At 48.4% G+C, this 84,746-nt stretch carries 66 protein-coding genes, 1 tRNA gene, 1 pseudogene and 2 riboswitches (1 of these 70 only partly in view); of the genes and pseudogenes, 52 read left to right on the top strand and 16 right to left on the bottom strand.

Annotated features, from left to right (window positions below; translation table 11 throughout):
* The 3 genes and pseudogenes from DW091_RS15300 to DW091_RS15290 form a co-directional block, all read left to right on the top strand.
* Positions 1 to 228 (top strand): annotated as a pseudogene (locus DW091_RS15300) (trimethylamine methyltransferase); the annotation flags it as partial.
* Between the two features lie 192 nt (positions 229 to 420).
* Positions 421 to 1,707: an MFS transporter gene (locus tag DW091_RS15295; protein WP_224168813.1), complete on the top strand. Its 1,287-nt coding sequence runs from the start codon at positions 421 to 423 to the stop codon at positions 1,705 to 1,707.
* 282 nt (positions 1,708 to 1,989) lie between these two features.
* Entirely contained in the window at positions 1,990 to 2,403 is a 414-nt protein-coding gene (locus DW091_RS15290) for a hypothetical protein (protein WP_058696151.1), read from the top strand.
* Between the two features lie 59 nt (positions 2,404 to 2,462).
* Here DW091_RS15290 and DW091_RS15285 read toward each other — a convergent pair whose 3' ends face one another.
* Both DW091_RS15285 and DW091_RS15280 read right to left on the bottom strand, forming a co-directional pair.
* Positions 2,463 to 5,453: a heavy metal translocating P-type ATPase gene (locus DW091_RS15285; protein ID WP_118518593.1), complete on the bottom strand. Its 2,991-nt coding sequence runs from the start codon at positions 5,451 to 5,453 to the stop codon at positions 2,463 to 2,465.
* A 112-nt stretch (positions 5,454 to 5,565) separates the two neighbouring features.
* Positions 5,566 to 6,540, bottom strand: a complete 975-nt coding sequence (locus DW091_RS15280; RefSeq protein ID WP_118518592.1) for a M14 family metallopeptidase — start codon at positions 6,538 to 6,540, stop codon at positions 5,566 to 5,568.
* Between the two features lie 61 nt (positions 6,541 to 6,601).
* On the opposite strand from DW091_RS15280, the gene DW091_RS20730 reads away from it, so the two are divergent.
* The 12 genes from DW091_RS20730 (at position 6,602) to DW091_RS15225 (ending at position 17,730) form a co-directional block, all read left to right on the top strand.
* A complete protein-coding gene (locus tag DW091_RS20730) occupies positions 6,602 to 6,727 on the top strand; it encodes a hypothetical protein (RefSeq protein WP_263422117.1) in 126 nt (41 codons plus the stop codon).
* 48 nt (positions 6,728 to 6,775) lie between these two features.
* Positions 6,776 to 6,956, top strand: a riboswitch (cobalamin riboswitch).
* Between the two features lie 140 nt (positions 6,957 to 7,096).
* Positions 7,097 to 8,065 (top strand): nickel ABC transporter permease, encoded by a 969-nt coding sequence (gene nikB / locus DW091_RS15275; RefSeq protein WP_058696149.1) that lies wholly within the window; start codon positions 7,097 to 7,099, stop codon positions 8,063 to 8,065.
* Positions 8,066 to 8,884 (top strand): nickel transporter permease, encoded by an 819-nt coding sequence (gene nikC, locus DW091_RS15270; RefSeq protein WP_118518591.1) that lies wholly within the window; start codon positions 8,066 to 8,068, stop codon positions 8,882 to 8,884.
* A 67-nt stretch (positions 8,885 to 8,951) separates the two neighbouring features.
* On the top strand, positions 8,952 to 10,520 hold the full coding sequence (locus DW091_RS15265) for an ABC transporter substrate-binding protein (RefSeq protein ID WP_118518590.1): 1,569 nt from the start codon (positions 8,952 to 8,954) through the stop codon (positions 10,518 to 10,520).
* 30 nt (positions 10,521 to 10,550) lie between these two features.
* Complete coding sequence (locus tag DW091_RS15260; RefSeq protein WP_118518589.1) at positions 10,551 to 11,336, top strand: ABC transporter ATP-binding protein; 786 nt, start codon at positions 10,551 to 10,553, stop codon at positions 11,334 to 11,336.
* Positions 11,320 to 12,285, top strand: a complete 966-nt coding sequence (locus DW091_RS15255) for an ABC transporter ATP-binding protein (RefSeq protein WP_317985604.1) — start codon at positions 11,320 to 11,322, stop codon at positions 12,283 to 12,285. Before DW091_RS15260 ends, DW091_RS15255 begins: the two co-directional genes overlap by 17 nt.
* Positions 12,286 to 12,299: 14 nt before the next feature.
* Positions 12,300 to 13,703: an MATE family efflux transporter gene (locus DW091_RS15250; RefSeq protein WP_118518588.1), complete on the top strand. Its 1,404-nt coding sequence runs from the start codon at positions 12,300 to 12,302 to the stop codon at positions 13,701 to 13,703.
* A gap of 22 nt (positions 13,704 to 13,725) precedes the next feature.
* Positions 13,726 to 13,889, top strand: a riboswitch (cobalamin riboswitch).
* A 401-nt stretch (positions 13,890 to 14,290) separates the two neighbouring features.
* The gene (locus DW091_RS15245) at positions 14,291 to 15,010 is read left to right on the top strand and encodes a LytTR family DNA-binding domain-containing protein (RefSeq protein ID WP_058696143.1); all 720 of its coding nucleotides are present in this window, start codon (positions 14,291 to 14,293) and stop codon (positions 15,008 to 15,010) included.
* Between the two features lie 33 nt (positions 15,011 to 15,043).
* Entirely contained in the window at positions 15,044 to 16,354 is a 1,311-nt protein-coding gene (locus tag DW091_RS15240) for a sensor histidine kinase (RefSeq protein WP_118518587.1), read from the top strand.
* A 140-nt stretch (positions 16,355 to 16,494) separates the two neighbouring features.
* Positions 16,495 to 16,644 (top strand): cyclic lactone autoinducer peptide, encoded by a 150-nt coding sequence (locus DW091_RS15235; RefSeq protein WP_118518586.1) that lies wholly within the window; start codon positions 16,495 to 16,497, stop codon positions 16,642 to 16,644.
* Positions 16,644 to 17,219, top strand: a complete 576-nt coding sequence (locus DW091_RS15230) for an accessory gene regulator B family protein (RefSeq protein WP_118518585.1) — start codon at positions 16,644 to 16,646, stop codon at positions 17,217 to 17,219. Before DW091_RS15235 ends, DW091_RS15230 begins: the two co-directional genes overlap by 1 nt.
* Positions 17,209 to 17,730: a hypothetical protein gene (locus DW091_RS15225; RefSeq protein ID WP_058696140.1), complete on the top strand. Its 522-nt coding sequence runs from the start codon at positions 17,209 to 17,211 to the stop codon at positions 17,728 to 17,730. The genes DW091_RS15230 and DW091_RS15225 overlap by 11 nt, the downstream gene beginning before the upstream one ends.
* Before the next feature lie 36 nt (positions 17,731 to 17,766).
* On the opposite strand, the gene DW091_RS15220 is transcribed toward DW091_RS15225, so the two are convergent.
* Entirely contained in the window at positions 17,767 to 18,105 is a 339-nt protein-coding gene (locus tag DW091_RS15220) for a helix-turn-helix transcriptional regulator (RefSeq protein ID WP_013382606.1), read from the bottom strand.
* Between the two features lie 377 nt (positions 18,106 to 18,482).
* Between DW091_RS15220 and DW091_RS15215 the strand changes: the two genes are divergently transcribed.
* From DW091_RS15215 to DW091_RS15190, 6 genes are all read left to right on the top strand, one after another.
* Entirely contained in the window at positions 18,483 to 19,367 is an 885-nt protein-coding gene (locus DW091_RS15215; protein WP_074618196.1) for a LysR family transcriptional regulator, read from the top strand.
* A gap of 97 nt (positions 19,368 to 19,464) precedes the next feature.
* Complete coding sequence (locus tag DW091_RS15210) at positions 19,465 to 20,433, top strand: DMT family transporter (RefSeq protein ID WP_118518584.1); 969 nt, start codon at positions 19,465 to 19,467, stop codon at positions 20,431 to 20,433.
* A 188-nt stretch (positions 20,434 to 20,621) separates the two neighbouring features.
* The gene (gene ahpC, locus DW091_RS15205) at positions 20,622 to 21,188 is read left to right on the top strand and encodes an alkyl hydroperoxide reductase subunit C (RefSeq protein ID WP_013382603.1); all 567 of its coding nucleotides are present in this window, start codon (positions 20,622 to 20,624) and stop codon (positions 21,186 to 21,188) included.
* Positions 21,189 to 21,204: 16 nt separating this feature from the next.
* Entirely contained in the window at positions 21,205 to 22,872 is a 1,668-nt protein-coding gene (locus DW091_RS15200) for an FAD-dependent oxidoreductase (RefSeq protein WP_118518583.1), read from the top strand.
* A 315-nt stretch (positions 22,873 to 23,187) separates the two neighbouring features.
* A complete protein-coding gene (locus tag DW091_RS15195; protein WP_118518582.1) occupies positions 23,188 to 35,214 on the top strand; it encodes a SpaA isopeptide-forming pilin-related protein in 12,027 nt (4,008 codons plus the stop codon).
* Complete coding sequence (locus tag DW091_RS15190; RefSeq protein ID WP_118518581.1) at positions 35,196 to 35,465, top strand: hypothetical protein; 270 nt, start codon at positions 35,196 to 35,198, stop codon at positions 35,463 to 35,465. Before DW091_RS15195 ends, DW091_RS15190 begins: the two co-directional genes overlap by 19 nt.
* A gap of 169 nt (positions 35,466 to 35,634) precedes the next feature.
* On the opposite strand, the gene DW091_RS15185 is transcribed toward DW091_RS15190, so the two are convergent.
* From DW091_RS15185 to DW091_RS15175, 3 genes are all read right to left on the bottom strand, one after another.
* Positions 35,635 to 36,009 (bottom strand): YegP family protein, encoded by a 375-nt coding sequence (locus DW091_RS15185; RefSeq protein ID WP_074618191.1) that lies wholly within the window; start codon positions 36,007 to 36,009, stop codon positions 35,635 to 35,637.
* 254 nt (positions 36,010 to 36,263) lie between these two features.
* Entirely contained in the window at positions 36,264 to 37,133 is an 870-nt protein-coding gene (locus DW091_RS15180; RefSeq protein WP_118518580.1) for a DegV family protein, read from the bottom strand.
* A 110-nt stretch (positions 37,134 to 37,243) separates the two neighbouring features.
* On the bottom strand, positions 37,244 to 39,232 hold the full coding sequence (locus tag DW091_RS15175) for a fructose-1,6-bisphosphatase (RefSeq protein ID WP_074618189.1): 1,989 nt from the start codon (positions 39,230 to 39,232) through the stop codon (positions 37,244 to 37,246).
* Between the two features lie 249 nt (positions 39,233 to 39,481).
* Here DW091_RS15175 and DW091_RS15170 point away from each other — a divergent pair, with 249 nt between their 5' ends.
* The 9 genes from DW091_RS15170 to DW091_RS15125 all read left to right on the top strand — a co-directional run bounded on the left by DW091_RS15170 (position 39,482) and on the right by DW091_RS15125 (position 47,578).
* Positions 39,482 to 40,114: a cobalamin-dependent protein gene (locus DW091_RS15170; protein WP_074618188.1), complete on the top strand. Its 633-nt coding sequence runs from the start codon at positions 39,482 to 39,484 to the stop codon at positions 40,112 to 40,114.
* 6 nt (positions 40,115 to 40,120) lie between these two features.
* Entirely contained in the window at positions 40,121 to 40,825 is a 705-nt protein-coding gene (locus tag DW091_RS15165) for a GntR family transcriptional regulator (protein WP_058696131.1), read from the top strand.
* Positions 40,826 to 40,845: 20 nt separating this feature from the next.
* The gene (locus DW091_RS15160) at positions 40,846 to 42,789 is read left to right on the top strand and encodes an EAL domain-containing protein (protein ID WP_096919057.1); all 1,944 of its coding nucleotides are present in this window, start codon (positions 40,846 to 40,848) and stop codon (positions 42,787 to 42,789) included.
* On the top strand, positions 42,771 to 44,270 hold the full coding sequence (locus DW091_RS15155) for a histidine kinase (protein WP_118518579.1): 1,500 nt from the start codon (positions 42,771 to 42,773) through the stop codon (positions 44,268 to 44,270). The genes DW091_RS15160 and DW091_RS15155 overlap by 19 nt, the downstream gene beginning before the upstream one ends.
* 9 nt (positions 44,271 to 44,279) lie before the next feature.
* Entirely contained in the window at positions 44,280 to 45,101 is an 822-nt protein-coding gene (locus DW091_RS15150; protein ID WP_118518578.1) for a response regulator, read from the top strand.
* 469 nt (positions 45,102 to 45,570) lie between these two features.
* Positions 45,571 to 46,125: a hypothetical protein gene (locus tag DW091_RS15140; protein ID WP_118518577.1), complete on the top strand. Its 555-nt coding sequence runs from the start codon at positions 45,571 to 45,573 to the stop codon at positions 46,123 to 46,125.
* A 161-nt stretch (positions 46,126 to 46,286) separates the two neighbouring features.
* Positions 46,287 to 46,928: a hypothetical protein gene (locus DW091_RS15135; RefSeq protein ID WP_147365296.1), complete on the top strand. Its 642-nt coding sequence runs from the start codon at positions 46,287 to 46,289 to the stop codon at positions 46,926 to 46,928.
* Between the two features lie 118 nt (positions 46,929 to 47,046).
* Entirely contained in the window at positions 47,047 to 47,445 is a 399-nt protein-coding gene (locus DW091_RS15130; protein ID WP_118518575.1) for a hypothetical protein, read from the top strand.
* A 57-nt stretch (positions 47,446 to 47,502) separates the two neighbouring features.
* Positions 47,503 to 47,578, top strand: a tRNA-Val gene (locus DW091_RS15125).
* 182 nt (positions 47,579 to 47,760) lie between these two features.
* On the opposite strand, the gene DW091_RS15120 is transcribed toward DW091_RS15125, so the two are convergent.
* From DW091_RS15120 to DW091_RS15095, 6 genes are all read right to left on the bottom strand, one after another.
* On the bottom strand, positions 47,761 to 48,987 hold the full coding sequence (locus DW091_RS15120) for a site-specific integrase (RefSeq protein ID WP_118518574.1): 1,227 nt from the start codon (positions 48,985 to 48,987) through the stop codon (positions 47,761 to 47,763).
* A 51-nt stretch (positions 48,988 to 49,038) separates the two neighbouring features.
* Positions 49,039 to 49,248 (bottom strand): helix-turn-helix domain-containing protein, encoded by a 210-nt coding sequence (locus DW091_RS15115; protein WP_118518573.1) that lies wholly within the window; start codon positions 49,246 to 49,248, stop codon positions 49,039 to 49,041.
* A gap of 169 nt (positions 49,249 to 49,417) precedes the next feature.
* Positions 49,418 to 50,473 (bottom strand): AAA family ATPase, encoded by a 1,056-nt coding sequence (locus tag DW091_RS15110; RefSeq protein ID WP_118518572.1) that lies wholly within the window; start codon positions 50,471 to 50,473, stop codon positions 49,418 to 49,420.
* Between the two features lie 3 nt (positions 50,474 to 50,476).
* Entirely contained in the window at positions 50,477 to 50,683 is a 207-nt protein-coding gene (locus tag DW091_RS15105; RefSeq protein WP_118518571.1) for a hypothetical protein, read from the bottom strand.
* Positions 50,649 to 51,977, bottom strand: coding sequence for a MobA/MobL family protein (locus tag DW091_RS15100; RefSeq protein WP_158577913.1), 1,329 nt, complete (start codon positions 51,975 to 51,977; stop codon positions 50,649 to 50,651). Before DW091_RS15100 ends, DW091_RS15105 begins: the two co-directional genes overlap by 35 nt.
* Positions 51,978 to 52,095: 118 nt before the next feature.
* Positions 52,096 to 52,437 (bottom strand): hypothetical protein, encoded by a 342-nt coding sequence (locus DW091_RS15095; RefSeq protein WP_090410567.1) that lies wholly within the window; start codon positions 52,435 to 52,437, stop codon positions 52,096 to 52,098.
* 179 nt (positions 52,438 to 52,616) lie between these two features.
* Between DW091_RS15095 and DW091_RS15090 the strand changes: the two genes are divergently transcribed.
* A complete protein-coding gene (locus DW091_RS15090; RefSeq protein WP_090410568.1) occupies positions 52,617 to 53,393 on the top strand; it encodes a helix-turn-helix transcriptional regulator in 777 nt (258 codons plus the stop codon).
* A 31-nt stretch (positions 53,394 to 53,424) separates the two neighbouring features.
* Positions 53,425 to 54,156, top strand: a complete 732-nt coding sequence (locus tag DW091_RS15085; protein WP_224168812.1) for a Fic family protein — start codon at positions 53,425 to 53,427, stop codon at positions 54,154 to 54,156.
* Positions 54,157 to 54,224: 68 nt separating this feature from the next.
* Here the strand turns inward: DW091_RS15085 and DW091_RS15080 are convergent, their stop codons facing one another.
* Entirely contained in the window at positions 54,225 to 55,157 is a 933-nt protein-coding gene (locus DW091_RS15080) for a site-specific integrase (RefSeq protein ID WP_090410569.1), read from the bottom strand.
* A gap of 291 nt (positions 55,158 to 55,448) precedes the next feature.
* Here DW091_RS15080 and DW091_RS15075 point away from each other — a divergent pair, with 291 nt between their 5' ends.
* From DW091_RS15075 to DW091_RS14995, 17 genes are all read left to right on the top strand, one after another.
* Positions 55,449 to 56,030, top strand: coding sequence for a restriction endonuclease subunit S (locus DW091_RS15075; RefSeq protein ID WP_118518569.1), 582 nt, complete (start codon positions 55,449 to 55,451; stop codon positions 56,028 to 56,030).
* 5 nt (positions 56,031 to 56,035) lie between these two features.
* A complete protein-coding gene (locus DW091_RS15070; protein ID WP_118518596.1) occupies positions 56,036 to 59,098 on the top strand; it encodes an HsdR family type I site-specific deoxyribonuclease in 3,063 nt (1,020 codons plus the stop codon).
* 20 nt (positions 59,099 to 59,118) lie between these two features.
* Positions 59,119 to 60,315, top strand: coding sequence for a restriction endonuclease subunit S (locus tag DW091_RS15065; RefSeq protein WP_118518568.1), 1,197 nt, complete (start codon positions 59,119 to 59,121; stop codon positions 60,313 to 60,315).
* Positions 60,316 to 60,333: 18 nt separating this feature from the next.
* Positions 60,334 to 60,993, top strand: a complete 660-nt coding sequence (locus DW091_RS15060; protein ID WP_118518567.1) for a Fic family protein — start codon at positions 60,334 to 60,336, stop codon at positions 60,991 to 60,993.
* The gene (locus DW091_RS15055) at positions 60,986 to 62,599 is read left to right on the top strand and encodes a type I restriction-modification system subunit M (protein ID WP_118518566.1); all 1,614 of its coding nucleotides are present in this window, start codon (positions 60,986 to 60,988) and stop codon (positions 62,597 to 62,599) included. The genes DW091_RS15060 and DW091_RS15055 overlap by 8 nt, the downstream gene beginning before the upstream one ends.
* Complete coding sequence (locus DW091_RS15050) at positions 62,589 to 63,218, top strand: restriction endonuclease subunit S (protein ID WP_118518565.1); 630 nt, start codon at positions 62,589 to 62,591, stop codon at positions 63,216 to 63,218. Before DW091_RS15055 ends, DW091_RS15050 begins: the two co-directional genes overlap by 11 nt.
* A gap of 477 nt (positions 63,219 to 63,695) precedes the next feature.
* Positions 63,696 to 64,121 carry a DUF3427 domain-containing protein gene (locus tag DW091_RS15045; protein ID WP_118518564.1) on the top strand — a complete coding sequence of 142 codons (426 nt, stop codon included), beginning with the start codon at positions 63,696 to 63,698 and terminating at the stop codon, positions 64,119 to 64,121.
* A gap of 207 nt (positions 64,122 to 64,328) precedes the next feature.
* Positions 64,329 to 65,600, top strand: a complete 1,272-nt coding sequence (locus tag DW091_RS15040) for a cytochrome c biogenesis protein CcdA (RefSeq protein ID WP_118518563.1) — start codon at positions 64,329 to 64,331, stop codon at positions 65,598 to 65,600.
* 153 nt (positions 65,601 to 65,753) lie between these two features.
* On the top strand, positions 65,754 to 67,196 hold the full coding sequence (locus DW091_RS15035) for an alpha-amylase (protein ID WP_118518562.1): 1,443 nt from the start codon (positions 65,754 to 65,756) through the stop codon (positions 67,194 to 67,196).
* A 184-nt stretch (positions 67,197 to 67,380) separates the two neighbouring features.
* Entirely contained in the window at positions 67,381 to 68,190 is an 810-nt protein-coding gene (locus tag DW091_RS15030; RefSeq protein ID WP_058696096.1) for a ZIP family metal transporter, read from the top strand.
* Between the two features lie 16 nt (positions 68,191 to 68,206).
* Entirely contained in the window at positions 68,207 to 69,034 is an 828-nt protein-coding gene (locus tag DW091_RS15025) for a deoxyribonuclease IV (RefSeq protein ID WP_058696095.1), read from the top strand.
* Between the two features lie 155 nt (positions 69,035 to 69,189).
* Entirely contained in the window at positions 69,190 to 70,140 is a 951-nt protein-coding gene (locus DW091_RS15020) for a cation diffusion facilitator family transporter (RefSeq protein WP_187368477.1), read from the top strand.
* A gap of 96 nt (positions 70,141 to 70,236) precedes the next feature.
* On the top strand, positions 70,237 to 70,902 hold the full coding sequence (locus tag DW091_RS15015; protein WP_118518561.1) for an alpha/beta hydrolase: 666 nt from the start codon (positions 70,237 to 70,239) through the stop codon (positions 70,900 to 70,902).
* A gap of 255 nt (positions 70,903 to 71,157) precedes the next feature.
* Complete coding sequence (locus DW091_RS15010; protein ID WP_158577912.1) at positions 71,158 to 73,116, top strand: extracellular solute-binding protein; 1,959 nt, start codon at positions 71,158 to 71,160, stop codon at positions 73,114 to 73,116.
* Positions 73,109 to 75,733, top strand: coding sequence for a response regulator (locus DW091_RS15005; protein ID WP_118518559.1), 2,625 nt, complete (start codon positions 73,109 to 73,111; stop codon positions 75,731 to 75,733). Before DW091_RS15010 ends, DW091_RS15005 begins: the two co-directional genes overlap by 8 nt.
* Entirely contained in the window at positions 75,730 to 77,415 is a 1,686-nt protein-coding gene (locus tag DW091_RS15000; RefSeq protein WP_118518558.1) for a methyl-accepting chemotaxis protein, read from the top strand. The genes DW091_RS15005 and DW091_RS15000 overlap by 4 nt, the downstream gene beginning before the upstream one ends.
* Before the next feature lie 127 nt (positions 77,416 to 77,542).
* Positions 77,543 to 78,940 carry a GntR family transcriptional regulator gene (locus DW091_RS14995; RefSeq protein ID WP_224168811.1) on the top strand — a complete coding sequence of 466 codons (1,398 nt, stop codon included), beginning with the start codon at positions 77,543 to 77,545 and terminating at the stop codon, positions 78,938 to 78,940.
* Positions 78,941 to 79,093: 153 nt separating this feature from the next.
* Here DW091_RS14995 and DW091_RS14990 read toward each other — a convergent pair whose 3' ends face one another.
* Positions 79,094 to 79,606, bottom strand: coding sequence for an ECF transporter S component (locus tag DW091_RS14990; protein ID WP_058696090.1), 513 nt, complete (start codon positions 79,604 to 79,606; stop codon positions 79,094 to 79,096).
* Between the two features lie 135 nt (positions 79,607 to 79,741).
* Here DW091_RS14990 and DW091_RS14985 point away from each other — a divergent pair, with 135 nt between their 5' ends.
* Both DW091_RS14985 and rd read left to right on the top strand, forming a co-directional pair.
* Positions 79,742 to 80,689, top strand: coding sequence for an ROK family protein (locus DW091_RS14985; protein WP_096919074.1), 948 nt, complete (start codon positions 79,742 to 79,744; stop codon positions 80,687 to 80,689).
* Between the two features lie 158 nt (positions 80,690 to 80,847).
* Positions 80,848 to 81,012: a rubredoxin gene (rd, locus tag DW091_RS14980; protein ID WP_058696088.1), complete on the top strand. Its 165-nt coding sequence runs from the start codon at positions 80,848 to 80,850 to the stop codon at positions 81,010 to 81,012.
* A gap of 88 nt (positions 81,013 to 81,100) precedes the next feature.
* Here the strand turns inward: rd and DW091_RS14975 are convergent, their stop codons facing one another.
* Both DW091_RS14975 and DW091_RS14970 read right to left on the bottom strand, forming a co-directional pair.
* Positions 81,101 to 81,559 carry a MerR family transcriptional regulator gene (locus DW091_RS14975; protein WP_074617902.1) on the bottom strand — a complete coding sequence of 153 codons (459 nt, stop codon included), beginning with the start codon at positions 81,557 to 81,559 and terminating at the stop codon, positions 81,101 to 81,103.
* 1,201 nt (positions 81,560 to 82,760) lie between these two features.
* A complete protein-coding gene (locus DW091_RS14970) occupies positions 82,761 to 83,465 on the bottom strand; it encodes a DUF554 domain-containing protein (RefSeq protein ID WP_199678177.1) in 705 nt (234 codons plus the stop codon).
* A gap of 148 nt (positions 83,466 to 83,613) precedes the next feature.
* On the opposite strand from DW091_RS14970, the gene DW091_RS14965 reads away from it, so the two are divergent.
* Positions 83,614 to 84,746, top strand: the 5' portion of a protein-coding gene (locus DW091_RS14965; protein WP_118518557.1) for an exopolyphosphatase. 415 nt of this gene lie beyond the right edge of the window; the window shows 1,133 of its 1,548 coding nt (coding positions 1-1,133); its start codon is at positions 83,614 to 83,616; its stop codon lies off the right edge, out of view.

The raw sequence follows: 84,746 nt of genomic DNA, 5'->3' as shown, positions 1-84,746 counted from the left end.
CTGAAGGGCAGAACCCCCAAAGACTACCGCGAAGAAACCTACCTCACCAGCCCCGTATTCAACCGCGGCACCTGCAACGAAGAAGGCCGTGCAGCAACCCCGCCGATCGAAGAACGCGCTTACAAAGTCTACAAAGAAAGAATCGACAGCTTCGAATTACCGGATATGACAAAGGCCCAGAAGGACCTGCTGAACGAACACCTTCCGGAAAAATTCAAGATCAAATAAAACGGCATACCAACAAAGAATTCAGCGGATTGGCAAAGCAGGTGCTCTGCTAGTCCGCTTCTAAAATCTATGGGATATAACTTGATGTAAAATCCGGCGGTTTTTAAGAAGTAAGCTAAGCCGGATTTGGTTTTATATGATTTTTATTCTGTAAAGGGGGCAGGCCCGGCCCTTTGGCCGTGTCAAGCAAAGATGAAAAAACAAGAGATTACCTACAAACAATTGTCCAAATTCAGGCGCGCGCTGCTCATCTTTTTGTCCGGCGCGGGCAGCGGCATTATCTATGTTCCGATTTATTTGAAAAATGTATTTTATGAACCGCTTTTGATGGGGCTTAACATTACCAACGCGCAGCTTGGATTTTTGTCCGGAATGTATGGTATCATGGCGACGATTCTCTATATTCCATGCGGTATCATTGCGGATAAGCTGAGGCTGAGAACCATGGCGGCCGGCGGATTTATCAGTACCGCGGCAGTGGTGTACTGGTACGCGTCTCTGCCGTCCTACCCGGTTCTGGTCTTGATTTTTGCCATACTGGCAGTGACGACTATCCTCATTTTCTGGGGATGTCGTTATAAATTGCTGCGTTTTGCCGCGGCCGAAGCCGATTATCCGGCTGTTGTCGGTGTGAGCTACGCATTGTATGGTCTTGGCGGCCTGGCCATCAACGCTGTTACCCTGGCTTTATTTAACGCAATGCCCGACTATCGTGTCGGCGTCAGCGCTGCACTTATTTTCCTTGCTTCTGTTATTTTAGTTCTGGGGATTATTTCGTTCTTTGCCGTACCGCATTTTCAAGATGAGGTCAGCAATGATCCGGATAAAAAATTTGATATCAGCCAGTTTATTCAGGCTTTGAAGCATCCGGGCGTCTGGCTGGCCAGCGGCACCCTGTTCTTTGTCATGATTGTCTACATGGGCATGAACTACACCACCCCGTATCTCACCGACGCGTTCCTTGCGCCGTTAACGCTGGTCAGCATTGTCGGGATGATCCGTTACTATGGGATTGCCATCATCTCCGCGCCGCTGCTGGGCGGGATCGCCAAAAAGGTCAACTCACCCTCCAAAACCATTCTGGTGGTTATGGCGGCCAGCGCGATCTGCTGTTTCGCTTATCTGGTTTTACCTCAGACGGCAAGCTTTATGATGGTCGCCATTGTCATCACCCTGGTATTGGGCTTCCTGGCCAACGGCGCTTACGGCGTGGCCTCCTCTGTTTTAACGGAAACCCATGTGCCAGCCCATATCTTTGGCGCGGCCTCCGGGCTTTTGTCCGTCATCGGTTTTCTGCCGGAAAGCTTTATGCATCAGCTGTTTGGCAGCTTCATTGACAAGTACGCGGTTCAGGGCTACACCTATATTTTCATTTGCCTGACCGTCAGTGCGGTGATCGCCATCGGCGGCTGCATCGCCACTCAGATTTATATGAAGAAAAAATATCCTAAGGACGAAGTGCCGGCGGTAGAAGAATAAAACCCATCGCGGAACCCGGTTTACCCATAAATCCGGCCTCCGTAAAGGCCCTTTGAAATATAAAAGGCCTTTAATATTTATTAACGGCAAAAGATACCCTTTATTTCTGAGAGGGTATTTTTTATTAGTTTTAAAGGAATGATGAAGGTAAGGAAGCTTTAATAATAATTAAAATTTTAGCACTTGCTTGTAACAGAAAAAATAAAGTGGTAAAATACCAAAAATGAGAGAAATATTAATTTAAATGGAGCATTGGAGTGTCTATCGGGAGGTGTAAGGCGAATGAGAGACGCAAAAAATAATATAGAGACAGGCTTCTCCGCTCGGGCTAAGACCTATTTCAAAAAAGGCAGCCTGTTTTCCAAAGATAAAACCTTTGACGGGGAACTTAAATCTCTCAGACGGGTAGTTCGAAAAAATGCGGAGGACTCAGAGAGCAGGAAACATTATTCTTACCACACTTTTGTTATAAAAAAGGGCAGCAGAGAGATGACTTATGTTTTTAAAGGCCATCCGGAGATGGACTTTACCCAGTATTTTAAGAAAGGCGAGCTGGTACGCCATCATGCCGGTTATGAAATACCTGAAAAGTATGACAAGACAGAGGATGATGAAATCCTGTGTATTATCTGCGGTGAGTTTTCACCGGTGGATAAAAACCAGTGTCCCTACTGCGGCGGCGTTCTGCTAAAATAAAAGAAGATATTAAAGATCCCGACTTTCGGAAAAGGAAAGCCGGGATTTTTTAATGCCTTTTATTTTTTATATAAAATACGGATGGAATTGAGCACACAGAGAATGGCAACGCCGGTATCGGCAAAGACAGCCATCCACATATTGGCAAAACCCATCAGGCCCAGAACCATGACCAGTGCTTTGATGATCAGGGCAAAGACCACGTTCTGCCAGGCGATACGGCTGGTTTTGCGGCCGATCTCGATGGCCTGTGGAATGGCCTCGACGCTGGAATTCATGAACACAACGTCTGCCGCCTCGATGGCTGCATCGGCGCCGCTTCCCATGGCTGCTCCGACATCGGCGCCGGCCAGTACTGGCGCGTCGTTGATGCCGTCGCCAACAAACATCACGCCGCCCTGGGCTTTACGGATGGCCTGGAGCTCGCTGAGCTTGTCCTCGGGCAGAAGCTTGGCATGAACTTCATCGATGCCTGTCGCCTTTGCGACCGCCTCAGCGCTTTCCTGGGCGTCGCCGGTAAGCATGGCAGTGCGGATGCCAAGGCGCTTGATCTTGGCGATGGCGTCTACCGCGTCGGCCTTAATGGTGTCTGAGATGACCAGATAGCCGATGAATTTGCCATCCAGGGCCAGAAGCACCTCGGTGCCATAATGATCATTTTTATAGCCGTCCAGGTCAACGTTCTGAGATTCGAGCAACGAGCGGTTGCCGCAGAGCACCGTACCGTCACTTAAAATCGCTTCAATACCTTTTCCAGCGATTTCCCTGGCGGAAGCCGGACGTTCCACGGAAAGCCCCCGTTCCTCGGCGGCAGTTACAATACTGTTGCCAATAGGGTGAGTGGAGGTGAGCTCACAGCTGGCCGCCAGAGCCAGAAGCTTAGCCTCATCCACGCCGCTTGTCGGGATGGCCTGCTGTACAACGAAGTTGCCCTCGGTGATGGTGCCGGTTTTATCCATGACCACAGCCGCGATATTCTTAATCCCTTCGATGGAAACGCCGCCTTTAAACAGAATGCCCCGTTTGGAGCCGGCGCCGATGCCTGAGAAGAAGGCCAGAGGCACACTGAGCACCAGCGCGCAGGGGCAGCTGATGACCAGAAAAGTGATGGCCGTGTAAATCCAGTAATACCAGTCTCCGGTCACAAGGGATGGAACCACAGCAGTCAGGATGGCCAGGCCAACTACGAAGGGGGTATAAATACGTGAGAAACGGGTGATGAACCGGTCGATTTTCGGCTTGCTGGCCGCCGCGTTTTCCACAGAGTCCAGAATACGGGTGACCATGGATTCTTCCAGCACTTTTTCAACCCGCATTTTTAAGAGGCCAGAGGTGTTGACACAGCCCGAAACCACCTCGTCGCCATAGCCGGCCTTGACCGGAACAGGCTCGCCCGTCACAGGGGAGGTATCGATTCGGCTTTCCCCCTCGACAATGACACCGTCCAGGGGAATACGGTCGCCGGGGCGCACCAGAAGAATGTCACCGATGGCGGCATCCTCAGCGTCGATGACCCGCACCTCGTCGCCGACCAGCAGATTGACGACTTCGGGGCGCATATCCACCGCGTTCATGATCTGGCTGCGGCTCTTTTCAACCGCGCGGTCCTCAAAGTATTCGCCGACACGGTAGAACAGCATAACGCCCACTGCTTCAGGGTAATCCTGAATGGCGAAGGCCGCCAGTGTGGCCACACTCATCAGGAAGTTCTCATCAAAGACCTGACCCTTCATGAGGTTTTTGACCGCTGTAATGACAATACGTCCGCCGAGGATGATGTAGGCCAATACGAAAACCGGAATATTGTAAACTGGAGGCAGGGTACGCTCCATGATCTCCCCGATGACAAACAGCGCCGCGCCGATAATGATGCCGATGAGGGTTTTGGTCTCAGCCGACATTTTCTTTTTTTCGGGTTTGGCAGAAAGGACCTGGGGTTCTTGAGCAGCAGCCTTTTGGCGGGTTTCCCTCGGAATAACCTGAACATCCGATTCGATGGACTGGCAGATGTCACGAAACTGGGGGAGCAGGCTGTCTGGATCTCTCCCTGTAACCTTCAACTGCTTAGTGGCATAGGTGATTGTGGCGTTGGTGACACCGTCCAGGGCGTTGATTTTGGCCTCCATTTTGGCAGCGCAGTTGGCGCAGCCCAGGTTTTCAAGGGTATAAACCTTTGTGGCACCCTTCCCCACTGTCTTTTTGCGGGGAATGACCCTGACGTCCGGCTCGATGGCGGCGCAGATTTGCTGAATGTCCGGCAGCAGGGCAGCGGCGTTATCCGCAGACAGGCGCAGCTGCTTAGTGGCGTAGGTGATAGTGGCATACTCGACACCAGGCAGCTCTTTGATTTTGTGCTCCATTTTGGCAGCGCAGTTGGCACATCCAAGATTCTCAAGAATGAAAACCGCTTTTTCCACGTCTGCGTCGGGCATTTTACAGGTGCAGTTAGCCAGACTCTCACCGCAGATGTCACAGTATTCCTCGCCGTGGCGGCAGAGCTCGCATTGACAATCCGCCGGATGGCCGGGGACATGGTGATGATGCTCCTCGTACTCATGGTGATCGTGCCCGCAGCCGCAGGCCTCATCATGGTGGTGATGCTCCTCGTGATCGTGGTGGTCGTGTTCGCAGGCACATGCCGCGTCATGGTGGTGATGCTCCTCGTGATCGTGGTGATCATGCCCGCAGCCGCATTCCGCGTCATGATGGTGATGCTCCTCATGCTCGTGATGATCATGTCCGCAGCCGCATTCCGCGTCGTGATGATGGTGCTCCTTGTGATCGTGAGGAGCATGCCCGGCGGCTACGGGTGCTTTTTTCAGTGAACGGCGTTTCCGCTCAGTAATGAGAATATCCGGCTCGTAGGAAACAGCGATTTTCTGCATTTCCGGCAAAAGCCCGTCTGGATCTTCGGCGGTGAGGCGGAGCTGTTTGGTCGCGTAGACGATGTTAGCCTCGCTGACACCGGGCAGGGCTGCGATTTTGCGCTCGATTTTTGAAGCGCAGTCAGCACACCCCAGGTGCTCAAGTATATAAGTTTTTGTTGCCATAATGGCCTCCTCGGAAAGTTGGATTAAATATGATGAATAAAACATATGAATCATTGTTCATATGTTAATATTAACTGTCCCGAGGAGGTTTGTCAAGGGGTAAAAGTAAAAATTAACGGGTCATCCCTGCGGTTTCCGCAAATTTGCCGTAGGTGATAAGCTCACAGAAATCATCGGTCCAGAGGGTGGCGGACTGGTAGAGGACAACACCATCGTATTCGGCGTGGTAGGTGTCAAGCGTTTTGCCGAAGTAATCCCTGACCTCACCGAGGCGCTGGCCCTTGGCGATGAGCTCGCCCACCTTTACATCGGGATACCAGAGACCGTGGCGCGTGGGCATGAGGTAGACCAGATCGGTTAAATCCACAGGGCGGTGCCGCAGCTCGGGTGCGCCAGGCAGCACGCCCAGGTGCTTCAGAATATTGATGACATCCTTTTTATCCGCGTTCACTTCTTCCTGGGTAAAACGCCCTGCGCAGCCGCGCTCCAGCAGGATGCTGGGAATGCCAAGAACGCCGGCGTAATTGTAAGCCCCGGTGGTGGCAGTGGATTTGACCATATAGGGCACGTCGACGTGAAGGGCGGCCTGCCGGGCAGCTCTGGACACGGTCTCGTCTGCCGCGCCTACGTAATACACGTAAGGGGTCAGGTCTTCAAAAATCTCGCCGCAGTGCAGGTCAATGTAGAAATCAATTTGGGAATAAAGGCTGTACTCAAAAAAATGCGCGACACGGTCGGCAGGGGTGCCCTCCTGGCTGCCTGGAAAAACGCGGTTGAGGTTTTTGTTGTCTCCGGGCATAAGCGTTGGATAGCGGGACTCGAACCCGGGGACATTGACCGGGTGTATGAGGATCAGGCTTCCGTTTACATTTTCGGGGTCAAGCTCGCCGGCCAGCTGGATAGCAGCCTCGATGCCGACGTATTCGCAGCTGTGGATACCGCTGGTGATGAGGACGGTTTTTCCATCACCCGTGCCGTTGACCAGGGTGACGGGAACCTCGATTTCTGTGTGCGGGATGGGCAGCATGCCCTGGATTTTCTCGCCGGGGGAGGCGGTCAGTGTGCCGATTGATAGGTTGTTTTCCATTGCGGACTCCTTTCACTTTTGAAATAATTTTAATTTAAGCCGATTGCCTTGAGTATAAGGCATGGCGAAAACCAATGTCAAGCAGAAAAAAATAAAAGTAAAAAACATACCGGGTGGGGGTATCCGTTTAAATTTAATGCTTTTATTTTTAAAAAAGACTGGACAAGTGCGTGAAAGTCCAGTATAATTTAAGCAATTTCACAGTTTACCACAGTGAAATATTTGTTTAAAAAATTTAATCATGCCAAATACAAGTTCCCGATCGGGGATTAAAAGAGAAACCGGTGCGAATCCGGTACGATCCCGTCACTGTAATAGGGAGTTGTCCGCAAGATGTCACTGAGGCGCAGCCTTGGGAAGGCGTGGACAGACGAAGAACTTAAGTCAGGAGACCTGCTTGTATTGTTGTTTTCAGTAATCTTACGGTAGATAGGAGGGCTTTGTTTTCATTCAGCCGTCTGGGCTGTTTTTTTAATGATTTTCATGCCCTTTCCCTTTTATTCTCCGTTTCGGATTGTTACCCGTATTGCCATTTTGACAGAGGAGGATTTCTTTATTGAACACGAAACAGCTTGTTAACCGTTTGCTGCAAATCGTACTGGTGCTTTTTGGCATCAGCTTTCTGACCTTTTGCCTGACCTATTTATCTCCCGGTGACCCGGCCGAGCTGATGCTGGTGGCCGGCGGCACGCCGCCGTCTGAGGAGCTGCTAGCGGAAACCCGGGAGGAGATGGGCCTCAATGACCCGTTTCTGGTGCAGTATGGCAACTGGCTTAAGGGCTTTGTGGCCGGGGATATGGGGACGTCTTATTCCTCGAAAACGCCAGTGAGCGCGGTACTGCTTAACTGCCTTGGCCCGACGCTGGAGCTGGCGGCCGCGTCGCTTATTCTGATGCTTGTGATCTCCATTCCCCTGGGGATTCTGGCAGCCGTGTACCAGAATCGATTTCCGGATTACCTGGTACGGGGATTGTCCTTTATCGGTGTATCCTTTCCAGGCTTCTGGATCGGCCTGGTGCTTCTGTACGTGTTTGGCCTTAAGCTGAACTGGTTTCCCATCGCCACCTCGGGCACAGGCTTTATGAAGCTGGTACTGCCCGCAGTCACACTGGCCATTGCCATGTCGGCCAAATACACAAGACAGGTGCGCACCGCTGTACTGGAGGAGTTACGGCAGGATTATGTGGCTGGGGCCAGGGCCCGGGGCCTTAAGGAATCGGCCATATTGTGGCGGGAGGTGCTGCCAAACGCCATGCTGCCGCTGGTGACCCTGCTGGGCCTGTCCCTGGGTTCGCTGCTCGGCGGTACAGCGGTGGTGGAAATTATTTTCTCCTGGCCCGGCCTGGGCAAAATGGCTGTGAACGCCATTGCAGCCCGGGACTATCCGCTGGTTCAGGGCTATGTGATCTGGATCGCCCTGATTTACATGGTCATCAATCTGCTGGTGGATTTCTCCTACGGTTATCTGGACCCGAGGCTGCGGGGGCTGGACCGGGAAGTGAGAAGAAAGGCGGTAAAAGCGTAAATGAAAGCTTTTTTCAGACAGAACAGGCTTTTTGCTATCTGCGGGATTCTGGCGGTGGTGATTGTTCTGATCGCGGTGTTTGCGCCGTGGATCGCGCCCCATGATCCCTATGAGACCATTATGCAGAACGCTCTCAGGCCGCCGTCGGCGGAGTACCCCTGCGGCACAGACCAGCTGGGCCGCTGTGAGCTGTCCAGGATTATCTACGGGACGCGGGCGTCGCTGGAAATGACATTGACGCTGGTAGTTATTGTCTTTGCGGCCGGCACGTTTCTCGGGATGGCAGCCGGTTATTTCGGCGGTGCGGTGGACGCGGTGATCATGCGGATATCAGATATGATGATCTCTTTTCCGGGCATGGTTCTGGCCATTGCCATTGCCGGGATGCTGGGGCCGAGCCTCTTTAACACGGTCATTGCCCTGGCAGTGGTGAGCTGGACAAAATACGCCCGTCTGAGCCGCAGCCTGGTACTCAAGATCAAAAACAGCGCGTACATCTCCGCGGCGGTGGTTACTGGGGCGCGGACCGGCCGGGTACTGGGCGGTTACGTCGTACCGAACATCATTCCGACCATGATTGTGACCGCGGCCATGGATGTGGGCACCATGATGCTTGAACTGGCGGCCCTCTCCTTTCTGGGGCTGGGGGCACAGCCGCCCACGCCGGAATGGGGCTTGATGCTTAACGAGGGGCGGCAGTATCTGCAGACCGCGCCCTGGCTCATGCTGTTCCCCGGTATCGCTATTTTTATGGTGGTTTCGGTGTTTAACCTGATGGGCGACGGGCTCCGGGATATACTGGACCCGCGTCAGGATTAGGGCAGCGGGCCTGCGGAGCAAACAACGTTTTTATTTTAATTTTCATATGAATATGAGAGGAGACAAAATGAGTGAATTTAAGAAACTGGTATTGGCAGTGGCGATTCTGGCCATGACGGCAACGGGGTTATCGGGCTGCGGTAGCAGCGGAGGATCTTCGGGGGTCTCAGATCAGCTGAACATTGGAGTGACGAGCTTTGCGGATACGCTTGAACCCACCGAGCAGTATTTCAGCTGGGTGGTCATGCGTTATGGCGTGGGTGAAACACTGGTAAAATTCAACGAGGAGATGGGCGCAGAGCCCTGGCTTGCAGAAAGCTGGGAATTGGGCAGCGATAACCTGACCTGGACCTTTAAAATACGCGACGGCGTCAAGTTTTCTAACGGTACAGCCTTGACCGCTGACCTGGTCAAGACATCGCTGGAGCGGACCTTTGAGATGAGCAAACGCGCCAGCTCAGACTTTTTCCAGTATGAGTCTATAACCGTAGACGGATCAAACCTGGTGATCAAGACCAAGAACCCTACGCCAGGGCTGCCTGGCTGCCTGGCCGACCCGCTGTTTTTGATCGTGGATACCACTGTGGACACCACGGCCTTTGCCACGGACGGGCCGATCTGCACAGGGCCTTACGCGGTTAAATCCTTTGACAAGGAAAAATGTGTGGTGGCAAGAAATGAAAATTACTGGGATGGTGAGGTCCCCTACAGTGAAGTGAACATCCAGGTCATTGATGACGCCAACACCCGCGCTATGGCCCTGCAGTCGGGCGAGGTAGATATGGCCGTCAACATCAGCAGCAGCGATCTATCGCTGTTTGAGGGCAACGATCAGTTTGACATCAACAGCATCGCGTCGCTGCGGACCGTGCTTTCTTTTATGAACCAGCGCGGAGCACTGGCCGATTTGAAGGTGCGCCAGGCGGTGATCCGTGCCCTGGACCGCCAGACCTACGCGGATAATCTGCTCCACGGCACCTTTGAGGCCGGAAAAGCCCCGATTCCGCCGTCTCTGGATTACGGTTTTAACACCCTGAAGGATGAAAACGCCTATAATCTGGAGAGCGCCAGACAGCTGCTGGCCGAGGCAGGCTATGCGGACACCAACGGCGACGGTATTGTGGAAAAGGACGGACAGAACCTGACGCTCCAGTACGTTATTTACGACAGCCGCGCAGAGCTGCCTATCCTGGCCACCGCTACCCAGGCCAACCTGAAGGAAATCGGCATTGACGTCAAGGTCGAGACCTACGAATACACCACTTTGCTGGATATGCAGGAAAACGGCGAGTACGATCTGTTAATCTGGAACGTCATCACCGCCAACACCGGCGACCCGGAAAACTACCTGAAAGAATACTGGAAAACCCATACCGATGAAAACAAAAACGCCAATACGGCCGGCTACAGCAACCCTGAGGTCGACGCGGTCTTAGACCAGCTGTCCACCGAGTTTGACACGGCTAAACGGCAGGAGCTGGTCATTACGGCCCAGCAGCTTATCATGAACGACGCGGCCAGCATTTTCTATGCTTATCCAGAAACCAACATTATTTCCAGCAGGAAGATTACCGGTGTTGAGATGCTGCCAGCGGATTACTATTGGCTGACCAAAGAAATCAAACCAGCACAGTAGGAAAAAACACGATAACGAGAGGAGAAAAAGATGCTGAAAATCCGGGACATGAGCGTCCAGTACGGTGAGAAGCCGCCAGCTGTGGCACACTTTGACCTGCACATGAAAAGACATGAGATCATCAGCGTTGTGGGAGAGAGCGGAAGCGGAAAAACCACGGTGATCCGTTCCATTCTCGGCCTGCTGCCAGGAAGCGGGCGGGTTACCGGCGGAGAGCTCCTTTTTGAGGAGGAGCCCCTGTTGGAAAAAAGCCCGGAAGCCTGGCGGGCCCTGCGGGGCAGCCGCATCGCCATGATTTTTCAGGACAGCGGCAGCATGCTCAACCCCATCCGCAGAATCGGCCGGCAGTTTGTGGATTTTATCCAGACCCATAAAGCCGTTTCAAAGGACGCTGCCCGGGCTCGGGCCGTTGAAATGCTGACGCGCATGCGACTGCCCGACGCAGAAAATATTATGGACAGCTATCCCTTTCAGCTGAGCGGCGGCATGCGGCAGCGGGTGGGCATTGCCATGGCCATGGTGTTTGAGCCCGATCTGCTGCTGGCCGACGAGCCCACCAGCGCCCTGGACGTGACCACCCAGGCCCAGATCGTGCGCCAGATGATGGCTCTGCGCCAGGACTTTGGCACAGGGATCATGATCGTCACGCATAACCTGGGGGTGGCCGCGTATATGGCGGACCGGATCATTGTCATGCGGGCCGGGCAGATCGTGGAGAGCGGCACCCGGGAAGAGGTGATCTTTCACCCGAAACAAAATTATACGAAAGAGTTGGTGGCCGCAGTGCCGGAGCTGGGAGGTGCGCGTTTTGTCTGAAAAACATGAAATTGTCCTGGAAACCAGAGAGCTGACCAAATGCTTCCACACCCCAGGCGGGCGCACGCTCAAGGCCTGCGACAGCGTCAGCCTGACAGCGCGGTGCGGCGAGACCCTGGGCATTGTGGGAGAGAGTGGCTGCGGAAAAAGCACCTTTGTTAAAATGCTGGTTCAGCTTGAAAAGCCTACCTCGGGTGCGATATACTTTAGAGGAAAGGATATCGCCGGATTCTCGGGCGAAGCGGCCCGGCAGAACCGCCGGCATATCCAGATGGTATTTCAGGATCCTGCCGCCTCTTTCAGTCCAAAGATGCGGGTGGGCGACATCATTACCGAGCCACTCATGAATTTTGGCATGATTACCCGGAAACAGCGGATGGAAAAGGCCGCGGCCCTGCTTGAGATGGTCGAGCTGGACGCGGATTTTATGAGCCGCTACCCCCACAACATGAGCGGCGGCCAGCTTCAGCGGGTAGGTATTGCCAGAGCGCTGGCACTGAACCCGGAGGTGCTGGTCTGCGACGAGGCCACCTCGGCCCTGGATGTTTCCATTCAGAAGAAAATCGTGGCGCTGCTCACCCGGCTTCAACGGGAAAAAAACATTGCCATGCTCTTTATCTGCCACGATATGGCCCTGGTCCAGAGCCTGAGCCACCGGCTGGCCGTCATGTATCTGGGCAATATCGTGGAGACCGTGCCAGGCGGGCAGCTGTGCGAAGCCGCCATGCACCCCTATACCCAGGCGCTGCTGGGGTCTGTGTTTTCACTGCACATGGACTGCTGTCAAAAGATCGAAACCATTGACGGTGACCCGCCGAGCCCGCTGGATTTACCGCCGGGCTGTCCCTTTGCCGGGCGATGTCAAAAATGTATGCCGGTCTGCAAAACGAACAAGCCCGTCCTGAAGGACGTGGCGCCAGGCCACCAGGTGGCCTGCCATCTCTATTAATTAAGGAAAACCCTATGGAAGAAACCCGTGAAATCCCGTTAAAGGGCCAGATGACCGAGGGCAGGATTGGGCGGAAGCTGCTGCTGTTCGCCCTGCCCCTTATGTTCTCAAACCTCTGCCAACAGCTGTACAACACAGCTGACGCCGTGATTGTCGGCCGTTTGGTGGGCGCAGACGCGCTTGCAGCTGTAGGCGCGAGCAGTTTGCTCATCACCTTTATGATTTATTTTTTTATCGGCCTGTCTATCGGGGCCAGCGTGCTGATTTCACAGTTTTTTGGCAGCCGGAAATACGATAAGGTGCAGGAAGCTGTGCACACCGCCGTAGCCCTGAGCCTAGTATCCGGCCTTGTCCTCACTGTTCTGGGTCTGGCCTTTGCGCCGGCTATGTTGCGGATGATGAACATTCCCGAGGTCGGGCTGGCATACGCCATACCCTATATCCGCATCTATTTTCTGGGCATGATCCCCATGACCCTTTACAATATCGGCAGCGGCGTCCTGCGCGCTGTGGGCGATTCCAAAACCCCGCTGGCCTGTCTGGTGGTCACAGTTGTGCTAAACATCGGGCTTGATCTGCTCTTTGTAGGGCCGCTGTGCATGGGCGTTGCCGGAGCTGCGCTGGCCACTGCCCTGGCCCAGCTGGCCGCCGCTGTGCTCATTGTCATTATCCTGCTGAGGGCTGACTCCATCTACCGGCTGCGGCCAGCGAGAATCCGTTTTCACGTCCAGACACTCAGGGATATTGTGCGTATCGGCCTGCCCGCCGGGCTGCAGTCTGTGCTGGTCTGTTTCTCCAATGTGGTGGTCCAGTCCCAGATTAACACCTTTGGGCTGGAGGTCATGGCTGGGTTTACCGCTTATATGAAGATTGACGGGTTTCTCTTTATGCCCATTGACGCCTTCTGTCTGGCCATCTCCAACTTCGTGGGCCAAAATATGGGCGCAGGGCGCTGGGAGCGGGTGGTAAAAGGCAAGAACGTCTGCCTGCTGCTGTGCGTTGGTGTGACCCTTGGCCTGGGCGTAATGATTATTCTGAACGCCCGGCTGATCCTGGGCATGTTTACCTCGGACGAGGCAGTGGTTTTAAACGGCATGCGCCAGTTGTACACCGTGGTGCCCCTTTACGGCATTTACGCTGCCGATCAGGTGTTTGTGGGCGTTCTTCGGGGGGCCGGGGCTACGGTCATCCCCATGGTCATCACTCTGGTGTGCATGTGCGGCCTGCGGCTGAGCTGGATTTTTACCACCCTGCGTTTTATACACGATGCGCGCATGATCTACCTGAGCTATCCGCTGACCTGGATCGTGACCGGAGCAGTGCTTTTGCTCTATTATTATAAAGGCGGCTGGCGGCCGGAAAGGGCCGTCCGAAAAATCGTAAAGAATTCAAAAGAAGTTGTTGACAAAGCCGCCTAAAGGGCGTATGATGAAGTTAATTAAATATTGAATGATCCTATGTAGTGGGAAAAGGGTGAGAGTCCCTTGCTGTAATCGCAGCTGTAATGCAAAATGCTTTCTGAAAAAGCCACTGTCAATGATGATGGGAAGGCGGAAAGATGATATTGCTGAGCCAGAAGACCGACATAGTGATTGGTTCTTAAAAGACTCCGATTTAGAGTGCTTAAGAAACGAAACAAAACCTTTACCATCCAGATTATACTGTGTTCGTTCATCCCTCTCTGAATCCGAGAGGGATTTTTTTATGGAATTTAAGGACGGTCGCCTTATCATTCGTATTTAATTAAATCTCATAATGCCTGTTCCATCAGACAGGTGTCATTAAATCCTCTTTTCAGTCAGCGAGGCTGAAAAACCCTCCCTTTTTTGGAAAAGTCCCAAACGCCGGGGCTTTTCTTTTTTTTGAAAAATTTTGAAATTATGGTTTCCAAAGTGTATTTTTATGGTATAAGATTTAGGAGAAATGAAGTTCGCACCCCCTTTTTATAGGGTGATAGGGGAAAATATGGTATAATGGAAGAAATACCGGAAAGGCAGAAAATGGGATGATTAGAATTGGAATTTGCGACGACAATGCTTTGATTGCGGAAAAACTGGAGACGCTTATCATCAGGTATGGTGAGGAACACAGTATTGATGTGGAAACGTACGTCTATCATGACGGCAGCGAGGTGCTTGAGGACCGTATCCAGTTTGATATCCTTTTTCTTGACGTGGAGATGCCAAAAACCGACGGGATCGATACGGCCAAGCAGATCCGTAAGTGGGACGCCCGGGTCAAGATTATCTTTATCACCAGCTATACCCACTACATGCGCAACGCCTTTGCTGTGCACGCGTTTGAATATCTGGTCAAGCCCTTTAACACGGCAAAGGTAAACATGGTGCTGACCGAAGTGTTTGATTTTATCGAAAAGGAGAACAAAAGTCACGATATTTCCCTGATGATGGGCGGCGAGCTAAAGGTCTTTGCCAGCAACGATATTTATTATTTTGAGCGCGTGCGGCGAAAGATCAAAATGTGCACCGCGCAGGGCGATTTTGAATTTAACGGCGTCCTGAGCGAGATTATGGAAAAGGTTCAGGACTTTGACTTTGAATACTGCCACAAAAGCGTGATTGTGAACCTGTTCCACTGTAAGCGCATTGCAGGCGCCGACCTGTATCTGGACAATGGCGAAACCCTGCCCATCGCCCAGAAGCGCGCCGTGGAATTTAAAGCGCGGCTGTTTGATTATATTGAGGAGAATTTTAAGCTGTTGTGAGAAAGGGCTTGGAGGATAGTTTAGGGGAAGAGTATGGATAAGTGGATTTATATACTGGATATGTTCTTGTCTTATGGCGTATCAGGTTATGTAATGATTAAATTTTTATCTGATTTATTTGAAAGAAAGTATAGTGGGAAAATTTACATTTTAGCTTGGTTATTATTTGTTGTAGTAGCTATTGCGTTTAATCTAACTGGTATTGCGATTTTAAAGAGTATATATGGAATAATTTCTGCATGTGCTTTGGGCTTGTTGCTTTTTAAAGCAAAAGATAAAAGAAGAATAGTAGGCGCAGGTGTCTTCTTTTTTCTGTATATGTTCATTATAGATACTTTATCAGTCTTATTCTTTACGGTTTTTAGTGGAAGAACAATAGAAACTGTTCGAAGCGATATAGTTTTGTTATTTATTTGTGGGTTAGGAAATCAAATTATGCTATTATGTTTTTACAAACCAATTGTAACATTAATGAAAAAGCATAAATTTGATATTATTACCTTACAGCAGAATTTGTTTTTGATAGTTCTGGCGTTATTTGAAGCTGCGTTGCTTATTTATATCATGAGTTTTATTGATAAGACTTCAAGTGGTTTAATGTTAACTATGATGATTGCGGGTTTTTTAGGCTTGGATACATATCTAATTTATCTTTTTGAAACTATCTCACAAAAGTATGAGCTCGAAAGAGAGATAGACTTAAAAAAGCAACAGGAAGAAATGCAAAATAATTATTATCATAGCATTGAAACACAATATGATCATTCACGCCGTTTGATTCATGATATGAAAAATCATATGCAAACTCTTGAGGAAATATATAGTGAGGGAAGCGGCATAGAAGCAAAACAGTATGCAAAAACGATTTTAGAGAGTATGGACGCTTTTTCGGGCCGTTTTAAATGTAAAAATCGTGTACTAACAATTATAGTTAATGACAAGATTTTAAAATGCGACGAACAAAGTATAAAAATTAATACGCAAGTAGAAGACTTAAACTTTGATTTTATAGACCCTTTTGATATGACCACAATTTTTTCAAATTTACTGGATAACGCAATTGAGGCCTGCTCAAAGGTTCCGATCGAAAGAAGAAAAATTGATTTAACGGTTTATAAGTTTAACGAATTTATAACAATCAGTATTCGGAATCCCTATAATGGCAAACTGGTTTGGGATAAAGACAGCCTGGTATCTACAAAGGGCGGGAAACATATGGGGCTAGGCCTGAAGAACGTGAAGTCGGCCATAGAGAAATACGAGGGCACAATGCAGCGAAAAAGTGATGCAGGTCGTTTCGAAGTAAAAATTTTAATGTCACCGGAAAGTAGAACAGACGTATAAATTTGTATTTGGAGCATGGATGATGTCAAAAAGACAATCAAAAGAGGCTTTAAGGTAAATTGGATTGAAGATATCCTCAGCAAACACTAAAATGATGAATATCAGCTGATGTATTCATTAATTTTAATGAGGTGTCTATTATGAAAAAGAGTAGCTTGAAAGATAAAATGCTAAAAGGTGTCGCGAAGTCAGCAAGACAGGAAGCAATAAAAAATGCTAATTCTGCCTGTTGGGTAATGCATCACCAAGACAAACTTCCCGAAAAAGTTAAGGATCTGCGTAAGTTCTAATGATTGGTCGGGGTGCAAAATGGACGGTTAACCGTCTGGTCGCGCACCGGATCATCGATTTAGATGATGTGGAAATTTACCAGTTTGGCCTGGAATCGGCCATGCTCAAAACGGTTCACTACGCTTCCATGCTTTTGGTGGGCCTGCTTTTCGGCATGCTGCCGGAGACCATACTCTTTTTAATTGTATATGCGGCCATCCGCGCCTATGCCGGCGGTTATCACGCCGATACACGCGGGGTCTGCTACCTGCTGTCATGGATCACAATACTTTCTGTTTTACTCATTGCCCGGTTCTGCCCGGCAGGGGCGGTTGCGGTGGTTACCGCAGCGCTTACGCTGTCCGCTTTTCCGGTGATCTACAAATGGGCGCCGGTCGAAAACAGCGCAAAGCCGCTGGATGATGCAGAGTGCACCCATTACCGGAAACGGGCGAGAAGAATACTGGTGGCTATCAGTGCTTGTGCGCTGCTTGCCGGACTGGCTTTTAACAGCCGGTTTGGGCTGGTCGCCGCGGAATGCCTGGGCCTTGAGACGCTGATGATGCTGCTGGGGCTGTGGAAAAATGGGCGTTAAGCCGAGGTATACAAGAGAACAGCAGGATGTGATTCAGGAAGCGGTGGAATGTGGTTTTGATGTGTCGCCGTATATTACGGAGGCCTTCACGCCAGACCAGATACGGGAAATTTTCTGGGGATTGATGACCGGTGTGGATGTGACCTTTTATAACGATCCTGAGTATTCAAACTGCCAGATGTGGCAAATACGGGAAGGACTTACAGGAAAGGTGGATGTATCGGTCTATGCGGATAAAAATCTGGATTGGAAAAAAATGTACCTGATCCGGATGGGTTTAGAGGAAGGGCTTGATGTATCGGAGTATGTGCGGCAGGGCATGGACCCGGAGCAGATCCGGGCAATTTTGCAGGGCTACCGTACCGATATTGATTATACGCTTTATGCGAAGCCCTGGTACACAGCTGGCGAAATGCGGGAAATCGGCTCAAAACTGATCCGGGAAGCGGTTCTGAACAGAGCGGAGGAGACGCCTGGCGCTGGCGGTATATTTAAGAGTATAAAAAAATAACAGGTGCCCAACTGCAATTTGGACACCCGCATTTTTTTATTCTACTGGGTCGTGGCTGAGTAAAAACAGAGTCAGAATTTCTTCTGCGTATTTTCCTTTTTCTGCTGGACAGCGTTCTAAAAGCTCCAGCAGTGCTGCGTACTTCGTCCCCATGTATTCTTTGGGGCCGTAGAGAATTGCGTCGGCGGACATTTTCAAAACGTCACAGAAACGATTCAGGCTTTTTAGAGAAAAGCCCTTAGTCCCCAGTTCTATATCGGCAAGGAAGGTTGGTGTGATACCGATTTTTCTTGCCAATTCATCACGGGACATGTTCAGAAATGTTCTTTGTTTACGAATACGAAGGCCAATCGCCTTATGATCTAGCTCTTGCATACAATTCCCCCTAAAAATAGTATTTACGCTTTTAGCTGTTGACTCCATACCATTGTGATATAAGCCGGTGGTTTATTTAAAAACCAGACACTTTTGCGCATTTTAATAGGACCACAGTAGACTTCTTAATTATATCCGCTTTTACCAGTAATTTCAAGTCTCTGTAAGAAAACTGAAAGGAACCGGAAAAAAGTACGGTATTCTCTCCCGAAGACAAGTTCAGGGGGATTTTTTTGTTTGTCGGAAATATTTTAAGTTGAAAAAATTTCGTACTCTCAGGCAAATTAATCGTGACAAAAAGTCGAAAAACCGGCAGGTTGCATATAATTCAAAATGTGATATAATGAAATGGATTAACGGAAAAAGGACGTATTTTTATGAATGTAAATTTTGAACATTACAAGGTCTTTTACTACGTAGCGCGCCATGGCACCATTACACAGGCGGCCCAAGCACTGTATATCTCGCAGCCGGCAGTGAGTAAATCGATCCATCTGCTGGAAAAGGAGCTGTCATGTGAGCTTTTTCACAGGAATCAGAAGGGGATGACTCTGACACCAGAGGGCGAAATGCTGTACGGACATGTGGCAAAGGCCTATGAGCAGCTGGCACTGGGTGAAAAAAAGCTCTGGGAAATGCTGAATCTGAACAATGGGGTGGTGCGGCTGGGCACCAGTGACATGATCGCCCGTTTTTTCCTGCTGCCTTATCTTGAGAAGTTTCACAGCCTGTACCCGGATATCCGCATCAATATGCAGAGCGGCACCACGCCTGGCACACGTGTTGCCCTGAAGGAGGAACGTATTGAGGTGGGCGTGGTATCCTCACCGGTGGCTGCCTCAGACGATATTGAGATTTACCCGATCCGGGAGATTCAGGACGTTTTTGTGGCGGGTCTGGACTACGCGCCCCTTGCCGAGAAGGTGCTGAGCTTTGAGGAGATTATGGCGCACCCCATCATCTGTACAGAGCGCAACACGGCCAGCCGCCATTATCTGGACACATTTTTCCTCAAACACAAGATCCATCTGGAGCCGGCCTTTGAGCTGGGGACTATGGAGTTAATCATGCCTTATGCGGAAAGAAACCTGGGTATTGGCATCGCAGTCCGTGATGTGGCGCAGGAGCGTCTGGAGCAGGGGAGTTTGATTGAGATCCGGGCCAAGGTGGAGATGCCGAAGCGGCAGATCTGTGTGATCAAGCGGAAAAAGGGTGGTATCTCCAAGGCAGCAGAGGCTTTTCTGGATATCATTTTGCCATAACTTTTGGTTATAAATTATATAAGAATATTTCATTTTACTTATGGCAACGAGAAGGGTAAAATCGTTACTGTACGAAAAATGAAAGGAAGATTTTATTTTGAAAAAAGGCTATTTATATATTGTCATTGCGACGTTGTTTTTCAGTTCAATGGAGATCGCCCTCAAAAGTGTTTCAGGCCAGTTCAACGCTGTGCAGATGAACCTGACCCGTTTTTTGATCGGCGGTCTTGTTTTAATTCCCTTTGCGCTCAGGACGCTTAAAAAGAAAAATGAACATCTGGATAAAAAAAGCCTGCTGCACTTTGCGGGATTGGGCTTTCTGGGGGTGGTGGTCAGCATGACCTTTTATCAGCTGGCAGTGGAAAATGCCAACGCCTCGGTGGTGGCAGTGCTGTTTTCCAGCAACCCGGTGTTTGTGCTGTTTTTCTCAGGCATTATCCTGCACGAGGTGATCAAGAAAAACCATGTAGCGGCCATTGTGCTGGAAATTATTGGAATTCTGGTGATTGTCAATCCTCTGCACACCGCCCTCAATATCGCGGGAGTGGTCATGGCGATTTTGGCAGCGGTGGCTTTTGCCCTGTATTCGGTCTTTTCTAAAAAGCAATGCAACCGCTACGGCGGCGTGGTGGTGACCTGCGGGAGTTTTTTATTCGCCAGTCTGGAAATGCTGCTGCTCATCGGACTCAGTCATGTGGGCCCGGTGGCGGATATGCTAAGCGGTAGCGGACTTGCTTTATTTGCCAATATTCCACTGCTCACAGGCTATACAGCGTCCAATATCCTTACGATGCTGTATATCTGTATCGGCGTGACCGGCGGTGGCTATGCTTTTTACTTCATGGCTATCGAAGAAACCTCGGCCAGTACGGCGTCGCTGGTGTTCTTCTTTAAACCGGTGCTGTCGCCTATTTTGGCAGTGCTGATCCTGCACGAAGCGGTGCCGGTCAACATGGTGATTGGTGTGCTACTGATCCTGGCCGGCTCTCTGGCGAACCTGCTGCCAGCGTTTGCGCACAGGGAAGAAAAGTCTGTGTCCCTGAGCACAGAGCAGGGCCGTTCCTAGCCTGTTTTATAAAATCTGAATGTTGAAGCCACAGAGAATCCCTTAAAATCTCTGTGGCTTTTTTTGTTAAAAATTTGCTTTTTAATTTAGAATTATTCTTGACAAGCTTCTTTTATCATGCTAGAATACACTCATCAAACAGTTAGAAAAAACTAACAAAAATAAATTTAATGAAAAGAGGTATCAACATGAAAAATTTAATTGGCAAAGAATTGATCGATTTTGAAGTACAGGCATATCACGAAGGTGATTTTAAAACCGTCACAAAGGAAGATGTTCTGGGAAAATGGGGCGTGTTCTTCTTTTACCCGGCAGATTTTACTTTTGTGTGTCCGACAGAGCTGGCGGACGTAGCGGACAATTATGAAGAGTTCAAAAAGATCGGCTGTGAAATCTATTCGGTTTCTGAAGATACCCATTTTGTACATAAAGCCTGGGCCGACACCACTGATACCATCAAAGGCCTTCCATACCCAATGTTAGGCGACCCGGCCGGCGTGCTGGCAAAATTCTTTGGTGTGCTGGTCAAGGAAGAAGGACAGGCGCTGCGCGGTACCTTTGTGGTGGACCCAGACGGCGTCATCAAGGTTTACGAAATTCATGACATGGGCATTGGCCGTAATGCTGAGGAGCTTTTGCGTAAAGTACAGGCCGCTCAGTTTGTAAGAGAACACGGCGATCAGGTCTGCCCTGCTAAATGGAAACCAGGCGAAGACACTCTGACACCAAGCTTAGACTTAGTCGGCAAGCTGTAAGAAGCAGGAGGGCGCCATGGATAAGATTTATGACTTGATTATTATCGGCGGCGGTTCCGCCGGACTCTCGGCTGGTATCTATGCTGCCCGGGCCATGCTCGACACATTGATAATTGAGAAAAACCAGCCGGGCGGCCAGGCTGTGAATACCGCAGAGGTGGTTAACTATCCTGGTATCCGCCGTACCACCGGCCCCAGCCTCATGGATGAAATGCACAAGCATGCCATGGATTTTGGCGCAGAGTTTGCTGTGGCCGAGATTGAGGGGGTGGACTTTAACGGAGAGGTGAAAGAGCTGCACACCAGCCGTGGCACCTACAAAAGCCGTGCGGTCATCATCGCTACAGGAGCCTCCCCGCGCAAGATCGGCTTTGTCGGCGAGAAGGAATATACCGGACGCGGCATTGCCTACTGTGCGACCTGTGACGGCGAGTTCTTCAGCGGCCTTGATATTTTTGTGCTGGGAGGCGGTTTTGCCGCAGCCGAGGAGGCTGTGTTCCTGACCCGTTACGGCAGAAGCGTAACCATTGTGGTGCGTGAGGATGATTTTACCTGCGCCCAGATGGTGGCAGACAAGGTTAAGGAGCACCCGGGCATTGAGGTGTGGTACAACACCGAGGTAAAAGAAGTGTCCGGCGATGATTTCCTGAAAAAGGCTGAGTTTTTTAACAATAAGACCGGTGCCACCTTCACCTATGAGAGCAAAGACGGCAAGCCCTTTGGTATGTTCGTGTTCGCGGGCTATGAGCCGGCGACCCAGATATTTAAAGATCATGTAGACATCGACGCTGAGGGCTATATTCCCACCAGTGACCGCATGGAAACCAATGTCCCTGGCGTCTACGCCGCGGGCGACCTGCGACCAAAGGAGCTGCGCCAGATCGTCACGGCTGTGGCCGATGGCGCTATTGCAGCCACCGCAGCGGAAAAATACGTGGCGGCAGAGCGGGAACGCCTGGGTCTGGCAGCGCCAGAACCTAAGGCAGTCAAAACACCGGCAGCACCAGAGCCGGAAGCGGAAGCGCCCCAGGGCGCGGAAGACGGTTTTATCCCGGCAGCCATGAAAGCCCAGCTCAAAGAAATTTTCGGAAAGCTCGAACGCACCGCGCGGGTGGTGACCATCATCGATCCAGCTGTGCCAAAAACTTTGGAAATGCAGGGCTTCTTAGAGGAGGTGGCAGCGCTTAATGACTGTATCCAGGTCGAGGCCTATAAAAAAGGTGAAGAGCCCGAGCTGGAAGCCGCCATGCATCTCGACAACCTCCCGGTTGCGGCCCTGTTTGATCCAGAGGGCCAGTATTCCGGCGTCAAATTCACCGGTATCCCCGGCGGACATGAAATGAATTCCTTTGTTCTGGCAGTTTATAACTTTGCCGGACCGGGCCAGGCAGTGGACGAGGCGCTCGCCAAACGGATTGCGGCCATCGACCATCCTGTCAATGCCCAAATCTGTATCTCTTTGTCCTGTCATTTCTGCCCAGATGTGGTGGCGGCCTGCCAGCGCATCGCTCTAATGAACCCGAACATTCAGGCGGAAATGATCGACACGGCTCTTTTCCCAGAGCTGAAGGAAGAATACAAGCTCATGAGCGTACCAGCTATGATCCTCAATAAACGGGATGTGGTTTTCGGCGCAAAGAAAATGAGCGAAATCGTAGAAATTTTTGAAAATCTGAAAAACTAAATCATTAAATCCTCCGTAAAGGCGGCCTTCGGGCCGTCTTTTTTTGTAAAGAAAACGACTTGCTGTGCAAGCGGCAAGGCAGGCTTAAGCACGGGCAGAAAAACGTTTGTCAGGGACATAACAGAGGAAAATTTGGCGGCCGTATCGTTTTCTGAAAGCGCTTGAATTTTAAACGCGCAACTTCAGTAATAAAATGACAGAAATGGTAAAAAAAGTGAAAAGGTATTTTGAGTTTGTTAGACTTATTATAAAGGTAATCAATAGTGGCGATTTGGCGCTTGCCACAAATATAAAGAAAATAAAAAGGTAGAAAAAATGAGAGAGAAGAGTAAAAAAACCATCAAAAAAAGGCTTCTGGCCCTCCTTCTGGTTTTCTGCATGACATTCCAGATGATTTCGTACAGCCCGGGGAACGTGGTGCGGGCTGAAGGGGAGATATCCAGATACTCTGCAGATATCATTAAAGACGGTAACTCGACCTATAAAGGGGAAGGAATAGATCCGGCAGAAAATTCTAACGCTGGTGCGTTTTCAAGTGTTAATATCAGCTTTAGCACGCCGGCTGGGGGATACACATCGGCAGAAGGCGCAGATACTTTATTTAAGCTGAAATTAAAGCCGGATTCAGCCTATTTACATCAAGAGTGGGGTAAAATTCCGGCGGATAAGCAAACAGATGCAGCAAATTTGCTTCAAGATGCAATGGAGGCAGATGCAGCAAACAAAGATGATAAATACAAAGCATTATCGCAATATATTGATGATAATGGCAATTTGCCTGAAATTAATTTTGATTATACCTTTGACACTGGTTTCCTTTGGAAAGAAAGCAGCAACCCGGGAATTACTTTAGGAAACGCACGTCAGGTTACCACGACCATTGACGGTTCAGAGGTAACTGTGGGAGAGTATACTTTCACTCAGGATGGTACTGCCGGTGCGTTAAAGCTTCATTTTGTATTTGAGTCCTTTGTCTATGGTGTAACAACTGCGATGGCGGGAATGAGTTTTACTTTGGGACTACAGGATAGCCTGTTTGAAGGTGGTAATCCTGTTGAGGTGAAGTGGGACCAGGTGACCAGCAGCCTTAACGTGGGTGAATGGCGCGATCCTAGTCTTCCGGATACCTTGGACGATAATTATACTATTGACAAAAGCGTTGTGAACAAAGTCGGCGAAACCAACAGTGTGGGCGATGCCATGTATGTGGACTATAAGCTTGATTTAACGGCAGAAAATGACGGCGATTTGCGAGGAAAAATTGTTGAGGACCTGCTGCCAGAGGGTCTGACCGTTGACTCTGTCACTCTGGGATTAAATGGTGCGGCGGAAAGCGGGATTGAAAGCGGTACTACGCCGGGTGACGGCACTTATCAGACGGTCACTGAAAGTGGCCGTGCGGGTTTCAGCTATCAATTTCCAGGTGGAGCGCCATTGCAGCGTGCGAGTCTGACCATTCGCGCGATTTTGACCGTTGAACAGTACACCGAATTTATGGAGAGCGGAACCGGCAAGCTTTGGAATTTTACCAACCAGGCTTTTTTGCGGGATCCAGCTAAAGATGGCCCCATCGCCCAGACAGAAGAGATCAAGACTGATATGGAAGCCACCTTTATGACAAAAGACGGGACACAGCGTGCCTATGACGGTAAATATTTTGACTGGGAAATCAATGTCAATACCCAGTTTAGCCATTTGTCCAACGCGTATATCATTGACAGCATCAGTAAAAACCAGCACACCTATGTGGATGGCGAGCCAATAAAAATTACCAAAGAAAGTGCCGCGCCAGTTGAGATGTCGCTTGAGAAAACGACAGATACAAATCTCATAAATAAAGCATATGCAGATTTAACCAATGCACTTTTACAGACTTCAGATAAAGCATTGTTGAATTCGCTGGAAACTTTGACCAATAATGGAAATAAAGCCATCTACTACGAAAGTGGTGACGCTCAAATCATGATCATCCCTTTCGATAAATATGAAAATGCGAAGGTAAAAATCAATTATGCGACACTGCTGAAAGAGCCGGATAAGGTGACACCATCCCTGAATTTGTCCAACAAGGTTAAAATGATCTGGAGCCACTACTGGTATGGTAATGGGATTGGCAAAGACGATTTTAACGTAAATATTGACATTGACAAGGGTGTTGCGGGTAATTATGATATTGTTCAGAAAACCGCTGATTTTCAGAAAGACAGCGGCACCATGGACTGGGTTTTCAAAATTAACCATTACCAGAAGAACGCCGAGAATGTACGGATTGTTGAAGACCTGAAAGCCCAGAATATGAGTCTGGCCGATCCTGCCGATCCCTCGAAAAACTGGACGTGCAAAGACCAAAATGGCAAGACGGTGACGGTCCACAACAGCCAGAGCCAGGGAACACCTTATTATGTGTATGACAACGCAAACGAGAAATTAACCTTTTATTTTGGCAATTTAACACCGGATAAATACTATGAGCTGCGTCTTCATACTAATGTGGATGGACAGATGGCTCAGGTAACAGATGACAAATCGTCGGTAAGCAACAAAGCAACAGTTTTGACTAAAGACAATGGAACAGACGTAGAGCATACGACTGAAGCTAAACAGGATGTGGATAATACCATTATCCAGAAAGTCAATACAGGCTACGACCAGGCGGCACATCAGGTGAAATGGACCATTACCGTTAACCAGAACAAGCTGCCCATCACTGATGGCACAGTCACCGATGTGTTTAATACAAATGATATGACCTTTTTAAATGTGGATGCTATCCGCAAAGACGGCACGGCCTTTACGCTGGATAAAGATAATAGGACAGCCAGTAAGAATGGCCAAACAATCGTCTGGTCTGCGGATGATAATCCTGTCTTTACCTTTAAAGATCAGACAAATGACGAGAGTATTTATGAGATTGATGTCACCACACAGTTGACAGAAGCCTTTATTAATAAGAATTTAACAACCAACGCTGAAAATAATGTTGTGAATACAGCTGTACTTCGGGGCCTTGTAAAAGGGATGCCGATCCGGGATAGCAAGGACATTGACCTGACAGATAACAAAGTATCCGATGACGCCACCGCGCCCATCGCCACAACCGCCCTTAACAAACACGGCCAATACGACAGCGGTACACAGATTATTACCTGGACAGCGGCCTTTAACGGCGGTCAGGCCAATATGAAGGACCGTGTGATTACCGAGGATTTAAGTGCAAACCCCATTCTTGAGCTTAAGCACCGCGATCCAAAAACTGGCGGTCTTTTAACAGAACCCGTTAAGGTTTATGAAGGAAAATGGGAAAACGGGAAAATTGTCAAAGCAAATGATACACCAGTGATTAAGGACAGAAGTGAGTTTACAGATGTTGCAGATCAGGGCTTCAAGTTTACCGTGCCGGATAAGTACGCAAATACAATCCTTATCTTTGAGTTTGACACCTATATTACCAATAGCGCTTCCAGTGCGGACGTCAGCAACACCATCAATCTGGAACCATTGTCCGGGAAAGATGCAGGGCAAGAAGTAAGTTCCGGTGCAGACGGGCTGGATTATTTTGATATTGATGAATATGCCAGCATCTCTGTCGGACCATATATTAAGGTTAAAAAAACAAGCAGCAGCCAAGACACCAGCGGCAAAAACCAGATCAAGCTGGGCGGTGCAACCTTTACTCTGACCGAGTATGTAGCGGAGGGGACACCATCTGATTATGATAATGCGACATGGAAGCCTTCAACCGTAGCGGACAAAAATCGCATTACCAACGAGGACGGACAGGCCAGTTTTGTCAACCTCGTTCCGACAGCAGCCCTGTACAAGCTTGAGGAAACAAAAGCGCCGGGCGGATATGACATTGATGCTACACAGGATTCACCAAAAGTATATTACTTTCGGTTTGTCAATAAAGGGGCGTTTGAAGCTGGAACGTATAAGCGCAGCAATGTTTCAATTAGCAATGGTACAGCATCATCTAATGAAACGGTTCTGGAAATTAACCGGACAGTCCTAAAAGGATTCTCCTTTGACCGGACAAACACCCCGACCGGAAAACTGGAATTTACAAAAACCGATGCTAATGGTGCAGGCATTGAAAATGTAGAATTCACCTTAGTTCGTGACGACAAAAAGGTAAAAGATCATACCGCGACCAGTAATGCCAGCGGAAAAGTCATCTTTGAAAAGCTGGACCCCGGTATCTACGCCCTCCAAGAAACCTCGGCGCCGGATCAGTATCTGCTGGGCGGTGATCGCAAAGTAACCGTGGATGAAAACGGCACGGCCACCATCGCTGCGGGAGAGGGACTGACGGGTGACACCACAGCCGGCTATAAAATCAGCAATCAATACGTCAGCGGCACCATCAAAATTAATAAGGTTGACAGCGAAAAAGACACGATTAAACTGCGAGGCGCGAAGTTTAAGATTTATTCCGGTGTATATGATAATAAGAATCAACTGATAGATGATGCCAATGATTCCGGTTATAACCTTATCGGAGAAGCCACCACAGACGGAAATGGCACAGCGGCCTTTAACAATGTACCCTATTCACCCAGCGGCTATACGATCATTGAGAGCGAGCCGCCGACAGGATATAAAGCAACAGCAGATAAATTGATTACAATCCAGGCGAACGCTGTGGCGTTTGAGAAAAATAAAAATTTCACGCATACTGTGGCGGATACAGTTGAAAACACCCGTCTGCGCTATGATGTGTCATTAAAAAAGACCAATGATAACACACCAACAGCGGAGGCTCTTCAAAAATCTTTTGAACTGACTTATACAGGTAATGATAGCTATGATACTTGGAGAGATGCAAGTAACGGAGTCCAAATAAAAGACAGCAAAGGTAGCATTAATCGTGATAATGGAAAAATAACAGTAACCACTAACGATCAAGGTGAACTCCAGCTCACCAACTTACCCTATGGTGATTATAAACTGACAGAAACCACCAACAATGAAGCTACCAATATCTACCAGAATCTGGACTTGACCATCAAAAAAGATCAGCTGATCGGCCATGAAACGACTAAGACAGCCCCATTAGTCCTCACAGCCAACGGCGGAACGAATACGGTTGTCAACAAACTGAAAAAAGCCAGTGAATTTAAGATTACCAAAACCGATGATAAGGGTGATAAGCTGAAGGATGTCACTTTCACATTGAAAGGGAAGGATGCCTACGACCGTGATGTAGATATGTCACAGACGACAGAAACAGACGGCGTGGCAACCTTCAAAGATATCCCGATTGGCGCAAGTAGCGGGGATACTGCCTACACACTGACGGAAACCCAGATCGGGATCGGCACCTCAGCGGATACGGATGGTTATACCACTGATTTTACAAAAACTTATAAGGTTTTTGTAAAACCTGCCGTTAATAATGACGTGACGATAGAAGTTAAAGATTCCGAAGACCAGGCTGTCACGCTTACAAATAATGGCGTTACCATCACCAACGAGCCGGTTAAGGGCACCATCAAGTTTACAAAAAAAGATGAAGATGGCAGAATTCTGAAAGGCATTGAATTTGAACTGCGCCGAGTAGTCAATGGCGTTGCCCAGACGACCGGTGAGGGTATGGTGTTTAAAGCGATATCTGGAGATAATGGAGCAGTCAGTTTTGCCAACATCCCCTACGCCAACTATAAATTGGTTGAAACAAAAGGCGCGGATAGTTCCGCCACAAAAGAATTCGATATTCCAAAATCAAAGTTGACAGTTACAAACAGTGGGACTGAAACGTTCAATTATAGCGAATCAGAAGTCACCAACACCCTGAACAAAGCCGGCATTACCCTGACCAAAAAAGACCAGGCAGGTATGCCACTTGGCGGCGTTGAATTTGCCGTTAAGCGTCAGGCGAGTAGTGAAGCTGATAATAAATTTAAAAGTTTTGTTTTAAATCCAAATGGAACAGAGTACTCCAATTATTACAAAAATGAGACTGAAGTATTAACCGCGACAAGCGCCGCAGACGGTACGCTAACCATCAGCGGCCTCGCCTACGGCAAATATAAGCTTGTAGAGACCACAAAACCCGATAACCCGGCAAGCGATGTAAGCGCTCCAGAAATTACCTTTACAGTGAACGAAAATGGTGAAATACAAGACTTACATGGAACTACAAAAGAAGGTAATAACAATATTGTCACCAACACCATAAAATACGGCTACATCAACTTGTTAAAACAGACCGATGATGGCGAAAATCTGCCAGGTGTAAAATTCGATATTTACAAAACAGATGCAGCCGGCAATAAGACAGGCAACGCTATCCTGACTCTGACAACAGATGAAAACGGCAAATTAGTCAAAACAGAAATGGAAAAAGACGGTGTCGGTCTATTAACCTATGGCAGCTATATACTGGAAGAAACCAGCGTGGACAATGCTTTTACAATGAGCACTGAGTCTTATAAATTTACCATTGATGACACGACAACTGGCGAAAAGGGTACCACCTGGATTTCCCCGGGAAGTACGAATAACGTCATTTATAAAAAAGCAAATGAAGGAGATCCTTCTGCGAACGAATTAAAACCCATCACCAACACCGCCAAACGCCAGTCCATCACGCTGACTAAAACTGGTAGAGATAACACAGCATTGACTGGCGCGGTTTTCGCGGTCTATGACGGCAACACTCTTGTGGCAGAACTGAAAGAAAGTACATCAGTTTCAGGAACCTACAACACCTTAAAAACAACGGATTTAAATTCCACAATTACCGATTCGGTTACAGAGAAGAAAACCATCACTGTCAGCAGTGCAAACATTGAAATCCCATACGTCAAAGACAACAAACTGCTGGCAGGCACCTACACCATCAAAGAAGTCAAACAACCGGGTGGTTATGTGTTGCCGGATGCTGGCAAGAGCGTAACGATCACAGTAGATAACGGAGATGTCGCAGCTACTGGAAATCTAACCAATGACCAAACCAGCTTCAGCGTAGAAAAACTCAGCAATGAAGTGGTTACGGCCGATTCAAATATACTATCCGGCGCAAGCCTGGAAATCCGTAAAGATAAAGACGGAGCAGCGGTATCGGATACCTTTAAATGGGTAAGTGATGGTCAACCTTACGCCGTAACCGGCCTGCCCGCCGGCACCTACTGGCTGGTAGAGACTGCCGCGCCTGATGGCTATAAAGTGGCAGCCCCCATTCAGTTCACTTTGGCTGATAACGGGCAGCTTTATAAAGGGGCAGAAATTAAGGATGAGAACAAGTTGGCAGACAACAAGCTCACCATGACCGACATTCGTGTCTACGGCCAGGCGAAGTTGACAAAAACAGTGACAGGTGAACCAGCAACAGACCCATCCGGTATTCCTTTTAGCTTGTACAAATATACCGGTCGGGCACCCGATCCGGATAATCCAGCAACAACAGACACTCTGATTGCCGATGGCTTGACGACCGATTCGACTGGCGTCATTGACACCACCAGTCTCACAACTGTTTTTAATAAAGAAACAACGAAGGCCTTAAGCGAAGGTCTGTGGACAGGCAAGTACTACTTCCGGGAACAGCCAAGCGACGATTTGGTTTATGACACCACCGATAACAATAATCTGGTGACATTTGAAATTACAGATCAAAATCACTATGCTGATACCGGTACACATGTAGAAAGCACTATGACGAACACTCGATTCATGACAAAAATAGCGTTCAAAAAATATGACACCACAGATGAATCCGGGATACAGGGCGTTACCTTTAAACTCACACGCTCAACAGATGGTGGAAGCACCTATACAGAAGTCGTCGAAGAAGTAGGTAGAGGCGGAATCGTCGTTACAGATGATAAGGGCGAGGTCACCGCACAGCTTTTGAAAAAAGGCAAGTACCAGCTGGAAGAAGTAAGAGCAGAAGGCTATAGTTCGGACGGCGCGTTTAAAGCGACTTTTGAGATTGACGATACTCATTATAATAAGAATAATAAGACATTTGAGCTTAATGAGACAACAAATTGGATGGTAACAAGCGGCAGATTTGAAGATAACAAAGGTATCGCCAACGACCGTCTCCCAGGCTCCATGACCATCACCAAGGTGGACGCCCAAAATAATACTAAATTAGACAATGCAGAATTTGCTTTGTATAAAGACGGCGGAGAAACACCAGTATTGACTGGAACAACCGGGAATACCTACGGCTATGATAATGTTAAGCTAAATCATACCGAAGCAAAAGGAAATGCCGGTGAGCTGAAAATCACCAACCTACCCTGGGGCCACTATAAATTGGTGGAAACAACCCCACCGGACGGCTATATCCTCAGTAGCACCCCGCTTGAATTTACCATTAAAGCAGGTCAGGTAGATTTTGGCGCAGTACAGAGTGCGGCCACAACCATTGAAAACGCCCAGAGTACCTTCACCCTCAACAAGGCAGACGCCACTAGTGGAACACTCGTCAACGGCGCGGCCTTCCAACTGACGGATGACAGCTTGACGGATGACAGCGATAAGAACAAAGTTATCTGGGTAACACCAGATAATACAACGCCTGTTAGCACCTGGTCGGACATCACCGGCATACTCGTCGCAGGCAAGACCTACACCCTCACCGAGACCAAAGCCCCGGACGGCTACGAAACAGCCGCACCGGTTAAGATTGTGATGGACAAACAAGGTGTTATCACGGTCACAGAAGGTGGAGATCACGCAAGTGTAACAAACAAATCAACCGTCACTGTAAAAGACCAGCCCATCGAAATCGGCCTTGAGAAAATTGACGCCGAAAGTAACGAGAAACTAGAAGGTGCGGTATTCAAGGTGACCGGAACCTTTGCCGATAAAGCGATAACTGAGATTGAAGTCACACCAGAAAGCTTCAAGGAGGAATTGAAGGGCCATCTGATCGCTGGTAAAACCTACAAACTGACAGAAACCACCGCGCCAAAAGGCTATGAGATGGCTGTGCTCGTTCAGTTTACAGTGGATGACACGGGCAAAATAGTCCTTGAAGACAGCCCGGCTCACGCAGCGCTTGATAATAACAATGAAACCATTGTCCTGAAAAACACGCAGAATGAAATCTTTATCCAAAAGACCGATGCGGATGGCAAGGCCATTGGCGGCGGCGCGGAATTCAGCCTGACCGGTGCTTTTGCGGAGGGAGAAACAGTAAAAACCATCAAGACAGAAGACAGTCAGCCTTACAGCCTCAAAGGCCTGCTGATCGCTGGACAGACCTATGTGCTTAGCGAAACCCGAGCGGCTGACGGCTACAAGCTGGAAACACGTCCGGTAGAGATCACCATGTCCACTGCTGGAACCATCAGCGTGGTAGCGGATACAGCCGGATCAATGGCAGAAGTAACGGCTGATGGCCTGACCCTGAAGTTTAAAGATCAGCCTATCACCCTGGGCTTACAGAAAACCGACGCCAATAACGGGAATAGACCGCTTAAAGGCGCGAAATTTGAGCTGACCGGTGATCTGGCAGACGAAAGCAAAACACACACCATTGATTTGACACAGAAAGAAAGTGAAAGCCTGTCCGCCCTGCTCATCGCTAGCACAGGCACAGAAAAGCATGAATACACCCTGACCGAGACCACCGCGCCGGAAGGCTACCAGCTTCAGCAAACGCCGGTAAAATTCACAGTGGACAAGGACGGTAGGGTGACCATCACTAATATTGACGCAGTCAAAGGATTTGCGGCCTTGACGGAAGACAAGCTGAGCCTGTCCTTTGCCAACACCCTGAAACAGGGCAACATCACCTTTATCAAATACGGTACCAATGACGAAAATGCTTTGAATGCTAAGGCGGAACTGTCCGGCGCGGTCTTCGGACTGTATACGGATGCCGGCGCGACAATACCGGTCAAAGATGCTGCCGGTACGGCATTCACCGCGACCAGCGGGGAAGACGGCAGCGTCGCCTTCAAAGACATCTATGTGGGCACTTATTACATGAAGGAAATCGCCGCTCCGTCCAGTTACACAGCGGACAGCACTGTCTATCAGGCTGTGATCGACAAGGATGGAAAATGTGACGGGATGCATGCTGTTGCGGGAACTGAGGTATCGAATGAAGCAATCCATGAGGTCACCAATCAGACGGTCCGCGGCAAAATAAGCATTGCGAAAACCGATTCCTTTGACGGCAAAGCCATCAAAGACATTGAATTTACACTGACGAAAAAGGATAAAGCGGGCAAAGATATCACGGTAAAAACCGGTAAAACCGATGAAAACGGCAATCTGGTTTTCAGCAATCTGCTGATGGATACCGAATATCGTGTTTACGAAACCAAAACCCACAGCGGCTATGTTTTGAGCACGGTGACAGAAAGTGTAACGCTGAGCACAGAAGAAACTAAAAAGGCCGTTGCCTTTACCAATGACCCCACCAAGCTGACCTTTAAGAAAGTCGACACCACGGGCGCGGGCCTGGCAGGCGCGGAATTCACTCTGTATGACGGCAGTCAGGAAAAGGCCACCGCCACCTCCGACAAGGACGGTATGGTTACCTTCCTGTATCTGGAAAAGGGCAATACCTACACCGTCAAAGAGACCAAACGTCCGGGAGAAGACTATCTCCCAAGCAGCACTGAGTTTAAAGCCGAGGTGGATAAAGACGGAACCTGTACGTTGAAAAACAACGATGAGACCGTCACCGAAGTCGTGAACGCCGACGCGGGTGTGATCACCGTGAACAAAACCGACGCTGACAGCAAGCCTCTGGCAGACACGACCTTTGTCCTGAAAAACGGCAACGGTGAGGTGATCCAGACACAGACCACCGGCGCAGACGGAAAGCTGGTTTTCGCAGACGTGCCCATGGGCAGCTACACCATTGTGGAAACCGCAGCTCCTGATCCTTACGCAGTATCGGGCGATGTAACCGCCGTTACTCTGAACCGGGGCGCGAACCAGAAGGTAAGCGTCAGCAGGGTCAACACCCTGTCACAGGTTATCTTCCACAAACGCGGCGTTATCACTGAAGGCTGTGCAGGTAATCTACAGCACGCACCCCTTGAAGGCGCTGTCTATGGTCTTTACCAGGATCCAGAATGTGCCACAGAACCAGTACACACCGCCACAAGCAGTAATCCAGGCGAAGGCTGCAGGGTTATCTTCACCGGCGTGGCCCGGGGCACCTGGTACGTGAAAGAGATAGAAGCACCACAGTATTACACGCTGGATACGACAGTCTACAAGGCAGTTGTTGACGGCGACGGACATTTTGAAGGACTGACCAATCTGGATGATACAAAGGTAGCGGATAACCGCGTCGTGGATGCGGCCGTCACCACCGATATTGTCCTGAAGAAAGTCAATGAACAGAAGCCAGATGAAGTACTGCCAGATTCCACCTACGGTCTATTCAAAAAAGTAGCTAAGACAGCGCCAGTACAGGCGCGGGCTTTCAGTCTCTTTGGTAGAGACAATACTCCAGAGGTAGAGGACGAAAGCGAATGGCAGAAAATTGCTGAGGCGACAACCGGCCAGGATGGTTATCTCCGTTTTGAAGGCGTGCTGATGGGGGTAGAATATTCTATTCGTGAGCTCAAAGCTCCCGAGGGCAGCCATGTCTCCGAAAAGCCTGTAAACATCAAGTTTGGTGTCAATGATGCGGGTACACCTGTCATCGAGAGTATTGATCTCGGACTGGCAGATCCCAACGACCCGAACAGCGCGCCAACCGCAAGCGTTGATCCTGAAACAGGCGAGATTGTCTGGCTGGAACCGTCCATTGTGGCAGAAATATCCAAGACCGATATGAACGCGAATCTGCTGGCAGGCGCCAAGCTGCGCATCACTGTCAAGGATGAGAACGGCGCCTATGTGCCGCTGATCCGCGAAGACGGCCAGCCCGTCGAATGGATATCCGGCGATCAGCCAGAAACCTTTGTCAAGCTGATGAAAATAGGGAAAGACTACCGGCTCGAAGAGATCGAAGCGCCTTCAGGCTATAAGCTTGCAGCGCCCGTTGACTTTATAGTTAAATCACCAGAGCAGGGCGTCGGCCCAGGTGAAAATCTTTCAGAACTGGTTGTTCTGAAAAATGAACTCACCAGCCTCTTCATCAGCAAAACCACCATCAACGGAACCGACGAGCTGCCAGGCGCAGTCTTGACGGTCTATGAAGCAGCCGAAGATGGCAGCATCGTGCGCGATGAAGCCGGAAACGAAGTTGTCGCGCGGACCATCGCAGGCGAAAGCCTGAGCTGGACCTCCGGCACAGAGATGAAAAAATCGAGGGTTTGCCGGCCGGCGCCTATGTCCTGCGGGAAATCACCGCGCCGGACGGCTACGAGGTTGCGGAGGAAATCACCTTCACCCTCATGCCAGATGGCGCAGTGACCGTGGGCGGCGAAGCCTGTGAGGGCAACATTGTCCGCATGCAGGATAAGCCGGCCCCGGAAACCGTGACACCCGGTGTGCCTGACAAGCCACAGACATCAACACCCAATAATCCAGAGATAAGCGGCGGCGCAGACACCGGTATTGCCGGTTTGGTCAACCCAGCCACTTTCTGGGGCGTAATGGCACTGCTCAGTGTCACGGCGCTTCTGGTCTGCAGCGTTGTTGTCTGGAGAAGAAAACGCTGGTAAGACAGTGAATCAAACTAAATAAAAAGAAGGGAAGCAGACACAGCTTCCCTTCTTTTTTTGAAAAAATATAATTCTTCGTTCCATCAGCTAATAAACAGAGCGCAGCAAGACGCCCCCCGGATAAACGTATCCAAGGGGGCGTCTCATAAAATATATGAAAGGTAAAGGATCAGGCTTCTTCAACGATGACTTCGGCCTCGGGGGCGTTATGCCGGACAGATTCGATGCCCTTCAAACAGCTGCCCTTTTCCTTGTAGCCGGCGGAGACAGCGATGATCTCGCCGTTGCTGGCTTTCAGGTGGAAGCGGTATTTACCGCCCTTATCCAGGTACAGCTCAAACTTTGGATTTTTAGCGGGCGCCGGCTCTTTGGCGGTCTGGTCTTCCAGGTGCGCGCCCTCCGCGTTTTTCTTGACAGACTCCACACCGTGCTTGCAGGTGGTCAGGCTGGAGTACACCTCAGACGTCGCGATCACCTCGCCATTTCTGGCTTTCAGATGAAAGGTATAGCCGGATTTGACCGGCTTGATAACAAATTTTCCCATGACAAAAACCTCCCGGGCTCAATTTTAAAATGAAACAAATGTTTAATTTAAGTATACCACAGGAGCAGTTAAGGCGAAGAACGTTTTCAGTAGAAAAGGAACAGGTTTGGTAAAAAATGGAGAACGGAGAATTACAGGAACAAAATGGCATTGCATTTTGACTGGAACAGCGGCCTATGGCCGCTGTCTTAATCGTTTTTGCCTGAGCAAAAGGGTTCTTTTAATTTTCAATTCTGCAATTATTAATTAAATTTTTACCGTTCTGTCCCCAAAAAGAACAGTGCTACTGTGCCGGGGCCGGAGTGTGCGCCGATGACCGGGTCCACCCAGTTGATGACAATTTCTTTGGGATGGTACTTTTCCTCGATCTTTTTGGCTACGTACTGGGCGTCCTCCAGGCAGTCGCCGTGGGTGATAAAAATAGACTGCTCAGACGGGTTGATGGCTGTCTGGTCCAGCCGTTCCACCAAAGCGTCCAGGGAGCGCTTACGGCCGCGCACCTTGGTCACAAAGATCAGCCGCCCCTCGTTGTCCATGTGCATGACAGGCTTGACGTTTAAGAGTGTGCCGAAAATGGCCACAGTGCCGGAGACACGTCCTCCGCGCTGTAAAAAGAACAAATCGTCCACAGTAAACCAGTGGCAGAGGTGCAGGCGGTTTTCCAGAAGCCAGTCGTTGACTTCCTCGATGCTCCTGCCTTCCTCCCGCAGGTTCGCCGCGTGGTAGACAAGAAGCCCTTCGCCCAGAGAAGCACCCAGGGTATCAACCGCGTAAATCTTGCGTTCAGGATATTTCTTTTTCAGCTCCTCCAGGGCCAGGTAGCCAACCTGATAGGTACCGCTGAGGGCGGAGGAGAAACCGATGTACAGAACATCCTTGCCGTCCTGGAGCAGGCTTTCAAAAAGCCGGGTACAGATATCGCTGCTGATCTGGGAAGTGGTGATTTCCTCCTTGTTGCGCATCATGGTATAGAACTGGGCCAGATCGGTGATCTCACCCTTGGTATAGCTGTAGTATTCTTTTCCCCCGACTAAAAAACGTAAAGACAGAATATGCAGACCGTAGCGGTCAATGATGTCCTCAGGCAGGTTACAGGAAGAATCTGTTACAATTTCAAAGCTCATGTTTTCCCCTCCGATTGTATTGAAGTATTAGTGATTAATAGTAGTTTTAGTTTATCATAAGGAAAGAGATTTAGCAACGATCAACTAAAAAAACGGGCTTTGCCCGTTTTTTAATAAGATTTTTCCTTAATGATCCCTTTCCGGTAGGCCGAGATCAGCATTTCCAGATCGTGTACCTGAGCCTGGATGCTCTTGCCGATGTCGGTATCCTTGACGCGCTTGCGCTCAAGGGTGGTTTCCACCACCTGGCGGGTAGATTTAATATCCACGCCCTCGCGGATCGCCATATCGACCGACTCAAAGGGCCGGTGGCTGATGAGGGTGAGGCCGTAGGAATTGTAAGTCAGGGTGTAGCCCGCGATGCCTGTGGTTTTCTGGTAGGCTTTGGCAAAGCCGCCGTCGATGACCAGCTGCTTGCCGTTCGCGCGGATAGGGCTCTCGCCTGAGCCGGCCTTTACCGGCACATGACCGTTGATCAGGTGTCCCTCTGCCGGGTCCACGCCGAATTCCTTGAGGATCATGACCGCGATGCTCTCGTTGTCGTCAATCCTTGTGTAGAATGGGGTGTAGCGCTCCTTGTGCGGGGTTTTATCGTCGATGAAATACCGCTCAAAGGTAGCCATCTTGTCCTTGCCGAAAAGCGGGGAATCCTTGTTGCACCACAGGTACCACAGGAAGTCCGACTTGTTCGGGCATTCCTCACTGTCGCCGAAATAGGCCTCGCGGGCCATCTGGTCGTATTTATCCATGAGAGAGCGGCCGGAATAATATTTGTTGTTGATCTTTTTAACCTTAAAGGTACCGTCCTCGTTCAGCAGTACGCAGGCGTGGAACAGCAGGTTGTTATTGTACACCAGATACATGCTGCCCTTAGCGTACATAAAGCGGATGTGCTTCTGAAGCTTTTCGCTGTGGCGGAAGGTATAGCACAGCTTATCCACCACGATCTGTTCCTCCTCGCTCAATTCCCAGGGTTTTTCGTGGTCGAGGGTGGGGAAGTTGGTGTCGTTGAGTTCATAGACCACGCCGTCCACTTCGACAGTCTTGTTGTCATCGCTGATTTTGCGCAGCAACAGCCGGTCGTCCATCTCATATTCGGGATGGCGGGAGATCAGCTGGTCCTCCAGCTTGAACTGGATCATGCTGATGGCCTTGTGCATGCGGGTCATGAGCATGATTTCCGCGTCGGTCTCGATGTCGTCCGGGCTCACCTTTGGGGTGAACTGCTGGCACGGGTCCTCGCGGTATACGCGGTTGGCAAAGGTGGCCAGGGGCAGCAGGTTGATGCCGTAGCCGGTTTCCAGAGCGTCCATGTTGGCGTAGCGCAGGGCAATACGCACCACATTGGCGATACAGGCAGCACTGCCCGCGGCGGCGCCCATCCACAGAATATCGTGGTTGCCCCACTGCATATCCAGGGAGTGATGCTTCATGAGAGTGTCCATGACCACGTCCGGCCCAGGCCCACGGTCAAAGATGTCCCCGATGATGTGCAGGTGGTCGGTGGTCAGGCGTTTGATAACGCCGGAGATCTCGATGATAAAGTGCTCGGCCCGGCCATATTCCACCAGGCTGGCGATGATCTGGTTATAGTATTCCTTTTTATTGAAGCGGTGCTCGTCCTCCTGCAAAAGCTCCTCCATCACATAGGCAAAATCCTTAGGCAGAGCCTTGCGCACCTTGGAACGGGTGTATTTGGAGGCAGCGGCCCGGCAGACCTTAACCAGCCGGTAAATGGTGAGCTCATACCAGTTGTCCAGGTAAGGGCCCTTCTTTTCCTTTTTGATAAGGTCCAGCTTTTCGCTGGGGTAGTAGATGAGCGTGGTCAGCTCTTCCAGGTCTTCCAGGCTGACCGTGCTGCCCAGCTCGTCCATGACCTTGCGGCGGATAGCGCCAGAGGCGTTCTGCATCACATGGTTAAAGGCCTCGTGCTCGCCGTGAATATCGGTCAGGAAATGCTCTGTGCTCTTAGGCAGGTTTAAAATCGCCGTCAGGTTGACCACCTCGCCCACAGCGGTGGTGATGTTGGGAAAGCTGCCAGACAGCAGCTCCAGATATTTTTTGTTTTTTTCAAGCTCGGCTTTTGTAAAGTTTTCCATAGAATGCTCCTTAAAATTCTCTATATTTTCACAATATTTCTGGGAACCTTTGCAATATATATACCCATTATACGCCTTTTTCATTAAAATTCCAATAGAATAAAGAAGAATTCCTTGACAATTCTTTAACGAAAGGTTGACTAAAGAAAAACAAATAAAAGCCGCGAAACCGCCGGTTAAACGATTGTCACAGGCTGGTTTTTGTGGTATGATTTTTACTAAAATAGATTGATTGTGGACGGAGTTATCATGGAGAAAAAATTAATCGAAGCGGTAGAAAATATCGACGAGCCCCTGGCCATCCGCCAGGTGAAATCCCTGCTCGCGTCAGGGAAAAACCCAAAGGAGATATCCAATGACCTGAACTTTGCCCTCCAGCGCGTGGCCAACCGCTACGAAAAGGGCGAATACTACATCGCGGACCTTATCATGGCCGGTGAGCTGGTGTCCAGCCTGCTCAAAATATCGGGCATGGAATCCGAGCGCTCAAGCCGGCAGGCCCCGGCGGGCAAGATCGTGGTGGGCACTGTGTTTGACGATATCCACGATGTGGGCAAAAACATTTTTGTCAGCATGCTGCATTCCGAGGGTCTGGAGGTCATCGACCTGGGCACAGACGTCCCTACAGAGGAGTTCATCCGGGCGATCAAAAAAGAAAAGCCCCAGATACTGGGCATCAGCGGGATTCTGACCTCGGTGGTGGAAAACATCAAAGTAGTGGTGGAGGCCATCACAGCGGCCGGACTCCGGGATAACATCAAGATCATCCTGGGCGGCGCCATCGCGGGCAGGGAATACGCCAAATATGTGGGTGCCGACGCCTTTTCAAGCGACGCCATCGAGGGCGTTTCCATCTGCAGAGAATGGCTTACCCAGGAGTAAGAAACCATGCGTAAAATTTTATACCTCGATATCGTAAACGACATAAAAGGAAAAATCGAAAAGGGTGAGATGAAGCCCGGCGACATCCTGCCGTCGGAGCATGAGCTGTCCGAGTTTTATGACGTCAGCCGCACCACCCTGCGCAAAAGTCTGGCGCTGCTGGTCAATGAAAACTATATTTACACCATTCCGGGCAAGGGCAACTTTGTCTGTGAGCCCACGTCCAACCATTACCAGTTTTACTTTGACGAGGTGGACAGCCTCAAGGGACAGATCGACGAGGTCAAGCTCATCAAGGTGGGCGTTGTGTCGCCGGGGCGCAGGCTCATGCGTGAGCTCAAGGTCGGCTCCTTCGATAAGGTGATCCGCGTCCAGAAGGCCTTTTACATGGGCAAGGACGTGGTGCAGTACAGCAACATCTACCTGCCTTATCAGAAGGGAAACCCCATCGTGGAGGATGTCATCAATTTTGCCAATTTCCACGGTATTATGGAAAAGTCCAAGCTTCAGTTCCAGCTCAAGAAAAAGCTGCACATCGAGATCGTACAGCCCTCCCACGAGGTGCGCGGCTATCTCAAAATTCCAAGGGAGGAGAGCGTTTTCCTCATCTCCCAGTGCATTCTGTCTGTGGAGGACGGCATGCCCATCAGCTATAATGAATTTTATATCCGGAAGGATTATTTCTCCATCGACGCTGAAACGGTAATCTGAAAATTTAAGAGGTAAAAGAAATGACATGGCATTTGGAATTTGAAATCTATTCAGCGGTAATCATCGGGATCATCATGGTCTACTATTTCAGAGGACCGCGTGTTCCCACCTGGCAGAACCGCATTTACGGCGCGACCCTTGTCATTTCCATGGCCTTTATCCTCACCAACATTGTGGCCACCCTGCTGGTAGAACACCTGACGCCCGCAAACCTTGGGCTGGCCGTTTTTTTCAACAACCTGTACCTGATTTTTTTGCCCAGCATGCCCATGATGGTGCTGCTCTACGTGATCTCCATCATTTATCAGGAGTTCTGGCACAAAAGAGCCCTGGTCATTCTGGCGTTTTCAATGTATTTTGTTTACCTGATTCTGGCCCTGTCCAACCCGCTGACGCATTTTTATTTCACACTGGATCTGGAAAACGGCTACGTGAGGGGAGCCGGCAACCCGTTTACGCACGTCAGCTCCATTTCCTATATCCTGTGCGCCGCGGTTATCGCTGTCTATAACCGGAAGAAAATCTCAAAGCTGGTCTTTACAGCGCTCTGTGCCTTTATGGTGCTGTCGCTGGCCGCCATCCTGCTTCAGTTTGTCTTTACAGGCTACATCCTCACCGGTGTGGCCTGCACCTGCTGCATTCTGCTGGTGCATCTCTCCACCCAGAGCAACAGCCTGGTCAGCGACGAGCTCACCGGCACCTTTAAGCGACAGGTCTTTCTGCAGATGATTGAGATGCATCTGAGGGACGGAAAAAAGGGAGATATCATCGCCCTTGCCCTGCGGGATTTCAAATTCGCCAACGAGGTTTTCGGCGTCAAAACCTGTGACCGCCTGCTCAAGGAGGTTGCCGGATTTCTGAAAGAGCTGGCCCCCACCGGCCGGGTCTACCGTTTCGACGGCGATGTGTTCTGTATCGCAGAGCCGGGCGGCGAGGAAAACACTGACAGAGTAGTGAATATCATCGTCGACCGTTTTAGAAAGCCCTGGCATTTCCAGGGCATTGACTACAGCCTGAACTGCAGCCTGGGTGTGGTGCCCATGGGCAAAAGCGGCACGGAGACAGTGGACGAGATTGTTTCCGCTGTCGACTTTGCCATTCAGGAGTCCAAGCACCGTGAAAACGGCGTGGTGCGCGGCGGCGAAATCTTTAACGAGAAATTCAAGCGTAAGAACCACATCCGCGCCATGCTCGCCTACGCCCTCGAAAACGATGGCTTCGAGGTGCATTACCAGCCCATCTACGCCCTCGATAAGAACCGCTACGCCAGCAGCGAGGCTCTGGTGCGCATGCGCGACCCTGAGTTTGGCCTCATCCCGCCTGACGAGTTTATCCCAATGACTGAGGAGAACGGCATGATCGTGACCATCGGCCTCATTGTGTTTGAAAAGGTCTGCCAGTTTATGGCTGCACAGCCCTATACCGAGGGAGGCTTTGAGACCATCGGCGTCAACCTCTCTGTGGTCCAGTGCATGCAAGAAAGCCTGGCTGATGACCTGATCGCCATTATGGAGCGCTACCAGCTGCCGCCCGGACGCTTTAAGTTCGAGATCACCGAGACTGTGGCCGCGGCCTCCATGTCCACGCTTAAAAATACCATGGACCGCCTTATCGATTACGGCTGCGCCTTTGCCCTGGACGATTTCGGCATCGGCTATTCCGGCGTCACCAATATGCTCAACCTGCCCTTTAAGTTCATCAAGCTGGATAAGAGCCTGACCGACCGCCTTACTGGCGAGCCCAGGACCAGGATGGCCGTAGAGGCCATCATCCGCCTTATCCACCGGCTGAACATGCGCGTCATTGCCGAGGGAGTGGAGGTGGCCGAGGAGGTCAGCATCCTGCGGGAAATGGACTGCGACTATATCCAGGGCTATTATTTTTCAAAACCACTGCCCGAAGCAGCATTCACAGCCCTTGTCAAAGAAGCGGCGGAGAAAATGATATGTCATCAAAACCTATAAAAAAGCCAGCAGAAAAAACCGTCTATTTCGCCTGTCTGGCCGTTATGCTCATCCTGATCGCGTTCATGGGCCTGCACGGGCTGGTCACCGGCCAGGTCGAAAACGCCCGCGTTCATACCGAGCTTTCCATGAGCCTCGTCGACCAGGACGTGGACAGCCTGCCCTCGGGTATTTACATCACCTCTGTCTTTACCAATCTCAAGGACGACGTCAGCTATTCGCCCCTGCAGATTTTTTCCATCTCTGTTCTCAGCACAGCCGTGCTGGTATTCTGCCTGGTTTATCTGCTGGTGCTCATGATCAGCCGGGTCAAAAATTATTCCAACATGATCCTGGGGGCTGTGGTGTTCCTGATTGTGCGCATGTTCAGCGTGGACATGGCTGTTACCCTCGAGGCTTTGTTCGGCCTGCCCTTTAACACCACCCTGGCCGTCATCTTTTACGGCGCCACCCTCGACGCCTGCTTTCTGCTGTGCCTGACGGTGGAGGAACAGACAAAGGGCAGGATAAGGCTCAGAACTGTGGTCATTCTGGCGGTCTATTACGCCGCTGTGCTGGCCGCCATCGCCTTAGTGTCCAAAAACAGCCAGACCCTGTACCTGGAGCAGCACATCCGCCTGGGCATGTTTTATCCTCTGATCTATATGTATGCTCGGCTGTATTGTCTGGTGGAGGAGAAAATTCCCCATATCCGTCCCGCGCTGGTGGGCTACGCGTCCATTATCGTGGGCCTGTTCGCAGACACCATGTACCTGTCCGGCTGGGCTACAGCCGATATGTATATGCTGTATCCTGTGACCCTGTGCCTGCTGCTGATGTGCATGATCTACATTTATTACCAGCGTGTCATCGAGATCCGGCAGCAGGAGGCCATCCGCATTGCCAATCTGTATAAGGAGATGGAGCAGAAAAGCGCCGATATGATGGTCAGCCAGCTCCAGCCCCATTTTATGTTCAACACCCTCCAGGCCATCCAGGTGCTGGCCCGGCGGGACACCCGGCTGGCCGACAAGGTTATCTTCACCTTTTCCAACTATCTGCGGTCAAACCTTGACTTTGTCAAGATCAACCAGCCTGTGCCCTTCGACAAGGCTCTGGTACCAGTCCAGTGCTATGTGGACATTGAAAAAATCCGGTTTAAAAACCGTTTCGACGCCGTATACGATATTGAGGCCACCGATTTCAGCGTGCCGCCGCTGTGCATCCAGCCCCTGGTCGAAAACGCGGTCAAGCATGGCGTCTGCCGCAAGCCTGAGGGCGGTACGGTTACCCTGTCCACCCGGGAGCATCCCGATCATTACGAGGTCGTTATCACTGACGACGGCGTGGGCTTTGATACTGAAAAGCTGTCGGAAAAAAAGGACGGCGGCATTTACAACGCCCGTTTCCAGCTCACGCATATGCTGGATGCGGTGCTGGTTATTGAGAGTGTGCCCGGCCAGGGCACTGTGCAGCGTGTAAAGATTCCCAAGAAAGAATAGGAGACGGACATGAAAGTGATCATCGTAGACGACGAGAGCTTTGCCATCGAAGCCTTGGAATATGTATTGGAGGATATGGCGGACGTGGAGGTGGCAGGCACCTTTGAAAACACCGACGACGCCCTGGATTTTGTCAGCAAAAACCATGTGGACCTGGCGTTTCTGGACATTGAGATGCCTGGCTTTACGGGTATCGAGCTGGCTGGCTACCTGAAGGACGCCGCGCCAGACATCCGCACGGTTTTTGTGACGGGCTACAACAATTACGCCCAGCAGGCCTTTGACGTGGAGGCTGTGGGCTACATTCTCAAGCCCTTTACGGCTGAGCGGGTTCAGGCGGTCATTGACAAGGTCAGCCGGACGGCTTCTCAGAAACCGGAGAACGACGTGGTGTTCCGCACCTTTGGCCGGTTTGATGTTTTTGTCAGGGGGGAGCTGCTCATTTTTAAGAGCCAGAAGGCCAAAGAGCTGGTGGCCCTGTGTGTGGACCACCGGGGCGGCGTGGTCACCATGGAGGAGGCCATCGACAAGCTGTGGGAGGACCGGCTTTTTGACGAAAAGACAAAGAAGCTTTACCGCAAGGCGGTCATGATCGCAACGCACACCTTTGAGGAGGCTGGCGCGCCGGGGATTTTTATGACACGGCGCGGCCTGTGCTATATCGAGCGGGATAAAGTCTACTGCGACTACTACAAGCTTCTGGAAGGCGAAATCCTGCCGAAATCCCCCTTCACCGGCGAATACCTGTTTGAGTACTCCTGGGCCGAAGAACGCGTGCCCGAGATCTGGGAGATTCAGAAGATGGTAGAAAAACAGCAGGAAAAACCGTAGGGCACGACGCCCCCGTCGTGCCGCCAACAAGAGGGGAGGTAGAGGAGAATTGGCGCTGTCCGCGGATTAAAAATGCCCTCTCTCATGCGCGAACGACAACCTGCGGAAGTCGTTCCCGAAATCGACCCGGGCATTGTTTTAATCCTCGGACAGCTCAGGCAGTTATTTGAGACATCGCCCAATACAGCACCGAAATGCCAGAACATCCCTCCGCTCGTCTCCGAACTTTATAAATGGATCAAGCATCGTTCGTATTGCGGCCAAAGGCCGCAATCCTCAATCAAATTTTTTAAAGAAAAATTTGCACAATAACCTTCCACTTTCCACCTTCAACCTTCCACCTGTTTAAGGAGTAGCGGAAGTGTAGCGTTTCCAATTGTATAATAGGTTCATCGTTAAGAATAAGTCATTGTTAAGAGGCAGCAATGATTAAAAAAATTAGAAGTATTTATACAGGAGGAATTTAAAAATGAAAAAGAAAGCTTCGTTATGGATTAGTGGAATTACCACAGTGGCAATGCTGGCTGTGGCTGTTGGGTCGTTTGCGGCATGGGATACGTTGACGGGAAAATCAGACAATTTGCAAGTACAGACAAGTACACCTGTCGTCTTATCTGTCGATAGTAAAACAGATGGTACTGAAACAGGGACATTTAAACTTGTTCCTAAAGATGCAGTTACAGATAGTACTTCTGAAAAAACAGAAGTAAAAGTCGGAGAGATGACGGTAGTTTTAAAAGGTACAACGGATGCAAAAAAAATTAGTTCTATTAATCTTGTGTCAGGTGTTTACGATACAGCAGAGAGAACAGGTACGGCCAACGAAGAATTTAAGGTTATATTAAAGAAAAATGGTGGAAGTGATGAAGTTACACAGATTACGCCTGATGAGTTAAAAACAGCCGCAGATACTGGTATAAAATATGATGTTTATATGGCTTTTGCTAAAGATAATGCCGATGCAACAGCTGTTGATACACCGACAGATAAATATGCAAAAATAGAGATTACTGCAGTAAAATAAAAAATAAAAAACGACAAGTTTTAGCGGTGGCTTCTTAGTTCACCGCTAAATTTTTTAATGAAAGATGAACTTAAATGATGAGTGGGGATAAAGTTTATAAAAGAGATAAAAATGTTTATCGGAAAACATTGAAAGTGTTCATAAATATTTGCATAATTATTTTGGGGATTTTAGGAGTAACATATACTCTTTTTGTAAAACTAAACCCCACCGACACCCCAAAATTCTTCGGCTACAAACCCTACGTCATCTTAACCAACAGTATGGTCCCCACCTTGCCGGTCGGCTCGCTGGTCATCGACCACGCCATCGACGAGGATGACCCGATTCCGGAAAACACGCCCATTACCTTTAAGGCCGAGCTTCAGGGGCAGGAGGTCTTTGTCACGCACTATTTCCGTTACATTGACACCAGCGACGGCTATGAACGTTACATGACACAGGGGGAGGGCTATCAGGAAGGGCAGTATGACGAGTTTGAAATCCACCGGGAAGACATTGTCGGCACTTATGCTTTCCATATCCCGTACCTTGGCCGCGTTGCCCTATTTCTCCAGAGCCCGGCGGCGCTCACCATGTTTTTGCTCTGGGGATTTATCCTCATGATGGAGCACATGGTCAAAAAATGGCTGTCGTACAAATATCCCGAGGATGAGGAGGATCTCATGAAGCCCAAACACCGGGTCAAAGCCAGGGGTGTCAAACCGCCGAAAGGCCGCTATCTGCGGGGGGAAACACCAAGACACCGTCCACCGTCTGCCCCGCCGCTTAAACGCCCCTCCATGGACGAAATAAAGGGTTAAAACACGCATTCAGGCAGAAAAAGGGAAAAGATGTTACGATAAAACCAGAAGATTGAACAGGAGGTGCCCCGTCACTTTCCACCTTCAACCTTCCACTTGAAAAAGGGTGGTGCTTCATATGACCAGAAAATGGAAAATCATAAACAGCTTGATCGCATGGCTGATTTTCTTCAGCCTGGTTCAGCCTGCCTATGGCGCCTGGGATACCCTCACCGCCGAGGTCACCTTCACGGCCCAGACCGGTACCTGGAGTACAAACCCGACCCCAACGCCAACAACGGAAACGAACGATGTCCAGCCCGCCGCCGCTTCCGCAGCCCCGCAGCCGTCCGATACCCCGTCGGCCGCCGCAGCGAAGGTAAGCGAAGACACTCAGCCGGAAGACACGGCATTCGAAGACACAACGCAAACCGAAGACCCGTCCTCCGAGGCCGCGCCAACCCCGTCCCCCGCCCCAGACCCATCGCCAGAATCCCCAATCCCCTCTCCCCAGCAGGAAAATTTGCCAACAGAGTAAAAAAAAGACTTTACAAACGCCAGGGAATTCGTTATAATAGACAAGCATTCAAAAAGTGATCCCGTAGCTCAGCTGGAAGAGCGCTACCTTGACATGGTAGAGGTCGTTGGTTCAAGCCCAATCGGGATCACCATTTATGAGTATTTACGCAGGCTGCGGCCTGTGTTTTTTTATGCAAAAAATTCTTTCCCGAGGCTTTCCCGGATTCGCTTAAAATGGGGATTTGGCCAGATTCAGACCTTTACGGCCCTTTCTTATAATGCTAGAGAAAAGGCCGTTTTTAAGGTCGTTGGTTCATATGAGCTTCAGCAATATTCAGCCGATGCTTTTGTTGATCGGAATAATATTGCCACCCGGTGCGGCGTTCTCAGAAAAATTTATTTCGTCATAAAAAGAATCGGTCAAGCCTCCGGTGGCATCGCGGAGACTGTTGAGCACATGGATGTAGGTTTTTAATGTCGTGTTGATATCTGCATGGCCCAGCAATTTTGAAATAACCAGCGGTTCAACGCCTTCCTCAAAATTTCGTGTCGCATAAGTATGCCGCAGATCATGAAAATTTTTATTATATGCGCTGCCTTCTTCATTGATTCCAAGGTCGAGGTAGACCTGTTTCAGCTTTTTATAAACGTTGGAAGCATCCAGGTGTGTCCCGATACAGGTAGAAAAGACAAGGGTTTCGTCGGTTTGAATCACCCCATATTCCGCCAATTCACACTTTTGCCTGATTTTATGTTCTTTTAGAATATTGACCAGAACCACCGGCAGTTTATTGCGCCGGATTTCATTGCATTTGGTAGGACCTGTCTGAGCCGTGTAGGTATCGGTGTCGCCCTTAGTGTAGCTGTAGCTTTTATTGATCATGATGGTCTGGGTGTCGAAATTAATATCGTTCCAGGTCAGGGCAAAAAGCTCGCCTTGCCGCGCGCCGGTATCAATGGCAGTTCGGAATAATGCCTCATATTCGTGGCCGCGAATACCATTCACAAAACGAATATGTTCTTCGCGGGTTAAAGGCTTTACTGAATTCCTGGCGATCTGTGCCTGACGTTTTTCAGGGGAATCCAGAGGAATGACCAGCATTCCCTGAAAATCTCTGAGAAGATCGCCTTTTTTATAGGCGTAACGCAGACACGGACTGATGATTTTATGGATGTCCTTGACTTGGCTCGAAGATTGTTTGGCGTCAAACAGCTGATTATAAAAGGTTTGAATCGCATCGACGGTGAGCTGTTTCATTTTCATCTGCCCCAGAGGTGTTCCCTTAAGCTTTTTATTAAAGGTGCAGAGGTAGCGCTCTTTGGAGCGGGGCTTTAATTTCAGAAAATGGACGGTAGTCAAGAATTGATACAAATAATCTTCAAAGGTTGAATCTGGACTGTTGACGCCCAATGCCAGCAGCTGCTGGCGCTTTTTGATTTTTTCTTCCAGACCCGAAACGGTAGGGCTGCTTTCTTCGCGTGTTTTGCCAAAAACATCTTTGTAGGTCCAGTAATAATACTTTTTTCCATTCTTGGTACGATAGGGATATTGTGCTTTCATGGTTTGTTTTTAACCTTTCCAACCATGCCTTATTGATAAATTCATTATAGGTTATACATGCCGCTGTTTGCAAGCCATTTTCTGTTCAAACCAATCGGGAATCTTAGCTTTGTAGATCAGCCACTTATTTCCCGCCCGAACAGCTGGAAAAGTATTGTCCGAGTGAATAAGTTTATAAATGGAATTCCGGCTCATATGCAGCAGCTCGGCGGCTTCCATTGGGGTAATGATGTCCCATACAGAAGGGGATTTTTCTTTCATGGTATTAAATCCTTTCTTAAATGTTTGGTTAAATTTTAGTTTTGTGACCCCGTAAAAGTAAATGTGACCCTGTTGCGACCCTGTATTCGACTCTGTCAAAATTGCCTGTTTATCATGGTTAGAAGGGAATCAGGGTCGCAAGGAACAGTTTTTTAGGGTTACAAAGGAATTAAAAATCATGCCATTTCAGGCAGATGATCCGGCGGCCATTGCTGCGGCCCTTTCTAATGGTCACATTGTTCTCCTGGAAGACAGCCATATAATCATTGAGGGAACGGCTGAGGGTCTGGGGATTCTTACAAAGATTTGCCAGATTGGCCTTGAGCCAAAGGGCATTGCAGGTGCCTTCAAATTGGTGGGCTTCACATTCTGCCAGAAATTTTAAGATATAGCTCACAAAGACAGGCAGGTTTTCATTACCGCCGTTTTCTTTATCTATAACCCACATTAAAGGATTTTGGACAAATTTAAGCGGTAAGGTCCACTCCGGGTGAAACCGTGGGATAACCGTCAGCCTTCCAAAAATCGATTCTTCCGGGCGTGTCAGCGTCAATTTACTGCTGACTGTTCCGAAAATTCCCTGAGAACCCAGGGGATCATTGGAATTTTTAGCGGGATGGTGGACTGCGATAAAGGATAAGTCCTGTTTTAAGGCGATGTTCTGAAGTACATCGATGTCGTTGACGGCCTGAGCATAGGAGTATTCCTGCGTAGTGCTGTGGATGCCGCGGATGCGGTGCAGGGTGTCAATGATGACAAGCACCAGATCAGGATGCTTCTCTTTGAACTGTCCTAAATAAGCATCCAGATTGGTCAAATTCAAGGCTTTTTCAAAGACATAATAGAGTTTTTCTGTGGCGTCCAGTCCCATGGCACTGCGGCGATTTTTGGCGTTTGAAGGGTCGGATTCCATGTTCAGATAAAGTACAGTGCCTGTTTTTACGGAATTGCCCCACAAAGGGGTTCCGGTTGCGATGGCGTGGGCCATCTGTTCCACCAGAATACTTTTACCTACCTTTGGGCCGCCGACTAAAAGTGTGACGCCGTCAAAGAGCAGATGATCAATGAGATAGGCGGGACGCTCAAAATTGGAGGCGTCCAACGCATCGGACCGCCACTCCTTGATTTTTGGAGGGCTATCCTTTATAATGGTGTTGTTGTTATGGGAAGTGGCAGTTTGTGGATCAGCAGCTGCCGCTTCTTTTTTCTTGTTTTTCTTCTGCATACCTCATCGTTCCATACCACGGCTCCTTTTCTTTTTAGACGGCTGGCTGGGCGGTGCTTCCATAGAATGCGACCTTGCGTCACGCTTTTCCTGAGAAATTTTAAAATCCTTAAGCATTTTGGCTGTTTTTGCCTGATGGTTACCAGTCTGTTCGATCAGGCGCTCCATCTCCGGCTTACCGCTCGCGGTCTTTTTTAAGTGTTCTTTCAATTTCGCGAGCAGTTCCAGCGAATCGCTGAGTGAGTGCATTAAAATCGCTCTTTCGTCCGTCAGCTCGGTGTTGTCTTTCTCTAAGAAGGTATTTAAATCCATCAGCATCTGACAACGCTGCCTGAGTTCTTGAATCGGTAAATTTGGGTTCATTGTTTTCCTCGTTTCTATTTGTATTGGGGGATATCGGTGTTAAAATAGCCGTATCCAAAAGTTTTTTCTTTTCAAGTTCTAGCAAGGCAAGTGTTTGATCGAGCGCTTTGAGCCGGACATTATCCGTCTTAATGCCTTCATTTTTAATAAAGCGTTCTGAATAAAGTCCCTTATTGGCCATGTCCTGTCCTGAAACCCCGACGTGAATCTGGGGAATGCGGATGATGGACTGGGCTTCGAGGGTGCGTTCATCCAAAGTCGCCGCAGCCAAAAATCCATTTTCGATCAATACCTGGTTTGCAAGATTGGCCCAGGCTTTACGCCAGGCCTTTAATGTTTCAACATCGTCCCAGTCATTGATTGGAACCTTGTTTTTAACGGCTGTCTTACTGCATAAAATCAAATCCGGATAAGCCGAGGCCTCCGTTTTTGTCATTTTTATTTTTTCATCCAATGAATTCTTAAATCGGTAGACCTTCTCATAGGCTGGGTAGGATTTTAAAGCATCCGGAAAAAGGTAGAGTTCATCACCGGTAACCGGATTGCGGCAAAGATATTGACTGCGGCTTTTGTGACGTTTCCACTCGCCGGACGGCGTCAGCTCCCGTAATGTCACCATACAATGAAGATGCGGGTTGCCGTCACCTTTGTCGTGGAGAGACCAGTCAACAATCATCCCTTTGGATATAAAATTTTCCTGGAGGTATTTACGCGACAGAAAAATTTGAGCGGATCGGTTCAATTCTTTGGGTAAAGCAATATCAAAATGCCGGGCCAGCCGAGCATTTTCTCTGGAAGGCAGAGACTGTTCAAAAAGTTCCACGCTGTTCCAAAGTGTTGTGCGGTCTGCAAAAAAGCCCGGGGCATTTTTGCAGAGTAAGATCTCCGAAAAAACCACATCCTTTCTTTTAGAATAATCATAAGACCGTCCAGTTTTAACAGCCTGTAGCCGCTCACCCGAACAGTAAGCAGCCTTCTGAACTGCCGATTGTCCTTTGGAACTCTGGACAATCGAACAACTGAGATGGTAGATTGCCAAAAGCAGACCTCCTTTCTTTTTTCTTTGTAACCATAAAAGCGGTAACTGCCATAAAGAAAAATCACAACGTGATTTTTCATATTCAAGCCTCGCAGAGCGCACGGAGCGACACCGCAGGTGGCGCGTAAGTGCGCCCTTCGGGAATAAGGCACGGGGAGTAGTGCCTTATTATAAGGAAGTCGCGCGCGTCGTTTGTGGGTACAAAAGAAAAAATGACACCCTACCAGACAGCGTTGGCATCTGGCAGTGACGCAGCAAACCGTGAGAGCAAGTCTTTCGAATAAGAAAGCTGCCCGGCTTCCACGTCATAAGCTGTGCCGGTCACATCCAGAAAATTTTTGACAGACTGAATGGCCGACTGAAAGTCAACCGGATCAAGCGCAAGGTCCTGCCAGCCAAAGCAGCTCTGGACAATGGCCCCATATTCGATGAGCCGGTGGGTCCGGGCTTTGCTTTCTTCTTCTTTCAATTTTTGAAGTAAGCGCTTCCGTTCCTCTTTATTGCGTTCGATGGTTTGATCGACTTTGGCGAGGCGGTCAGATGTGGATTTGGGTTTGGTCATGGGTTTCACCTCCTTTTGATACTCAATTGAGAAAAAGCTTGATACTCTATTGAGTTTATTCCATGATAATACTCTATTGAGGAAATGTCAAGCTATTTAAGAATAATAATACTCAGTTGAGATAATGGCTGAAAAATGTTATAATTGTATTAAGATTTTTGAAAGATTGAGGTTATTTTATGGGAATCGGAAAAAGAATTAAACAAAAAGCGAGCGAAGCTGGTCTGAATTTAAAAACAGTTGCCAAAGAAGCGGATATTCCTTATACGACACTTTACTCTATTGTTAAAAGAGACAGTGAAAGAGTCGATCCATCAACATTGACAAAAATTGCCGAAGCTTTGAATGTATCAATGTTAAAATTAGCAACAGGTGAGGAATCTTTCGGGGACCGCTTGAAGAGAATTAGAGAACAAAAAAATTTTTCTGTAGAAAAGTTATCTGAACAAACAAAAATATCTGAAACTGCAATTCAGATGTATGAAAGTGGTGAAATTGAGCCAGGGGTTGAGATAACAAAAAATTTAGCGGAGACACTAGATATTACAATCGAGGAGTTAACAGGAAAATCTTGGCAGCTACCAACAATGAGTGACAAAATTATTTTCAGCCGGAAACAACTTGGAAAATCACAGGAGGAGATCGCAGAAGCGGCGGATATGCCACCGGAAAAAATCCGTAAATTTGAAGAAGATATTTTGCAGCCAACTTATCGTGAAATTCAAAAACTAGCGCTTGTACTGGATATAACAATGGATGAGTTGATAGATCCAGCGGGAATAGGGCGCATACCAAAACGTCGATGCGCAGATGAACAGCTGCAAAAAAATAAAAGAGATATGCTCGGATATTTTTCGGACTTAACCCCAGCAGGCCAGCTTGAGGCAATTAAGAGTATCAAGCTATTGCTGAGAATTCCAGAGTATAATATTCATACCGCTGGCGATGAAGATTAGTTTTATCAGATTATAACAATAGGAGTATAAAGTGAAAACAGGTATTTTATTGGATCGATTACTGAAAGAAAAAAGTGCTAAGTTATCTGATGGCATCTATCATTATACGCAAATTAAAATGGCCTATAATTCCAACCGAATTGAGGGAAGCATGCTTTCAGAAGAGCAGACGCGAAGCATTTTTTCGACCAATACCATTTTACCAGAAGGGGACAGCCCTGTAAAAATTGATGACATCGTCGAGACAACCAACCATTTCGAGGCCTTCGATTATATCCTTGATCTCGCCAAAGAGCCCCTGACAGAAGATATCATAAAAAAACTTCACTATCTGTTAAAGCGTGGCACTGCCTATGAACGCGAAGGGTTTCCCACCGGTGACTATAAAATCTATCCCAATGTTATCGGAGGCATCACAGAGACAACGCCGCCGGATAAAGTGCAGGCGGCGTTGGAAGTGTTGCTTGAAAAATATGATGCCATTCCCGAAAAAAACTTAGATGATTTGATTGACTTCCACGTGCAGTTTGAAACCATCCACCCATTTCAGGACGGGAACGGCAGAGTTGGGCGGCTGATTCTGTTTAAAGAATGTCTGAAAAATGGGATCCTTCCGTTTATTATTCTGGATGAGTATAAATTATATTATTATCGTGGGCTGAGCGAGTACAAAAAAGAAAAAGGATTTTTGAGGGATACGTGTTTGTTGGCCCAGGATCAGTTTCGAGATGTTTGTGATTATTTTAAGGTTTTTGGAAATTGACCGACTGTACCGATCGGTATTACTTCGACGCCCTTATCACCCTTCAACAGTGCGCGTCACATATCCTATTAATTTAATGCAGAAAGCGACCGCATAACGAGGTCAACATCTTTATTTTCAAGCTCTTGAATGATATGAAGGTATGTTTTTTGCGTGGTGGTCATGCTGGCATGGCCAAGCCGCCTGGCAACACTGGCAATGGATACCCCGGCAAAGAGTAATAGTGATGCATGCGTGTGTCTTAGCCCGTGAATGGAAATGACAGGTATGTTTGATTTTATACAATGTCTTTCTAATACGCCGTTGACGGTTGAATTATAGACCTTTTTTCCATCGTGAATAAAAATTGGCTTTTCTTCGGGCAGACCTTTTAGGAGTTCTGAAAATTGAATGACCGTTTGCCAATCGATTTGTATTTTCCGAACAGAGGACTGATTTTTCGTTGGCTGAAATCCTGTTCCGGTCTTGTAATCCCATGTTTTACTGATAGAGAGCATTTGATGCGCAAAATCAAAGTCTTTTGGCGTCAATGCCAAAGCCTCTGAAAAACGCATCCCGGTTTTTGCGACCAACAGGATAAACCAATCCCAATTAACCTCCTGAGTCAAATTTAAATCTGTCAGCATGGTATGAAGCTCGAATTGATTGAGGTATTTCGGTTTTTTTGCTCTGGGTGTTTTTCCCTTGATGATGGCTTTTCGGGTAGGGTCCTGGTCGATTAACCCTTCATCTACGGCGTCGAGGATGGCGCCTTTAAGTTGATGGTGAAAATCCATGGTGGTTTGCCGCTCATGCTCCTGTGCGTAATCGTTAAGAAGCTGCTGATAGTTGATTCTTGAGAGGTCACACAGCTTAAGGGTTGGAACAAGCTTAACCAACCATTGATGGGTCATTAAATATTTTGACATGGTAACTCTACGGATGGCGCCTTCTTTATATATTGTTATCCAGCGTTTGTAATAAATATGGAACAATTCGTCTTTATTCTTTAAAATTAACATATATCTATCTCCTGTAATGGTGCAATATATGACTCGCACTGATGAAGGGTGATGAGGTGGTCAAAGCAGCCTCCGCGCTTCGGTAACTTTCTGATATACTCTAAACTTTTTAACATAGACAGCAAAATATATCAAATTATTTTGTATTTTGGCATAGTTTTAAAATGATAATTTGAAATATCGTGATATTCTAAAAAATTATTGACATTTGCTAAAACGGTTGGCATAATATAATCACAAAATGAAATATTAAGATATTTCAAAAAATATTATTTAGTTGGAGGTGATTATTTGGAAAGGCAGATAATAAAGCAGTTTATAAAATTTATCCCGGGAATTAACCCAACGCGGGCCGAAAAGCAATATCCCCATCAGGACTTTATCTATTACGATCAGGCCGCTTTTGAGTTGGATTTTAATCACGATAATGGGATTATAGAAGACGATCGTACACCAGCACAAAATTCACTGGCAGTGAGCAAGGGGGATATCATCATCAGCAATTCGTTACAAATGGCCGCAATGGTTGGGGAAGGAAATATTGGAAAAATCCCCTCGATCAATTTTACAAAGGCTGAATTTATAAGCGAAGAGCTGGATAAACGTTATTTTATCTATCTATTCAATGCACATACCGATGTTGCCCGTCAGAAGGAAAGGGAGCTTCAAGGGACAGGCCATATCAAGCGAATTCCGATAAAGGCCCTTGAGCAGATAAAAATTCCGATTATTCCTAGCGAAGAGCAACGGAAAATAGGCAGGATTTACAGTGAAACACTCAAATTGCAAAACCGGATCAATCAATATGCCGAGCAGATTGGACAATTCACCACTGCCGTGTTGGAGAGAAGCATAAAGGAGAAGATAAAATGAGCGAAATGAAAAAGAAATCAGAACTTGCTTTTGAACAGGAAGTCATCGAATACTTAACCCGTATTGGTGGTGTCAAACAATGGGAATACGCCGCTGATATTAAAACCACTGAACAGCTCTGGGACAACTTCAAGCGCATCCTTGAGCAGAACAACGCTGCCCGGCTGGACAATCCTTTATCCATCACCGAGTTTAATCAGGTCAAGCGGATCATTACAGGTATCGACAGCCCCTATCACGCAGGACAATTTCTGTATGGTGTTAATGGGGTCTCCGAAATCGAAGTTGATCTCGACTGCGGAAAACACGTTTTTCTCACCGTTTTCGACCAGGCGCAGGTCGGCGGGGGGAATACCATTTATCAGGTCGTCAATCAGATTGAACGCCCGAAAATCGTGGATGGCAAGCCCAATCGCCGTTTTGATGTGACCCTTCTGATCAATGGCCTTCCCATTATCCAAATCGAGCTTAAAAAAGCCCTGCACGAAACTCAGGAAGCACTGAACCAGATGGAGCAGTACATCGCAGAGAAACAATACAGCGGAATCTTCTCAACCCTTCAGGTCCTCATTGCCATGACTCCGTATGATATCCGCTATATGGCCAACACCACCCGGGAATCCTTTAACCGTGCCTTTGCCTTTAGCTGGCAGAATGAAAATGACGCCCGCCCAGTGCGGTCGTGGAAGGTTTTTGCGGATAAGGTTCTCTCCATCCCCATGGCTCACGATTTAGCCACCCGGTATATGATTCTCGACGGCACCAAAAATAAAGAAAGCATTAAAGTCATGCGGCCTTATCAGGTATATGCTACCAAACGCGTCATTGAAAAAGTCCGCAAGCACGATTTCAACTATAATGACGGCAAGCTCGGGTATATCTGGCACACTACGGGAAGCGGCAAGACCATCACCAGCTTCAAAACTGCGTGGCTCGCCAGCCGCCTCCCCAACGTGGACAAAGTTGTATTTCTTGTTGACCGCATCGCCCTCACAAACCAGACAGCCGACGCCTACCGCGCCTACGACCCGGTGGCAGGTTTTGAAGGGAAGACCGGAGTCGTGAGTGATACGGCCAACATCTCGGATCTGCACAAAAAGCTTGCGATGAAAAGTGATAAAAACATTATTGTCACCAGTATTCAGAAGATGTCCCGTTACGTTGCACGAAAGGGTTTTAAACCCCTTGCCGAGAATATCCTCTTTATCGTGGATGAAGCCCACCGCTCCACCGGTAACGGCACCGAAAACCAGGGGATGCTTGAAGCCATCCGCACCGCTATTCCTACGGCTGCATGGGTTGGCTACACTGGAACCCCAAAATTCCCGGAAACAAAAGATATCTTCGGAAGCATTCTCCACGCCTACACCATCAAAGAAGCCATCGCCGATAAAAACGTCCTCGGCTTCAATGTGGAATTCAAAGAGACCATCAAGCCGCCAGAAGATCCGACCGAAGAAGATATTGACGATAATATCAAAGCCAGCGTCTATGATGACAGCCCCGAACACGTTGATCTTGTGGTTAACGATATCTTTGATAACTGGCGGAAACGCTCCGCAGACCGTAAGTACAACGCCCTCTTTACCGTCCATGTAGGGGGCAGACGTGCCAGCACACCGAGAGCCATGGAATACTTCGACAAGTTTAGCGAAATTAACGCCGCCAAAGATCCTGAGGACAGGCTAAAGGTCGCCGTCAGCTTTTCGGTCGATAACTCCAACGGCGAAAACCAGCTGGCGACGAATGAAAACCTGCACCGTGCCATCATAGCGTACAACAAACAATTTGGCACTGCCTTTGATATGACAACAACAAAGCAATACACCGAAGACCTTACCCGACGCCTCAATAAAACCGCCGATGATGGCAACTTCTTAGACTTGGCCATTGTCGTAGACCAGCTTCTGACAGGCTTTGACGCCCCTCAGATGAACACCTTATATATTGATCGAACCTTAAAGGGTGGAAACCTCATTCAAGCCTATTCCCGTACCAACCGCCTTCACGACATGGTGCATAAGCCCTGGGGGAATGTTGTCAACTACCGTTGGCCAGAGCAAAACGAATACGAAATGAACAAAGCCTTTGCCGTTTACTCCAATCGGCTTTCTGCCGCAGAACAGCAAACAGTGGACATAGAGACCCTTATTGACGGCAACCAGGAGGACGGTATCATTGCACCGAAGTATGGTGACGTTAAGCGGGAGCTCATGGACACCATCAAAGATTTATCAGAGTTGACCGATAACTTCGTGACCACGCCACCCAGTGAGAGCGATCGGGAAGCCGTCTTTGAAAAACTCAAAGACTATAATAAGCTGTTGAGCCAGCTGAAGCAATTTACCACCGATGATGAAGGCAACGAGGTATCCGCCTATGAGGAACCAGAGAAATTTTATGAAGAACTCGGCATTACAGAAGACCAGGAAGTGATACTGACCACGGTGATTGCCGGTGAAATCAAAGATTTCTTTGCCGAACGGGAAAAGATTGATATTTCTCAGGTCAATCTGGCCATGGTGCATATCCACGATGTGACCATTAATTATGACTACCTCGTGGAGCTCATCGCCAGGATGGCGGACGAAGTCCACGCCGATGAAATGGAAGCGGCCGAAAAGACCCGGGATGAAATCCAACGGGAAATTGCGAAATCGGAAAACAATCAGGAAAAAGCCAAGGTGCGCAACTTTGTGGACAAAGTATTTGCCAAGGACTTTGTCTTTGATGACTATCCTGCCCCCCGCAACGTGGAGATGATGAACGAAGCCATCGACAGAGCGCAGAAGGACAGCAATATGAAGCTTGTCACTCAATTTATCCGTACCTGGGGCTTGGACAACAGCACCAATCCCAAAAACATGGAAGCCATGATACGTCCTCACCGCCTTGGTGAACAGGATATGGATAAACAGGGAGAGCTTACCGCCATTATGAACGGCGCGAAAGCAGATTATAAAGAAATCGCCGCCGATGAAGTCGCTGCCCTGTCGTGGATTAAATATCGAAACGCTTTCCGGCAAGCCTTCTACGAAATGGCTGATTCCATTAAAAAAAGTGAATGATATGGAGGAAAATAAACAAAATGACTAAAGAAAAAGCGAAAGAACCACAGATTCGCTTCAAAGGATTTACTGACGTTTGGGAACAGCGGAAGTTGGGGGAGGTTGGCTCGGTTTCTATGTGCCGTCGAATTTTCAAAGAGCAAACATCTGAAAATGGGGATATTCCGTTTTATAAGATTGGCACATTTGGCGGAGAGGCTGATGCTTTCATTTCAAGAGAAGTATTTGAAGAATATAGAGCCAAATACCCTTATCCGAAAAAGGGCGATATATTGCTTTCTGCTTCGGGTAGCATAGGTAGAATTGTTGAATTTACAGGTAAAAATGAGTATTTTCAGGACTCTAATATTGTATGGCTAAATCACGATGAACGGTTGGATAACTCATTTTTGAAATGTTTTTATTCCATTGAGAAATGGGCAGGAATAGAAGGCAGTACAATCAAAAGGCTTTATAACAATAACATCTTGAATACCGTCATAAACTTGCCAATAGTTGAAGAACAGCAGAAAATCGGTGCTTACTTTGCCAACCTCGATCACCTCATCACCCTTCATCAGCGTAAGTGTGACCTTTTATTTAAAGCAAAAAAAACACTCTTACAAAAAATGTTTCCGAAAAATGGAGAGACCACTCCCGAAATTCGCTTCAAAGGATTTACTGGCGCATGGGAACAGCGGAAGTTGGGGGAGGTTACTGATTCTTACTCAGGTGGCACGCCAACAGCGAGTAAATCAGAGTATTATGGTGGTAATATTCCTTTTATCCGTTCAGCTGAAATTAATAGTGACCACACTGAATTATTTCTTACAGAAGAAGGGTTGAAAAGCTCATCAGCCAAAATGGTGAAAGTTGGTGATATTCTTTACGCATTATATGGCGCTACGAGTGGAGATGTTGGCATCTCTCAACTTAATGGAGCAATCAACCAAGCTGTCCTTGATATTCAACCAAAAGATGGATATCATTCGCAGTTCATTATGCAATGGCTGAGGCACCAAAAACAAAAGATCGTTGATAAATATCTTCAGGGTGGGCAAGGCAATCTATCAGGCTCAATCGTAAAAGATTTAGAACTTTTGCTTCCGTCAACTGATGAGCAGGCCAAAATTGGAGAGTGTTTTAAGAACTTCGACCGCCTGATCACCCTTCATCAGCATGAGCTGGAAAAGCTGCAAAATATCAAGAAATCCTGCCTTAAAATGATGTTCGTTTGAAGAGAAAGGGGCTTATGAATGGCTTTAGAAAATAAATTGGGCATCACCGAGGCGGCTGAACTTGCGCGGGAAGAAGAAAAGATCAGTAAAGCGAAAGCGCTTGAGCTGTTTGAAACAGGACGGCTCGATACCTTTGAGGCGGGCAGCTTTGAAGGTCTGGCGAAAATCCATCAGTATCTTTTTGAGGATATTTATGACTTCGCCGGAAAAATACGGACAGTCAACATCGCAAAGGGCAGTTTCCGCTTCGCGCCAGTCATGTATCTTGAGGCGGCCCTTATGAATATTGAGAAAATGCCGCAGTCCAGCTTTGATGAAATTGTCGAAAAATATGTCGAGATGAATGTCGCACACCCCTTTCGGGAGGGCAACGGACGAAGCACAAGGATCTGGCTTGACTGTATTTTTAAAAAAGAACTGAAAATGGTGGTGGATTGGAGTAAGGTTGATAAGGAAGATTATCTTCTCGCAATGGAGCGCAGCCCTATAAAAGATGTGGAAATAAAAGTTTTACTGAAAGCAGCCCTCACGGACAAAATCAATGACCGGGAAGTCTACATGAAAGGCATTGACGCCAGCTATCACTACGAAGGTTACACGGCTTTCAAGACAGAAGACCTTGAAAATTATGAAAAAATTACAGATGTTTGTATAAAGGAGGAACAAAAATATGAGTAACGCTACGGATATTACATCAAAATTATGGGGAATGGCCAACACCCTTCGGGGAACCATGGACGCCAGCGAATATAAAAATTATATTCTTCCCTTTATGTTTTATCGTTATCTATCTGAAAATCAGGACGCGTACCTTAAGGAAAACAGCCTTGAGGAGTTTTACACCGTTCCGGAAGAGGAGCTGGAGGAGTACCTGGTGGACATTTCTCAGAGTATCGGTTACGCCATCAATCCAGACTACACCTGGGATAAAATGGTCAGCAAAATCGAATCGCATAAAATTATTGCCAGCGACTTTCAGGATATGTTCGATTCCTTTAATGCCAATGCAAAGCGAAATGAAAATGCCCAGTCCGATTTTGCCAATGTCTTTTCCGATGTGAACCTCGGGGATACCCGCCTGGGCGCCAGCACCAATGAACGCGCCAAGGCCCTTAACGATATTGTGCTCATGATCAACGAATTTAATTTTAAAGATGAATCGGGACACGATATCCTCGGGGATGTGTATGAATACCTGATTGGCCAGTTTGCCGCCAACGCGGGCAAAAAGGGCGGGGAATTTTATACCCCCCACGAAGTCAGCCAGATTCTGGCGCAAATTGTCACCACTGATGCCCAGGCTGTGGATAAGCAATTTAGAGTATATGACCCCACCATGGGGAGCGGCTCCCTTCTGCTTACCGTACAAAAGGAACTGCCCGGAGGCGAAGCCGAAGGGGCGGTGGATTTCTATGGTCAGGAGCTCAACACCACCACTTACAACCTGGCGCGCATGAACCTGATGATGCACGGGGTCAATTATAAAAACATGGAGCTGCGCCGCGCAGATACCCTTGATTCCGACTGGCCCTTTGATGAAAAAGACGGTGTACAGCTGCCCATGAAGTTTGACGCCGTGGTGGCAAATCCGCCATACTCCCAGAAATGGGATACTAAGAACATTGACCGGGAAAAGGATGTACGATTTAAGGGTTTTGGCGTCGCGCCGGCATCCAAGGCCGACTATGCCTTTGTCCTCCATGGATTGTATCACCTCGATAAAACCGGAACCATGGCCATCGTCCTCCCCCATGGGGTGCTTTTCCGTGGCGCCTCCGAAGGGAAAATACGAAAGAATATCATCGAAAACAACCTCCTGGACACGGTCATCGGCCTGCCTGCCAACCTTTTCTACGGCACAAGCATTCCCACCTGTGTCCTCGTTTTTAAAGGTCGGGAAGCGCGAAAGACAAAGGATATCCTTTTTATTGATGCGTCGAACGACTTTGAAAAAGGAAAAAACCAGAACAAGCTGTCCGAAGAAAATATTAAGAAGATTATCGATACCTTCCATAACCGGGAGGATGTAGAGAAATACGCCCATGTCGCGGCCTTGAGCGAAATCGTGGAAAATGACTATAACCTCAATATTCCGCGCTATGTCGATACCTTTGAAGAGGAAGAAGTTATCCCCCTTTCTCAGCTGGCGCAGGAACTTTGCGATGTGCAGACTGAAATCAAACAATCTACCGATCTTTTATGTGATTTGCTGGGGCAACTAAGTGGTACGAACGACGAAGCACAGGAAGAATTGGAAAAATTCATTAGTTTATTTGGAAAATAAAGCTTGGAGAGCTGGGCATAAGGCCCAGTTCTTTTTTACTAACGCATGGGAACAGCGGAAGTTGGGGGAATTCTACACATCTTTGGCAGAAAGAAATGATGATCTACTATCGTACGATAAAGTGCTTTCTGTAGCAACTATGAAATATAAAATAAATGGTAATGGTGCTGCCAATAGTTCTCTTGCAAATTATAAGCGACTTAGACTGGGTGATATAGCTTTCGAAGGCCATACAAGTAAAAAGTTTAGATATGGAAGATTCGTACTAAATGATGTTGGCGATGGTATTATGTCACCCAGATTTAGTGCTTTGCGACCTATTCAATATCTTCCAATCAATTTTTGGAAATATTACATTCACTACGAGCCAATAATGGGAAAAATACTTGTAAATTCGACAAAAGCGGGAACAATGATGAATGAATTGGTGGTTCCTGAGTTCTTGAATAATTCCATTTTCGTGCCCTGCGAAGAAGAGCAAGAGCGAATTGGAGAGGTTTTTAATTCTATAGACCACCTTATCACCCTTCATCAGCGTAAGTGTGAAAATTTCAAAAATACAATGCTGCCAAAATTGTTTTTTAAACAAAATCAAGGTCTGTTTAAAGATGTTAGATAAATTTAAAGCCCCTGGAAATAATGAAATGATATTTTCAAGGGTAAATAGCATAAGCGAAAATTTATATCAATAAGGCACAGTTATAAAATATCATAAATTTCTCCCGTGATTTTCCCTGAAATCAGCTGGTTTTAGGGAAAATCATAGGGATTAAAAAGCAGCGGAATAAACAATAAAGATATATAAAATGCTGCTTTTTCAAAGGTAGAGGTCGTTGGTTCAAGCCCAATCGGGATCACCATTATATGATATCTGACGGCTGGTTTCAGCCGTTTTTTATTTTCTGTTTTTTAGCTTAATATGCTTTTTTTAAACCTTCTGAAATTTTTTTAGTATGCTAGATATCTTTCGTAAAGACATATATTGAAAATTTTATAGCAGACCATTAAACTTTTTAAAATATGTTTTTTATAGATAGATAAATATGATATACTGATAATAGAGTAGTCATATTCCAGGGGGGAAGGTAGTTTAAAAATGAAATTAACTCGGAACAACACTTATACACGTGAGGAAGTGCATGATATTCTTGCACCAGAGACTCATTTTACAAAAAATAGTGGGACATGGGGATTGCATGGCATTGTGAGAGTAACAGATAGTGATGATTTTGTGTTTTTTTCGACAGAAGGAGCACAGCAAGGAAATCATAGATTTGATGAGTCAATCACTAAAGATGGTGTTTTGTCCTGGCAATCACAGCCAAGACATCATTTAGACAGCAAAGTTATACAAACGCTTATTCACCATAACGAGAAAACTAACAATATTTATTTTTTCTGGAGAAAAACGAAGAAAGATAAGTATACTTATCTTGGGAAACTTGCGTATATTTCTCATGATCCTTATAAAGAATGTCCGGTATATTTCAAGTGGCAAATTATTGATTGGGAAAACAAATGATTTTTACGGCTAATCTTAGCCGTTTTTTATTTCTGCTTTTTTTATAGAACGCTTGACTTAATACCTTATTATCCCAAAAACAATTTTTCCTTAAACCCCTTGACAAATCCATCTGTAACATTTATGATTACAAAATAGAAACTGTAATGCTTAAAATTACACTTTATGGGAAAATAAATAGAATCATCATGGAAAAGAGGTTTTGATATGGGATTTGCTTCGGGGGCCGGGGTTCCGGCCATTATGGTATTTTTACAGGGGATTCTCAGCTTTTTTTCGCCCTGTGTGCTGCCGCTGGTGCCTTTATATATCGGCTATCTGGCGGGTGGGACAAAGACGGTGGACGCGGATGGGACGGTTCATTATAAAAAACGGACAGTTCTGATCAACACGCTCTTTTTTGTCATTGGCATCAGCGCCACGTTTTTTATTTTGGGCGTTGGCTTTACAGCGGCCGGCCAGTTTTTTACAGGCAACCGGATGCTGTTCGCGCGTATTGGCGGGGTTATCATCATTTTATTTGGGCTGGTCCAGCTGGGGGTTTTTAATTTTGATTTTTTGAACCGTGAGCACCGCCTGCCCTTTAATTTGGACAAGCTGGCCATGAACCCGCTTCTGGCCTTTGTGCTGGGCTTTACCTTCAGCTTTGCCTGGACGCCCTGCGTGGGGCCGGTTCTGGCCAGTGTGCTGCTCATGGCGTCGTCCTCATCATCTTTCGCGTCGGGCTTTATCCTTATCGGTGTCTACACGCTGGGCTTTGTCCTGCCGTTTTTGGCGGTGGGATTATTTACCAGCACGCTGCTGGATTTTTTCAAGCGGCACCAGAAAGCGGTCCGCTACACGGTAAAGGCCGGGGGTGTGCTTATGATCGTTATGGGGATTATGATGTTTACAGGATGGATGAACGGGATTACTGGTTATCTCTCTCAGGCTGGGGCCGGGAGCAGCGCGCCGCAGCCAAGCCCAACGGTAACCACAGAGCCTGTGCCGTCGCCCACACCGGAAAACACGCCGGAAGAAAGTGCCAAAAAGACACTGGCTCCGGACTTCACGCTCACGGACCAGTACGGGGTGACGCATACCCTGTCGGAATACCGTGGAAAGACGGTTTTCCTCAATTTCTTTGCCACCTGGTGCGGCCCATGCCAGAAAGAAATGCCGGATATTGAGACGCTGTATAAAAAATACGGCGATAATTCCGGAGACCTGGTAGTGCTGAGCGTTGCCAATCCGCACACGGAGGAGGGGCCGGACAATAATGATATGTCACCTGAAAAAATCGCAGAGTTCATGTCGGACAACGGCTTTACCTATCCGGCGCTCATGGACCGTACGGGTGCAGTGTTCCAGACCTATGGCATCCGTTCTTTCCCGACAACCTTCATGATTGACAAGGACGGCTATGTGGAGGGCTATGTGCCGGGAATGCTGACGTCCAGCATGATGGAGAGCATTGTTAACCAGGCCATGGCGCAATAGGTAAAAAGCCTGTATCGTTTTAAAGATACAGGCTTTTTTAAGTCTTGGCGAAATAATGTAGAGTGAATCTATATTATTTATAACTTTGGGTATTTATTATCGTGCGTAATGCTTTAATTAACGCTTATTCTAAAATAGAAAGAGTTGATTTTTATGAATGGAACGATGATGCAGTATTTTGAATGGTACCTGCCTGAGGATCAGTCCCTGTGGCGGCAGGTGGCAGAGGACGCCGATCATCTTAAAGCGCTCGGGATCACAGCGGTCTGGCTTCCCCCGGCCTACAAGGGCGCGGCGGGTAAGAGCGATGTGGGCTATGCACCCTACGACCTCTATGATCTGGGTGAATTTGACCAGAAAGGCAGTGTTGCCACAAAATACGGAACGGCCGATGAGTATTGCGAAGCCGTCAGCACCCTTCAGGATAACGGAATCGAGGTATACGCGGATATCGTGCTGGACCACCGCCTTGGCGCAGACCGGACGGAAAATGTCTATGCCTGCAAGGAAAATGATGAAAACCGGAATGAGCAGATTGAGCCCATCCGGCCGATCAAGGCCTGGACGCAGTTTGACTTTCCGGGCCGGGGCGATACCTATTCGGATTTCAAATGGAACTGGACGCATTTTGCGGGCATTGACTGGGATGAGAAACAGGAGGACAGCGCGGTTTTCCAGTTTCAGGGAAAGCGCTGGGCCAGGGATGTGGACCGTGAGAACGGCAATTTTGACTACCTGATGGGCGCGGATGTGGATTTAAACAACCGCGAGGTGGTTGAGGAGTTGATCCGCTGGGGCAGATGGTACCTGGATAAAACCCGGGTCAAGGGATTTCGCATGGACGCGGTCAAGCACATTGATTTTAATTTTTTTAATGAGTGGCTGGACGCGGTAAGGCGTGACTGGGATCAGGAGCTTTTTGCCGTGGGTGAATACTGGTCTGGCGATCTTGAGGATCTCAAGCGTTATATGGAAACAACGGACCGTGCTATGTGCCTGTTTGACGTTCCTCTTCATTATCATTTTTTCGACGCTTCGAACAGCGGTGACGGCTATGATATGCGCCAGCTGCTGAATAATACCCTGACAGCCCATGACCCTACCCGCTCTGTCACCTTTGTGGACAACCACGACACCCAGCCCGGCCAGTCGCTGGAATCCTGGGTGCAGTCGTGGTTTAAGCCGCTGGCCTACGCCTTTGTTCTGCTCCGGGCCGACGGTTATCCCTGCGTCTTTTACGGCGATTACTACGGTATTCCTGCCCAGGGTATTGAGCCCATGCAGGAGCTTTTAGATAAGCTGCTCTGCGCCCGGCGCGAATCGGCCTACGGCGCCCAGCGGGATTATTTTGACGACTTCCACATCATCGGATGGGTGCGCGAGGGCGATCCGGCAGAGCCGGAATCCGGCCTTGCCGTGCTGATGACAAACGGCGACGGCGGCTCAAAGCAGATGTATATGGGGCATCAGTTCGCCGGAAAGGATTTTTATGACATCACTGGCAATGTGGAAGGCACGGTCACGGTTAATGAAAACGGCGACGGTGTCTTTCATGTGGCGCCTGGCTCGGTATCGGTCTGGGTCAGGACACGGTAAATTAAAAAGACGAGAGCTTAAGCCGGCAGGTAACAAAATTGTTGCCTGCCGGTTTTGCTTTTTTGCGGTGCTATTTAAAGCAAATGGGGTATAAATGATTAAAATGCTTTGAAATGGTGTGTGGAATGTGTTATGATTTAGTAAATTATAATGACTATAAACAATATAAAAACAGGAGGAAAATATGGATTTCTTAAACAATATCCCTCCGGTGGGGCAGGCGCTGGTCGCCGGTCTTTTTACCTGGGGCTTGACAGCGCTCGGCGCTGCCATGGTTTTTTTCTTTAAGGAGATCAATAAAAAGGTATTGAACGCCATGCTGGGCTTTGCCGCCGGCGTTATGATTGCGGCCAGCTTCTGGTCTCTGCTGGCGCCGTCCATCGAGATGGCGGAGGGCGGTCCGGTGCCGCCGTATGTACCCGCTGTGGTCGGCTTTTTAGGCGGCGGCGCGTTTTTATGGTGTGTGGATAAGCTTTTGCCCCATATCCACCAGGGAACAGGCCATGAGGAAGGGATTCACACCTCGTGGCAGCGCAGCGTGCTGCTGGTTTTGGCCATCACCTTCCACAATATCCCCGAAGGACTGGCGGTCGGTGTCGCCTTTGGCGGGCTGGCCACCGGCAATGAATATATGACGCTGGCCGGGGCCATCTCGCTGGCGCTGGGGATCGGTCTTCAGAATTTTCCCGAAGGCGCCGCGGTCTCCATTCCCCTGAGACGTGAAAACATGAGCCGGTTTAAATCCTTTATGTATGGCCAGGCCTCGGGCTTAGTTGAGCCGATCTCTGCCGTTATCGGGGCTGCCGCGGTTGTGTTTATCAACCCGATTCTGCCTTACGCCCTGGCCTTTGCGGCCGGCGCCATGATTTACGTGGTGGCAGAAGAATTGATTCCCGAATCCCAGCTGGGCCATGACGGCGAGGGCGATATCGCCACCATCGGCGTGATGATCGGCTTTGCGGTCATGATGCTCATGGACGTGGCGCTGGGCTGAGAAAGGCAGTGAGAAAATGATTTATATCGGACCACATATTTCAATCGCGAAGGGCTTTACCGCTGCCGGAAAGGATGCTGTATCCATCGGCGCGGATACCTTTCAGTTTTTCACCAGAAACCCGAGGGGCGGAAACGCAAAGGCCATTGACCCAAAGGACGCCCAGGGCCTGTGTGAAATAATGGAGGAACACCATTTCGGGCCGCTGCTGGCACACGCGCCCTACACGCTCAACATGGCCTCCGCCACAGAGGCGACCCGTGATTTCGCAGAGAGGGCCTTCAGGGAAGACCTTGAACGTCTTGAGCAGCTGCCCTGCCACCTCTATAATTTTCATCCCGGCAGCCATGTAGGCCAGGGACCGGAAAAGGGCATTGAGCTGATTTTAGACATCCTCAACCGCAATATGAAGCCAGACCAGAAAACCATCGTGCTTCTGGAAGCCATGTCGGGCAAAGGCAGTGAGGTCGGCCGTGATTTTGAGCAGCTGCGGGCCATCATCGATGGCGTCGGGCTCAAGGATAAAATCGGCGTTTGTATTGATACCTGCCATATTTATTCGGCGGGATATGATATTGTGAATGATCTGGACGGTGTAATCGAGGAGTTTGACCGGGTGGTCGGTCTGGATTATTTAAAGGCCATGCATCTCAACGATAGCCTGACGCCGTTTAACAGCCATAAGGACCGCCATGAGAAGATCGGTTTTGGCAGTATTGGAGTGGATACCTTTATCGCCATTGTGAAGCATCCGCGGCTTAAGGATAAGCCTTTTTTTCTGGAAACACCCCAGGAAAAATTTGCCGATTATGCCAAAGAGGTAGAGCTGCTCAAAAACGCGTAGAAAGCTTAAAGGTGACCTGAAGTGCAAAACAGTGTATTTCAGGTCTTTTTTTGCCCTAAATTCAAAACACGCTTGACGAAATCCGGGTTTTTCTTTATACTGGGGTCATGTAATATAGAATGAATCCAGATTAGTTAAGGGATATTAACTTTGTCATGCAAACAAAAGAGGGATTATCAGTGAAAAATATTGAAGAAGTCGAATATACGGAGAGCAGTAATAAAAAGATCGCCATGCGTGTGTCGGTCATATCGATTTTTGTCAATCTGGCATTATCGGTTTTTAAATTTATCGCCGGGGTTTTAGCCAATTCTGGCGCCATGATTTCCGATGCGGTGCACTCGGCGTCGGATGTGCTCAGCACCTTTGTGGTCATTATCGGGGTCAATATCTCCGGCCAGAAGGCCGACCACAAGCACCAGTACGGCCATGACCGCATGGAATGTGTGGCTGCGATCCTGCTGGCGATTATTCTGTTCGCAACCGGCGTGGGGATTGGCTGGTCCGGAATCGAGAAGATCATCAACGCCGACAGCCACACGCTGGAAATCCCGGGAATGCTGGCCCTTGTGGCGGCTGTGGTTTCCATTGTGGTGAAGGAATGGATGTACTGGTTTACCCGCGCTGCGGCCAACAAAATTAATTCCGGTGCTCTAAAGGCTGATGCCTGGCACCACCGTTCCGACGCGCTTTCCTCTGTGGGCAGTTTGATTGGGATTGCCGGCGCGCGCATGGGTTTTCCGATTCTGGACCCCGTCGCGGCAGTGGTAATCGCTTTGCTGGTTATCAAGGCAGCCTTTGATATTGGAAAGGACAGTATCAGCAAAATGCTGGACAGCTCCATCGATGAGAAAACCGAGCTGGAAATCCGTGAGCTGATTATGAAGCAGCCCGGCGTCAAGCGGATTGACGATCTGAAGACCAGGACCTTTGCCTCAAAATTTTATGTGGACCTGGAGATTGCCGTGGACGGTGAGATGAAGCTGGTCAAAGCCCACGCCATCGCCGAGAATGTCCACGACGTGCTGGAGGATACCTACCCCATGCTCAAGCACTGTATGATTCACGTCAATCCTTATGAGGCGGAAAAAACAGAAAAAGTATAGAACCGGGAGCTTGTATTTCTCAAAAAGAAAACAGGCTCTTTTCTTTTCAGACGGGATTGGATAAAATAGTGGGAACAGAAGACGAGGAGGAACACCATGAACATTCAAATCGGAGACATCGATTTATTTTATGAACAGGAGGGCCAGGGTGCGCCGCTGATCCTGATCCACGGCAACGGGGAGGACCATACGATTTTTGATAAAATTACAGGCCCGCTGAGCAGAGATTTTACCGTCTACGCTCTGGATTCCAGAGGACACGGAAGCAGTACGCCAGTAGACGCCTTTGACTACCGCGAGATGGCGGAGGACATCCACGGCTTTATTCAAGCCCTGGAGCTTGAGAAGCCGGCAGTCTATGGCTTCAGCGACGGAGGGATCATCGGGCTGATGCTGGCTTACCAGTATCCTGAGCTGCTCTCAAAGCTTATTGTCAGCGGCGCCAACACCACCCCTGACGGGTTGAAGGAGGTCTGGCTTGATAAATTCCGGCGGGCTTATGAGCGCACCGGAAAGGACAGCATTAAGATGATGCTGGAGCAGCCCAATATCTCCAACGCGGATCTGGCTAAAATTAAAATTCCAGTGTTGGTGACCGCCGGCAGCGACGATATGATCGAGGACGACCATACCCGCTATATCGCCGAATCCATCCCAGACAGCAGCCTTCAGATTTATGACGGCGAAACCCATGAGAGCTATGTGGAGCATAACCCTAAGATGGCGGCCGTTATCCGTAATTTTTTGTTATCCGGACAGTGATTCGGCTGGCGAAACGAGACAATAAAAGGCCTCCGCGGTTTTACCGCGGAGGCCCTTGTCATTTGACGCCGCCGGATTTGCCAAACAGAACATAAGATTACAGAGCCTTTAGGGAGATGCTTTTACAGTCTCTTTTATGCATTTTCGGTATATTGTATCTGTTATGGTTTCGTGTTATAATTTTATTAACGCAAACACTGTCCAGATATATATCAATTGACAGGTCAGAAAATAATGTGGGGAGGATTTAATGCGATGTGGAAAAAGGTTATTGGTTTAGGGATGATTCTTGCGGTAATGTTTTCCAGTGCGGGATGTAATTTATCGCCGACTTCTTCGCAGCAGCCGGAAAAAAAGCAGATTGAAATTTCAATGATGTATCCCATGGAGCTGAAAAATTTTGAAGCGCTGGTGGAAAAGGAATACCCGGACATTGATTTGCAGGTGGAAATGACAACAACCGCTACAATGAACGGCGACAGCGAGCGGCGTCTTAGAAATGGACATGGCACAGATCTTGTGGTGACCACGCTGCCCACCGGCGGGGTGAAGGATTACGTACTGGATTTAAGCGCAGAAACTTTTGCAACGGCTTATCAGGGAAGTGTTGCCAGCCCGGTAATGATTGAGGGACACACATGCTATCTGCCGCTTCCCGGCCAATATGCCGGATATATTCTTAATAAAACATTGGTCGAGCAGCTCGGCATGGAAATCCCTGCCTCCAACAGCGCGATGACAGATATTTTTAAGGCTGGAAAGGAGCAGGGAAAAGGTATTGGCGAAGACGGCGCGATGTTTGGGCTTGCCTCCGTGTCGCCGGCCTCTGTGGGGGCTTATATAATCGGCACACAGGTTCCGGATTTTCTGGGGACGGCGGACGGCATCAAGTGGATGTCCGAGTTTGACAGCGGAACCGCTGCCTTCAGCGGCGTCTGGGATAACAGCTTAGATTTGCTGGCAGCGTGGACGGAGCAGGGATATCTGAATGCGGGAACCCTATCGCTGAAATCCAAAAACGCCATGCCGATCGAGTCAAGACTGCTGGATGGCACCCTGATGCTGTCTCACGGCAATGTACAGATGCTGACAAAATTAAACGGCCAGAGCCAGCAGTATGAGTATGTGATGCTGCCCTATTTAAGCGATCGGGGAAACACCTCGTGGGTGACCTCTGAACCGGATGGTTATATTGCCATAAACGATGCCCTCTCGAATGAGGGGAGCAAGGATAAGCGTGATGCCTGCGTCCGTATCTTAGAGCTGCTGTCCACCCCAGAGGGGCAGCAGGCCTGGATGCAGGACACAGAAGCGCCTCATTCCTATCTTTTAGATTTTAAAGAATCCTTGGAAACGGTCCCCCAGGGCATTGCAGACTGTGTAAAGACAGGCTATATTTATGACCTGCAGCTGCCCTCCGATGTGGTTCAGTATTTCGGAAAAAACATGACCTCTGTGCTGGATCAGAAGATGAAAATGGACGAAGCGCTTTCAGCTGTGGATGATTACTGCCGCAATGGCTCTGCCCAGGTCGAGTACGACCAGTCCCTTATCGGGACCATGGCAGAGGACCTGCTCTATGAAAACTATAATACCCGGAGGGAAGAAACAGCGATTGGCAATCTGGTTGCAGATGCCGTGAAAGAGTACACGGGGGCAGACATCGCGGTGGTCAACGGCGGCGGTATCCGCGCCAGCCTGTATAAAGGGGATGTCCTCGGGGAGGATCTCGATGTGGTCTGCCCCTATGACAATAAAATAATTTTGGTCGAAACAAAAGGGGAGACCATTGTCAGCATGCTTGAAAATGGCATCTCTCAGACTGTAAGAGATGCGGCCATGCCTGCGGGGCGCTTTCTCCAGGTTTCAGGTTTAAACTATACCTATCAGCCAAAGGATGAAGAACAGCCGTCGAAGCTTATATCCGTTACATTGGCAGATGGGTCTGAGCTGGATAAAAATGCAGAGTACACTCTGGCGGTGACTAATTATATGGCCGGAAGTGTCGGGTATATTGATAACAACGGCGACGGCTATACAATGTTGAATCTCTACAGCGACACTACTCCTAAAGCGGAAAATGTTAAGCTTGTAAAGGAAACTGACGCAACCTACAGCGATGCCATAAAACAGTATTTTCAAAACCATGGTGACGCGCCAATTCAATCAAAATTAGAGGGGCGGATCACTGTGGTGGGTGCCGGGAATGAATGAGGCAATAAAGAAGCTCCAGGGCAATAGCCGGTATATCATCATCTTTTTTATTATCATGACAATGACCTGTACGTTTGGGTTTATCTGGTTTATCACGGCATCGTCAGGGGCTTCGCAGAAGGCGGGCGTCGAGATGAATAATCTTTACCTGCGGGAGCTGACCACTCAGACAATCGGAAATTTTCAAGCCAGTATCAATGGTCAGTTTTCGCAGCTTAAAACCTCGGCGTCATCAATAAAAAAGGAAGATCTGGAAAACCTCGGGACGCTTACCGAATATTTAAAGCGCACACAGGAAAATAATCATTTTGATTTTTTTGCGCTGGTGGATGAAAACGGGCGGTATTACTGTGCAGAGGGTGTGTTCCCGGCAGCGTCCAAGATCAGCTTTCTCGGACAACTGCTCGAGGGAGAGTCCAATCTGATTTCATATAACGAAACGGTTCTGGGCAAAGACATTATTTTAATCGGGGACGCTATGGCGCCGGTGGTCTATGAAGACCGGAAAATGACAGGCGTACTGGCAGGAATGGACGTCAATGTGATTAACAGCCAGCTCGCGCTGAAAAAGAAAGATGCGCAGACCTACTCGAGCATCATTGAACGAAACGGCAGATTTGTTGTCAATAATAATTATAATAATTTATCCCAGAGCTCAAATATTCTCTCGAAGCTGCAAAAGGATGCGGAATTTTCTTCGGACAGCACTCTGGAAATGGTTCAAAATGATTTAAAGAGTGGGGAATCAGGCCTTGTGGCATATACCCTTGAGGGACAGAAGGAGTACCTGTATTATGCCCCGATTGAGGGAACAGACTGGTATCTGCTGACAACCGTACCCTACGAGGTTGTAAATTCGACAATTGATGAGCTGATTGGCAGCCTAAGAAGGGATGCAATCGGGATGATGGTGTTCATTTTAATCCTTTTGTCAGCTGTTTTTGTATTTTTCTACATTAGAATCAGCAGGGAGGAACAAAAACTGCAGGATGCAAAGGCCCTGGCGGAGAAGGCGCGTATAAAGGCAGAGGATGCGAACCGCGCCAAGAGTGAGTTTCTCAGCCGTATGAGTCATGAAATACGAACGCCGATGAACGGGATTATCGGTATGGGGACCATCGCAAGCCAGAATATCAATAATCCTGCCAGAGTTGAAGAATGCCTGAAAAAACAGGCCTTATCCTCACAGCATCTCCTGTCCTTGATCAACGATGTCCTTGACATGTCTAAGATAGAAAGCGGAAAAGTTGAATTAAGAAATGAACCCTTTGATTTCAGAAATTTTCTGGAGGGGCTCGGAAGCATTTACTATGGACAGGCCAGGGTAAAGGATATTGATTATCAGACCATTCTGGCAGGAAATGTGGATGAGATGCTGGCCGGGGATTCTCTGCGCCTTAATCAGATATTGTCCAATCTTTTATCCAATGCCATGAAGTTTACACCCTCCGGCGGTTCCATCCGGCTGCGGGTGTCAAAGGTCGGCGAAGATGAGGAACAGGTTTGCCTCCGCTTTGAAGTAAGCGACACGGGCTGTGGAATCGCCAAAGAAAATTTCGGGAAAATATTCGAATCATTTGAGCAGGAAAACGCAGATATCACCAGCACATATGGTGGAACGGGGCTCGGACTGGCCATTGTCAAACGTTTTTCTGAATTGATGGGTGGAAAGGTGTGGCTGGACAGCCGTCTTGGCGTCGGAACAACCTTTACGGTTGAGCTGCCATTTGGAAAGGCAGCGGCTTTGCCGGAGGCTGTGGATTTTAATGGGCTTAAAGTTCTGGTCGTGGACAGTAACCGGGATAACGGGGAACACGCGGCGACGCTCTTAGGCGCTATGAATTTAAAAAGCAGCTGGACCGCTGAAGGCGCCGACGCCATTTTGCAGGTGAAAGCGGCCCATGAAAGGCATGAGGATTATGATATATGCCTGGTGGACTGGAGACTGCCGGATATGGATGGTCTGGAAACAGCGCGCCGGATTCGTGAGGCTGTAGGAAAGGAAAAGCCGGTAATCATAATGACTGCTTACGACTCAGCGGAGTGCAGCCAGAATACAGGGACAACAGAGGAATACGAGGTGCTGACAAAACCGTTGTTTGCCAGCGCCATTGCTCAGGCGATCGCCGGAATCGGGCAGAAACGGCCGTCCGACGCGCCGAATACGGCCAAGTTTGATTTTCATGGCAGGCATATTTTGCTTGTGGAGGATAATGATCTAAACCGTGAAATCGCCACTGAGCTGATCGGGGCGGCCGGAGCCAGCGTTGAGACGGCAAAGGATGGAAAAGAGGCTGTTGAAATGTTTAAGGCATCAGCGCCGGGATACTATGATCTGATTCTGATGGATGTTCAGATGCCGGTCATGAACGGTTATGAAGCCACAAAAAGTATCAGGGAGATGGAGCGTGAGGACGCAAACACTGTCCCGGTTTTTGCCATGACAGCCAATGCTTTTGCGGAAGATGAAGAAAAAAGCCACCGGGCCGGGATGGATGTGCACATCACAAAACCGCTGGACGTAAAGGTACTCTATACGATGATGAATCAGTATTTGTCAAAACAAAAAAGAAGTGAAGAAATGATCAAAAAATATAGCGGAGGCAGCGGACAATGAAGAATTTGAAGGTGGGGAAAAAACTGTTTATCTCCTATGCGTTAATTTTAACCATGCTTATCGTGGGCTGTATTGTAAGTGTGGTCGATCTGATCAAATTGGGTGATCAGATTGAAGTTTTTTACAATGGGCCCTTTATGGTTAACGGGAGTGCCAATATAATCAATGCAAACTTTGAGCGGATGCAGAAAGGCGTTTACAGAGCCATATCAAATTCGGATTCAGCCATTGTGGACGAGGCGATTTCAAACGCAAAGGATTCAGCTGAAAAAATAAAAGAACAGATACCTGTTATTAAAGAACATTTTCTGGGGGATCAGCAGATAATCGAACGGCTGGACACGGCGCTCGCCAAGCTGGAGCCCATGCGGGAAACCGTGCTTTTAATGGCGAAGGAAAACAGGAATGCCGAAGCCGCGGATTATATGGAAAACAACAATATCATTGTCATCCATGAAGCGCAGAAAGAGTTAGATAAACTTGTGGAGAGCGGCAACGCCAAGGGCGAGGAGTTGATTAATGGCTTGAAAAGCAATCAGGCAAATGCGATACGCACGCTGGTTTTGCTGGGCGGCGCCAGTGTGATCGTCAGCATTATTTTTGGCGTCTACATTACGCGGGGAATTACCCAGCCGGTTGAGACGCTGGAAAAGGCGGCGCGCAGCATGGCCCGGGGCGATCTTTCATCTGTCCGCATTTCCTACGAGGCGGACGATGAGCTGGGAAGTCTTGCAGGCGATATGCGCAGCATGACCGCTACTTTACTAAACGTTATTCAGGATGAAATATATCTTCTGGGTGAAATGGCGGATGGGAATTTTGATGTGCGCAGTAAAACGGAAACGTCTTACGTGGGCGATTTCCAGCGGCTGCTGCTGTCTATGAGAGCGATCAACAGCCGCCTGAGCAGTACGCTGCGGCAGATGAGCCAGGCAGCAAGCGAGGTGGCGTCAGGTTCTGAACAATTATCATCAGAAGCGCAGATCCTTGCGCAGGGAACAATGGAGCAGGCAGCTTCTGTAGAGGAGGCATCACATACCATCAACGACATATCGGACCAGGCTGATGGAAATGCTGAAAAGGCCCAGGAAGCCAGCAGCAAGGCCCAAAAAGTAAAATCGGATACCGAACAGAGCAGCGAGAAGATGCAGGATATGCTGTGCGCGATGTCCGATATCAGCAGAGATTCCATTGAGATCCGCAAAATTGTAAAAACCATTGAGGACATCGCCTTCCAGACCAATATCCTTGCCCTGAACGCGGCGGTAGAGGCTGCCCGTGCCGGAGATCAGGGAAAAGGCTTTTCGGCAGTGGCAAATGAGGTGCAGCACCTGGCGAACAAGTCCAGCGCCGCGGCCAAGAGCACGGCAGGTCTGATTGAAAATGCCGTTCGGACAGTTGAAAAGGGTAAAAAAACAGCTTATGAAACAGCGGATATCCTCTCAGAGGTAGTCAGGGGAGTCGACAGCGTATCGGGAGCCCTGCAGCTTATCACGGAGGCTTCGGTTAAACAGTCAGACGCCGTTAAGCAGATAACAGAGAGTGTGGACATGATTTCCAACGTGGTGCAGACCAACTCGGCCATGGCGGAGGAAAGCGCTGCCGCCAGCGAGGAATTATCATCCCAGGCAGAGCTTTTGAACAGCCTTGCCAGCCATTTTAAAATAAAAACCGAGGAATAGCCTTGTCTGTGCCAGCTGGACAGCCAAATTCTGAATTCTTGTACGTTTCACTTTCATATGGTATAATTGCCCAAATGCCTGCGGGCAGAATTAATATGGAGCATACAATAAGAGAAGGATTTTAGCTGTGAGTGCAGAACTGATTTATAATTTGGTTTACGATTATTATGAGACAAGAATTGCGATGGGGGTTTACCGGTGCGGCGATATCCTGCCTTCAATCCCCAAGATTGCAGAGGGCTTTCAGATGGCGCCTCTGACGGTGCGCTCTGCCCTTACACGCCTGGAGAAAAAGGGATACATAAGGATCGTTCCCAGAAAGCCGGCCGAGGTGATATACCGGATAGACGAGAGCCATGTAAGGCAGAATGCGGCGTCCTACTTTGTACCGAGAATGGCAGGCCTCGTCGATTTTTGCCAGTCTGGGAAATTGCTGATTGAACCCGTTTGGGAATACGCGCAGTTTAATCTTAGTGAAGAAAAACGCCTGTTTTTGAAAAGTAAGCTGGCAGAAGCTGGAAAAGTAGAGCTGCCGGTGTCTGTCCGTCATCACCTTTATGTTTTTGCGGCTCTGAAAAATAAACTATTCCTGAACTTTTACTGGGAAGTTCTGCGTTATATGCGCTTTCCATATCTGGCGAGCAATAGCACGCACCAGGAAAGAGACCAGGTGTTTTTATTTAACAAAAACGAAAACCAGATCGAATTTATGAAAGAGGCTTTTGAAGGTGATTATGGAAACAGCTTAAAGTATCTCCAGGATTTCTGTTTATGGGCGCAGAAAGAATATGATTTGGAAGATAAGGAGCAAATACCATTTTGCTGGAATATTTACTGGCAGAGACCACAGCTGTGCTACACACTGGTTTCACACATTATCCTGGGGATTATAAGGGGAACATATCCTGAGGGAAGCGCCCTGCCCTCTATGCCGATAATGTCAAAGCAGCTAAAGGTCTCCTACCGTACGCTGCGCCGCACCCTCAGTATTCTCGGCAGTCTTGGCGTTATCCGCTTACATCAGGGAAAAGCCGCGGAGGTCTGTACAGATATTGAGCAGATTAATTTTTCCAGACAGGAAATAAAGGAAGGGGCGAGGTTATATAGAGAAAGCCTACAGTTCATGGCAATAACAATACGTCCCGTGCTGCTTTTTACCCTTGAAAATGCCAGAAAAGAGGATCAGGAATATCTGGCGGATGCGTTTGCTCAGATGCTCAGACAGAATACCTGTCATAAGTGTTTTAAGATTACTATCGGGTTTATTATTGAAAAATGTCCGTCTGCGACGGTTCGCGAGTGCTACAGGAAATTGTCAGAATTTATGGTCTGGGGATATCCTTTTACGCGGTACCGTGTCAAAAAGCAGCAGCTGAAGAATGAATACGCGACGATGGTCCGAAGAGCAGCGCCCTGCCTGAAAGATGGTGATTGGGCGTGCTTCGCAGATTATTGGAAGGATTTGATGGCCTGTGAGCAACAGAAAGCCGAACACTTTTTATTTAAGAATAATATCCGCCTGTAGCGCGTTTGGCCCGTGTTTTTATGAAGGAAAATTTGGGAGACAAAGTATTTTTCAGATAAAAAGGGCACAGTCCTGGACTGTGCCCTTTTTATGACAGATTGAAACCGTCTGTTTTTTTGATGGCCCCACTTTTAACCCGCTGTCTGCGGGTTTTTAGGATTGCTCAAATTTTCCTTTGAGGGCTTTTTTAAAGGCCAGATACAGCAGAGCCGCAATGACTACGTTGACTGTGGAGGCGATGAGCAGCGGCGCCAGCATGGGAATGACAAAGCCCATGACAGAGGGCGAGATGCCCAGGATCACAGCCAGAACGCCAGACAGGAAGGTCATGACCACACCGTTGATTAGAATGGCGATGACAGAAGCCACGATCAGGTTGGTCTTTTTATTAATCCAGGCATAGGCGTAGCAGGCACCGGCCATGCAGGCAGCTACCAGAATGTGCATTGGCAGGCCCATAGGAAAGCCGGACAGGGCTGCGGAGAAAAGGTGTCCTACCGCGCCGATCAGCGCGCCGACAGGTCCGCCGAGCATCAGCGCGCCAAAGTACGCTGGAAGGGCGTCCAGCGCGACGCTTCCGAATATTTTTACAAGGGAGCCCAGATAAGACAGGGCGATGAGCAATGCGGTAAAAACAAGGGTTTTCGTATTCAGTTGATTCTTCATGAGGTCCTCCGGTTGCATTAAGATAAATGAATTGCGGAAGTTATTATATCGCAGAAACCCGAGAATGTAAAGCGTGATGAACTTAAGGGTATAAAATGCTATAATAGAGAAAATGACGAACGGAGGATAAATAACATGAATATCGGGATCGATGTAGGCGGTACTAACCTGGTAGCCGGGCTGATCGGCGAGGGCGGCAGGGTGTTAATCAAAAAAAAGCAGCCCACAAAGGCCAGGGAGGGCTATGAGGCCGTGACAGGAAAGATTGCAGCGCTGGTGGAGCAGGTAAAGGCAGACGCTGCGGAATACTCTGTTGACAGCATCGGTATCGGCGTGCCTGGAATCGTCTCAGCGAACGGAAAAACGGTTGTGTCCTGTCCTAACCTTTATTGGGAAAACAGGCCCTTAAAACGTGATTTGGAGGAAAAACTGGGTCTTCCGGTTTATATGGCCAACGACGCCACTGTGGCAGGTATTGCCGAGAACCGGTACGGCAGCAGCAGAGGCTGCAGTGATGCGGTGATGTTTACGCTGGGCACCGGGGTAGGCGGCAGCGTGATCGTCGGCGGAAAGATCATTACGGGGGTGCACGGCGTCGCCTCGGAATTTGGTCATATGATTGTGGGAGACGGCCACTATCAATGTAACTGTGGCAAAATGGGCTGCCTGGAGACTTATTCCTCAGCGACGGGAGTGATCTGGCTGGCGAGAAAGCGTATTGAGGAAGGCCGCGAAACGGTGATTCTGTCCATGGCCGGGGGCGATCCGGAAGCGGTCAACGCTGAGATGGTCATCAATGCGGCCAGAAACGGCGATGCAGTAGGCCTTGAATGCTTTGAGTCGATGGTGGAGCACCTGGCCATCGCTATTTCCAACCTTGTGGATGTTCTGGACCCTGAGGTCTGCGTTCTGGGCGGCGGAGTAGCCCACGCGGGCGCTTTTCTGCTGGAGGCGGTGCAGAATGCCACAGCGGAAAAGATCACCTATAAGCGTCTGGTGAAGCCCGAGATTGTTCTGGCGACGCTTGAGAACGACGCGGGCCTGGTGGGGGCCTCCTGTATTAAGGAATATCTGTACGATTAAGAAAACTCCTTGCATTTATAGAAAGTGCTTGCAAAATCCTTTGTATTTTATTATGATAGGGTAAGTGAATTTAAAATTTTCTTTCTTATTAATATAATAATAGGTTAAGGATGTTAACCGGTTGTTAAAATAAGAGGGACCGTCAAGGAGGCACGATCATGCAGAAGTATGAATGTGAAATTTGCGAGTATGTCTATGATCCGGAATTAGGTGATCCGGAAAACGGCGTTGCTCCGGGTACCCCGTTCGAAAATCTGCCGGATGGCTGGTTTTGTCCCACCTGTGGTGTGGATAAGGACGCGTTTAAACCTGTGGCTAAGTAGATACAAAGAATGCAGGAAAAGAAAAAGGGCTCTGTTTGGAGAGCCCGATAATCTCAATAACGATGATTAAGCTTACTGATTTTGCCGGTTATCCGGCATTTTTTATTTTTTTGGCGGCCTCTATCTCGGGGCGCTCGCCCTTTTCTTTTTTGTCCGCCTCGTTTTCACGCTGGCGCGCTTCGTAGATAGCGCAGGCTTCGTCGTAAAACTGGATGCGGTGTTCAACCATCTCCAGGTTTTTTTCCAGCTCTTCGATCTTTTTAAGCAGGCGGACCCGGTGGTCGATAAAGATCTGGCGCCTTGTCTCAAGGGTGGAGGTGCCTTCCAGAAACAGATCGATGTATTCCTTTATTTCTTTCAGCGGCATGCCGGTATCCTTCAGGCAGCAGATCGTCGACAGCCATTCCAGGTCGGCGTCAGTAAACTGGCGGATGCCGGTCTCGCTGCGCTCCACAAAGGGGAGCAGGCCTTCCTTATCGTAATAGCGGAGGGTATAGATGCTGAGCCCGGTCTTTTCAGACACTTCTTTGATCGTGTAAATGTTCATAAACGCCTCTCCTTTCCATAAAACAGCTGTTTTCTCTCTATTAGGTATACCCCAAAAAGGAATGAAAGTCAATCATTTCCTTCGAAAAACCTAGAGCAGACTCTATTGATTTCGTTTAAAAAAATGTTCTTTCGTAAATACAATCTGAAATCTTAAAAATTTCTTAGATAAAAAAGAATCGTTCTAAATTAGTACGACGAAATATTGTTTGGGAATTAGAACATCAGAAAGCACTGTATTTAGCTGATGTAAACGACCTGTCAGGATTTGGTTAAATTTACCACAACCTGTAAGGGTTTTACGGGTTTTTAAAAATAAAAATAAAACCGTGAAAGGGTATTGACCTAGAGTATGCTCTAGGGTCTAGAATTATAACCAAGTTAAGGGAAACACCCAAGACAAACAGGAAAGAAGGTCATAACAATGATGTACTACAATCCAAGAAGAGCAGCGTTGCTGAAACTTAAAAAAGTTGTAGAAGAATCAAAATGATCCGTATTTGGTAACTTGTTAGATTGATATAATAAAATAAAAATTGAAGAAAGAGGTAAACACAATGATGTACTATAATCCAATGAAATTATTACTAGAAAAATTAGAATTCGGAGCAAAAGCTTCCAAGTAAACAGCATACAAAAAATACGATAAATTAAAAAGGAGGTAAGCGAAATGATGTATTACAACCCAATCCGTAAATTATTAGAAAAAGTATCCAGATAATGAAGCTAAATCGGCGAGTGATTCGCTTTATATAAAATAAATTGATCAGGAAAGAGGTAAGTATAATGATGTATTACAATCCAATCCGTAAATTATTAGAAGAAATTGAACAGGCAGAAAAATCTGCAAAATAACAGGCAGGCTATGAGATAACGAAATTTTGAAAAAAGGGAGGTACACAAAATGATGTACTATAATCCATTAAGAAAATTATACTCAGAATTACAGGAATCAGTTGAGTAAAAACAGCTGATTTACTAATGACATTAGGAGGTAAGCATAATGTTTGTATTTGGTAAAGAAAATAAACACAGTGTCGGGGCCCCCTGCGGGTTCTGCTGTGACACAAACAGAAAATAACAAATGGTGAAAACTCAGGAGAAGTTCTTAGCGAGACTCCTCATCCCTCATATAAATAGTTCTAAAGCGCAAAGCGGACAGGCATCCCCCTTATTTGACCTGTCCGTTTTGTTTTTTTACTTTATAAAGAAAATCCAAAGCAGCCCATGAGCCAGAGCAGCAAAATGGGTATAAAGATAGCGGGGATCAGATTGCCGAGTCTCAGGGATTTAATCTCCAGCAAATTGATGCCAATGCCCATGATGAGCACGCCGCCGACGGCGTTCATCTCTGTGATCATCGGCTCAGTTAAAAAGACTTTGATTGTGCCTGCGGCCAGGGTGATAGCGCCCTGGTAAAGCAGGACAGGCACAGCGGCAAAGAGAACGCCGACCCCCATGGTGGAGGCAAAGATAATGGCGAAAATACCGTCTAAAAGCGCTTTGGTTACCAGAATGGTATAGGTGCCTGAAATCCCGCCCTCAATAGCGCCCATGATGGCCATGGAGCCGGTGCAATACAGAAGTGACGCGGTGACAAAACCCTGGGCAAAGCTGCTGTTTTCGCCGCTCCCAAATTTTCGTTCAAGTCGGCCGCCAAGACCGTTGAGGCGGCCCTCGATATTTAAAGCTTCGCCGATCACTGCCCCGAGGGCCAGTGAGATCAAAACGATTAGAAAATTCTGTGTCTGAACGCCCATGGAAATCCCCAGCACCATGATACCAAGGCTGAGCCCGTGGGTGATGGTGGTGCTGACGCGCTCAGGCAGTCCCTTTCTGAAAAGAAGTCCTAAAAAACCGCCCACTAAGATGGCGGCCACATTGATGATGGTACCGAGCACAGACATGTCCTCCTTTACGAGAATGCGTTAAAGCGTTTGCTCCATCAATTCTATCATAACCGGCGAAGCGAAAAAAGAAATTTTTTCAAAGATTTAACATTCGAAAAAGCTTCTTATGCTATAATATTAAAAAAACGAAAGAGGTGAAACCTCCTTGATTAAACGATTTGCAGCGATTTATATCGGTTCCAGCAAATGTGAGCTGGTGGTAGGCCAGCGCGGGAAAGGAGCCATCAATATTTTAGACCGCGCGGTTTACCCCATTGACTTTGGTGAGCAGAGCTTTGCAAGCGGTAAAATATCCTTCAGCTCGGTGTATGCCCTGTGCCGGATTATCGGTGAATATATTGAGATCGCCAGGGCTTCAGCTGTCGAAGAGATTGAAATCGTAGCCACTGCTGCCCTGCGCGAGGCAGAAAACCGCATCTACCTGCTGGAGCAGATAAGAACTTACACTGGCGGCTACCGGGTGCATCTGCTGGAAAAGGAAGACGAGATTGAGCTGATCTACCGTTATATGCTGCTCAAATGCGAAGATTTTCTAACTGAGGAAAGAGTGCAGGAGGAGACCATGCTCTGCTCCATTTCCAGCGGAAATATCGCCCTCGCCCTCATGAACGGCGGCCTCATCGACTACTATCAGACGCTGGAGATGGGCTACCTGAAGATCCGCGAGGTGTTGCGCGCCATCGAGGAGGAAACCGAAAACTTTGAAAACCTCCTCTCAGATTTTTTTGCCATCAACCTTCATGCCGTGACGGACAATATCCACAAGCGGAAGATCAAAAATCTGGTGGTCACCTCCCACGATGCCGAGATCATCGCCCGTTTCTGCGGCATGGAAGCCGGGAACGCTTATTACCGGATCAGCCGGGAGCGCTTTGTGGAGCTGCACGAAAGTCTTAAAGGGCTGACCTCCAGACAGCTTCAAAGAAAATACCCTGAGCTTAACCTGTTCGAGGCCGAGACCATGCGGCATACCCTGATGTTTTACCTGAAACTGCTGGATGATACCAAAATGGACGAGATCGTCCTGGTACAACTGAGTCTCTGTGACGCCATGGTCGATTTCAAATTCAACCTGACCAAGGACCAGCGCCTGCGGGAATGGATCGAGGAGAGCAGCTACAGCTCTGCCCGGATGCTGGGAAAAAAATACCACGTGGACGGCAAACATGCCGAGACGGTTGAAAAGCTGGCGCTGAAGCTTTTTGATTTCCTGAAAAAGCGTTACCAGCTGGATAAGAAAGAGCGCCGCCTGCTCAGGCTTACCGCCGAACTGCTGGA

It is taken from the genome of Eubacterium sp. AM05-23 (assembly GCF_003477535.1).
Taxonomy (GTDB): Bacteria; Bacillota; Clostridia; order Eubacteriales; family Eubacteriaceae; genus Eubacterium; species Eubacterium maltosivorans.
The sequence above is the reverse complement of the archived record's forward strand: the minus strand, read 5'-3'. Positions and strand labels throughout refer to the sequence as shown.

Coding starts and splice junctions, on each gene's coding strand:
- DW091_RS15295 (WP_224168813.1), top strand. CDS start 421: ATGAAAAAACAAGAGATTACCTACAAACAATTGTCCAAATTCAGGCGC.
- DW091_RS15290 (WP_058696151.1), top strand. CDS start 1,990: ATGAGAGACGCAAAAAATAATATAGAGACAGGCTTCTCCGCTCGGGCT.
- DW091_RS15285 (WP_118518593.1), bottom strand. CDS start 5,453: ATGGCAACAAAAACTTATATACTTGAGCACCTGGGGTGTGCTGACTGC.
- DW091_RS15280 (WP_118518592.1), bottom strand. CDS start 6,540: ATGGAAAACAACCTATCAATCGGCACACTGACCGCCTCCCCCGGCGAG.
- DW091_RS20730 (WP_263422117.1), top strand. CDS start 6,602: ATGGCGAAAACCAATGTCAAGCAGAAAAAAATAAAAGTAAAAAACATA.
- nikC (WP_118518591.1), top strand. CDS start 8,066: ATGAAAGCTTTTTTCAGACAGAACAGGCTTTTTGCTATCTGCGGGATT.
- DW091_RS15265 (WP_118518590.1), top strand. CDS start 8,952: ATGAGTGAATTTAAGAAACTGGTATTGGCAGTGGCGATTCTGGCCATG.
- DW091_RS15260 (WP_118518589.1), top strand. CDS start 10,551: ATGCTGAAAATCCGGGACATGAGCGTCCAGTACGGTGAGAAGCCGCCA.
- DW091_RS15250 (WP_118518588.1), top strand. CDS start 12,300: ATGGAAGAAACCCGTGAAATCCCGTTAAAGGGCCAGATGACCGAGGGC.
- DW091_RS15245 (WP_058696143.1), top strand. CDS start 14,291: ATGATTAGAATTGGAATTTGCGACGACAATGCTTTGATTGCGGAAAAA.
- DW091_RS15240 (WP_118518587.1), top strand. CDS start 15,044: ATGGATAAGTGGATTTATATACTGGATATGTTCTTGTCTTATGGCGTA.
- DW091_RS15235 (WP_118518586.1), top strand. CDS start 16,495: ATGAAAAAGAGTAGCTTGAAAGATAAAATGCTAAAAGGTGTCGCGAAG.
- DW091_RS15230 (WP_118518585.1), top strand. CDS start 16,644: ATGATTGGTCGGGGTGCAAAATGGACGGTTAACCGTCTGGTCGCGCAC.
- DW091_RS15225 (WP_058696140.1), top strand. CDS start 17,209: ATGGGCGTTAAGCCGAGGTATACAAGAGAACAGCAGGATGTGATTCAG.
- DW091_RS15220 (WP_013382606.1), bottom strand. CDS start 18,105: ATGCAAGAGCTAGATCATAAGGCGATTGGCCTTCGTATTCGTAAACAA.
- DW091_RS15215 (WP_074618196.1), top strand. CDS start 18,483: ATGAATGTAAATTTTGAACATTACAAGGTCTTTTACTACGTAGCGCGC.
- ahpC (WP_013382603.1), top strand. CDS start 20,622: ATGAAAAATTTAATTGGCAAAGAATTGATCGATTTTGAAGTACAGGCA.
- DW091_RS15200 (WP_118518583.1), top strand. CDS start 21,205: ATGGATAAGATTTATGACTTGATTATTATCGGCGGCGGTTCCGCCGGA.
- DW091_RS15195 (WP_118518582.1), top strand. CDS start 23,188: ATGAGAGAGAAGAGTAAAAAAACCATCAAAAAAAGGCTTCTGGCCCTC.
- DW091_RS15190 (WP_118518581.1), top strand. CDS start 35,196: ATGCCAGATGGCGCAGTGACCGTGGGCGGCGAAGCCTGTGAGGGCAAC.
- DW091_RS15185 (WP_074618191.1), bottom strand. CDS start 36,009: ATGGGAAAATTTGTTATCAAGCCGGTCAAATCCGGCTATACCTTTCAT.
- DW091_RS15180 (WP_118518580.1), bottom strand. CDS start 37,133: ATGAGCTTTGAAATTGTAACAGATTCTTCCTGTAACCTGCCTGAGGAC.
- DW091_RS15175 (WP_074618189.1), bottom strand. CDS start 39,232: ATGGAAAACTTTACAAAAGCCGAGCTTGAAAAAAACAAAAAATATCTG.
- DW091_RS15170 (WP_074618188.1), top strand. CDS start 39,482: ATGGAGAAAAAATTAATCGAAGCGGTAGAAAATATCGACGAGCCCCTG.
- DW091_RS15165 (WP_058696131.1), top strand. CDS start 40,121: ATGCGTAAAATTTTATACCTCGATATCGTAAACGACATAAAAGGAAAA.
- DW091_RS15160 (WP_096919057.1), top strand. CDS start 40,846: ATGACATGGCATTTGGAATTTGAAATCTATTCAGCGGTAATCATCGGG.
- DW091_RS15155 (WP_118518579.1), top strand. CDS start 42,771: ATGTCATCAAAACCTATAAAAAAGCCAGCAGAAAAAACCGTCTATTTC.
- DW091_RS15150 (WP_118518578.1), top strand. CDS start 44,280: ATGAAAGTGATCATCGTAGACGACGAGAGCTTTGCCATCGAAGCCTTG.
- DW091_RS15140 (WP_118518577.1), top strand. CDS start 45,571: ATGAAAAAGAAAGCTTCGTTATGGATTAGTGGAATTACCACAGTGGCA.
- DW091_RS15130 (WP_118518575.1), top strand. CDS start 47,047: ATGACCAGAAAATGGAAAATCATAAACAGCTTGATCGCATGGCTGATT.
- DW091_RS15120 (WP_118518574.1), bottom strand. CDS start 48,987: ATGAAAGCACAATATCCCTATCGTACCAAGAATGGAAAAAAGTATTAT.
- DW091_RS15115 (WP_118518573.1), bottom strand. CDS start 49,248: ATGAAAGAAAAATCCCCTTCTGTATGGGACATCATTACCCCAATGGAA.
- DW091_RS15110 (WP_118518572.1), bottom strand. CDS start 50,473: ATGCAGAAGAAAAACAAGAAAAAAGAAGCGGCAGCTGCTGATCCACAA.
- DW091_RS15095 (WP_090410567.1), bottom strand. CDS start 52,437: ATGACCAAACCCAAATCCACATCTGACCGCCTCGCCAAAGTCGATCAA.
- DW091_RS15090 (WP_090410568.1), top strand. CDS start 52,617: ATGGGAATCGGAAAAAGAATTAAACAAAAAGCGAGCGAAGCTGGTCTG.
- DW091_RS15080 (WP_090410569.1), bottom strand. CDS start 55,157: ATGTTAATTTTAAAGAATAAAGACGAATTGTTCCATATTTATTACAAA.
- DW091_RS15070 (WP_118518596.1), top strand. CDS start 56,036: ATGAAAAAGAAATCAGAACTTGCTTTTGAACAGGAAGTCATCGAATAC.
- DW091_RS15065 (WP_118518568.1), top strand. CDS start 59,119: ATGACTAAAGAAAAAGCGAAAGAACCACAGATTCGCTTCAAAGGATTT.
- DW091_RS15060 (WP_118518567.1), top strand. CDS start 60,334: ATGGCTTTAGAAAATAAATTGGGCATCACCGAGGCGGCTGAACTTGCG.
- DW091_RS15055 (WP_118518566.1), top strand. CDS start 60,986: ATGAGTAACGCTACGGATATTACATCAAAATTATGGGGAATGGCCAAC.
- DW091_RS15045 (WP_118518564.1), top strand. CDS start 63,696: ATGAAATTAACTCGGAACAACACTTATACACGTGAGGAAGTGCATGAT.
- DW091_RS15040 (WP_118518563.1), top strand. CDS start 64,329: ATGGGATTTGCTTCGGGGGCCGGGGTTCCGGCCATTATGGTATTTTTA.
- DW091_RS15035 (WP_118518562.1), top strand. CDS start 65,754: ATGAATGGAACGATGATGCAGTATTTTGAATGGTACCTGCCTGAGGAT.
- DW091_RS15030 (WP_058696096.1), top strand. CDS start 67,381: ATGGATTTCTTAAACAATATCCCTCCGGTGGGGCAGGCGCTGGTCGCC.
- DW091_RS15025 (WP_058696095.1), top strand. CDS start 68,207: ATGATTTATATCGGACCACATATTTCAATCGCGAAGGGCTTTACCGCT.
- DW091_RS15020 (WP_187368477.1), top strand. CDS start 69,190: ATGCAAACAAAAGAGGGATTATCAGTGAAAAATATTGAAGAAGTCGAA.
- DW091_RS15015 (WP_118518561.1), top strand. CDS start 70,237: ATGAACATTCAAATCGGAGACATCGATTTATTTTATGAACAGGAGGGC.
- DW091_RS15010 (WP_158577912.1), top strand. CDS start 71,158: ATGTGGAAAAAGGTTATTGGTTTAGGGATGATTCTTGCGGTAATGTTT.
- DW091_RS15005 (WP_118518559.1), top strand. CDS start 73,109: ATGAATGAGGCAATAAAGAAGCTCCAGGGCAATAGCCGGTATATCATC.
- DW091_RS15000 (WP_118518558.1), top strand. CDS start 75,730: ATGAAGAATTTGAAGGTGGGGAAAAAACTGTTTATCTCCTATGCGTTA.
- DW091_RS14990 (WP_058696090.1), bottom strand. CDS start 79,606: ATGAAGAATCAACTGAATACGAAAACCCTTGTTTTTACCGCATTGCTC.
- DW091_RS14985 (WP_096919074.1), top strand. CDS start 79,742: ATGAATATCGGGATCGATGTAGGCGGTACTAACCTGGTAGCCGGGCTG.
- rd (WP_058696088.1), top strand. CDS start 80,848: ATGCAGAAGTATGAATGTGAAATTTGCGAGTATGTCTATGATCCGGAA.
- DW091_RS14975 (WP_074617902.1), bottom strand. CDS start 81,559: ATGAACATTTACACGATCAAAGAAGTGTCTGAAAAGACCGGGCTCAGC.
- DW091_RS14970 (WP_199678177.1), bottom strand. CDS start 83,465: ATGTCTGTGCTCGGTACCATCATCAATGTGGCCGCCATCTTAGTGGGC.